This is a genomic window from Halosimplex aquaticum (genome assembly GCF_028747785.1).
GTDB classification, from domain to species: Archaea; Halobacteriota; Halobacteria; order Halobacteriales; family Haloarculaceae; genus Halosimplex; species Halosimplex aquaticum.
This window is the reverse complement of sequence record NZ_CP118158.1, coordinates 2,849,439-2,961,480: the sequence shown is the minus strand read 5'-3', so window position 1 is coordinate 2,961,480 and position 112,042 is coordinate 2,849,439. Positions and strand designations below refer to the sequence as shown.

Sequence of the window (112,042 nt, the reverse complement as noted above, 5' to 3'; positions counted from 1 at the left end):
CGGGGGTCGCCTGCGGCGACCCCCCGAGCGAAAAAGATGGTGTAAGACTTATCACGGCGCGTTCACAATGGCGGGTATGACTTACGATACCGTCGTGTTCGACAACGACGGTGTCCTCGTCGGCCGGACGCATTTCGACGTTCTCCGCGAGGCTACCGAAGAGACGTTTGCGCAGTTCGGCGTGACCGACCCCGATCCCGATCACGTCGAGGACATGACCATCGGCGCGACCCCCGAGCAGGTCCAGGCCGTCAGCGACGTGTACGGCTTCGAACCGGACCAGTTCTGGCGCGCTCGCGACAGCACCGTCTCGGGCGCCCAGCAGGAAGAGGCGCGCGCGGGCCGGAAGACGCCCTACGACGACGTCCACACGCTGGAAGACCTAGACGTGGCGACGGGGATCGTCAGCTCGAACCAGCAGGAGACGGTCGACTTCCTGCTGGAGCACTTCGAGATCGACGGACTGTTCGAGACGGCCTACGGCCGCGAGGCGACCATCGAGAGCCTGACGCTCCGCAAGCCCCATCCGCACTACATCGAGCGGGCACTGTCTGATCTGGACGCGGAGTCGGCGCTGTACGTCGGCGACAACGAGTCGGACATCGAGGCCGCCGAGAACGCCGGCATCGACTCGGCGTTCATCCGCCGGCCCCACCGCCACGACTGGGACCTCAACGTGTGGCCCACCTGGGATCTGGACTCGTTGGACGACCTCCACGACATCTGCGCGGTCTGAACGTCCGCGCGAACGGAGTGAGTGCGGTTCACCGAACCCGAGCGAAGCGAGGGTTCGGCCTTTTTCACCCATGTTTTTGCCGAGGGGGTTCCCCGCAGGCGCGCGCAGCGCGCCGAGGAAACCCCCTCGGGAAAAAGATGGTTCGTCAGGTACAAGCGGGACTGTTCCTAACCGTCGGGCGATGGAGTACCTGGAGAGTCGTCGGGGACGGGTCGAAGAGCGGCTGGAGGAGGTCCTCGACGGCGTCGAGCCCGACGAACTCGGCGAGGAGGTACGCCACGTCGTGCTGTCGGGCGGCAAGCGGGTGCGACCGACGGTGACGGTGCTGGTCTGCGAGGCGCTGGGCGGCGACGTCGACACGGCGGTCGAGTTCGCGGTTGGGATCGAACTCGTCCACAGCGCGTCGCTGGTCGTCGACGACATCATCGACCGCTCGGAGCTCCGCCGCGGGACGCCGAGCGCCTGGGCCGAGTACGGTCACGGCCCGGCGATCATCGCCAGCGACGGCCTGCTCGGCGAGGCCTTCGCCCTCTTCTCGGCCAACGAGCGCGCGATGCAGGCCGTCTCGGAGTCGATGGTCGAACTCGGCGAGGGCGAGGCGACGGAACTGGTCGCTCAGCCCGCCAGCGAGGACGAGTACATGGAGCTCGCGCGGCGGAAGACCGGCGCGCTGTTCCGCGCCGCGGCGGAACTGGGCGCCATCGCGGCGGAGGCCGACGCCTACACCGTCGAGAACTTCGGCAAGTACGCCGAGCGGGTCGGCGTCGCCTTCCAGATGCGCGACGACGTGCTCGACACGACGGCCGACGCCGACGAGCTGGGCAAGCCCACCGGCCACGACGCCGCGATGGAGCGCCCGTCGCTCGTCCAGGTCGCCGACCTGACGCCCGAGGAGGCCAACGAGCGCGCCCGCGAGCAGTCCCAGGTCGCGCTGGACGCGCTCGCGGCCGTCGACGCCGACGACTCGAAGGCGATGGACTACCTGCGCGACCTCGCGGAGTTCGTCGTCGTCCGCGAGCGGTGACCGGAGGTCGGATTCTCCCGGTCGTTGGGCCCGTTATTCCTCGTTCTCTGTCTCCGCCGTCTCGACGACGGCCTCGGCGCCGCAGTCGGGGCAGTAGTCGTGGTTCGTCGTGAACCGCGCGTCGCACTCCTCGCACCGGTAGTCGTAGCGCTCCTCGGCCGACTCCACGGCCGTCTGCTTGAACTGCTCGACCTCCCGACCGAGCCTGTTGAAGATGCCCATCTTTTCTGAGCGGAGGGGACAGAACGGCATAAGCGTTCGCTGGGGGCGCCGCCGAGAGCGCTATCGCGGCGGTGGCTCCAGCGTCTCGTCATCGAACGGCGTCTTCGGCGGCCGGCACGTCCTCGCCAGGGCTCTCGGCCGCCGCTCCGTCGTCGGCGAGCCGGGTGACGAGCACGCCCCGGAGCGAGTGCGGGCTGTGCTCGCGGACGACCAGAAGCATGTTGCCGGCGAAGAGCGCGAATCCGACGGTCGCGAGGGCGCCCGCGCCGGCGGTGACCGCGGCCGAGAGTCCGAGCGCATCGGCGAGGGCGAGGCCGACGGCACCGGCGAGGACGCAGGCGAAGTCGGCGGCGGCGACGCGGTCGTCGTAGAGGTCGTCGATCATCGGGACCTGCTCGTACCCCAGCAGGTCGCTGTAGCGGTGGACCCAGACGATGAACGGGACGACGTGGTAGAGGGTTCCGAGGACGACGAACCCGACGACGCCGAAGACGAGCAGGTGCGGCGGGCCGCCGCCGAACCGCGCCGTCGGAGCGAGGGGATCGACGAACCACACGCGGGCCGCGAGGACCGCCCACGCGGCCATCGCGGCGGCGACGACCGCGTAGCGCGAGAGCATCGGCGTCCACGCGACCTGCGTCTCGACCAGTCGGCGGGCGAGAACGGCGCTGAACCCCAGGAGCGCGACGGCGACGAGGAGGCCGCCGACGCGGGCGACGGGGGCCGAGCCCAGGAGTCGGCCGGCGGCGAGCGCGACGACGCCGACGGGGTAGCCGACTTCCTCGACGCGGCCGAGGTGCCGGTCGACGCCGTGTAGCTCGGTCTGGGTGAACATCGTGGCGAGCTGGTAGAGCGCGCCCAGGACCGTCGTGAGCACGGCGCCGAAGACGGCGAGCGTCACGTGGGCGGCGGCCAGTCGCGGCGGGGCGACGGGCGACCCCGCGAGGAAGGGGACGGCGTAGTTCATCGCGAGCGCGAACCCCATCGCCGGCACGGCGACGAAAAACCCCAGCGCGAGCGCGAAGTGGCGCTCGGTCACGTCCCAGGGCCGCGCGCGCAGGAGCGTGCGACCGAGGTTGTAGGCGAACGTCCAGAACCCGAGCAGTGCGAGGCCGCCGAAGGCGTGGACCCACGGGAGCGTTCCGGTCGCGAACGTCGCGGCCATTCCGCCGACGCCGGCGGTCACGAGCCACAACTGCGCGGTCGCCAGGCGTCGGGAGTGCAGCGGGGCGTTCGACCACACCGGGACGAACTGGGTCATCGCGCCCATGATCGTCACGCAGACCCACCCGGCGACCAGGAGGTGGACGTGCGCGAGCACGGACAGCCCCGACAGGGCGCCGACCGCGTCGAGCACGCCCGTCGCCCCGCCAGTGACGAGCAGGCCCAGCCCGACCAGAAAGTGCCGGAGCGGGACCGTCATCGGCGGCTGCTGGTCGGTGTCGACCTCCCCCGGAATCGCGCTCATGACCGATCGTACGTCCCCCGCGTTCCTCGACCTGTGGACGAACACGTTCGGTTCACCGGTCAGCGTCCGACGGGGGACGAGACGGTCGACCTGACATATAAGCCAGTTGCAACCCACGGATCGGTATGGGAGACCGCCGTCCCAATTACGCGCTCGTCCCGTTCCAGCAACACCTCGGGCAGAACGAGGAGAGCCTCGCCGTCCCGTGGGCGGAGTTCGTCGGCGACGAGACCGACGAGAGAGAGTTCACCGTCCCGACGGACGACGCCACCGACGCCTACCTCGAACTGCAGGCCTACGACGTCGAGGAGTACGGCCACGAGATACTGGTCAACGGCGCCTCGCTGTCGGGCTTCGACATCCCGCCCAGCGAGGGCTGGCAGCACTGGATGGACACCCTCTCGGGGATCGACCTCACCGAAGGCGCCAACACGATCAAGATCGAGCGCGACGCCACGACCACGGACGCGTTCGTCGTCGGCGTGGTCATCGTCCACTGGAAGGAACCCGCGAACTGACCACCGGCGGACCGCGATCGTCCGCCGAACCGCTCCTCACATCCGGCAGGCACGTATAAACCCCAGTGACAACCAGCCGCACACGTTGGTAACAGGTAGCACACTCGAACCGGGTAGCGGACGCGATATGCCGGTTATCCGGGAATACACGGCAGCTACGGCAGACGCCCCCGTCGGCCTCGAACACCCACTTTTATATAGAAGCACATTCATACTTCCGTACGAATATGAGTCAACAGCGAATGCAGGGTCAGCCCATGATCATTCTGGGCGAGGACTCCCAGCGGATGAAGGACAAGGACGCGCAGAGCCACAACATCTCGGCGGCCCGAGCGGTCGCGGAGTCGGTCCGCTCGACGCTCGGCCCGAAGGGGATGGACAAGATGCTCGTCGACTCGCTCGGCGACGTAACCGTCACGAACGACGGCGTGACCATCCTCACCGAGATGGACATCGACAACCCGACGGCCGAGATGATCGTCGAGGTCGCCGAGGCCCAGGAGGACGAGGCCGGCGACGGGACGACCACGGCCGTCGCTATCGCGGGCGAACTCCTGAAGAACGCCGAGGACCTCCTCGAGCAGGACATCCACCCCACGTCGATCATCCGCGGGTTCAACCTCGCGAGCAAGCGGGCCAAAGAGGAGATCGGCGAGATCGCCACGTCCGTCGACCCCAGCGACGAGGAGATCCTCGAGAAGGTCGCCGAGACGTCCATGACCGGCAAGGGCGCCGAGCTCAACAAGGACGTCCTCGTCGGCCTCGTCGTCGACGCGATCCAGGCGGTCACCGTGGAGGCCGACGACGGCAGCCACGTCCCCGACCTGCAGTTCCTCAACATCCAGACCCAGACCGGCCGCTCGGTCTCCGACTCCGAGCTGCTGACCGGCGGCACCATCGACAAGGACGCCGTCCACAGCGACATGCCCTCGACCGTCGAGGACGCCGAGGTCCTCCTGCTGGACACCCCCATCGAGGTCGAGGAGACCGAGACGGACGCCCAGCTCAACCTCGATAGCCCCGACCAGCTCCAGGACTTCATCGAGCAGGAGGAACAGCGCCTCCAGGAGATGGTCCAGACCATCGCCGACGCCGGCGCCAACGTCGTCTTCTGCCAGAAGGGAATCGACGACATGGCCCAGCACTACCTCGCCAAGGAGGGCATCCTCGCCGTCCGCCGCGTCAAGAAGTCCGACATCGAGTTCGTCTCCGAGGTCCTCGAGACCAACATCGTCTCCGACATCGACTCCGTCTCCTCCGACGACGTCGCCAGCGGCTCCGTCCGCCGCGACGAGGACGACGACATGTTCTACGTCGAGGGCAGCGGCCACGGCGCGACCCTCATCCTGCGCGGCTCGACCGACCACGTCGTCGACGAGCTCGAGCGCGGCATCAACGACGCGCTCGACGTCGTCGCCTCGACCGTCGCCGACGGCCGCGTCCTCGCGGGCGGCGGCGCCACCGAGGTCGAACTCGCCGGCCGCGTCCGCGACTACGCCGACTCCGTCGAGGGCCGCGAGCAGCTCGCCGTCGAGGCCTTCGCCGACTCCCTGGAGCTCGTCCCGCGCGTGCTCGCCGAGAACGCCGGCCTCGACTCCATCGACACCCTCGTCGACCTGCGCGCCGCCCACGAGGACGGCGACGAACACGCCGGCCTGAACGTCTACTCCGGCGACGTGGTCGACACCTTCGAGGCCGGCGTCGTCGAGCCGGCCCACGCCAAGGAGCAGGCCGTCTCCTCGGCCTCCGAGGCCGCGAACCTCGTCATGAAGATCGACGACATCATCGCTGCCGGCGACCTCTCGACCTCGGGCGGCGAGGAAGAGGGCGCCGGCGGTCCCGGCGGCGCCGGCGGCATGGGCGGCATGGGCGGCGGCATGGGCGGCATGATGTAGAAGCCACTTTTTGCTGAGGGGGTTTCCTCGCGGCCCTGCGGACCGCTACGGTGAACCCCCTCAGCAAAAACTTGGGGAAAAGCGCGAGCGCCGCTGGCGCTCGCGTGAACCGCGCGCCTTCGGCGCGCGGATGCTTACCCGTCGACCGCTGTACCGCCTCCGCGAACCGCCGACGGCTCCCGACACCTCCTCCGTCCGTCGACGGTTCCCGAATTCCGTTCGGACCTGCCCGATACTTTTTGCGCGCTCGCCGCGTTCGCTCTCGTATGTCTCCCGCCAGTTACACCTGTCAGTGCGGGGCGACGCTGCGGTACAAACAGGACCTCGTCAAGGAGCAGGGCGACGTCTACCCGACGTGGAAGTGCCGGGAGTGTCTATCGGAAGTCCCGAGCGTCCGCGCCGAACAGATCAAACACCAGCACCCGTCGTAGTCGCGCGGCGACTGCCGTAAGCCGCGGCCAACGGCCGTCGGCCTCGGTGGTATCTCCCCGTTACTTAACAGCGTGTGAGAACTGGTCGAGCGGTATGTCCCGGTCGCGAACGCTGGCGCTGTTCGCCGTCGTCACCGTGGTCTACGGGACCGCGTTCCCGGCGGTCAAGACCGGGCTCGACTTCGTCCCGCCGCTGCTGTTCGTCGCGATCCGAAACTACCTCGCCGCGGCGCTCCTGCTGGGGTACGTCGGTCTCACCGCGGCGTACCGGACCCCACGGACCCGGGGCGACTGGACAGCCGTGCTGACCGGGGGCGCGTTCCTGATGGGCGGGGTGGGGTTCGGGTTCGTCGGCCAGCAGTTCATCCCGAGCGGCGTGGCCGCCATCATCTTCAGCCTCTCGCCGATCGTCACCGGCGTGCTCGCCTGGGCGCTCCTCCCGGCCGAACGGCTCGTCGGTCGCGACTACCTCGGGATACTGCTCGGGTTCCTCGGCGTCGCGATCATCGTCCGGCCCGACCCGTCGGCGCTCCTCGATCCGGCCCTCGTCGGGAAGCTGCTGGTGTTCGTCGGCGTCAGCGTCGTCGCCCTCGGCTCCGTGCTCGTCAGGCGGAGCCGACCCGAGATGCCGATCCCCGCGCTGACCGGCTGGGCGATGGTCGTCGGGGCGACGATCCAGCTCGCGTTCGCCCTCGCGCTCGGCGAGTCGCCGGCGGCCGTCCGCGTGACGCCGCTGGCGATCGCCGTGGTGGGCTACCTGGGCGTGTTCCCCGGCGCGATCGGGTTCGTGCTGTTCCTCACGCTCATGGAGGAAGTGGGCGCGGTGAAGGCCAACCTCGTGACGTACCTCACGCCCGTCGTCGCACTCGTCGTCGGTTGGCTGTTCCTCGCCGAGCGGATCCAGCCGGCGACGCTGCTTGGCTTTCTCGTCATCGTCGCCGGGTTCGCGGTGCTCGAAAGCCGGGAGCTGGCCGCCGAACTCGCCAGGTATCGCGGGTTCGTCAGGTGAGTCGGGGCACCGAGAAACGGTGTCCGGTCCCGCGTTACCGGCCCATCCCGAACCGGCGGTGGCGCAGTTCGGGCGTGATCTGGATGCGGTCGATCTCCTGGCCGGTGCGGTACCAGACGAAGGCGGCGCGGGTGAACAGCTCGCGGCACTCGATGCGGACCTCGCGCGGGATGCCCTCGCTGCGCTCCGTGATGTCGCGGATGGCGGCCTCCGTGAACAGTTCGGGCCGCTGGTCCTCGTAGGGCTCGCCGCGGAAATACGCGAACGAGCGGGCGATGTACTCGGCGACGTCCTCGGGGCCGAACGGCTCGATCCCCTCGTAGTAGCGCAGCCGGGAGTCGAGCGTCCCGCGCAGGTCGGCGACGCGCTCTTTGCCCTCGGGCGTGCCCATCAGGAACAGGCGGACGCCCATGTCGCCCGCGACCTGCAGCGTCGAGAGGATCTCGGCGGGCAGCACCTCGATCTCGTCGACCAGAAGCAGGATGGTCTTGCCGTCGGCGCGGACCTCCTCGACGAGTTCCCGGGCCGCTTCTTTCGCGTCCTCGGTCGCCCACGGCACGCCGTCGCGGGTCTGCCAGTAGTCCCGGTCCTCGATCTCGTAGCCCGCCGCCTCGGCGGTCGTCTGGATCGTCGCGTAGAGCTTCCGGGGCGTGGTCTCCCGCGGGTTGTCGAGGATGGCGACGACGAAGTCGTCGTGTTCGCTCAGATCGCGGCGGACGATCTCGCGGAAGGCCGTCTTGCCGGTGCCGTAGTGACTGACCAGCCCGATGTGCTGTTCCTGGAGCAGCCAGCCGGTCACCTGGTTGAGCATCTCCGTGTCGTGGCGGACGTAGAGCGGCTCGGGCATCTGGTCGGTGCCCGCCTCCTCGGTGAACGGCAGGTCCGCGACCGTCTCCGGGTCGCCCCCCAGCGCCCGCCCGAACGCGAGCAGGCGGTCCTCGACCTCCGAGAGCTGATCCAGCAGGATCCCCTGACTGCGGTCTTCCTCGTCGTCCAGCGAGCGAATCTTCTCGACCAGGTCGCCGACGGATTCGGTCTCCCCCGCGCGCCCGTCCGCCGTCGGCCGGTCCGTGTCGTCTGTCATGCTGTTCGTCCGATCGGTACAGCGTTGACCGCCCGGACGGATAGCTTTTCTGACGGCCGGCCCCGAGAACGGTCACTCAGAGACGACGAACGTCCCGACCTGCTCGTCGCTCTCGGCGAACCCGTAGCGGATCGCCTTCGCGCGCACGACGGTCTCGCCCGCGGGCAACTCGACCGGGCCGGTGTAGAGCCGCCACTGCGGTTCGCTCCCGTCGTCCCTGACCAGGTCCTCCGAGAACGCGTAGCCGATCGAGGCCCCCTGCGTGGCGCAGTAGAACGACACCGTGGCCGGCCCCTCCAGGTTCAGCCCGTCGGTCCTGGCCGTTCGCTCGTCGTGATCGGGGCTGTTGACGACGAACCGCGGCGCGGCGGTCTCGGGCTGCTCGTCTCCCTGGTACTGCTCCCAGACCATCCGTTCCTCGGCGACGTCGCCGGTGTCGTCGACGCGCTCGCGCCACTCGTCGAGCGCGTCGCGGAACCGCTGGAGCGTGTCCGCGTACTCCGGGTCGTCGGCCAGATTGACGACCTCGTAAGGGTCCGCGCGGAGGTCGTAGAGTTCCTCCGCGGGTCGGCGGGCGTCGAACCACTGCTCGGCGCCCTCCAGGTCGCCCTCCCGGGCGCGTTCCAGGATCTGGCGCATCACCGGGTGGCGATTCCGGAAGGGGATCCACTGCCGGTAGGGCGTCCCCGGACGGTAGTGGCGGACGTACTTGAACCGGTGGTCGCGGACGGCCCGGACCATGTCGTAGGCCTCGTCGTACCGGTCGCGCGTGGCGAAGACGTACTCGCGCTCGTCGGCGTCGGGGCCGAGGAAGCGCCGGCCGCCCACGTACTGCGGCACGTCGAGCCCGCAGGCATCCATCGTTGTCGGGCCGAGGTCCATCATGCTCACGAGGCGCTCGTCGACGCCGCCGCCGTCGACTTCGCCGGGCCAGCGGACGATCAGGGGGACGTGGATCCCCCCGTCGTAGGGCCAGCGTTTGCTCCGGGGGAGCCCCTCGCCGTGGTCGCTCCAGAGGACGACGACGGTGTCCTCGGTCAGGCCGTCCGCGTCGAGCCGTTCGAGGAGCTCTCCGACCCACTGGTCGGAGCGAGCGACGTTGTCGTACTGCCGGGCGATGGCCATGCGGGTCTCGTCGGTGTCGGGGAGGTACGGCGGGACCTCGACGGCGTCGGGGTCGGTGTCCGGGTCGGCGACGGCCCCGCCGAACTGGTCGTCGGTGCCCGGTTCTGTGGGGTCCCACTGGCCGCTCTCGTGGGTGACACCGTTCGTGAACATCGCGAAGAAGGGCTGGTCGGAATCGCGGGCGTCGTCCCACCAGCCGGCGCCGTCGCCGTGGTGGTCCCACACGGTGAAGGGGGTCCCGAACTGGTAGTCGGCCTTCGAGTCGAGCGTGCAGTAGTAGCCGGCCTGCCGGAAGTACTCGGGGACGGCGGTGACGTAGTGGGGCGGCACGGCCTCGTAGGGCGTCGGGAGTTCGGGGGCGTCGTCGTTGGTGTGGGTCGTCCGCATGTGGTGGGCGCCGATGGCGTTCTGGTGACAGCCGGTCATCACCGCCGCGCGACTCGGCGCGCAGACCGGGGCCGTCGAGAACGCGTTCGGGTAGCGCCGGCCGTCCGCCGCGAGGCCGTCGATGTTGGGCGTCCGCGCGAGGTCGTCGCCGTAACACCCCAGGCGCGGCGTCGTGTCTTCCATCGCGATCCAGACGACGTTCGGCCGGTCGGCGCCGGGCATACCGGATCGCCGCCTGCCGCGGCCCTAAAGGTACTTGCGGGATGTTCAGCGGTTCTCGTGGTCCCGCCCGCTCCCGGCTGGGGTCCGCCTACGTCGCCGACAAGTATATGGCGACCAATCCGAATTGTCCGACGATGCGACGGTCCCCGTTCGCACTGGTCGCCGTCCTCGTCGTCGGCGCGGCAGTCGCACTAGTTCTCACCGGATCGGTGCCCCTCGGCGGCGGTCCCGCCGTCGACGGTACCCCCACGGAGTCGCCCGCCGACGCCGAGTTATCGGCCCCCGACACGCCGGCCGCGACTACCGCGACGGGCACACCGACGGCCACGCCCACGGCGACACCGGACCCCGACAGCGACGGGGACGGCCTCGACGACGCCGCCGAGCGCGACGAGTACGGCACCGATCCGACCGTCGCCGACACCGACGAGGACGGCCTCTCGGACGGTCGCGAACTCGAACTCGGGACAGATCCGGCCGCCGCAGACACCGACGGCGACGGCCTGCCCGACGGTCGGGAGCGCGAACTCGGGACCGACCCGGCCGCCACGGACACCGACGGCGACGGTCTCTCCGACGGTCGCGAGGCGGAGGGCGGAACCGACCCGACCACGGCCGACACTGACGGCGACGGCCTCGACGACGGCCGCGAGTCAGACCTGGGGACGAACGCCACCGCGGCCGACACCGACGGCGACGGGAGCCCGGACGGAACCGAGGTCGACAGCGAGACCGATCCGACGGTCGCCGACACCGACGGCGACGGCCTCTCGGACGGTCGCGAACTCGAACTCGGCACGAACGCAACCCTCGCGGACAGCGACATCGACGGGCTGGCCGACGCCGACGAACTCGAACGCGGGACGAACGCCACCGCGGCCGACACCGACGGCGACGACCTGCCCGACGGCCGCGAGTTCGAGTACGGCGCGGACCCGCTGACCGCCGACACCGACGGCGACGGTCTAGCGGACGGAGCGGAGGTCGACGCGGGCACGAACCTGACCCAGGTCGACACCGACCGCGACACGCTCTCGGACGGCGCCGAGGTCGCTGGCGTCACGGACGCGGGCGCACCCCTCCCCGACGCCGACCCGACGCGCGCGGACCTCTACGTGCAGGTCTCGGTGAGCGAGAACGCCGAGGCGTTCGAGGAGGACGAACTCGCCGCCCTCGAGGACGCCTGGGCGTCGATGCCCGTCGGCAACCCCGACGGCTCGACGGGCATCGCGGTCCACGTCGAACAGGACGCGCTGAACGAGTCGATCACCGTCTCGGACGACCGCGACTACTACGACCTCAAGCAGCGATACGACGGCGACGCGATGGGCAACCGGAGCGGCGTGTACCACCGCCTGGTGCTGGCCGACGTGGACGCCGAGTTCGCCGGTCGGGGCGCCACGCCGGGGACCTTCTCGCTCGTCGCGACGCAGTACCACACCGAGTTCAACGGGACGAGCTACCGCACGTTCGTCGCCGTCCACGAACTCCTGCACAACGTCGCCGGCCGCCTGGACGAGCGCAACCAGTGTCCCGAGGAGTTCGACGGCGAGGCCGCCGCCTACCACACCTGCGACGGCTGGCTCAGCTACGACACCCCCGGCGACTCCCAGTTCCTCCCCGAGGGCCTCGCGGCCGAACTCGAACGCGACGGCCTCCTGAAAGCCCGCGAGACCTGGTGACCCGACGGTCGCGCGGTCGCCCGATCTCGGCCCCGTCGAGCGGTCCGCGAGTCCGGCGGGCGTCACAGCTATCGGTCGAGCGACCGTACGGTCGGGCATGGCTGACTCACCCGGTAACCCGGCGGCGCGGGAGCTGGGATTCTGCCCCTGTTGCGGGTATCGGACGCTCCCGCCAGGTCGGCCCGGCTCCTACGACCACTGCCCGGTCTGCGACTGGCTCGACGACCCGGTGCAGTTCGGCGACGCCGACCACGTCAGCGAGGCCAACAGCGTCGCGCTCAGCGACGCCCGCGCCAACTTCCGCGAACACGGCGCCTGCGTCGAGGGCGCGGCGCCCAACACGCGCGACCCCGACGAGCCCCGCGACCCCAACTGGCCCTACGAGTGAGCCGCGCGGGAGCCGATCCGTTGACACCTTATCGTCCAGCGAATCGCGACGGCGTCGGCGCGCTCACCCCATCGATCCGCGCCCGCGAACCCACGACCCGAAGGCTTATTCGCCGACGCGGCGGACACACCTGCCACGATGGACGTTTCGCGCGGTAGTGCCCTGGTCCTGCTCGGCGTCGGCCTCGTCGTCGCGACGATGGCCGTCGGCGCCGCGACAGCCCCCGACCGTTCAGTCGGCGGCGTCGACGCATCGACACCGACGCCGACGCCCGCGGACGGCACCGCGACGCCGGACGGCTCGGACGGCGAGACGCCGACGGAGGCGCCCCTCCCCGAGTCGCCGCGGACGCTCGTCGGCGTCCAGGGCGGCTGGGTGACGCACGGGAGCGTCCTCGGCTACGACGGCGGGAGCGTCGAGTGGCGCAACACCCAGGCGGACGGCTACTTCGAGGTGACGCGACTCGACAACGGGACCGTCCTCGCGGCCTTCGCCAACGAGAGCTCCGAGGAGTGCGGCGACATCCCGGCGCCGTGCGCCCGGACGGGCTACCGGATCATCGAGCCCGGGAGCGGCGAGATCCGCTCGGAGTACAGCTTCCCGGTCCGCGAGATCACGAACCGCGAGGTCCACGCCGCCGACCCGACGGGCAACGGCGGCATCGTCTTCACGGACATGGACGAGGAGCGCATCGCTATCGTGGAGAACGGCACCGTCGTCTGGGAGTGGCACGCGAGCTCGTTCTACGAGGCGCCGGAGGACCCGACCAGCCGGGACTGGCTGCACATCAACGACGTCGACACCATCGGCGACGGCCGCTTCCTCGTCTCGGTGCGCAACGCGAACCAGATCCTCGTCGTCGAGCGCGGCGAGGGCGTCGTCGAGGTCGTCAACGAGGACACCGGGACGAGCGACGCCAACTGCCTCACAGATACCCGCCTGTACGACGCCGACGGCGACGGCGACGTGCGCTGTGGCGACCCGTCGGTGATCAAGGAACAGCACAACCCGCAGTGGCTCGGCAACGGAGCGGTGCTGGTGGCCGACAGCGAGAACGACCGCGTCGTCGAGCTCCACCGGACCGAGAACGGGAGCTGGGAACCGGCGTGGATCGTCGACGGCCTCCATTGGCCCAGAGACGCTGACCGCCTTCCCAACGGCAACACGCTAATTACCGATTCACTGGGCAAGCGCGTCATCGAAGTGAACCCTGAGGGCAAAGTCGTCTGGAGTGTCGCGACAGACGATGACGTCACCAGCGGACCCGGCATCCCCTACGAGGCCGACCGCCTGCCCTACGGCGAGTTCGCGGGGAGCTACGACGACGGCAACGAGACGCCCTCCGACGGGAACGGCACCGTGGGGCCGACGAAGACGCCGCTCCCGCGGATGAACGGGTCCGGCTCCCTCGGCGGCCCCACCGGCGGCGGGATCCCCCTCCTTTCGCTCGCGGTGGCCGGCATCCAGGGGAGCGTCGCGCAGGTGCCCTTCTGGTTCCGCGAGACCCACCTCGCCGTGTCGGTCCTCGGTCTCGTCCTCGTGCTCGTCGGCGGCGTCGACCACCTGCGCGCAACGCGTGACCGTCCCCTGATCGGGGGCGAGTGACGCCGTCGCGGCGGGCCCCCGACCGTCTACCGCTCCGGCCGCCTACTCCGAGAGCGTCCGCCAGCAGACCCACAGCCCCGCGAGCACCGCCGCCGGACCGACCGCGAGCAAGAGCGCCCGCGTCGCCGCCGGCACGACCGCGGTACAGCCGTGGGGCCAGGCGCCCTGTTCCACGCAGGCCTCCCCGGGCACCGCCGTGAGCGTGACGACCAGCCCGCCGAGGAGGAGCACCGCACCGGTCCGCAGCCGTCTCGCGGCGCGTTCTCGCCGCGCTACCTCCGCCCAGCGCTCGCGGACGGCCGCTCGCTCCCAGTCGGTGCCTCGTTCCATCCCGATCCGGAAGTGTGGTGTGGGATGCCAAAACAGTATCTTCCGAACCGTTGCCGGGTACTCAGGCGCGGCGGGCTCGGCGATTCACTCGGGGACCGTCCCGGTCGCGCGATAATACTCGTGGCGGGGTTCGCGCCCCCACAGCACCGGATCCGCGAGCGGTTCGTACTCGACGGACCGGAGGCCACAGGATTCGAGGGTGTCGCGCATCGCCCCGGGCGGTCGCCCGTCGTACATCGGCAGGTCCCCGTGGACCTCCTCGTACTCGTCCCACGGCTCGTCGTGGTCCCAGAAGCCCTCTATCAGGAGAATCCGTCCACCGGGTTCGACGACTCGCCGCCACTCACGGATCGCCCCCTCGGGGTCCGGAAGCGTCCAGACGAGGTGGCGCGCGGCGATGAGGTCGACGGCGCCGTCGCGAACGGGGAGCCGCTCCGCGTCGCCGCGAGCGAACGCGACCGAGGCGTCCGCCCGCTCGGCCTTCGCCCGCGCCCGTTCGAGCATCGCCGGCGCGAAGTCGACGCCCGTGACGTCGTGGCCCAGCGCCGCCAACAACAGCGAGACGACGCCCGTCCCGCAGCCGACGTCGAGCGCGCGACGCGGTCGCTCGCCCGTCCACCCGCGGAGGACAGACAGCCAGCGCTCGCGCTGGGCCGCGGTGTGGACGCCGTGGTGACGCTCGTCGTCGAACGTCGGCGCTCGGCCGTTCCAGTGCCGTCGAACGAGTTCCTTGACCTCGCCGTCGTCGCGGTCGGGTCGCGTCATGCCAGGTGGTCGCTCACTCGTCCCGCGGTATCCCCCGATCCGACAAAAGCCTACGGGGAAGGCGACCTGAGCGAGCGGGCCCAGGGGTTTCGGACGGCGTCCCGAACCGCGAGCGGCGACCGCCCGTGCGGATCGGCTCCCCAAATGTTTTGGAAGGAGGGTTATCGGGACCGGTGTCGAAGCAGATGTCAGGATGTCCGTACTCGAACGCGGTTCCCGGGAGGACGGTGCTCGCACGATCACCAGCGAAATGGTCTCCTGTCCGGACTGCGGGCACCCGACCGGTGTGCCGCTACCCCGGGAGAGCGCAGTCGTCGACGACGCGGCCGACGCCGACGGGGAGTCGCCGACCTGCTGCCCGGCCTGCGACACGTACTTCGACGTCCAGTACGCGTTCGAGCGCGGATCGTAGCGACCAGTTCTTTCCCCCATTGCCGGACGCATCGCCCGAGCGGTGGCGCTATTCGCCGGCCGTGATCGTCGTCTCGGAGAAGTCGACGAACGCCGTCTCGTAGCCTTCGTGTCGGGATATCTGCGGCGGTGCGCCGACCGAGAGCGTCAGTTCGTCGCCGGACCGGACGTCGGCGACGGCGCCGTAGTGGCAGCCGAGGTCGGGGTCGAACGCCTGGACGAGGCCGCCCTCGAAGACGGTCTCGCCGCCGCGATCGACCGTCGCGGACACCGAGGTCTCGGGGATCGGATAGCGGTTGTACGGCGTCCGCATCGAGACGGCGAGGTAGGACCCCGTCCCGGTCGCGGAGTCGCCCCCTGCCGAGTCGGTCGCCGTTCCGGTTTCGGCGGCCGTTCCGGTTGCGGTGGCTGTTCCGGCGTCGCTGTCTGTGCCGGTGGCGCTGTCCGCTCCCTCGTCGTCGGACTCGACGAACCCGGCGGGCGGCGATTCGAGGCGCGTGGCGACGAAGATGGCGTCGCCGCTTTTCGCCTCGCCGAGGACCGTCCCCGGCAGGTCCTCGGTCGCCGGCGCCTGGCCGACGGGGATCATGTCCATCTCCATCGGGTCGAGGGCGCCGCGCTCGCCCTGTCTGTCCTGTAGTCGCTCGAATCGGACCGCTTCGAGCGTCGACTGGGCGAAGTCCATCGTGAACGAGGCGGTCCCGAGTTCGCCGAAGCGGTCGCGGAACGCGCCGGTCCGGCGGACCGAGAACGGACTGACGGCGATCTCGACCTCGTAGGTGCCGTCGCCGTCGAGTTCGATGTTGTCGCCGGCGTGGACGCCCATGTTCTGCGAGAGCATCAGCCAGAGCGGCTTCCCGCTGACGAGCGTCTCGCCGTCTTTCGTGATCGTCGTGGTAATGGAACCGTTCGGGACGACGGTCCCCGTTTCGGCGTCCCACACCATCGTCATGAGGTGGACCGTGTCGCTGCCCTGGATCTCGACTTTCGTGGGCTGGTCGCCCTCGGCGCGCCAGAAGCGATGGGGATAGCTGTAGGTGAGCGCCACCTTGTAGTCGCCCGCGTCGGCCGTCCCGACCATCTCCATCCCCTCGACGTGCGTGGGGACGTAGACGGCGTCCGGCCGGTCCTCGACCAGCGGGGGCGCGCGGGCCGAGCGCGTCTGGAACATGGACCGACACCCCGCCGCACCCACGGACGCGGCCGCCACGCCCGCCGCGAGAAACCGTCGTCTGTACATGTTCGGCCCTAGCGGACGTACCTAAAAGCGGCTTCTGGTAGGCCTCTCGAAAGAGCGGGGGACGGCGCGGGGGCGAGCGGTGACCACGGGAAGTTGCGCGATCACTCGGACGGCCGTGGGGAGGGGAGCGCCCGGTTCTCGCGCGGCGGGAGCAGGTAGTTCCCGCGGCGGCGGACGGACATGTACTGGAGGATGCCGTTGTTCGAGCGCTGGCGGACGGCGGTGTCCTCGGCCAGGTCGCTCCCGTTCATCGCCTCGCGCGTCCGGACGAAGTCCGCGATGGACGACTGCAGCGAGAGGAAGTGGACGCCGGCCTGCCCGCCGTCGGTCGAGTCGAAGTCCCGCCGCAGGATGATCGGCGAGCCGTCCTCGCGGACGGTCGCGGTCTTCTGGGAGTGGCCGACGACGCCCTTCTCCCGCGCGTCGCTGTCCAGGTCCTCGGCGCAGGCCTCGACGCCGGTGTCGGTGCCGAGGTTGTCGCCGACGCCCTCGATGCGGTCCTCGTCGGCGTGGGCCGGGCAGAACATCGTCGCCTCGCGCTGCTCGCGGCTGTCCTGCTCGTACCACTGGCCGAGGTTGAGGTGGATCTGCGAGACGTGCTGGGTGGTCCCGCCGGCGAACGGTCCCGACCCGATTGTCACGCGGTCCTCGCTGGCCTGGTTGCCCTCGAAGCCGGACTTGAACCCCATGTAGAGCGGGCTGTCGTCCGGGACGGGTTCGGAGTCGGGGATCCCGTTGACGTCCTGGTTGTCGGCGGGGAGGCCCGCGCCGATGAATCCCGTCCGGCGGTTCGGGCCGTCCTCGGCGAGCGACGCCCGCTCGAAGACCCCCTCGACCGTGGCGTCCATCTCGCGGCCGTTGAGCGTCGACTGCTCGCCGAGGAGCGCCTCCTCGGCGGCGAGGACGACCGATCCGTAGTCGCTGGCGAGGTGGACGACGGCGTCGGGTTCGTCGGGCGCGGGGTCCTCGAAGGGCGCGAGCGGTTCCGGCGCGGGCAGGTCGACGCCGTCGGGCAGCGCGGCGTCGAACCGCTCGAAGTACGCCGGCGCGTAGCCGACGGTGAACAGCAGGCCGACCTCGCCCTCGTGGCGCCGCGGGTACGACCGCTCCAGGGACCGCAGCGCGGTCTCGACCGTCTCGCGGTCGGCGTCGGAGGGCGCTCCGTCGCCCGTGTAGTCGAGGTAGAGGAGGAGGTGGTGGCGCGGCTGGAGGTGGTTGCCGTGGTCGTCGGTCGAGAGGGCGGCGTTCCAGGCGTGCTGGCGCCGGGGCAGGGCCGAGAGGTCGTCGGGGCCCTGCGGGAGGTCGGGGTTCTCCCGGCCGAGGCAGGCCGACAGCGCGGACGCGCCGCCGATGGCGACGGCCGCCTTGACGAACTCCCGGCGGGAGACGCCGCGGGAGCGACTGGGTGGCATCGACGGCTCTAGCCACCGCGGCGACAAGGGGGTTCTGGTCGGTACGTCGAAAGCCGACCGGGACGCTGTGCCACCGGACGACGCAGGGATGACCGCTCCGGATCGGCGTCGACTCACTCCGCCAGCAGGCGGTCGAGCAGGCGCGTGAAGCGGTCGACGAGCCGGTCCGGCAGCGACGGCTCGACCGTGCGCAGCAGTCGCGCCGTCTCCTCGGGCCGTTCGAGCACGAGCGTCACGCGGCCGCGCTCGTCGCGGCGCTTGGCGACGAGGTCGAGGTCGGTCAGCCGGTCGAGGTGCCACTCCAGCGTGCTCCGGGCCACGTCGATCTCCCCGGCGACCTCCGCCGGAGCGCTCGGGCCTCGACGGAGGAGCGTCACGACGACGTCCGCGGCCGTCTCCCGACGTAGCGCGGCGAGCGCGCGCCGCTCGAAGTCGTCGCAGTCGGGCGGGTAGTAGTGCGTCCGGCCGTAGAGGTCGGCCGCGACGACGTCGTCCAGCCGGCGCAGGTGGTACTGGACCTGCCCCGGCGCGAGGTCGAGTTGCCGGACGAGTTCGCTGAAGTACACGCCCGGATTCTCGGCGACGTGGGCGGCGATCCGGGCGCGCGTGTCGGTTCCGGTCATCGCGGATCACCCGGCGCGACCGGACCGGTCGTCCGCGCGTAGTAGATGGCGCCGAGCAGGAAGGTGGCGAGCATGGCGTCGAGCGCGTGCTCGGCGAAGTGGTGGACTCCGGGGTCGAGCGGGCCGAACATCGCGAGCCCGGAGACGACGGTCCGGGCGACCAGCGCCCCGAGCGCGAGCACGACCAGCAGGTACGAGCGCGAGCCGCGCTGGCCGAGCGCCACGACGCCGAGCGCGAGCAGGAGGCCCGAGCCGACGCCCGCGAGCAGGTGGACGCCGAGGAGCATCGGGTCCGGGGAAGGCGGCGCGTGGGCGACCGGGCGGAGCGGTGTCACACCACTGCTAGTCGCCGTCCGTACCTAAGTCGGTCGCTTCTCGGTCGATTCACCCTCCGAACGGATACATCGATTCACCCCGCGAGCGGCCGGGAGACGATCCACAGCGAGAGCACCGTGTACCCGACCATGACGACGACGAACGGGGCGTGTCCCCGCCGGGCGGCCGAACCGGTGCCGTAGCGCTCGGTCGCCACCCGATGAGCGGCGACGACCGCGACGAGGTGGCCGGCGACGACGAGCGCGACCTGCGACCCCCAGAACAGTTCGACCGACAGCCCGGCCAACAGCCGGACGGGGTCGCCCTCGGTCCCGAGCGCGAGGTCGCGGACGACGGCGACGGTCCCGCCGAGGTTCGCGGTCACGAACGGGTAGTTGTGGGCCACCTCGTAGGCCGCCGCGATGGGGACGACGGTCCCGCCGAAGCCGACCGCGGCGTCGAGCCACCCCGAGCGCGGCGACGTACCGGACGCGGGACCGGTACCGAGTCGCTCCGCCAGCGCCGCCGCGAGCGTGAAACTCAGGAGGAAGGCGACGAGTCCCAGCGCGTAGAGGGCGACGCTCGCGACGCCGACGCCGAGGGCGTCGCGGGCCGGCGCGAGGAGGCCGCGGTAGGCTCGCGTCGCGGTGAACCCGTCGAAGCTGACCGTGTACACCGCCGCGACGACGAAGGCGACGAGCGACGCGGACGCGAGGGGCGCGCTGACCTCCTCCCAGGGCGCCCGGAGGGTGACGGCGAAGTCGCCGTCGTCGGTCCGCCGGACCGAGAGCGGCGCGACACGGCCGAGGAGGGCGAACAGGACCGCGAGCGCGTCGGCGCGGGCGAACCACTCCCGGCCGAACGCCGCCGCGCCCGCGAGCATCAGCGCGGCGTAGCCCGCGGCGACGACGACGGTCGTCCCGGGCGAGCGCGTCGCGACGGTCAGGTTCTCCAGCACGCCGACGCCGATGACGAAGCCCGCGACCGCCGGCCAGGCCCCCAGTCGGTCGGGGTAGTCGCCCAGAACGGCGATCTCTCGCCCTTCGAGCGCGACGAGGGCGTCGTAGAGCGTCTCCCACGGCGAGAGCACGCGCCACGGCGACCCGGCGACGACGGCGACCAGGCCGACGCCCTTGAGGAGGAGCGGCCAGAGGACGAGCGTCGCGAGGTTCTCCGCGGCGACCTGCCGACCGACCAGGCCGTGGCCGAGCGCGGCGAGAAACAGCGCCAGGAAACCGACGCGAGCCACGAGGGCGACGGGGCGGACGAGCGGCGACGGGAGCGTGACCGCGGACGGGGGACTCGAATCGCGTGACGGGGAGGACTCGTCGCTGGCCGGCGCCGACCCGTCGGAGGGTGCCCGGTCGGCGACCCCGAGCCAGAGCGCCGTCAGCGCGACCGTCGCGCCGGCGCCGGCGAAGACCAGCGGCAGGGGGACCGGGGCCGTGAACTCGCGGGCGGTGAGTTCGTGGGCGTTCGCGACGCCCGCGGCGGCGGCGAACGCGAGCGTCGCGACTGCGGCGACGACCGCAGGCCGCGCCGCTCGGCGAGCGCCAACTTGCCCCCGGCGTCGAGACATATCGGGAGGTTCGGCCGAGCGCGGCCAAAGGGGCTCTGGTACGGCGCTCGAATCCCGCGGCCGCGTCGGAAGGGCTTTGGCCGGCCGACGGCGACTCGGAGACGATGCGAACCCGCACGGTCGCCGCGCTGGCCCTCCTCCTCGTCGCCTTCGCCGGCGTCGGCGCCGCCGCGTTCTGGACCCTTCCCGGCGGGGGCGGTGCCGCGCTGACGGAACTGTGGGTCAGCGACACCGCGCGGGCCAACGACTTCAACCACCACGGCGTCGGCGCCGCCGACAGCGTCGTCGTCGCGCCGGTCACCGGGCTCCAGGGCCAGGAGGACCTCACCCGCCGCTCATGCTCGCTCAACAGGCTCGACGCCGACGACGGGAGCGTCCGGTGGTGGGCGGGCGTCCCGCCGGAGCGCTGTTTCAGCCACGCGCTGACGAAGCCCGCGGTCGCCGACCTGAACGGCGACGGGCAGCCGGAGGTCGTCGCGGGGACGACCGAGAACGCGACCGTCGCGTTCGCGGCGAACGACGGCCGGGAGCTGTTCCGGATCCCGACGCGCGCCTACGGCTACGCGCGACCGACCGTCGCCGACGTGCTGGGCGACGGGAGCCCGGAGATCGTCGCCAGCGACGTCTCCGGCGACGTGGTCGTCGCGACCGCGGACGGGACCGTCCGCTGGCGCGGCAACGTCTCCAGTCTCGTCTACGCGTCGCCGGTCGTGACCGACCTCGACGGCGACGGGACTCCGGAGGTCGTCGTCGCCGGCAGGGAGGAGACCGTGGCCTACGACGCCGAGGGGACCGTGCTGTGGCGCCGCGGCGTCGGCGCGAACGACGTCGCGGCCGCGACCGTCGGCGGCGAGGTCAGGGTCGTCGTCGCCGGGAACGACGGCGTCGTCGCGCTCGACGGCCCGACCGGCGCCCGCGAGTGGAACCGCTCGGCCGCGGGGTCGCCGACGATAGGCGCGCTCGCTGACGGCGACGGCGACGGCACGCCGGAAGCGTACGTCGGCGAAGCCGGGAGCCTCCTGCGGGCGCTGGACGCCACCGACGGGACCGAGGAGTGGCGGGCGCGGCTCTCGACCGCCGACGGGTCGGTCACGCCGCCGGCCGTCCTCGCGGACCTGGACGGCGACGGCGAGCGGTCGCTCGTCGCGGTGACAAACGGCGGGCGGGTGGCGGTTCTCGACCCGGCGACCGGCGGCGAGCGGGCGACCTACGAGCGCGACGTGCCGATCTGGACCGGCGTCACGCCCGCGAACCTCACCGCTGCACCGGGCGAGGAACTGCTCGTCCGCTACGGCGACGGGCGCGTCGTCGCGCTCGAATACGGGTCCTGACCGAGAGACGGTCAGCGCGGGCCCCCTGGGGCCGCTCCGACGGGCGTTACGCCAGCGAGATGTCGAGGTAGAGCATGACGACGACGCCGACGATGGTGCCGAGCGTCGCGATCCGCTCGTTGCCGTGGAGGTGGGTCTCGGGCACGATCTCGTCGCTGATGACGAACAGCATCGCGCCGGCGGCGAAGCCCATCGCGTAGGGGAGGATCGGGGCCGCGAGCGAGACGGCGAGCGCGCCCAGCAGGACGAGCGGGATCTCGACCAGCCCCGAGCGGATCCCCGTGACCATCGCGTAGAAGCGGCGGTCGAGGCCGGCGTTGACGGCGGCGACCGACACCGCGAGCCCCTCGGGGATGTTCTGGATCCCGATGGCGAGCATGAGCGCGACGGCGTCTCCGATGGAGGAGGTCTCCGCGGCGCCGGGCGCCACCGGCGCCGCGGCCGATCCGAAGCCGACGCCGACGGCCAGCCCCTCGGGCATGTTGTGGAGCGTGATCGCGAGGATGAACAGGACGACCGACGCCAGGCGGTCGTCTTCGACGGACAGGTCTTCGCCGGGCTTGGCCGCGTCCTCCCGTTTCTGTCCGGTCAGCAGGTAGTGGGCGTGGGGGACGAGCACGTCAGCGCGGTCGAGCGCGAGCGCGCCGAGCAGGACGCCCCCGAGCACGGGGAGCGGATTCCCGCCCGGTGTCGCCTCGATACCGGGGAGGATGAGGCTGGTGAAACTCGCGGCGAGCATGACCCCCGCGGCGAACCCGAGCGCGCCGTCGAGCCCCCGCTGAGAGGGGTCGCGCCAGACGAATATCAGCGACGCGCCCAACAGGTTGAGCCCGGCGATGACCAGCCCGCCGACCAGCGCCTGGACCAAAAGCGACTGCGCGCCCAGCGCCTCGACCAACGTCTCGACGACTCCCTGCATGCTGTGTCGCGGCGACGGCGGGCGTGCATATAAAGGTCGCCGCCGGTTCGCCGGCGAACCGTCCGCGGTCGGCCGTTCGGAGCGGCGTCCGATTCCATCCCCGGGGCAAGCGTTCAACCGCGTTCGGCCCCAACGAGGCGACATGTGGAGGAACTCCGACAGCGAGCGAACGGCCCCGGCCCGGCCGCTCTCGACCGATGCGGAAGCGGCGCTGCGTCGCCGCCTCGCCGGCACGGTCCTCACGCCGAGCGACGACGGCTACGACAGCGCGAGGCAGGTCTGGAACGGGCTCGTCAACCGCTATCCCAGCGCGATCGTGCGCTGTCGGGGCGTCACGGACGTCGTGGCCGCGGTCGACCTCGCGCGGGAGGACGACCTGCCCGTTGGCGTCCGCGGCGGCGGCCACCACGTCGCCGGGAACGGCGTGGTCGACGACGGCGTCGTGATCGACCTCTCGCCGATGGACGACGTCAGGGTCGACCCCGAAGCGCGGCGCGCACGGGTCGGTCCCGGCGCGCGGCTCGGCGACCTCCTGCGCGAGACGCAGGCGTTCGGTCTCGCCGCGCCGACCGGGACCTCCGCGGACGTCGGCGTCGCGGGGTCGACCCTCGGCGGCGGCGTCGGGTGGCTCCGGCGGAAACACGGCCTCGGCATCGACGCGCTGCGGTCCGCCGACGTCGTCACCGCCGGCGGCGAGTGCCTGACCGCCAGCGAGTCGCGCAACGAGGACCTCTTCTGGGCGCTCCGCGGCGGCGGCTGGACCGTCGGCGTCGTCACCTCCTTCGAGTTCGAACTCTACCCCGTCGGCCCGGACGTCGCCACGGTCACGGTCTTCTACGACGACGTGGCCGACGCGCTCCGCGCCTACCGCGAGTGGGCCGGCGGCGCGCCGGACGAGGCGACGTCGATGGCGTTCTGCACGGCCGCCCCGGACGACGCCGTACCGGAGAGCGCGCGCGGCGAACCCGCGGTGGGCATCGCGGCGTGTTACGCCGGCCCGGTCGAGGAGGGCGAGCGCGCGCTCCGCCCGCTCCGAGACATCGGCGACCCGCTGGCCGACTACAGCGAGGTGACGACGTTCCGCGACCTGCACGACCTGGGGAACGCCTACCCGCACGGCCGCCGCTACTACTGGAAGTCCCACCTGCTAAACGACCTCACCGACGAGTGCGTCGAGGCGATCCGATCACACGCGGCCGAGGCCCCGTCGTCGCGCTCCAGCGTGACCGTGTGGCACCTCGGCGGGGCGATGGGGCGCGTGCCGACCTCGGCGACCGCCTTCGCGGGACGCGACGCCGCCTACATGGTGAGCGTCGAAGCGAGCTGGGACGACCCGACGGCGAACGCGGCGAACCTGTCGTGGGCGCGCGACGCCTGGAGCGACCTGGGGCGGTTCTCCACGGGCGGGATGTACGTGAACTTCGCCGGCCTGGGCGAGGAGGGCGAGGACATCGTCCGCGCCGGTACCGGGCCCAACTACGAGCGCCTCCGCGAGGTGAAAGCGCGGTACGACCCGGAGAACCGCTTCCGCGTCGGCCAGTCCGTCGGCGGCGACGGCGAGAGCGAGTAGATCGAACTCGACCGATCTGGAGGCGGCGACGCGGGCGGACCGCTCCGGCCGTACATATACCTGCGCGGCGCTCCAACGACGGGCCATGAACGGCCAGGAACTCGTCGAGGCGGTGCGAGAGGCGCGGGCGACGGAACTCGACCGGCTCGGGTCGGACAAGTACCTGATCGCCGCGACGGACGCCGATCTGGAACGCGCCCCCGTCCTCCGCGTCGTCGCCGAGTCGGCGGCCAGCGGCCGCGAGACGTTCGAGCGGTGGGCGACGGAAGCGGTCGGCGACGCCGCGTCGGCCTTCGACACTGCCGCCGAGCGCGAGACCGACCACTTCGACCGCGTCGTCGGCTCGCTGGCCGCGCTGCCGAACGACGACGCCGACGCGGCCGACGCGCTCGACGCCGCGGACGACCCGCTCCACGACGCGCTGGCCGAGACCGAGGGAACCGTCGAGCGGCTGGCCGCCGCGTTCGTCGGCCGCCCGCTCGTCGCCGAGCGGACGCGCCTCCAGGCGGTCAGCTTCTTCGTCAACGAGGCCGACGAGGAGCGAGCGGACCTCGCCAGAGACCTGCGGTCGGACGCACGGGAGCGGCTCCAGGAAGGGATCGACCTGCTCGATTCGGTCTGCGAGGGGGACGACGACTGGGAGCGCGCCGAGCGCGGCGCCGTCCGAGTGATCGACGCGGCCTACGACGAGTACGTCCGCGCGCTCGAAGCGATGGGCGTCGACCCGAAGCCGGTGTGCTAGCCCGGTATGACGGGCGCGGAAGCCTCCGGCTCCGGGGGCACGTGACGTACACAAGACATATACCGGGATCCCGCGACGCTCGGGTAGAGATGCAATGCCACCGACAGTAGCCGTGGCGCACTACCCCGAGGGAGCGGGGCACGCGACGCGGATGTTGGCCGTCGCCGAGGCGATCGAGTCCGCCGGCGGCTCGGTGCGGATGGCGGGCGGAGGCGCCGGCCGGGAGTTCGTCGCGCTCAACGGCTACGACGAGTTCGAACCGACGACCGTCGACTACATCGACACCTATCAGGACGGGTCGCTGTGGCGGGCCGCGACCCGGAGCCTGCCGGCGAGCCTCGGCCGGATCGCCGACTACCAGGCGTGGCTCTCCGCGACCGAACCCGACGCGCTGGTCACGGACGACATGTTCGCTGCGATGGCGGCCACCCGCTGCGACGTGCCCCTCTACGTGCTGAAACACGACATGCCGGGGCTGTACGACGACGCCGTCGAGCGCGCCGGCGCCCGGTTCCACACGCTGTTCCAGCTCTCGGCCGCCCGGGAGTTCTTCTACCCCGTCGTCTGGCCGGGGTCGGAGGCCGACCCCGAGCGGGCGACGCGGATCCCGCCGGTCGCGCTCGACGGCGACCCGCCGGTGCGGGACGAGGCCGACGTGGTGGTCGTCCCGAGTCACTACTCGTCGCTGTCGCGCATCGCCGACCACCTCCGCCGACAGGGGTACGACGTGCTGGACGTGGCCGACGAGGACTGGGACCCGGTCGCGTCGCTGTTGCCGTACATCCGGGGGGCCGACGTCGTCGTGTGTTCGGGGTACTCGACGATCATGGACGCGGCCGTCGCGGGGACGCCCTGCGTCGTCCACCCGGCGACCGACGAGCAGGAGGCCGTCGCCGACTGGCTGGAGCGGTTCGACGTCACCGGATTCGCGGTCGCGCCGGACCAGATAGACGTGCTGGACGCCGTCGCCGACCCGCCGCCGGAACCGCGGTTCGACAACGGCGCGGAGGTCATCGCACAGCGGGTCCTCACCGACCTGCGGGACCCCGACCCCTACGCCACGCCGAGCGCCGACGAATCGTGGACGACCGCCGCGGGGACCGTCCCGCCGGCGTCCCGCCTGCGGTCGCTCGCGACTGTCTCGACGCTCGCCGCGGCGTTCGCGATCACGACGACGAGCCTCCTCTCGCCGTCGCGGTGGCGCCGGAAACTGAGCGGGATCGCGTCGCGGTCCGCCAGCGCCGGTCGCGCCGCCGCGGACCGCGCTAGCTGCCTGGGTCGCACCGCCGCCGCCGCCGCCGCCACTGGAGCGATTTCGACTGCCGCTGACGGCTGTCGCCGCGTGCTCGACCGGTGTCGCCGCGTCACCGCTGACGCGAGAGTTCCCCGGCTGTCCCGGTGACCGGCCGGTCCTGATGACAGAGCCGCACTCTCACTCTTTGGCGTCCCGGATCGCCGACCAAACGCGCTCCTCGGTCAGCGGCATGTCGACGTGGGCGATCCCCAGGGGTTCGAGCGCGTCGCAGACCGCGTTGACGACGGCGGGCGGCGCGGCGATGGTCCCGGCTTCGCCGATGCCCTTCACGCCGAGGTCGTTCGTCGGGCTCGGCGTGACGGTGGCCTCGGTCTGGATATCGGGCACGTGGAACGACCGCGGGACGGCGTAGTCGAGCATCGAGTCGGTCTGGAGGGTCCCGTCGTCGGCGTAGACGGCCGCCTCGTAGCGCGCCTGGCCGATGCCCTGGGCGACGCCGCCTTCGACCTGTCCCTCGACGATGGTCGGGTTGACCCGCTCGCCGCAGTCGTCAAGCGCGACGTAGCGCTCGATGTCGACGGCGCCCGTCTCCGGGTCGACGGCGACGGCGACGACGTGGGTCCCGAAGGTGTAGGCCGTGTCCTCCTGTTCGAAGAACGTCGTCGCTTCGAGGCCCGGGTCCATTCCCTCGGGGACGCCCCAGCCGTAGGCCGCCTCGGCGACGTCCGCGAAGGAACAGGTGTCGTCGGTGTGCTCGGGCGCGGCGAACTCGCCGGCTTCGTACTCGATCGCATCCTCGGGGGCGTCGAGCAGGTTCGCGGCGAATTTTCGGGCCTTCTCCCGGACGGCGCGGGCGCTCTCGGCGACGGCGTTGCCGCCGGTGATGGTGGAGCGACTGCCGAACGTCCCGGTCCCGGTCGGCGTCGCGTCCGAGTCGCCCTCGTTCACGTCGATGTCGTCGTAGTCGATCCCGAGTTCGTCGGCGACGATCTGGGCGTAGGTGGTGCCGTGGCCCTGGCCGTGGGAGTGGGTGCCGGCGTAGACCGTGACCGTGCCGTCGGGGTGGGCGCGCACGACGCCGCTCTCGTGACCGCCGCCGGTCGACTCGACGTAGCAGGCCAGCCCGACCCCGAGGTAGCGGCCCTCGTCGTCGCGATTCGGGCGGTCCCGAAGGTCGTCCCAGCCCGCCGCGTCGAGCGCCTCGTCGAGACCGAGTTCGTAGTCGCCGCTGTCGTAGGTAGCCCCCACCGCCGTCTCGTGCGGGAAGTCGGTGATCTGGTTCGTCCGGCGCAGTTCGGCGGGGTCGAAGTCCAGTTCCCGCGCGGCGGCGCCGACGAGGCGCTCGGCGACGTAGTTGGCCTCCGGACGGCCCGCGCCGCGGTAGGAGTGGATCGGCGTCGTGTTCGTGAAGACGGCGCGGGTCTCGCAGTGGATCGCGGGGACGTCGTACTGGCTGGAGAGCAGGGAGCCGTACCAGCCGGGCATCGAGAGGCTGCCGCCGAGGCCGTAGCCGCCGACGTCGGCGTCGGTCTCGACGCGCAGCCCCCGGATGGTCCCGTCGTCGTCGACGGCGAGTTCGGCCCGCGTCCGGTGGTCGCGGCCGTGGGCGCCCGCGAAGTAGTTCTCGCTGCGGGTCGCGGTCCACTTCACGGGTCTGTCGAGGTCCATCGCGGCGAAGGCGGCCGCGGCCTCGCCGGGGTGGTGGTGGCCCTTGTGACCGAAGCCGCCGCCGACAGAGGGCGCGACGACGCGGATGTCGCTCTCGGGCAGTCCGAGCGTGGTCGAGAGCTTCCCGCGGTGGCCGTGTGGCGACTGGCTCGTCATCTCGACGGTCAGGCGCTCGTCGCCGGCGTCCCAGCGGGCGACGGCCGCCCGCGGCTCCAGCGCGTTCGGGATGAGCCGGTTGTTCGTCAGGTCGACCTCGACGACGCGGTCGGCCGCGGCGACTGCCTCGTCGGTCGCGTCGGCGTTCCCGAGTTCGGAGACCGCCGCGACGTTGTCGGGCGCGTCCTCGTAGACGGTCGGCGCGTCGGGTTCCTGTGCCTCTCGCTGGTCGACAACCGCCGGGAGCGGGTCGGAGACTACTTCGACCGCGTCGGCGGCGTCGCGGGCGCGGTAGCGGTCCTCGGCGACGACGGCCGCGATAGGCTGCCCCTGGTAGCGGACCCGGTCGCGGGCGAGCACCGGGTGGCCGGGCGGGTCGCAGTCGAGCCCGTGGGTGGAGATGGGGAGCACCCCCGGAACGTCCGAGGCGGCGATATCGTCCCACGTGTAGACCGCCAGCACGCCGTCTATCGACGCCGCGGCGGTCGCGTCGACGGACTCGATCTCGGCGTGGGCCTCCTCGCTCCTGACGAAGGTGAGATACGCCAGGTCCGCCGCGTCGACGTCGTCGGTGAAGGTGGCGTCGCCGGTGAGCAGGGCGGCGTCCTCGCGGCGGGCGACGCCCTCGCCGACGAGGTGACTGGATTCGTCCGGTCCGCCGTCCGGCGGGTCGGTCGGCGCGTCGTCGGTCATGGTTTCACATCTGCCGACAGCGGCTAAACTGTTGTCCCGACGCGGATGAAGGGGCGCGGGGCCGAACGCGGTGAACCACCCCCGCACGTTTAGCCCCCGCGGGGCGAAGTCCGTTCGTGACTGGACACGAGGAGCAGAGCAGATGAGCGCCCGGTCGCGGGCCGCGACGAACCGGGCCGTCGACTGGGTGGCGGGCAGCGAGCGCCGACGGGGAGCGGTGGCCGTCGCCGTCCCCGCCCTGTTCTGGCTGGTGGTCGAGCTGGAGGCGAACCTGGGCCTGGCCCCGCTCGTCGCCGCCGCGGCGCTGAGCGCGTTCCTCTACACGCGGGACACGACGCGGGCGACGCTCGCGGCCGGCGCCTACGGGACCGGTCTGCTCGGGATCGGCGTCGCGCTGGTGCAGATCTACTGGAGCGTCGCCCGCGGGAGCACGGCGTCACTGACCGAGACCGTCGCGGGGCTGTGGGGGTGGTTCCTCGTCGGCGCCGTCCTGATCGCGGTCGGCGTCTGGATCCACGGAGCGGATCGGTGAGGGATCAGGCGGGCAGCGAGAGCGAACTGACCGACTGGCCGCGTTCGGCGTCCCAGAACTCCAGGCGTTCGACGACCCACTCGACGGGGTCGAACGGAGCGTCCCGGAGGTCCGCGGCGCGTTTGACGGATCCGCCGCGCGCGACGGTGATGTGGGGGACGTACTCTTCGCCCTCGATCTCCTCGACCGGGTCGAACACCTCGCAGAGCCGGCGGTGGAGGGCTTCGAGGCCGGGGCTCTCGACGGTGAGGTAGACGACGGGGCCCTCGCCTCTGGGGACGTCGGTGAACACGTCGACGCCGCCGACGCGGACCTCGAAGGGGGGTTCGCCGGCGAGGGTCTCGCGGGCGCGGGCCTCGATCTCGTGGTACGTGGCGGCGTCGCCGGTCCCGAGACGCTTGCAGACGAGCGTGTGCTCGCCGCGCGGGCGGACGTCGGCGGTGCCGAGGCGCGTCCCCAGGTCGCCGGCGAGGGCCGCGACCGTGCTGGGGACGGGGACGTTCAGGCTGTACACGGGTGTGAGGAGGGGATCGCCGGCGAAAAGACCGTCGAACGACAGTCCGCGTCGATCCGACGGATCAGATGCGGTCGAGCAGCCAGAGGACGATGAGGACGACGATAACCAGCCCGAAGACTGGTTTCAGCGGACCGAGGACCATCGAGATCGCGGCGTCGAGGATCTCGATCGCGATCCAGACGATCACGAGCACGAGGACGACCTTCAGCAGCGTCTCGACCTCGATGTCTGCCCGGGAGCCCATGACCGAGCGCTCGACGGCCGCTCGCAAATGCCTTGCGGGCGTCGGCTTGTGGCCGCGTGGCGAACCCGGTCCACGTCACAAAGCCTTTCGGGGTACAGACCAACCCGAGTGACGATGAGAGACGCGTCGCGGCAAGTCGCCGCCTGGGTCGCGGCCGCACTGTTGTGTCTGTCGGCCATCGGTCCCGCCATCGGGGCCGCGAGCGGCCCGGGATCGGGGGACGAGCGGGCGTTCGCGGTCGACGGTGGCGTCGCCGCCCAGCAGCAGGTCCCGGCGTTCCAGTCTGCGGTCGACCCGGACGTGGTGCTGCTCCGGGCCGACGTCGGCGAGGACGGCACCGCCCAGTGGACCGTCGCGTTCCGGGTCAGGCTGACCGACGAGAACGAGACCGCCGCCTTCGAGTCGGTCCAGGCCGACGTCGAGGAGAACGCCACCGCCTTCACCAGCCAGTTCGCGACCGGGATGGAGCGGACCGTCGCGAGCGCCGAGAACCGGACCGGCCGCGAGATGGCCCTGGAGAACGTCACCGTCACCGCGACGACGGAGCAGCTCCCACAGGAGTACGGCGTACTTACCTACCGCTTCCGGTGGACGAACTTCGCGGCGGCCGACGGCGACCGCCTGCGGATCGGCGACTCGCTGTCGGGCTTTTTCCTCGACGGTGAATCGTCGCTCACGCTGGCCTGGCCGGAGGAGTACGAGCGCCAGTCGGTGACCCCCCAGCCCGACGAGAGCGGCGAGACAACGGTCACCTGGCGCGGACCCGCTGACTTCGGGCCGGACGAACCGCGCGTCGTCGCCGCGCCCGCGGGCGGGCTCTCCACCACGCTGCTCGCGGTCGCCGCGTTCCTGCTTGTCGCGCTGGCGGCCGGCGGGTGGCTCTACCGCTCGCGGAGTGGCGGTGAAGACGCCGACGAGCGCAGGTCCGGCGGGGCAGCGGCCGGCGGCGCGGCGACCGGCTCGGCGGCAGCGGACGGTGCGACCGACGCCGCGGACACGGACACCGCCCCCGACGAACCGCCGGAGGAACTGCTGAGCAACGAGGAACGGGTGCTTCGCCTGCTGGAGGAGAACGGCGGCCGTGTCAAACAGCAGCGGATCGCCGGCGAGCTCGACTGGACCGACGCCAAGACCAGCCAGGTCGTCGGCAACCTCCGCGAGGACGACGCCGTCGAGACGTTCCGCATCGGCCGCGAGAACGTCGTCACTCTCCCCGAGGAGAGCGACTTGTAGCTTTCGGCCGTTCATTCCGCCGCTCGACGGCTAGACCTCGATTATCGCGAGACAGCGGCCCTGTGTTTGCCGTCGAAAACGGCCTTAATCCGGGTTGAATCGGGTTGGGGATCGGGGATATATATGGAGACAGGAGACTATGATGGGAGTGAGATGGTCGAAGCATCACCCGTCGCCGCGGCGCTACTACTCGTCCTCGGAGCGGTCGGCGCCGTTCCGGTCGCTGCGCTGGCGGGCTCGGAAGCGGGAGCCCAACAGGCGGCGACCGATGGGAACGAGACGGTTGCGCCCGGCGAGCAGTTCGCGGGCGTCGTCGGCGTCCAGCAGGCCGAGGTGTCGAGCGAAGTCGACGCCCGGGCGTTCGGCCAGCGGATCGCCGCCGCGGGGTCGAACCGGTCGGCCGCCGGCGTCGTCGCCGCGGAGGTCGGCGACCTGGACGAGCGGCTCGCCGAACTCGAATCGCAACTGTCGGAACTGGAGCGGGCCCACGAGAACGGGACGGTGAGCGAGGGGCAGTACCGCGCCCGTCTGGCGAAGCTCCACGCCGAGCAGCGGGCGATCGAGCGCCGGCTGAACCAGACCGAGCAGGTCGCCCGCGGGCTGCCCGCCGAGGCGCTGGAGGCGAAGGGCGTCAACGCGACCGCGATCGACCGGCTCCGGACGAAGGCAAGCGAGATGACCGGGCCGGAGGTCGCCGCGGTCGCGCGATCTATCGCGGGCAAGAACGCCGGCGGGGGGATGGGCGGCCCGGCCGCCGCCGGTCCACCGGCGTTCGCCGGGAACCGAACCGGCGCGAACGCGTCGGACGCCCCGGGAAACGGTAACGCCGGTCCGCCGGCCGACGCCGGCCCCGGAACCGAAACCGGACCGCCCAGCGCGGCCGGCCCGAACGACGGAGCACAGAACGAATCCGGTCCGCCGACCGATGTCGGCCCGAACGACGCCGGCTCCGGCGGCGAGGCCGGTCCGTCCGCGGACCCCGGTCCCGGCAACGAGACCGGCGGCGGTAGCGGCGAGGCCGGCTCCGGCGGCGCCGGCGCCGGCGCCGAGAACGCTACCAGCGGCGGTGACGCTGCTGGGAACGCTACCAGCGGCGCTGGTGCCGGCAACGCTGATGGCGGCAGCGACGGTGCGGCCGGGTCGAACGGCGCTGATACCGGCGACACCGACCGGAGCGGCGACGGGAGCGTCGACGACGGGGCGGCCCGGTCGGCCGTCCCCCTGTTCGAGTGGATCTGATCGGCCGCCGGGTGCCGCCGACGGAGAGGACCGGCAATTTCTGCCCGGCCGTGTGAACGGCTAACAGACGATAACGGGCCGCTCGGCGGCGGTTCGCAACCTTTTAGTAGCGAGTTCTCGGTAGTAGCAGGTACATGGCTACGACCCGCGCTCCCGGCACGCAGGCCGCGTCGAGTGGCGGGTCCGCCGACCGACTTTTCGCGCGTCGGAGCGCGGCGCCGACCGGCGTCGACGCCCGACGACCGCGGCGACGACGACCGGGCCGTTAGGCCCGAAATTACTACTCCCATCGTCGCCACGTCTCGTTTCCGACTCCCGCCACCGTCGGGTTCCGGGCGGACATCTCACCCGACAGTCACCACACAACACATGACATCCGACCCATCCGGCACCGTCGCGCTCGCCTTCTCCGGCGGGCTCGACACGACAGTCTGCGTCCCGCTCATCAAGGAAGAGTACGGCTACGACGACGTCATCGGCGTCACCGTCGACGTCGGCCAGCCCGCCAAGGAGTTCGACGAAGCCGAGGAGACCGCCGAGGAACTCGGTCTCGAACACTACGTCGTCGACGCCAAGGAGGAGTTCGCCGAACTCTGCCTCCAGTCCGTCAAGGCCAACGGCACCTACCAGGGCTACCCGCTGGGCACCGCACTCGCGCGCCCGGTCATCGCCAACGCCATCCTCGAAGTCGCCGAGGAACAGGGCTGTAGCGCCCTCGCCCACGGCTGCACGGGGAAGGGCAACGACCAGCTCCGCTTCGAGGCCGTCTGGCGCGCCTCGGATCTTGACGTGCTCGCGCCGGTCCGCGAACTCGGCCTCACCCGCGAGTGGGAGAGCGAGTACGCCGCGGAGAAGGGCCTGCCCGTCGAGGGCGGCGACGGCGGCCGCTGGAGCATCGACACGAACCTCTGGAGCCGCTCGGTCGAGGGCTCGGAACTCGAAGACCCCGCCTACGTCCCCGGCGAGGAGATCTACGACTGGACCACCGCGCCCGGCAGCGCCGAGACGGAGACGCTGGAACTCACCTTCGAGCAGGGCGTCCCGGTCGCGCTCGACGGCGAAGAGATCGGCGCCGTCGAACTCATCGAGCAGCTCAACGAGACCGCCGGCAAGCACGGCGTCGGCCGCTCGGACATCATGGAGGACCGCATGCTCGGGCTGAAGGTCCGCGAGAACTACGAGCACCCGGCCGCGACGGTGCTGCTGAACGCCCACGAGGCCCTGGAGAGCCTGGTCCTGACGCAGGAAGAGCGCGCGTTCAAACAGCAGGTCGACCAGCGCTGGGCCCAGAAGGGCTACGAGGGCCTCGTCGACGCGCCGCTGACGAAGGCGCTCGAAGGGTTCATCGAGCAGACCCAGACGAAGGTCACCGGGACCGTGACCGTCAAGCTCGACGGCGGGCAGGCCCGCCCGGTCGGCCGCGACAGCGAGTACGCGGTCTACAGCGAGTCGGCGGCCTCGTTCAACGAGGAAGCGGTCACCGACGACATCGAACAGGACGACGCCACGGGCGTCGCGAAGTACCACGGCTTCCAGTCGCGCCTGGCCAACCGCGTCGCCGAGAACGTGGCGGCGAAGCAGGCCGAGGCGGCGACGGACGGCGGCGGGGACGCCGCAGACACGGACGAATAAGATGACCGACAGCGAGGACACCCCTGAGGCGGGCGAGGCCGACGGAGAGACCGGCGGGACCGCGATCCGCCGGGACCGCTTCTCCGGCGGACCGGCGCGCGGGTTCATGTCCTCGCTGGCCGCCGACGAGCGGATCTTCGCGGCGGACCTGCAGGTCGACCGCGCCCACGTCGTGATGCTGGCCGAGCAGGACATAATCGACGACGAGGACGCGAGCGCGATCCTGGCGGCGCTGGACGACGTCGAGGCGGCGGGCCACGGCGAGTTGCCCGACGCCGAAGACGTGCACGAGGCCATCGAGACCGCCGTGATCCAGCGCGTCGGCCCCGAGGGCGGCCGGATGCACACCGCCCGCTCACGCAACGACGAGGTGGCGACGTGTATCCGGTATCGCCTGCGTTCGGACCTGTTCGAGGCGCTCGAAACTGTGGTCGGCGCGCGTGAGCAGTTGCTCGACGCCGCCGCCGACCACACCGAGACGGTGATGCCCGGGTTCACCCACCTGCAGTACGCCCAGCCGGTGACCGTGGCCCACTGGATCCTCTCCTACGAGGGGCCGCTGGCGCGCGACACCGAGCGGTTGCTCGCCGCGCTGGACACGACGAACCAGTCGCCGCTCGGCGCGGCGGCGTTCGCGGGGACGCCCTTCGACGTGGACCGCGAGCGCACCGCGGAACTGCTGGGCTTCGATAGCACGGTCGCGAACTCGATGGACGCCACGTCCTCGCGCGACTTCCTCGTCGAGACGACCAGCGCCCTGACGACGCTGGCGACGACGCTGTCCGGCATGGCCGAGGACCTCGTCGTCTACAGCGGCCGGGACTACCTGGAGATCAGCGACGACTACGCGTCGACGTCGTCGATCATGCCACAGAAGAAGAACCCCGACACGCTGGAGATCGTCCGCGCCACGGCCGGCGAGGCCCAGGGCGCGCTCCAGCGGCTGCTGACGACGCTGAAGGGGCTGCCCCGGTCGTACAACATCGACCTGCAGGAGGCGACGCCGCCGGCCTGGACCGCGGTGGACGCGGTGCCGCCCGCGCTGGAGGTGGCGACGGGGGCGCTGACCACGGCGGAGTGGCACGAGGACGTACTCGCCGACGAGGCCGCGGCCGGGTTCTCGACGGCGACCGGCGTCGCCGACCGCCTGGCGATGGCCGGCGTCCCCTTCCGGACGGCCCACGAGGTCGTGGCCGCGGTGGCCGAGGACCTCGAACCCGGACGGGACGCCCCGGAAATCGCCGAACTGGAAGCGGCGGCCGAGGAGATCCTGGGCGAACCGCTGACGGCGTACGTCGACGAGGAGACGCTGGCGGCGACGCTCGACCCGGTCGAGAGCGTGGCGATGCGCGACTCGGCGGGCGGCCCCGCGCCCGACGCGGTGGCCGACCAGATCGAGGGCGCCCGCGGGCGCCTGTCCGCCGACGAATCGGCGGTGGCCGACCGGCGGGACGCCGTGGCCGGCGCGCTCGACGGACTCGAATCGGAGGTGGCCGACTATGTCTGACCGCGAGGACGCCCGGATCCGTCCGCACATCGACCCGCACCACCGACCGCAGCCGCTCCCACGACCCCCGCGAGGGGAAATAACACAAAACTGATACAGTGAACGGACTGTCCACGAATTCCGGCTCGCAACGCGGTTAGCGGGGCGTATGCGTATTACTCTTTGTCTGATAGGTTCGAAGGCTTTAAGTAGGTAGCAGTCCGAGTTGCGGGTACGATGGCAGAATGCGTCGAGTGCGGGGCGGAGGTAACCCTGCACGACGGCATCGAGATAGGAGAGATCGTCGACTGTGGCACCTGCGGTGCGGAGCTCGAAGTCGTCGACACCGAACCTCCAGTCCTCGAGACGGCACCGGAGCTCGAAGAGGACTGGGGTGAGTGAGAGTGAACGTCGGCATCCTCTACTCCCGGATCCGCCGGGACGAGAAGCTCCTGCTGAACGAGCTGCGTGAGCGCGACCACGAGGTCGTCAAGGTCGACGTGCGCAAGCAGCGCTTCGGGCTCTCGGACGCGCCCGAGGACATGCAGGACGTCGACGTGCTCGTCGACCGCTGTCTGGCGACGAGCCGCTCGCTGTACGCCACCCAGTTCGCCGAGGCCTACGACATCCCGGTCGTCAACGCCGCCGAGACGGCGGAGGTCTGCGCGAACAAGGTGAAAAACAGTCTCGCGCTGGAGGGGGCCGGCGTTCCGACGCCGACGACGGACGTGGCGTTCACGAAAGACGCCGCCCTCGAGAGCATCGAGGAGTTCGGCTACCCGTGCGTCCTCAAGCCCGTGATCGGGTCGTGGGGGCGCCTGATGGCCAAGATCGACTCCCGGTCGGCCGCCGAGGCGATCCTGGAACACAAGGAGACGCTGGGCCACTACGAGCACAAGGTCTTCTACATCCAGGAGTTCGTCGACAAGCCGGGCCGCGACATCCGCATCGTCGCGGTCGACGGCGAGCCGGTCGCCGGCATGGTCCGCTCGTCGGACCACTGGCTGACCAACGCCGCCAAGGGCGCCGAGACCGCCGAGATCGAGATCACCGACGAGATGCGCGAGCTGGTCGAGACCGCGAGCGACGCGGTCGGCGGCGGCCTGCTCGGCATCGACCTCATGGAGACCGGCGTGGACGACGACGGGAACCCGTCGGGCTACACCGTCCACGAGGTCAACCACACCGTCGAGTTCAAGGCGCTCAACGAGGTCACCGACGTCGACGTGCCCGCCGAAGTCGTCGACTGGCTGGAGGAGCGCGCGGGTGCCGACGAGGAAACCGCAGAGGCAGCCACATGAGTGAATACACCGCATCGGTCGTCGGCGGCTCGGGCTTCACGGGCGGCGAGCTACTGCGCCTGCTCGCCGGCCACCCCGAGTTCGAGGTCGCACAGGCGACCAGCCGCTCGAAGGAGAACAAGACGGTGGGCCACGCCCACCCGAACCTCCGCGACCTGGACCTGCGTTTCTCCTCACCCGAGGACCTGGAGAGCGTCGACGTGCTGTTCGCGGCGACGCCCCACGGCGTCTCGATGGAGCAGATCGACCAGTTCCAGGAGGCCGCCGACACCGTCGTCGACCTCTCGGCGGACTTCCGGCTGGACACGGAAGCGCAGTACGACGAGTGGTACGACGGGCACACGCGCCCGGAACTGCTCGAGGACGCCGTGTACGCGCTGCCCGAACTGACCCGCGACGAACTGCCGGGCGCGGATCTGATCGCCTCCGGCGGCTGTAACGCGACGGCGACCATTCTGGGGCTCAAGCCGCTCGTCGAGGACGGCATCCTCACCGGCGACGAGCAGGTCGTCGTCGACGTGAAGGTGGGCTCCTCGGAGGGCGGTGCAGGGGGCGGGGAAGCCTCCTCGCACCCCGAACGCTCGGGCGTCGTCCGCCCGTACGCGCCGACGGGGCACCGCCACGAGGCCGAGATCGAGCAGTTCCTCGGGCTGGACGTCTCCTTCACCGTCCACGCGGTGGACATGATCCGCGGCGCGAGCGCGACCTGTCACGTCTTCCCGGGCGAGCCCGTCTCGAAGGGCGACCTCTGGGGGGCGTACCGCGGCGAGTACGAGGACGAGCCGTTCGTCGAACTCGTCGCGGGCGGCGGCGGGGTGTATCGCTACCCCGAGCCCAAGGCGGTCGCGGGGACGAATCGTGCGGAGGTCGGGTTCGAACTCGACCCCGGAAACAAGCGCCTCGTCGTCTTCTCGGCGATCGACAACATGATGAAGGGCTCGGCGGGGCAGGCGGTCCACGCCGCCAACGTCGCGCTCGGCGTCGAGGAGACGGCGGGCCTGGAGTTCCAGGGCCTCCACCCGGTCGGGGCCCCCTGAGCAGGTGATTTTTCGTGACTACAGTCGTCAAGATCGGCGGCGCTCGCGCGGTCGACCCCGCGGGCGCACTGGCGGACGTTGCATCGCTGCGTGAAGACGGAGAGGACGTCGCCGTGGTTCACGGCGGCTCCACGGCCGTCGACGAGACGCTCGAACGCCTGGGGATAGAGCCCGAGTACGTCGAAACCCCCTCCGGCGTCGTCGGCCGGTTCACCGACGAGGAGACCATGGAGGTGTTCGAGATGGTGTTCGGCCACCTCAACACGCAACTCGTCGCGGGGCTCCAGAGCCAGGGCGTCGACGCCGTCGGACTATCGGGCGTCGACGGCAAGCTCCTCTACGGCCCGCGAAAGTCCGCGGTGCGCGTCATGGAAGACGGCAAGCGCAAGATCCGTCGCGGGGACCACTCCGGGACGATCAAGCGGGTCAACGCCGACCTGCTGGAGACGCTCTTCGACGACGGCTACACGCCCGTCGCGTCGCCGCCGATGGCCGGCAAGGACGACGACGAAGTGGTGCCGGTCAACACGGACGCCGACCGCTCGGCGGCCCACATCGCCGGTGGGCTGGAGGCGACGCTCGTCCTGCTGACGGACGTCGAGGGGATCTACGCGGACCCCGACGACCCCTCCACCCTCATCGAGTCCGTCGAGACGCCCGCCGAGTGGGCGGACCTGGAGGACGCCGCCGAGGGCTTCATGGAGCGGAAGGTGATGGCCGTCGAGGAAGCGCTCGACGGCGGCGCCGACGAAGTGGTGGTCGCGGACGCGAACGCCGAGGATCCGATCCTCTCGGCCCTCTCGGGCGGCGGCACGCACGTCCACGCGTCGGCACTTTCAGATACTGCGGACACGGAGGAGACACAATGAGCGGATTCGTCTTTTCGGAGAAACCCATCCAGATCGAATCGGGCGACGGCACAGTCCTGTACGGCGACGACGGCACGGAGTACCTCGACATGGGTGCCTCCTACGCCTGCGTCCCGCTGGGCCACGGCCACGAGGCCGTCCACGACGCCGTCACCGAGCAGTTCGAGAAGCTGACCTACGTCCAGGCGTCGTACCCCAACGCCGCGCGGACGGCGCTGTACGAGCGCCTCGCCGACTCGGCGCCGGACCCCATCGGCAAGACGTGGCTCTGCAACTCGGGGACCGAGGCCAACGAGGCGGCGCTGAAGTTCGCCCGCTCGGCCACCGGGAACTCGAAGATCGTCGCGACGATGAAGGGGTTCCACGGCCGGACCATGGGCGCGCTCGCGACGACGTGGAAGAGCAAGTACAAGAAGCCCTACGAGCCGCTGATCGGCGACGTGGAGTTCGTCCCCTACGACGACGGCGACGAACTCGCCGACGCCGTCGACGACGAGACGGCGGCCGTCATCGTCGAACCCGTCCAGGGCGAGGGCGGCATCAACCCCGCCTCCGCGGAGTTCCTCCGGCGCGCCCGCGAGGTGACCGAGGAGGCGGGCGCGGCGCTCATCTTCGACGAGGTCCAGACCGGCATGGGCAGGACGGGCACGCTGTGGGCCTGTGAGCAGTCCGGCGTCACGCCGGACATTCTGACGACCGCGAAGGGTCTCGGCAACGGCTTCCCGGTCGGGGCGACGCTGTGTCGCGACTGGATCGCGGACAACTACGGCAGCCACGCCTCGACGTTCTCGGGCGGTCCCGTGATCTCCGCGGCGGCGGGGGCGACCGTCTCGACCATCGTCGAGGAGGACCTGCCGGGCCACGCCGGCGACGTGGGCGCGTACATGCAGGAGCGCCTAGACGAGGAGCTCGGCGACGAGGTGCGCGACGTGCGCGGCGAGGGGCTGATGGTCGGCGTCGAGGTCGGCCGCGGCGCGAACCGCGCGCTGAAGCAGCTCGCGCTGAACCACGGCGTCCTGGCACTGCCGGCCGGCCGCACCGTCGTCCGGTTCCTCCCGCCGCTGACCGTCAGCGAGGAGGAGGTCGACCGGGTCGTCGACGCCATGGCGGAGGTCGTGGGCGATGAGTGAGGGCGAGGGAGCCGATGCGGACGACGGCGAGGAACCGGCCCCCGACCTGCCCGCCGACGAGGAAGCCCGCGAACTCCTGATCGACGTGGTCGACACCCCGTCGGTGACCGGCGAGGAGGAAGCGGCCGCGCAGGTCCTCGTCGAGTTCTTCGAGTCCCACGACCGCGAGGTGTGGGTCGACGAGGTCGGCAACGTCCGTGCCCCCGCGGACGACGGCGTCCTCCTCACGTCGCACATCGACACCGTGCCGGGCGACATCCCGGTCCGAGTCGAGGAGGGCGAGGACGGCGAGGAACTGCTGTGGGGCCGCGGGAGCGTCGACGCGAAGGGGCCGCTGTGTTCGATGGCCGTCGCGGCCGTCCGGACGGGCGCCTCGTTCGTCGGCGTCGTCGGCGAGGAAGTCGACTCCCGGGGCGCTCGCCACCTCGTCGAGGACCGCGAAGCGGAACCGGACGCCGTGGTCAACGGCGAGCCGTCGGGCTGGGACGGCATCACGCTGGGATATCGCGGTTTGCTCGCGGGGACGTACGTCGCGACCTCGGAGTCGGGACACTCCTCGCGCCCGGAGAACAACGCCATCCAGGACGCCATCGGCTGGTGGTCCGACGTGGAGGAGGAGTTCGGCCACGACGAGTGGGTGCCCGTCTTCGAGCGAGTCACGTGCAAGCCCATCAGTTTCGAGGGCGGCATCACCGACGACGGGCTCTCCGTGGAGGCGACGGTCGACGTGCAGCTGCGCGTTCCGCCGGAGTACACCACCGAAGAGGTGCACGAGATGGCCGACGGTCACCTCACGAACGGCACCGTCCACTGGCACGACGCGGTCGAGCCGGTGATGCAGAACCCGCGGACTGCGGCCGGACGGGCCTTCCGCGCGGCTGTCCGGAAGACCGGCGGCGACCCCCGACTCCTGCGCAAGACCGGCACAAGTGATATGAACATCTACGCACAGGAGTGGGACTGTCCGATGGTGACCTACGGCCCCGGCGATTCGGACCTCGACCACGCACCGGACGAGCACGTCTCGCTGGCCGAGTACGACCGCGCCGTGGCCGTCCTCGAAGACGCGACGGAGCAACTACTATGACCAACTTCCTCGACGTCGACGACCTCACGACCGACGAACTGGCGACCGTCCTCGACCGCGCGGCCACCATCAAGGCCGACTACGAGGCGAGCGGTGCGAGCGACCTCCTCGGCGGCCAGACGCTCGGGATGATCTTCGAGAAGCCCTCGACCCGGACGCGCGTCTCCTTCGAGACGGGGATGACCCAACTCGGCGGCCACGCCGTCTTTCTCGGCCCGGACGACATCGGGTTACACGGCCGAGAGCCGGTGAAAGACATCGCGCGAGCGCTGGGCCGCTACGTCGACTTCGTGATGGCGCGGGTGTTCGACCACGACGACGTGGTCGAACTCGGCGAGTACGCGGAGGTGCCGGTCATCAACGCGCTGACCGACGACGCCCACCCGTGCCAGACGCTCGCCGACCTGCTGACGATCACGGAGCACTTCGACGACGACGTCTCCGTGGCGTGGGTCGGCGACGGGAACAACGTCTGTCAGTCGTTCGTCCTCGGGTCGGCGATGTGCGGGCTCGACCTGACCGTCGCGACGCCCGAGGGCTACGGCGTCGACGACGACGTACTGGACCGCGCCGACGGCCTCGGCCCGGCGCCCGACGTGACGACAGACCCCGAGGCGGCCGTCGCGGACGCCGACGTGGTGTACACGGACGTCTGGGTCAGCATGGGCCAGGAGGACGAGCGCGAGCAGAAGCTCGCGGCGTTCGACGGGTTCCAGATCACCCCCGAGTTGCTCGGCGACCGCGCGCTGATGCACTGCCTGCCCGCCCACCGTGGCGAGGAGGTCACCGACACGGTCATCGAGAGCGACAACGCCATCGTCTGGGACCAGGCCGAAAATCGCCTGCACGCCCAGAAGGGGCTGCTGGCGTGGCTGGCCGAGCAGGAATAGTCCCGCGCCGAGCGGAGCGAGGCGCGCTTTTTCGCCCACGTTTTTCGAAGAGTGGTCGCGAACGAAGTGAGCGACCCGATGAGAAAAAGGTGGCTGCCGGACCAGGCCGAAAATCGCCTGCACGCCCAGAAGGGGCTGCTGGCGTGGCTGGCCGAGCAGGAATAGTCCCGCGCCGAGCGGAGCGAGGCGCGCTTTTTCGCCCACGTTTTTCGAAGAGTGGTCGCGAACGAAGTGAGCGACCCGATGAGAAAAAGGTGGCTGCCGGACCAGGCCGAAAATCGCCTGCACGCCCAGAAGGGGCTGCTGGCGTGGCTGGCCGAGCAGGACTGAGATCCGCGAGCGACCGCAGGGAGCGAGCGGCTTTTTCACCCACGTTTTTGCCGGTGGGGTGCCCGCAGGGCGCGAAGCGCCCGAGGACACCCCACCTGGAAAAAGATGGTTCCGAAACTATTGACGAGTTTTTACTCGTTTCTCCCGACGTGCGTTCAGGAATGCGGAGTCGACCCCTGAGAATTATTGACGCACATTCACCCTCATGATTTATAATGACTTAGTCACATGGGTGTGGTACGGATGCGAATCACAGAGACGCGGCAGTTGTTCAGACAGTCGTTCGACTATCCGATGGACGCGACGGCGGTCGCCGACGAGTTCGGCGACGTGGAGATCGAGGCCCCGACGGGCGACACGACGACGGTCGAGACGGTGCTCGCGCGGTCGAACGTGACGGACTATCAGTCGGCGGACGATGTCTTCACCGCGATGATGAGCAACGTCGACGAGTCCTTCATCGGCCGCAAGTACTACGACGACCGCGGCGACAACCAGCCCCACCCCAAGCGGAGCTGGTAGCCGGACCGCGGTCGGTCCCGCGGCCGTGTACCGACCGCGCGGTCGCGACGAACACTGATTATCGCGGCGGGCCGATCCGAGTCCGATGACAGACCCGCCTGTCGTCGCCGCCGGCGAACTGGACGCCGACGAGTTGCTCGCCCGGATCGTCGACGAGGGGCGGGTCCGCGTCCGCACCGAGTTCCTCGACGCCGAACACGATGTCGTCCTCCGCTGGGACGGTGACGTCTTCTACTGCGACACGCCGACCCGCCTGCACAGACACGACTCCGAGTCGGAGATGCGCACCTGTCTGGAGAAGCAGGGGTACGCACGGTAGTCTGCGATCCGGTCGCGTCAGTGGTCACCGCACCGCACCCGTTTATGCGTCGGGGGACTGTAGTCGTCGGTACGATGGTCGAGGCGGACCCTTCGCCCCAGCGATTTCGCGAACTGATGCTCGACGAGGAACCCGGATTCGCGGATGTGCTCGCCTGCGTCTTCGACATCCAGGAACACGAGGTCCGGACGTTCCTGACGCTTCAGGACCACCCGGGCAGCACCGTCGAGGAGCTGGCCGACGAGCTGGACCGCGACCGCAGCAACGTCAATCGCTCGCTGTCGACCCTGCGTGACAAGGGTCTGGCCGAGCGCGAGCGGCGGCTGCTGGACGGCGGTGGCCACGTCTACCAGTACTCCGCGACGCCTCTGCCCGAGGCCCGCGAGTTGATGCACGATACGCTAGAGGAGTGGACCGCCTACGTCCACGACCGCATCGACGAGTTCGGCGAGGAAGATCTGTAACTGTTCGAGTTTCGCGCGGAACTGCGGTCGACTGTTGTAGACCTTCGACCGACTTGCCAAGTGTCAGATCGGCCGCTGGCGACAGCAGGCGATGAAAGCCCTCGGCCCACTCGCTAGCAGTCGACTCGACAGCTACTGACAGCAAGCGATGAAAGCCCTCGGCCCGCTCCGGTCGAGGGTAGCGAGGGACCGAAGGTCCCTCGGACAGTCGGGCGGCTGTGCCGCCCGACGAGCTCGCTGCGCTCCTCGCTTCGCTGCGGTGCTTACGTCGCCCGTCTTCCCGGAGCGCGCCTCGCCCTTTCAGTCCGCCAGGGAACCCCGCAACAGCACGGCACAGCACCGCGCCTCAGGCCTCCCCAACCGACTGCGGTGCTCGCTTCGCTGCGCTCCTCATCCCTCGCACGGCTCCGTCTCGCGCCCCTCGCAGTGCTCGGGGACGCTCGACAGCGCGCGCCAGAAGAACGGTCGGTAGGCCGAAACCGGCTCGCCAACCGAAACGGTGTTACTCGCCCAGGTGGTCGAGGACGGCTTCGGTGTCGTTGGGGACGGGTTCGGGCTCTCCGCCGGCCTCGTAGGCGGCGTCGGGGTCCTTGAGCAGGTGGCCGGTGGTCAGACAGACCACGTCCTCGTCGGCCTCGATTTCGCCGGTCTCGCGGAGTTTCCGCAGGCCGGCGATAGAGGCAGCGGAGGCGGGCTCGACGCCGACGCCTTCCTCGGCGAGCGAGCGCTGCGCGTCGGTGATCTCCTCGTCGGAGACGGCGACGGCGGTGCCGCCGGTCTCGCGGATGCCCGGCAGGGCCTTGGGGGCGTTGACGGGGTTGCCGATGCGGATGGCGGTCGCGCGGGTCTCGACGTTCTCCCAGCGGCGGACCTCGTCGTTGCCCTCCTCGATGGCCTCGACCATCGGCGCGGAGTTCTCGGCCTGGACGCCGGTGAGCTTGGGTACCTCGTCGTCGTCGATAGCGCCGACTTTCCGGAGTTCGCGGAAACACTTGTACAGCGCGGCGGTGTTGCCGGCGTTGCCGACGGGCAGAACGATCCGGTCGGGGTAGCGGCCCTCGTCGGCGTGGAAGCGCTCCATGATCTCCAGGCCGATGGTCTTCTGGCCTTCGAGGCGGAAGGGGTTCAGGGAGTTGAGCAGGTACGCCTCGCCGCGGGCGGCCAGGTCCTGCACGATGTCGAGACAGGAGTCGAAGTTGCCGTCGACTTCGAGGATGCGGGCGCCGTGGAGGCTCGCCTGGGCGACCTTGCCGGCGGCGACCTTGCCCGCCGGGAGCAGGACGAGCGTCTCCATGCCGGCGCGGGCGCCGTACGCGGCCAGCGCGGCGGAGGTGTTGCCGGTCGACGCGCAGGCGAGGCGGTCGACGCCCACCTCGCGGGCGACGCGGACGCCGACGGTCATCCCGCGGTCCTTGAACGACCCGGTCGGGTTCATCCCCTCGTGTTTGACGCGCAGGGTGTTTACCCCGGTCTCTTCTTCGAGGCGGGGAACGTAGTGCAGCGGCGTGCCGCCCTCGGGGAGGGAGACACCTTCCTCGAAGGGCAGCGCGGCCGAGTAGCGCCAGACGCCGTAGGGGCCGCTCTCGGGCGTGCTCGCGCCGCCGAAGTCCTCCCAGGTGGGCAGGTCGGCGTAGCGGACTTCCAGCAGGCCGTCGCAGTGGTCGCAGGTGTAGCGGATCTCCGCGAAGGGGGCGAACTGCTCGCCGCACTCGATGCAGGTGAGCCAGACGCCGTCGGTCGCCACGTCGGGCTCGGACTCCTCTAAGTCCAGGTGCGCGCTCATTGGTGGCTCTCGACGCCCGGCGACCAAAAGAGGGGCGGTTGTCGCGTCACCCGCCGCGTCGCTCAGGCCACGTTCAGCACCAGCGCGTCGCCGTCGCGGTGGAAGTGCGTCCGGTAGGGCTCCGAGCGTTCCCGCATGGTCTCCCGACACCACACCCCGACGTCTCGCTCGGCCGCGTAGACCGCTCTGTCCCTGATCTCGATCGGTTCGAGACGGAGGGAGCGGACGCCCGACTCGTCGGTCTCGGCGACGAACAGGAACCCCCGGTCGTTGCGCAGTTCCTGATCCACCCGGTAGTCGTCGACGAAGTCGCCGCAGTCGTGGAGCACTGGCGTTCCGTCGACGACTTCGACGCCCTGGAACACGTGGGCGCTGTGGCCGTGGACGAGGTCGACCCGCTCGGCGAGCCACCGGTGGAACTCGCGGAGGGCGTCGCTCGGCGCGGTCTCCATGTTCGGTCCGCCGTGGACCGATGCGACGACCAGATCCGGGTTTCGGGCCCGCGCGTCGGCGACCATCCCCTCGACGGCCGTCCGGGTCACCTCCTCGGTGGGGTCGAAATCGAGGTGGCAGACGCCCGGGCTGTCCGGCCCGGCCGCGTACTCCGGCGTGTTGTCCGTCGCAGCGACGACCGCGACGTCGATGTCGCCGGCGGTGAACAGCGCGGGTTCGCGGGCCTCCGCGATGGTTCTCGCCGCGCCGGCGTGGGCGACGTCGACGGCGTCGAGGTGGTCGAGCGTGTCGAGCAGTGCGGGCTCCTCGTAGTCCAGCAGGTGGTTGTTCGCGAGGCATGCGAAGTCGACGCCGGCGGTCGCGAGTGCCTCTGTCGCCCAGTCCGGCGTCGCCCGGAAGTGGAACGGCCGGCGGGTGCGCGTCCACTGTCGCCCTCTCGTGGAGACCGCGCATTCGAGGTTGACGAGCAGTCCGTCGAGATCTCGGAGCCGGTCGTGCAGGTTCCCCCAGATCGCGGCCGCGTCGTGACCCGGCTGGCGGTAGCGCTCGTCGACCAGCCGCCCGAGCATCACGTCCCCCGTCAGACCGATTCGGGGCATACGTGTATGTTTGATATCGAGTGGCAAGTTTGCTTGGTTGGCTGGAGTCTTTGGGTCTGTGAGTATCGTGGGTGTGAGCAATAGATCGACCGCGAACAGCGTGAAAGCCCCGGCCTGCTTCGGTCGCGCGGCTTGCTGCGCGCTTCGCTCACTGCGTTCGCTGCAGTGCTTCCGGCGCCGTGCTTCCCGAAGCAGGCCGCCCCTTTCATTCCCACCCATGTCGGCTGGTCAGCCAGTCTGTGCGGGTGGGAATGAAAGGGGCGACACGCTGGACGAAGGCCGGCGAAGTAAGCACCGCAACGAAGTGAGGAGCGCAGCGAGCCGCCCGAGCCCAGCGTGTCGGGGCTTTCACGCTGTTTTCCATGCAGGTGTCTGAATCGCCAGCACTCACGACAATCAGAACCCGGGCCGCTTTTTAATCGCGCCCGCACAATTCAGAACGAGGGCACGTAGCTCAGTCCGGATAGAGCGTCGGACTTCTAATCCGACGGTCGTGGGTTCGAATCCCACCGTGCCCGTCCACCTTTTTCCCGGCCGGGTTTCCTCGGTCGCCTGCGTCGACCTGCGGGAACCCGACCGGCAAAAACGTGGGCGAAAAAGGCCGGACGCTCACTTCGTTCGCGTCCGGTGAAACGGCTCGCTTCGCTCGCCGTATGTGAGTACAGGAGACTAATTCCGCGCTCGCAGCCCGTTCAGTGGACCCGTAGCGCTTGTGCGCCTCGTCGATATCCACGATTTCGATCACGTGGACCTCCGCTTGCTTCGAGAAGTCCATTCTAGCGACGGAGTATCCGCCTTTCGAGTGTTCGATCTCCGTCAGAGACATGCGCGAGTACAACTTCTGTCGGGACAGATGGAGTGAACTCCAGACTGATGCTATACGAGATGGGCCGGTCTGCGCCCATGATGAACTGATCGGAGTCCGCATCGTCGGCTTCCCGGATCGTGACTGCTACCTCATCGTCGTCGACTTCGACCTCGTCGAGGGATATCGTGCGATCCGATGCACCGCCGATGAAGACTCCGGAGATCAGAATCTTCTGATCTTCTGACAGAAAGAACGCCATAGATTCGCCTGTCGAGGGCGGGAAGATCTCGAAGCTATTTATTTCAAATTCGAAGTCGACGAGGGACCTGAGTTGCACATAGCCGAAAGTGCGATTTCTGGACACATATTAGATCGGTCGCGAAATCGTGAGCGCCGAGCACAACAGATCTCGAAACGGGACATTTCCCGTCAACACGCGGTTGACGTGCCGACAAAACTCGGAGAGTCGGCTCAGACGTGCTCCCGCGGCATCAGGTCCTCGTACGCCTGCTCGTCCAGCCACTCAGCCAACCGGACCAACTGGTCACAGGCGGCCTCGAACAACTCGGCGCCTTTCTCCCGCGTCGCGTCGGTCTGGTCGCCGATGACGCCGCACTCGGTGTTGTCGATGGCGTCGTAGAAGGTGCGCGCACCGAACTTGCGGGCGCCCTCGTAGTCCTCGAAGTTCCGGATGCCGTCGTCGCGGGCGCGTTCGAACTGGTCCTCGCGGACGAGTTCGTCGGCGATGTGGAGCATCATCGCGGTCTCCTTCGGGCCGCCGTGGGGGCCGTTGTGTTCGAAGAGGTCGTCCACGAGGTCGGGGATTGACTCGTCCCACATCCACTCGATGGCGTAGGCGTCGCCGTCGTCGCGCAGGCGACGGCCCACTTCGCGGAGGTGCTGGACGTTGCCGCCGTGGGCGTTGACGAAGATAACGCGGTCGACGCCGTGGTAGGTGAGATTCCGCGTCAGCGACTCGACGTAGTCGCGGAACACGCCGGGCTCGACCCACATCGTGCCGTGGAACTGCCGGTGGTGGGGGCTGACGCCGACGTTGATCGTGGGCGTACAGAGGAAGCCCGTCCGCTCGGCGGCCTCGCGGGCGAGCGCCTCGGCGATGCGGTGGTCGGTGGACTCGGGGAGGTGCGGGCCGTGCTGTTCGGTCGACCCCAGCGGCACGAGCGCCAGCGACTCCTCGGCGAAGTACTCGCCCAGTTCCGGCCAGGTCCGGTCTGCGAGGTACATGTCCCACTTCGAGGACTCACCGACCGTTACTGTTCCCCAACCCACGGTAGCACACCGCACGCGACCCCGCCACTCATCTCCCGGGCGAGCGATCCAGGCCCTATGGAAGACGACGCCATCGGTGCGATGCTGCGCGATTACCGGGACGGCGGTGACGGCTACGAGATCGTCGAGCGCGACGACGGCTGGATCGGGATCAGCGCCGGCGGCGAGTACTACTTCAGCGGCCCCGAGGAGTGGCCCGAGATCGAGCGACGCGCGATCGACCACGTCGAGGGCCGCGTCCTCGACGTCGGCTGTGGCGCCGGCCGTCACGCGCTGGCTCTCCAGGGTCGGGGCCACGACGTGACCGCCATCGACGTCTCGCCGGGCGCCGTGGAAGTGGCCGAAGACCGCGGCGTCGAGGACGCCCGCGTGGTCGATGTGGCCGACGTGGCCGAGGCGTTCGACCCCGGTTCCTTCGATACAATCCTCATGCTGGGCAACAACTTCGGCCTCGTCGGCACCGCGGAGACGGCCCCCGAACGGTTACGCGATCTGGCCGAAGTAGCGACCGAGGACGCGACGCTGATCGCCCAGAGCCGTGATCCCGTCGTCACCGACGACGAGCACCACCGCGCCTACCACGAGAAGAACCGCGAGCGCGGTCGACTCCCCGGCGCGCTCCGGATGCGCGTCCGGTACGAGGTGCACGCGTCCGACTGGTTCGACTACCTCATGGCCGCCCCCGATACGATGGAGGAGCTGGTCGCCGACACCCCCTGGGACCTCTCCGAGACGATCGAACCGGACGAGCAGGTCACCGACCCCGGCGGCGACTACGTCGGCATCGTGCGCACGAACGGCTAAGAGGAGCGACGCGAAAGCGGGCCTCCCGACGATCACCGATCGCACTCACTCGTCTCTCCGGAACCAACACTTTACTCTCCGCGGACCGTTGTCCGCACAAGTTACCGACCCTCGCCCATGGCTACACACGACATCACGCTCACGGTGAACGGGCAGGAGGAGACGCTGACCGTCGAGTCGCGGACGCTGCTGGTCCACGCGCTGCGGGACGAACTGGGCTACACGGGCCCGAACGTCGGCTGCGAGAGCGGCAAGTGCGGCGCCTGCACGGTCGAACTCGGCGGCGACGCGGTCAAGTCCTGTACCGTCCTCGCCGTCCAGGCCGACGGCGGCGAGGTGACGACCGCGGCCGGATACGCGACCGACGGCCTCGACGCCGTCCAGCGGGCGTTCCACGACGAACACGGCCTGCAATGCGGCTACTGCACGCCCGGCATGCTCGCGACGACTCACCAACTCCTCGACGAGAACCCCGACCCTTCGCGCGCGGAGATCCGGAAAGCGCTCAAGGGCAACGTGTGCCGCTGCACCGGCTACGGCAACGTCGTCGACGCGGTGGAGACGGCGGCCGACCGACTGGCCGAGATGGAGTCTTCGGGCGACGAGACCGGACGGCGCGCCGACCCGCCGGAAGTGGAGGCCGAGGACTGAGATGTTCCCCGCCGACTTCGACTACGAGCGGGCGACCTCCGTCGACGAGGCGATGGACCTACTCGACGACCATGCCGACGCGGAGGTCGAGATCCTCGCGGGCGGCCACAGCCTCGTCCCGGCGATGAAGACCGAGGGGCGCAGCCCCGACGTGGTGGTGGACCTGGACGTGCCCGCGCTCGACGCGATCAACGCGCTCGACGACCGGACCGTCGTCGGCGCGCTGACGACCTACGCCGACATCGCCGACTCCCGGGCGCTCCGGGCGAACGCGCCGCTGCTGGCCGAGACCGCCGCCGAAGTAGGCGACCTGCAGATCCGAAACCGGGGGACTATCGGCGGGAACCTCGCCGAGGCCCACCCCGGTGCGGACCCGCCCGCGGCGGTGCTGGCGAGCGACGCGACGATACTGCTGCGCCACCGCGACGGCAAGCGCGAGGTACCCGCGACCGAGTTCTTCCGCGGCGACGGCGAGACCGCGGTCGAGTACGGCGAACTCGTCACCGGCGTCCGCGTCCCGCACACGGGCGACGCCGGCGTCGCGTACGCGAAGAAGACCCACCCCGCGACGGGCTACGCGATGGTCGGCGCGGCGGCCGTGGTCGAGGTCGCGGAAGAAGCCGTTTCGCGTGCGCGCGTCGCCGCGACCGGCGCGGTCGACCGGGCGGTCCGCCTGCCGTCGGTGGAAGACGCCCTCGTCGGCGAGCGTCTCGACTCCGAGGCTATCGACGCGGCGGCGAGCGAGGCACACGCCGACATCGACTCCGAGCGGCTGCGCTCTGACCCATACGCGTCCGGCGAATTCCGCGGCGAACTGCTGGAGACCTACGTCGCTCGCGCACTCGAATCGGCAGCCGAGCGAGTCGCCGGCAACCCTCCGACGGCATGACCGACGATAGCGGTACGACAGCGGACGACTCAGACGATCGAACCGCCGACTGGACCGCGCCGGCCCGAGAGGTTCGCGCGACGGCCCGCGGGCATCTCGACTCGGACGAACCCGCCGTGCTGGCGACCGTCGTCGCCGTCGACGGCCGAGCGTACCGTCGACCGGGCGCGAAGATGGTCGTCGCGCCCGGATCGGGGGGCGTCGGGTCGGTGACCGCCGGCTGTCTGACCGACTCGCTAGCCCGGCTGGCGGGGGACGTGCTCGCCGACGACGCGGCCCGCCTGGAGCGGTTCGACCTCCGCGAGGACGACGCCTGGGGCCTCGGCGTCGGCTGCGACGGCCTCGTCGACGTGCTGCTCGAACCGCTCGGCGAGTCCCACCGACCGGTGTTCGCGAGCGCCGATGAACTGGACGGCGGCCGGATCGCCGCCGTCGTGGTCGAGAGCGACGACGAGCGCCTCGACGTCGGGGAGCGGTGGACGGACGACGGAGGTGATGCGGCCGACGACCTACCCCCGGACGTGGCTGCCGCCGTTCCCGAGGACGTGGACCGAACGACGACGGTTCGAGTGGAAACTGGGGGCGGATCGGTCCGGCTGTTCGTCGAGCGCGTGACGCCACCGCCCCGGCTGGTCGTCGTCGGGAGCAACGCCGACGTCCGCCCGGTCGTCGACCTGGCGCGGTCGGCGGGGTTCCGCGTGACCGTCGTCGGCTTCCGCGGCGGACGCGCGACGGCCGAGCGGTTCCCGCGGGCCGACCGCGTCGTCTCCACCTCGCCCCGAGACCTGCGCGACGCAGTGGATTTCGAGTCGAGCGATTCCGCGGTCCTGATGACCCACAACTTCGTCGACGACCGACTGGCGCTCGGAGAGGTGCTGGCGACGCCCGTCGGGTACGTCGGCGTCATGGGACCGCCCGACCGGTTCGAGCGGCTCCGCGACGCGCTGGCGTCGGACGGCATCGAAATCGGCGAGGGCGATCGCGAACGGATCTACGCGCCTGTGGGTCTGGATCTGGGCGGTGGGAGCCCCTACCAGGTCGCTCAGAGCGTCGTCGCCGAGGTCCTCGCGGTTCGAAACGGCCGCGACGGCGGCCACCTGCGTTCGAGTTCGGAGCCGATCCACTCCCGGGACGAGTGACCTGACGCAGGGAGTGGCGACGGCTATCCGTCCGTCTTCGGTGGTTCGACCGTCCGTTCGAGCCGCTTCTCGCGGTAGCGGAGGACGACCGTCGCCGGTTCGTCGTCGCTGTCGTTCCAAACGTTCTGGAACGGGACCCGGCGAGTGACCGTCCGCGTCTCGCCCGCGGGCACCTCGACAGTCAACTCGGGCTGGTCGGACATCGCGGCGTGCCCCACTTCCGCGAGGAAAGTCCCGTCTCCGACGCCGACGTTCGCGACCGTCAGCGTCACCGCGATCTCGTCGCCCGGGACGTTCTCGACCTCGAATCCCCGGAGGTCGAACTCCGGCAGTCGCGCGATTTCAGCGAGGAGGGGGTCGGGGAGCGCCCATCGGACCTCCGGCCCGTCCGCGGGCGACCAGACGATCGCTCCCTCCGCCGGTGCCGGCGAAGCCGGGACGGTGAACCCGAGACGCTGGCGAATGTCGTCGGCGTTCGAATCGGCGACGACGAAGGTCCGACCCGTCCCGTCGGTCGTGTCGGTCTGACAGGCGACGCGGAGGTCCGTGGGGTCCGCGGGGTCGGGCGCACCGTCGCCGGCAACTACCAGGTCGGCGACGACGAACTGCCCGCCGTCGGCCCAGTCCGGGTCCCAGTGGGTCGGTCCGTACTCGACGACGGCTCTCCGGACCGCGAGGTTTTCGACGGTCAGATCCCAGCCGTCGGCCGTGACGTAGGACTCGCCCGGTGCGAGCGTGACAGGGGCCGGTGTCGAAGTCCCCGTTCGCGTCGTCGTGTTCGCCCTCGTTGCCGGGTCAGGCTCCGCTGTCGGAGTTTCAGCGGGCTGAGAGGGGTCGGGCGTCGGCTCGGCAGTGGCCGCGTCGCCACTGGTTTCTGGACAGCCAGCGACCGACGCCGACAGTGCGGTTCCGAACGCGGCCAGGAGGGCTCGGCGGGACCGGTCCATACCGGGTCAGGCGGTGGATCCGGGATAAGTCTTCTACGTGAACGGGCGAGGTAGTCGTTCTCGATTCCGGGACGACGGCGCGCCACCGCCGTTCCTGTCCCGATCACGGACAGTTTGAAAGGGCTTATCGGCGCAAGCACGTAGTTCGGGTATGGACGACTCAGCGGTCGAGACGAAAGTCGAGTGGCGCGAGTGGGGCCCGGAGGCGTTCGGCCGCGCCGAGGGGGCGGGCAAGCCGGTCCTGCTCTCGCTGTGGGCGCCCTGGAGCGAGGACTGCCGCGAGATGGACCGCACCACCTACTCCGAGCCGCGCATCGCCGCGAACGTCAACGACGGGTTCGTCCCCGTTCGGGTGAACGTCGACCGCCATCCGCGCGTCCGCGACCGCTACAACATGGGCGGGTTCCCCTCGACGGTGTTCACGACGCCCGACGGCACCGTCATCACCGGCGCCACGTTCCTCGGCGTCGACGGCTTCCGCGAGATCCTCGACGCCGTTCGCCGGACCTGGGACGGCAAGGGCGAGGAGGCGGGCTCGATCCCTCGGCAACTCGGCGACGCCCGGCCGCCGGGCGGCGAACTCTCCGCCCGCGTCGAGGAGCACATGGTCGAGCAGTTGCTCGCGGCGTACGACGACGAGTTCGGCGGGTGGGGCACGGACGTGAAGTTCCCGCTCCCCCGCACTATCGAGTTCGCGCTGGTGCGGGCGCGCGACCAGGCGACCCGGACGCTCGAAGCGGTCCAGAACCGGCTGTTCGACACCTACGACGGCGGCTTCTACCGCTTCTCGCACAACCGCAACTGGGGGTCGCCCCAGCGCGAGAAACTCGTCGACGAGAACGCGGCGCTCGTGCGGGCGTTCGCCCACGGCTACCGCTACACCGGCGAGGACGCCTACCGCGAGACCGCCGAGCGGACCGTCGAGTACCTGACGACGGACCTGTGGACTGGCGACGCCTTCGCGGCGAGTCAGGGCGGCGACGATTCGTACTACCGGCTGGAAGCGACCGAGCGCGCCGAGGCCGACCCGCCGGCGGTCGACCAGACCGTCTTCGCCGGCCACAACGGCGTCGCCGTCGACGGACTGCTGACCTACGCGGCGTACACCGACGACGAGCGCGCCCGCCGCTACGCCGAGCGGGCCCGCGACCACGTCCTGGCCGAACTCGTCGGCGAGGACGGCGCGGTCGTCCACTTCGGCGACCCCGAGACCGGCGAAGTCGGGGAGGCCGGGCTCCTCTCCTCGCAGGCGCGGACGCTGGCGGGGCTGACGACGAGCGCGTCCGTGCTCGGCGAGCCCGGGCCGATGCGCGCGGTCGCCGACTACGCCATCGACGCGCTGCGGGGCGAGGACGGCGCGTTCCGCGACGGGCCGACCGAGGGCGCCGGCCTGCTGGACCGACCGCTCTACCCCCTCGACACGAACGTCGACGCGGCCGACGCGCTGATCGACTGCTGGCTGCTCACCGACGAGGACCGCTACCGCGAGGCCGCCCGCGACGCGCTGGCGGCGTTCGCCGGCGCGACCGACCGGATGGGCGTCGAAGTCGCCGCCTACGCCTCGGCCGTGGCGCGACTGCGGGACCCGCGCGTCGTCGCCGTCGGGGCCGACCCCGGCAGCGACCTCCATCGCGCCGCGCTCCGCCTGGCCGACCACGAGTCCGTCGTCTCGCCCGCCGACGGCCGCGCCGAGGACGGCGAAGCGGTCGTCCTCGCCGACGGCGAGCGCGAGGGGCAGGCGACCGACCCCGAGGGCCTCGAATCGCTGCTGACCGGGTGAGCCGAGCGAGCGGTCGTCGGACGTAAATTCACCCGTTGTTTTTTGTTGTGGCAGTTCGAGATACTGACAATGGCGAGTCTCAGAGACCTCGGCCTCTCGGAGTACGAGGCGCGGGCCTACCGCGCGCTCCTGGAGGCGGGACCGACCACGGCGAAGGACCTCTCACGGGCGAGCGACGTGCCGATGGGGCGCATCTACGACGTGTTGAACAGCCTGGAGACCCAGCAGCTGGCGCGCAGCCAGACGGCGAGTCGCCCGAAGAAGTACGTCGCCGTCGAGACGGACACGGCGCTCGACCGACTGCTGGAGAACAAGAAGCGCGAGCTCGAAGAGCAGGCCGAGCAGTACGAGGACATCGTCGACGACCTGGTGGACGAACTCGACGAGGGCGAACCGGTCGAGGAGCCGTTCTGGACGGCCAGCGTCGGCCAGCGCGAGGCGTTCGATCTGCTGGTCGAGCGGCTGACCGCGGCCGACGAGCGCATCGTCGTCGTCGCCTCCGAGCCGGTCCAGCAGTTCGACCTCGACGAGGTGTCCGCCCGCATCACCGCCGCGCTGGAGGACGCGCTGGAGCGCGGCGTCTCCGTCTCGGTCCTGCTGACGCCCGAACTGGTCGACGCGCTGCCCGACGCCGTCGGCGCGCGCTACCGGGAGACGCTCCAGCCCCACGACCGCTTCGAGACGCGGACGAGCCCGAACGTCTCCGGCACCTTCGAGATCATCGACGACACCGAGGTCTGCATCGAGGTCCCCCACCCGCTCATCGAGGACGAGACGTTCGCGGTCATCGACCTCAAGGACCCCGAGTTCGCCGCCGACGTGGGGGCCGAGTTCGCCCCCCGCTGGGACGAGGCCGAAGCGCTTCGCCTCTGAGTCGCCCCGGACCGGGGTCGGATTTCTGTCGGACTCGTAACCAATCCTTAAGTCGCTTGCCGCCGCCACACCGGGGTACGGATGAGGTTACTCCACACCGCGGACCTCCACCTCGGGCGGGGCGGCCAGCGGTCGGTCGCCGCGCTCGACGCCCTCCTGGACGCCGCCGAGCGCGAAGGCGTCGACGCGCTGACCGTCGGCGGCGACTGCTTCGACTCGGCCGCGGCCGCCGACGAACTCCGCCCGGAACTCCGCGAACGGTTCACCGACAACCCCTTCGACGTGCTCGTCGTCCCCGGGAACCACGACGTCGCCGCCTTCCGCGAGAACGTCGAGTTCGGCCCCGACTTCCGCGTCCTCTCTGCGGACCCCTTCGAGGTCGCGGAGGTCGACGGCGGCGAGGTCGTCGGCGTCCCCTACCGCGAGCGACTGGGCGACGACACGTTCTTCGAACTGCGCGAGCGCGCCCACGAGGACGCCGTCCTCTGCCTCCACTGCACGCTGGACGCCGGGTTCGGCGCGGGCGCGACCGGCAGCGAAGAGGCCCCCAGCTACTGCCCCGTCCAGACGGAGACGCTGGGCGAACTCGGCTACGAGTTCGTCCTCGCCGGCCACGTCCACGCCGAGCTCTACCAGCGGAAACTCCCTAACGGCGGCCTGTTCATCTACCCCGGCTCGCCCGTCAGTCACTCGTGGGCGGAGACCGGCCGGCGCCACGCCGTCGTCGTCGACACGGACGACGCGAACGTCCAGCCGGTCGCGCTCGACACCTACTACCGCGACCGCTTCGAGGCGACCGTCACGCCCGGCGAGGGCTACGAGGTCATCGACCGCGTCGAGGGGTGGGTCGACGGCCAGGACACCGACCGCAGCGACCTGGAAGTCCGGGTCGACGGGTTCACCGAACTCGACGAGAGCACCTTCGACGAGCGGCTGCACGCCGCCGCGGGGCCGGCGACCGTCGTCAACGAGACCCGCGGCGTCGCGGCCGTCCTCGACCACCCCATCTACGCCGACTTCGTCGACCACCTCGACGACCTCGACCTCGACCGGTGGGAGCGCGTCGACGACCGCGAGGACGTCGAGCGGCGGCTCGTCGAGACGCTCGCCGAGTTGCTCGCCGCCGGGGAGGTGACACACGCGTGAAGCTCAGCGAGGTCCACGTCGACCGCTACGGTCCCCTCCGCGAGACGCTCCAGTTCGACGACGCCCACGTCGTCTACGGCCCCAACGAGTCCGGGAAGACGCTGCTGACGGAGTGTCTCCTGCGCACGCTGACCGGCGACCGCCGCGTCGCCGGGCCCCGGATCGACGAGCGACCCGAGGGCTACGTCGTCCTCGACGGCGACGAGGGCGAGCACAAGCTCTCGAACGGCGAGACGCTGCTCGACAGGTACGCCGAGCGGTACAACTTCGAGCTGACGCCCGCGGAGTTCCGCAACGTCTTCGTCGTCCGCGACGGCGACCTGGGCGTCCTCGACGAGGGGGCGTTCTACCGGCAGGTCACCGACCGCATCGTCGGCATCTGGACCGGCGATATCGAGACCGTCCGCGAGCGCGTCCTCGAACGCGGGCGACTCACGCCCGAGCGGCTGAACCTCTCGAACCAGCACGACGACGCGCGCGAGCAACACGAGCGGGCCACCGAGTTACTGGCCGACGTCCAGTCGTATCTGGAGCGAGCCGAGTCGGACGGGCTCGACGCCATCGAGCACGAGTGCTACCGGGCGGCCCGCGAGCGCGAGCGCGCCGAGGCCGACGTGGCCGCGCTCGAAGCCGCCCAGGCCCGCGAGGAGTACGAGGAGCTCGTCAAGACGAAGGGCGCACTTGAGCGCAGTCTCGAAGAGCGCGCCGCCCTGCCGGGCGACGCCGACCTCTCCGAGCTTGAGTCGCGGCTGGACGAACTTGCGACCGGGAGCGAAGACGAGTTCGAGCGCCGGAAGACCTGGTGTCGCCGGGCGACGCTGGCGGCGCTGGCCGCGGGCGTCGTCGCCGGGGCCGTCCCCCTGGCGCTCGGGATCCGCGAGCCGCCGCTCGTCGCCGCCGGGCCGGCCGCCTTCGGCGTCGTCACGCTGGTCGCGCTCGCGCTCTACCGGTCGGCGAGCAACGCCGTCGCGCGGCTCCACGCCGACCGCGAGGCCGTGGTCGAACGCGCCGCGGAGGTCGGCATCGAGGCCTACGACCCGACGGAGGTGCGCGCCTCCATCGCGGACCTGCGCGACGAGCGCGAGAGCCACACCGAGGTCGTCCAGACGAACACGGGCGTCCTCCGGAAGTGGCTCGACATCGACGCCGAGGACCCCCGCGAGGTCGTCGACGCCGCGGAGGACGCCCTCGAAGCCCGCCGGGCCGAGATCGACTTCGACGCCGACCGCGAGTTCACCGAGGAGGAGCTCGAAGACGCCCGCGAGCGCGCCGAGGAGGCCCGCGAACGCGCCGAGCAGCTCGACGCGGCCCTGCGCGAGCACCGCCGGCAGCTCGACCGCTTCGCCGAGCGCGCCGGGGAGATCCGCTTCGAGGCGGTCTGCGGCGAGCCGCTCGACCTCGCGGTCGCCAACCTCGGCGCGCTCGAGGACCTCGCCGACCGGCTGGAGGCGTTCGTCGACGCCGTCGAGACCGACGCGGACGTCTCGCGGGCCGCGGCCGCCGTGCTGGAGCGGATGGCCGAGTCGGAGAACGAGAAGATGGCGTCGCTGTTCGCCGACGGCGAGGCGACCGAGGTGTTCCGGCGGGTCACCGACGACCGCTACGTCGACGTGGGCCTGACCGACGAGTCGCGGCTCGCGGTCGAACTCGCCAACGGCGAGCGGCTCTCCCCCGCGGAGCTGAGCCGCGGGACGCGCGACCAGCTGTACCTCTCGGTCCGCGTCGCGCTCGGCCGCCGCCTCATGGAGGGGCGGGACGGGTTCTTCCTGATGGACGACGCCTTCCTGTCGGCCGACCCCCAGCGGCTGGAGCGCCAGGCCGAGGTGCTCGGCGACCTCGTCGACTCCGGCTGGCAGGTCGTCTACCTCACCTGCAAGCCCGAGGCCCGCGAGGCGCTCACCGAGGCGACCGACGCGGGCGTGACCGAGCTGACGTCGCTGTGACCGGGCCCGGAACGCGGCGGCCGCGGGCGGCGGTCGGGAGTCTCTGGCGGCCGCCAGCGACTGACCGGTTCCGGCCCACCATCTTTGGGCGTGACGGCCCTACGGCGATCCGATGGCTCCCGAGGGACAGAGCGCCGAGAGCGGTCGGATCGAGCCGGTCGCGGCAGCCGCGCAAGAATGGGTCCTGCTCGACGGGCGTCGGGTCGTCGTCGCCGGGCTCGTCGTCGCGGCGCTCTTTCTCGCGTTCACCGCCCTGAGCCTGTCGGGACTGAGCCCGTTCGACGACGCGCAACCGCTGTTCTACGTCTTCGGGTCGCTGGTGAGCGGCAACCTCACCATCATCACGGTCGTGGTCTCCATCAACCAGCTGTTGCTCTCGCGCGAACTGCACACGCCCCACCAGTTGCGTTCGCAGATCGACGGCGTCATCGACTACCGGAAGGAGGTCGAGGACTCCGCCGGCCAGGTGGCGCCGGTCGAGCCGCTCGGGTTCCTCCGCCTCGTCTACGAGAACACCCGCCGGGAGGCCCAGCGGCTCGGCGGGCTCTCGATCACCGAGGCCGACGACGACACGACCGAGGAGGTCGACGCGGTCGTCGAGGACGTGACCGATCACGCCGACCGCGTCGACTCGCTGCTCCGGGACGGGAACCCGTCGACCTTCCACGTCCTCTCGACGACGCTCACCACGAACCACGCGCGGGACATCAACAGGCTCCGCCGGATCAAGTGGCGACACGGCGACGACCTCCCCGACCACGTCGCCGACGGGATCGACGACCTCATCGACCAGCTCCAGAACATCGACGTCGCCCGCCAGTACTTCAAGTCGATCTACCTCCAGAACGAGCTGGCCACGCTGTCGCGGTACCTCTTCTACACCGGGCTCCCGTCGATCGCGACCGTCGTCGGGGCGCTGTTCCTCTTCACCGCCGGAAGCGGGAACGGGAGCGTGGTCCCGGCGTCGGCCCTGCCGCTTCTCGCCGCCGCGACTGTCACCGTTGGCCTGGCGCCGCTGGCCGTCCTCTGCTCCTTCATCCTCCGGACCGCGACGGTCACCCAGCGGACGGCCGCGACCCTGCCGTTCACCGCGCCCAGCCAGGAGAAGTGAGGCGGTCGGTCAGGGCCGAGGCGTCCGGCCGCTCACTCGTGGTTCGTCAGGCACTTCGAGAGCCCGACGAGTTCGACGGGCTCGGAGTTGTCCGGCGAGTAGACGACCTTCTGGCCCTTCTCCATGTAGGGGACCTTCTGTTCGAGGCTGGCCGGGATGTTGACCGCCGAGATGGCGTCCTCGTCGCCGAGATTGAGGACGACCGTCGTGTTGATCTGCTTGAAGACGGGGTCGGCGATGTCCTGCGGGTCCTGGGTGATGAGGAACAGGCCAAGCCGCTCCTTGCGGCCCTGTTTGGCCGCCTCGGTGAACTTGCCGATGATCTGCTCGCCCTGGACGCTGTCGACCTCCGAGAGGAAGTTGTGCGCCTCGTCGAGCCCCAGCACCAGCGGCGTGTGCTTGATGCGCTCGTACTGGGGGTCGTTCGAGAGCTTCTGGTCGACGATGAGGGCGGCGAGCGCGAGGACGACGGTGACGGTCGTCCGCGAGTTGTTGATGTGGTACGTCGGGACGACGGAGATGCCGCCCGCGCGGACGAACTCGTGGATGCGGTCGGTGATCGGCCGGGCGTCCTGGTCGAAGATGCCGTCGAAACCCAGCGCCCGGCGCTTGACCGCGTTGAACGTCGCCTCGTGGACGCGGCCGGTCTCGTCGAGTTCCTCCCGCAGCGCGGGGTCGTCGAGGAACGTCTTGAACTGCTGGTAGGTGCCGTCGGGACCGTAATCGCGGGAGAAGCGATCGAGCAGGAGGCGGAGGGCGTTGTACTGGTTGCCGTTCAGGCTCGAACCGGCGATGAGCCAGGGGTTGCCCTGCACCATCGAGAAGGGGATGGTGAACTCCACCTGCTCGGCGCGGTGGTCGCTGGTCGCGTAGGAGGCCCCCTCGACCTTCGGGACGAACGCGACGGTGTCGTCGACGCCGCCGTGGGCGATCCCCTCGCGTTCGAGTCGGCGGGCGAACTCGTCGTCCAGGTCGGGGTTGTCGTCGTGCATCTGCGCGTACTCGTCCTGGGGGTCGAACATCACGAGCCCCGGCGAGACGTCGCGGGCGCCGTCCTCGACGGGATAGGTCCGCTCGTCGGCGAGGTACTGCCGGAGGACGTTCTTGGCGCTGTGGGTCTTCCCCGACCCCGTCCCGCCCGCGACGAGCGTGTGCCGGAAGACGAGCGGGTCGCCGTCCTCGTAGTCGTCTTTCAGCCGGTAGTCGATCGTCGGCGGCTGCGCCGCGGTCCTGACCTTCTCGCCCCCCACGGAGAGGTGACCGAGGAAGACCCCGTCCTCCGGGATCTTGAGGCCGGTCTTGATCTCCGAGGTGTCCGTCGCCTCGCGGACGACGGTCTCGGGCTTGGGCACGCGGTCGGTCATCCGCCGCTTGAGTTCGCCGTCCTCGGAGTACAGCACCGCGACGGGGTCGAGCGTGGCGACGAACTTGAAGTCCTGTTCGTCGATGTCGCCCCGGCGCATCGCGCGGCGGGCGTGGATCTCCGTCGCGTCGTCGGCGCGGAACTCCTGGGCGTACTCCAGGGCCGTGATCCGACAGAACAGCCGCTCGTCGTCCTGGTAGGGGACGAGCAGGTACTTCCCGATGCGCACGTCCGACCGGTTCTCGACGGTGACGTACGCGCGGAGTTCGGTCTCCTCGCCGTCCTCGCTGATGCGCAGGCCCTCGGTCGCGGAGACGACGCCGACGCCGTGGTCCTCGCCCGCCGGCGCCACGTCCATCTCGGCGAAGTCGTCGTCTGTCTCCTCGTCCGCGTCGAACAGGTCCCCGTCGGCCGCGGTCCCGTCCGTGTCCACGTCGGCCGTCGAGGCCGTCGATGTCGCCGCCTCCGCGCCGTCGCTCGCATCGTCGCCGTCGTCACCGCCGTCGAAATCAGTGAAATCCCCGAGGTCAGACATACCCGCCACGTCGTACTGCGACGTGAAACGCTTTCCGCCCCATCTTTTTCCAGTCCGGGTTTCCTCGCGAGCCAGAGGCTCGCTGCGGGGAACCCGGACGGCAAAAACATGGGTGAAAACACCGTCAGAGGACAGCTCTGACGAGGTCTCGTTCGCTTCGCTCACGAGACAGGCCGGACGACTCGCTCACTCCGTTCGCTCGCGTCCGGTGAACCGGCGCCTTCGGCGCCGGATGCTTACCGCAAGGGATAACCTGACAGCGGTGGCGCGCGCGGCGGCTTTGCCGCCCGGTATGCGGAGGTCGGCGAAGCCGACCTCCCGGCTCGCGTGCAGTTCAGTCGTCTGAGCGACCGCTACCCGAAGCGGCCCCGGCCGCGAGGGTATGTCGCTCGGCGACCGCGAGCGCGCCGAGGGCTTTCAACTCACAGCAATCCCGGCGGTCGTTCTTCCAGCTAGTGGACCCGTCGAGGGCTTTCGACGCACAGCGTTCCCTGTGGTCGCTCCAGTCACACTACCGCCCACGGGCCTTCGATCGGAATCGACGACTCCGGACCGCGGTACTAAGGTCCGCCGCGCCCGAGAGACCGGTATGAACGGTGACGCCGTCCGCGTCCTCACGTACAACGTTCGCCGGGACGTGGCCAGCGACGGGGAGTTCGACTGGGCGGCCAGGCGCGACGCCGTCGCGAGCACGCTCCGCTTTCACCGCCCCGACGTGATCGGGCTCCAGGAGCCGCTGGCGCACCAGTACGCGGACGTCCGCGATGCGCTGCCGGCCTACGAGTGGGTCGGCCAGTCGCGCAACGCCGACGACGGCGACGGGGAGTTCTGCCCCGTCGGCTACCGCCGCGACCGCTTCGAGCGCGTCGACGCGGGGACGTTCTGGCTCTCGCCGACGCCCGAGGAACCCGGCAGCGTCGGCTGGGACGCCGCCTACCCTCGCATCGCCACCTGGGTTCGTCTCGAATACCGGCGGAGCGGCGAGCGCCTGCTGTACGCCAATACGCACCTCGACCACGAGAGCGCCCGCGCCCGGGCCGAAGGGGCCGAACTTCTCCGCGAGCGGGTGCAGGAACAGCGGGAGAACGACGAGGCGCTCGTCGTCGGCGGCGACCTGAACTGTCTGGCCGGGGACGAGCCCCACCGTGCGCTCGCGGGGCCTGACGAGGAGAGCCCCCTGGTCGACGCGCGGGAAGCGAGCCCGCACCCGCCCCACGGGCCCTCGACCACCCGCACCGACTTCGAGGGACTCCTGCCCGATCGGCAGATCGACCACGTCTTCGTCGCCGGTTGCGACGTCGCGGGCTACGGCGTCGCGGCCGACGTGATGGGTGACGGCTGGTTCCCCTCCGACCACCTCCCCGTCGTCGTCGACCTGGAGTTGTGAAGCCGGCGGCTGCAGCCACGATGGGCCGCTCGCAGCAGTTCGACGCGAAATTCCCCCGGCGTGCTTTTCCCGGTCGGTCCCGTAGTATCAGGGAATATGCTCCTGATACGCGGTCACGCGGGCGGGACGACGCTGACGGGGACGCTCTACGAGCGCGGCGAGCGGCCGCCGACCTTCGAGGGCGCGCCGGACGAGGGCGCGCCGTTCGTCTGGATCTGCGACGAGTTCTACGAGGTCGAATCGGGCGGGCAGGTCCAGCGGATCGACGGCCAGGAGCGGCGGGTGGCCTTCGAGGCGCCGACGACCCGCGGGTTCGACACGCGGGAGGCGGCGCTGGCGGCGGCCGAAGAGCACGTCCGCACGCAGTTCGCGCGGCTCGGCCTCTCCGGCGACGACGTCGACGTGGAGGTCGTCGAAGACCCCGACACCGACGGCGCGGGCGACGCCCGATAGCGACCGGCCGGATCCGACGACCGAGCGATCCGTCGCAGAACTCGTGCGACCGCCGCAGGTTCTTTCTCACCGCTATCGGGTAGGATAGGATTTCGAGACGGGAGCGGGTTTCGGCGCGGTCGCTCGGTCGACCGCGACTTCGCTCGAACGGACTGACGTATCAGTCGCTCTGCAACGACGCCGACGGCAACCGGGATCCGGTTCCGCAGCGCCCGGCTGAGCTGCGGCCGTACTGCCCGCTTCTGCCGGTTCTCGGGGGAATCGGAGCGACACGCTGACCCTACCGACAGATAGCTGTTAGCAATACACACAAGATTTCAGAGCTGGCGGTGGCCGGGATGTCCGTTTTCTGGGACGGAGCGTCCGCGGGATCCGCGCGTCGGGAGCGGTGCGAACTGACGGCGACCACCCACCGCGGTAAGGAGGCGTCGCCGAAACGAACCGCGGCGTGCCCGAGCGGTAAGGGAACGCGCAGACCGCGTAAGGCCTGCCCCGAAGATCGATAACCTGGATACTCGATGCTTTGGCCGGAGTATAACAACGTACGCTCTGGCCCAAGTGCCGACGCGATGTTAGACAAGAATTCGTCTCAGATCAAGCTCGGAGCCGTCGCGACAGCACTTCTGTTAGTGGTAGCCACAGGGTCGGCCGCCGGATTGCTGTCGGGCGGCGCTAGCGATCAAGCGGGCAACGTCCAGACAGTCACTGCGGAGGGTGTCGAAGCCGAGGAGATCAGAATGGAGAACGTCGAGGTGTCGAACCTGACGGTCGAGCTCGGCGACTTCGAAGACACCGAGTCGTTCCTGACGGACCGGTTCGAGGAAGTGCTCTCGGAGAACGCGGAGGGCGTGGAGATCGAGTCCGTCGACCTCGGTAACATCACGACGGCGACGGTCGTCGTCGAGAACAACACGGCGTACGTCGACGCCCAACTCGAATACGTCGCCCTGGAGGGCCTCCAAGTCGACCGGGTCTCGTTCAACGGGACCGCCTCCGAGACCGGCGCGATGAAGGGTCTCATGACCGCGGCCGACGTGAGTTACGACACGCTGACGGTTCAGGAACTCTCGGTGGAGACGCTGACCATCGAATCGGCCGAGGAGGAGATGCCGACCGACACTGACACGCCGACAGAGACCGACACCGAGACCCCGACCGCGACGGAGACCCCGACGGAAACGCCGACCCCGACCGAAACCCCGACGGAGACTCCAACCGAGACGGAGACCCCGACGGAGACGCCGACTCCGACGGAGACTCCCACTGCGACCCCCACCGAAACGCCGACCCCAACCGAAACGGAGACGCCGACCGAAACCCCGACGGAGACGCCGACTCCGACGGAGACCGTGACGCCCACTGATACGGAGACGCCGACAGCGACGCATATCTACAACGGAACCGACACGCCGACGGCGACCGAAGCCGGCGGGTGAGCGCGGTTCCGGAACTGTGGTCGAGAGACGCGGTCCGCGTTCTGTTTTTTCGAACGTCGCTCGACAGCGAGTCACTCGATAGCCAGCGCCCGTGGTTCGAACGTCTCGCGCGCCCGTTCGGTTGTTCCGACTGGTCGGAGCACTGCGCCTCTCGATCCCGGAAGGACGCGCCTGGACGTCGAAGACGCCGTTGCTGACACCTGACTGGAATAGAACGAGTATCGAAGGGCCCCGCGGCCCACGAGGTGACCGGCTACTGCTGAGTGGTGTCGGTGTCGGTCGCCGGGCCGTCCTCCAGGTCGGCGGCGGTCTGCTCCTCGGCCTCCTCGGCGGCCTCGCTCTGGACGGGGTGGGACCCGCCGCGATCGGAGTAGTTCGTCCGACCCTCGGTGTCGCTGGGCATCTGGCCGACGATCTGCTGGCGGAGTTCCTCCTCGGACTCGAAGGTCGTGTCCCCCATGTACTCCAGCACGGTCCCGACTTCGATGGGATCGGCGTTGGTCCGGGGGAGTTCGCGGTCGCCGTACTGCTCGACGAACTCGTCGGCCGTGATCGGATACGAGAGGTCTTCGAGGACGGGGTTGAGATCGGTGAAGTTGACGCCTTCGAACCGGTCCTGATCGTCGTCGTCGGACATACGCGTGGTACGGGCGCGAACGGTAAACACCCTTTGCGCCGGCGTAGCGGGACGTACGTACGCGATCACAGAATCGAAAGCGGCCGGTGAGGTGCTGGGACGAAGTTCGCTTCGCGCAGTCACTTCACAGACGAACTCGACGCGCGATTGAGCAGGTAGACCATCGCGCCGCCGAGCACCAGATCGAGCGCGAGGAGCACGGCGACGGCGGGAACGAGCGTGTTCCAGATGCCGCCGAAGCGGGTGACCTCGACGACGGTCATGACGTCCTGGTCGAGCATGAGGGCGCGGGCGGCGTCGACGCCGTAGGTGATCGGGTTGTAGGTCGCGACGACCTGGATCCAGTCGGGCATCGCGTCCAGCGGGAGGAAGGCGGTCGAGACGAACAGCAGGGGGAACTGCAGGAGGTTCGCGCCGATGATCGTCGACTCCTGGTCGCGCGTGACGATCGCCATGATGTTCGAGAGCGCGATGAACCACAGCGAGAAGAGGATGCCGACGCCGAGGATCCCGACGGCGCCGACGAACCCGGTGGCGACCTCCGCGCCGAGGACCGCGCCGAGTGCGAGGATGATGGCGATCTGAACGACGATCCGGAGGATCTCGGCTGCGGTCTTGCCGAGGAACATCGCCGAGCGGCTCATCGGCATCACGAGCGTCTTCTCGAACATCCCCTCCTCCATGTCGTTGACGAGGCCGATCCCCGACCCCGCGGCGGCGGCCAGCGACACCTGCATCGCGATGGCGGGCAGCAGGAACGTCTCGTAGGTGATGCCTCCCGCGCCGCCGCCGCTGAGCGCGCCTGTCGCGACCTTGCCGAACACCTGCGTGAACAGGACGAGGAAGATGATCGGCTGGACGAGCGACCCGACCACCACGAACGGGTTCCGGACCGCCTTGAGGTTCCAGCGGACGAAGTTCACCCAGAAGTCGCCGAGGAAGGAGTTGCCGGCCCGGCCGGACCGGACGTGCCCGCCGTCCGTGCGGGCCTCCGCTGAGGCGCCGTGCCGGGAATCGCCGTCGCTCATTCGGCGGTCACCTCCGGTTCCGTCACGTCCGCGGCGTCGGCCGAGCGCTCCGCGGAGTCGAGTTCCTCGCCGGTGATCGCGAGGAAGACGTCGTCGAGCGTCGGCGCGCGGATGTTGAACCCGGTGACGGTGATCCCGGCGTCGCGCAGGGCGACAAGGAGGTCGGTCCCGTGCTCGCGTGCCCGCTCAGCGGTGACGCTGATCCCGTCGTCTGTGACGGTCACGTCCGCGTCGTCGTCGAACAGTTCGTCCTCGCGGGCGATCTCGGCGGCCCGCTGGCGGGCGTCCTCCCCGGCCGGGACGTCGACGTCGAGGATCTCCCCGCCGACCCGTCGCTTCAGCTCGGCGGGCGAGCCCGTGGCGACGATCTCGCCGTCCATGATGACCGCGATGCGGTCGCAGAGCTGGTCGGCCTCTTCGAGGTACTGCGTAGTGAGAAACAGCGTCGTCCCGCGCTCGTTGATGCGCTCGAAGTACTCCCAGAGGCGGTTTCTCGCCTTGGGGTCCAGCCCCGTCGTCGGCTCGTCGAGGAAGACCAGCGGCGGGCTGTGGACCAGCGCCGTCGCGGCGTCCAGTCGCTTTTTCATCCCGCCGGAGAACTCGCCGGCGCGCTTGTCGCCCACGTCCGCCAGGTCGACCAGATCGAGCAGTTCGTCGATGCGCTCGGCGCGCTCGCTCTTGGGGACGCCGTAGGCCCGCGCGGCGAAGCGGATGTTCTCGCGGGCGGTGAGCTCCTCGTCGACGCTCGTCTCCTGGGCCATGTAGCCGATGGTCTCGCGGATCTTGCGGGGCTCGCGCCGCACGTCGAACCCGTTGACGGTGATCGACCCCGCCGTCGGGGCGAGCAGCGTCGCGAAGGTCTTGATCGTCGTCGTCTTGCCCGCGCCGTTCGCGCCGAGGAAGCCGAAGAACTCCCCCTCCGGGATCGTCAGGTCGATCCCCTTGACGGCCTCCGTCCCGTCGGCGTAGGTGAGTTCCACGCCCTCGGCCTCGATGGCGGCGCCGCGCCCGTCCGTCCGTAGCGTGTCGTCGGTCACAGGCGTGTTTGTGACCACGGACCCGTAGCCCGTGCCCTAATTTGTTCGGGGTTTTATGCCGGAGCTGCGCCGGAACTCCGCGACGAGGTGGTTCTGCGCGCGGCGCAACCGCTCGGAGAGCGACGCGGGCGCGACGCCGAGTTCGTCGGCCACGTCGGCCATCGTGGCGGTCCGCGGCGTGTCGAAGTAGCCCATCTCGTGGGCGGTGACCAGCGCCTCCTGCTGGGGCTCGGTCATCTCGCGCGGCCGCGAGCGGTCGCCGGTCCCGAACGGGCTCGCCACCCGCCCGTCCGATCCCTCGTCGGCCTCGACGAGGCGGTCCAACCGGAGGTCGTAGTCGTTGGCCCGGCAGAACGTCCGGAACTGGTCGAACTCCGCGCGGTCGGCGAACCAGCGCCGCTCCTCCCAGCCGCTCGGCGTGGCGAGCACCCGGTCGGGGATCGACCCGTTGTCCGCGAGCAGCTCCAGGTCCGACGGCGGGTCGCCCGTCGGGCGACAGCGGTAGCGCCGCGTCCCCCCGTCGGCGACGACCAGCGAGTGGTCGGTCACCGAGTCGGCGTCGGCGAACGCCGCCTCGACCGCGTCGGCGTCGGCGCCCGCGACCCGCACGATGAACGTCGGTGCCCCCGACGGGCGCCCCTGGACCGACTCGAACTCGACGGTGGCCTCTGGCACCCCCTCCGCCACGTCGACCAGCGGCAACTGCTCGGACGTCATCCGGAACTCCGCGATCAGTCCCATGGGGAGTCACAGGGCGGACGGGCAGTTAGCGCTGGCGGGCGACACTGTCGGTCGAGCCGGGTCGGTACGACCCCGCCGTCGCGTTCGCCGCCCAGTCCGGTTTCTCGACGTCGGTGCTCCCGACGTCGGACAGAGTGTACGACTTCGCGATCCGCCGGGTGTGGTACTTGGTCCAGACGAATTCGTACTCGTAGTGGCGGATGACGCCGTCCTCGTCGAGCAGGAGCGTCGCCGAGAACTCCTCGTACCACGAGCTCGCGTTCTCGCCTCCCGCCCACGAGTCGGCGAGCGCGTCGACGCCGGTGGCTTCGTACCGCATCACCGGAACGCCCTGGAACGTCTCGACGCCTTCGCGCTCGAAGGTGGCGTCGATCGCCGCGTGATCGAACTGGTTTCCGCTGTCGTTGTTGAACAATCCACGCCAGAGATAATACTCGCCAGACTCGTTGAATATCGACCGGCGGGTGAGATCCCGCACTTCCGTCCAGTTGTTTTCCCGCGACAGCACGTACGCCACGCTCCCGTTCGAATAGGTGCTCCCGTTCCCCGAGAAGTAGCCGCTGGTGTGTCCGAGGTACTGTGAGGCGACGGGCTCGGCGAGAATCCGGCCCGTGTCGTTCATGTGCGTGAAGTTCTCCTCCCTGAACGGGGGATTGCGATCCGTCCGGTTTTTCACGGTCGTGAGCGTGAAGCTCGTATTGCCCATCGCGGTCGCGTGTCTATCGAACACCGACTGGTCGATGGCCGACGCGTTCGGGAAATCGCCGGGAGACGCGTCGGGTGTCGGTTCGTTCTCGCCCGCGCCTGGAAGTCCACTACAGCCCGCGAGGACGAGGAGGGCGACGACGGCGATCGCTGAGAACGGAGACGCACGCATACGATAGTGTTACTCACCGTACAGTTAACGCTTCCGTCCCGCCCACCTATCAGAGAGGGTGATGCCACCCGAGCCCGGTGTTGTGACGCTCGGGAGAATCAGTCCCGAACCGATCACTTCACCCGGGAGTACAGGGCCAGCAGCGCGTCCATCGGGAGCGACGAGCGCTCGACGCTGTGGAACGTCTCGACCGAGGGCCCGAACTTCGCCTTGTAGGAGTTGATCCGCGGGTCGCCCGCGCCGACGAGGTCGTAGGCGTCGAGGCCGCGGTCCATCGCGTCGGTCATGACCGTCCAGTCGAGGGTGTCGTTGACCGGGAAGTCCACGTCCGGGGTCACGCCGCCCTGCCAGCGGTGGATCCACTCGTCGGTCTCGTAGGTGAGGATGCCGCCGACGAACTCGCCCTCGCGGCGGCAGACGTACGTGCGCATCGCCCCGTCGGGCAGCGCCTCGTAGCAGTCGCGGGCGAACCCGCGGGGGAGGCTGAACGGTTCGCCCTGGGCGTCGAAGCGGTCGCGGACGTGGTCGACGATCCGCTCGACGTCGTCGGCGTCGCCCTCCTCGAAGGCGGCGTCGGTGTCGAGGTTCCGGACGTTCGACCGGGCGTCGCTGCTGAACGAGGAGAGCAGGTCCTCGCGGTCGCCGGGCAGGTCGACGACGTAGGTGAACTCCGGTGTCACGTCCGCGTCCGCCCACTTGAACGGCCGCAAGTCGGCGAAGCTACACTCGGTCTTCACGCGGAGGATGTTCGGGCTGCATTCCTCGTCGAGCCACTCGATCGTCCCCTCGACGAAGCGGCGGATGCGCCGCTCGGCCTTGCGCTGGGAGAGCTTCTCGACGTTCAACAGCGCGGGGCCGAGGCGGTGGATCCACAGCGGCGGCGGGGGCGAGAACGCGGCCGTGATCGGGCCCTTCGACCGCTCGAAGACGGGGAAGATCCCGACCGGTTCCTGGCCCTTGTAGCCGACGAGGCGGTGACACGTCGTCCCGGAGTACTCCGCCTCGACGGCCAGCGCCTCGGCGCGGTGGAAGGGATTGGCGTCGGCCGACCGCTCGACGTGGCGGTTCCACTCCTCGTCGTCGCCGTCGTCGAGGACGTCGATCTCGACCGTCATGTGTCTGGGTAGGCGTATCGCTGGTAACCGCGGCGCGCGACGCGGTAGGCGTTCCAGAGGACGGGCGAACCGCCCCGCTCCCACCGGAGCGTCGGCACCACCCGCGCGCCGTACTTCTCCTTGTACTTGAACGTCCCGTCGCGGAAGGTCGACCCCGTCGAGCCGAAGTCGTAGGCGTCGTAGCCGTGCTCGCGCGCCCACTCGGCGACGTGGCTGTGCAGGAGTTCGGTCGGGTTGTACTCGTAGTTCGACTCGTCGCCGATGGCCGAGAAGAAGTAGTGGACGGCGGACTGCTCGTCGTCGAGCAGGTAGACGTACTGCCCGGCCGCTACCCCGTCGACCTCGGCCGAGAAGACGCGCGTCCGCTCGGGGAAGTCGGCAGCGAGCGCCGCGAAGAACGAGCGCGGATAGGGGTCGCCACCGGCCCGCTCCATGTCGCGGAGATACCGGTCGTACGTCTCGTCGAGCGTCTCCGCCAGCGGGCGCTCGGTCACCTCGTACTCGCGCTCGCGAGCGTCGCGGACGGCCTTGCGCCGCTCCTTGTCCATCCCGTCGAGCACCTCCTCGAAGGGGCGGTCCACGTCGAGCACGAACCGGCAGTCGAGCAGGGTCGGAGCGTACCCCCGTCCGGCGAGGAACTTGCCGTAGCGCATGAACGCCGGCTCCTTCGCCTTGACGACGTGACAGAGGGTGTACTCCGAGATCGCGTCGTCGAGCGCGTCGAACAGCATGTCGAGACACTCGGCCTCGTCGGTCAGGACGACCGGGCCGCCGAAGCCCGGCGCGGTCGAGCAGAGGCGCTCGACGGGGAGCGAGTCGAGCGCGTCCGCGCTCGCGTCGGCGGGCGCGCCGGCGACGGTCGAGACGGCCCCCAGTGCGCCGGTCGGGAGGCGGTCGACGAGGGTCGGCGAGTCGAAGCGCTCCAGCAGCGCCGACGGGTCGGGCAGGTCGACGGGCGCCCGGAAGTTCGGGAGGAGCGCGACCGGATTCGACCCCTTCCGGACGACGAAGTGCTCCGGTCGCCGGTCGAGGCCGCGTTCGACCGCCCGGAGCCAGCCGTGGCGGTGGAACACGGACCCCAGGTCCGACTGGCGAACCAGCGTGTCCCACTGGTTCTCGTCGACCGCGTCGATCGTCTCGTGGCTGGTGACGGTGAGTTCAGTCATCCTGTGTCCGGTCGATGTAGCCGAGGTCGGCGAGGGTCTCGGTCACCCGATCGTCGTCGGTTCTCACCCGCTCGCGCGCCTCGCGCGGCGGATACCGTCGTTCGTCGGTCGGTTCCACGAACGGGAGCGGCGACCCGTCCATCCTGTCGCTGCGCGGGATCCCGAGCGCCGCACACACCGTCGGCGCCACGTCGAAGAGGTGCGGATCCCCGGTTCCCGCCTCGGCGTCGACGGCGTCGCCCGCGGCGACCACCATCCCCGTGCGCTTGTGCGTCCAGGGCTCCGAGGGCTCGCCGAACCGGTCGCCGTAGAGCTGGGCGACGAGGTACTGGTCGAAGTCGGCGGGGACGGTGACCACGTCGACCGCCCGCTCGGCCTCGGGACCGTGGAAGTACGCCTCGCGCGGCGCGACGTCCTCGAAGACGGGGTCGCCGTCGGGCGTCCGCACCGACTGGAGTGCCTCGATCAGGTCCCGCCGGACCGACTCGTACTCGTCGGGGTCGACGACGCCCTCGGGGTCCCGGCCGGCCAGGTTGATCCGGACGCCGAGTTCGATCGGGTCGCGCACGTACGCCGCCGACGCCCGGAAGTCGACGCGCTCGGCCCCCGCCCGCTGGAGGTCGTCCGGGACGACCGCCGAGACGGCCTCGGTTAGTCCCAACGCGTCCACCACTCGCGCCGCGCGCTGGGTGGTGAGCCCGGCGCGAGCGGCGACTCCCATCGCCGACTCCAGCGCTTCGGCCGCCCCGGGAACGCCGGAGACGCCGCCCTCCTCGCCGCTGCTCCCCCCGCCGCGCAGCCGTCCCTCGCGGATCGACACCCACGTCGGCATCCCGTCGCCGTCGGTCGCCGTCTCGACGAATCCCCGCTCGCGGAGGAACTCGTTGACGCGGAACTCGCGGCCCTCGCAGGGGCCGATGCCGTGGTCGCTGGCGAGGATCACGGTGTCGGGGTCGCAGGCGTCGAGGATCGCCGCGATCTCGTCGTCGACCGCGCCGTAGACGGCGCCGAGGAGGTCCTCGTCTGCGGGGAACTCGTGGCAGACCGTGTCGGTCTGCTGGAACTGCACGAACCCGAACTCGGGGTCGAACCGGTCGGCGAGATAGCGGAAGGCCGCGCCGCGCGAGCGGACGAACCCGCGGTAGTCCGCGGCGGCGGACTCGCGCTCGACGTCCCCCTCGGAGTAGAGCCGGTAGTCGCCGACGCGGTCGCGCACGTCGTCCAGGAGCCCCGGCGGGTGGCACTCGGGGTCCTCCGGGGCGGTGTAGCCCGGGACGAGCGCGCCGTCGAACGACCGCGGCGGGTGGGTCACGGGCGCGTTGACGACGGCGCTAGTCAGCCCGTTGCGGTCGGCGAGTTCCCAGACGGGGCGCGCGCGGAGGTCGGTCGCGTTGACGACGTCCCAGTCGTAGCCGTCGAACCGCAGGAACCCGAAGACGCCGTGCTTGCCGGGGTTCGTCCCGGTGTACAGCGACGGCCAGGCGCTCGCGGTCCACGGCGGGATCGCGGATTCGAGCGGCGCGGCGACCCCCCGATCGCCGAGTCGCTCGATCGTCGAGACCGCCGACCGGTCCGGCAGTCGCTCTACGACCGGCCAGCAGGCCGCGTCGATCCCGACGACTAACGTGTGTATCCCCACTGGCAGAGACACCTCTCTGGAAGTAACGTGGACGGCCTCCCTGGATTGTTATTCACTGACTATTAATTCGAGCGACTATTTCCGATCGACCGCCGCGCTGTCCCGACATCCGCCCGTCGGCGGCCTCCACCGAAGCTGTAGACCGACGTGAACTTACCGGCAATAACATCCGCTTACGGCGAAGCGGACGCGGATCGATACGCCGGATTCCGGGCGACATCCGAGAGTCCAGACCCGCTCGCGTCGGACTTCACCGGACCTGTGGAGTCCGCTTGACGCCTCGGCCGTCGAGACGCCGCCGATCAGTCGGTTTCGCCTTCACTGGCGGGAGGTTCATCTTCGACCGGGTCGACGGTGTCGCGGTCGACGGTCACCCGGACCTCCTGGATGCGAGTGTCTTCGACCTGTTCGGCCCGCAGCGACACGTTCTCGTAGTCGAACGCCTCGCCCTGGTCGACGAGGCGGCCCGCGCGGTTGAAGATGAAGCCCGCGATGGTTTCGAACTCCTCGCCCTCGGGGAGGTCGATGTCCAGCACCTCGTTGACCTCGTCGATGGTGACCTCCCCGCGGACCAGCACCTCGGTGTCGTCGACGAACTCGATCGGGTGGTCCTCGTCGCCCACCAGTATCTCGCCGACGATCTCCTCGACGATGTCCTCTATCGTGATGAGCCCCTCGGTGGCGCCGAACTCGTCGACGACGATGACCATGTGCATCCGGTTCTGGCGCATCTCGAGGAGGAGTTCGTCGACGTTCTTGGACTCGGGCACGTGAAGCGTCGGGCTGACCACGTCCCCCACCTCGAGGGCGGCGTCGTCGTAGCCGGAATCCCGGTCCAGGTCCCGGATGTCGAAGACCCCGATCACGTTGTCCAGCGACCCCTCGTACACCGGGAGGCGGGCGTGCCCAGACTGCATACACTCCCCGATCGCCTCCTCGACGGTCGCGTCGTTGGAGATGGCTTCGACGTCGAGGCGCGGGGTCATCACCTCCTTGGCGGTGGTGTTTTTGAACCGCAGGGTGCGCTGGATCATCTGTCGCTCCTCCTCGTCGAGGATTCCCTCCCGCTCGCCCGTCCTGACCATGTTCCGGATCTCCTCGCGGGTGACGTACGACGATTCGATGGACGAGCTACCGCCGGTTACCTTGTTGACCATCTTCGTCAGATAGTAGAACAGGGTGATGAGCGGCCACAGCACCTTCCCGACGATCGTCAGCAGGGGAGCGACGGTCCGCGCCCACGAGTCGGTGTTCTCGACGGCGTAGGACTTGGGCGCGCTCTCGCCGAACAGCAGGACCATCGACGTGATACCGAACGACGAGACGAGCACCGCCGTTCCGGCGTCCAGGTAGAAGCCGATGATGGTCGTCGAGATAGAGGACATCGTGATGTTGACGAGGTTGGTCCCCACCAGGATCGTCACGAGCAAGCGGTGGGGGTCGTCCTTGAGGGACTTGACCGCCCGCGCGCCGCGCTTGCCCTCCTCGACCATCGCGTCGATCTGGTGGGCAGACAGGGAGAACATCGCGATCTCCGACGAGGAGAAAAAGCCCGATCCCATGATCAGAAACAGGATCATGAGGACACCGATCGCGGTGAGCGCCGTCTGTCCCAGTTCGATACCGACGACCGGCACAGCGGACTGTATGACACCAGTCACAGATGCGGCTGTGAGCACGGATAATCCCATCAACGTTGCTTATTAGAGCGGAAAATTAATCCTTGTGCAGCAGCGCGCGGATTTTCCGAACAACGGTTGCACGGATCGTCGGACGACTGTCGTGTCGTCTCGTCGGAAGCGGCTGCGGGCCGCGGTTCGAAGGTATGCGGCGGAGCCGTCCGAAACAGCGCTCGCCCGGGAGCCGGGCGAGCGCGACGACATCCACGGCCTCCGACGGGAGCGAGCGGACGGAGTCACCGCAGGCGACCCCCGGAGAAACGCGGCGGCGTTAGACTAGCTCCTCGACATCGACGCCCCAGCGCTTGTCGTCGTACTCGCGGTGGCGGTCGCTGCCGAGTTCGCGCTCGATGCGGCGGCGCAGTTGCTCGTTGGCCTGGCGGTCGATGTGGGCGAGTTCGTCGGCCTTGGCGACGGCGAGCGGCGGTCCCTGCTCGCCGGCCACGTCGTGGAGCACCTGCAGGCGGAGCGCCTCGCGGGTGTTCTCGTCCTCAGTGAACGCGTAGGGCGCCTCGACCCGGTAACAGAGGTCGTCGCGCGGGTCGTACAGCACGAAGAACGTGACCTCGTAGGCCTCGGGGTCGAGGGTCCGGTCGATGCCGAGGGCGTCGCCGTCGGCGGCCAGCACGCGGTCGGTGCCGACGCGCGAGCGGAACCAGTTGGTCGCCGTGAGGGCGTCGGTCTTCAGGTCGCCGCGGTCGTCGCGGCGGGCGAGGATCCGCTGGAAGAAGGCGTTGTCGTTGGCCCAGGGGGCATTGGTCTTCTCGCGGACGGCCTGGGTGATCGCCTTGGCGGTGCTGTTCTTGATGAAGCCGATCAGGGGCACGTCGCGCGCGACGAAGTCCTCGACGAGGCGGACGTAGTTCTCGACGACGTCGCGCGGGCGCTCGTCCTCGGTGAGCAGGTCGGCCAGGGCGGTGTCGCGCTCGGCCCACTTCAGCAGGCCCGTGGGGTAGAGCGGTCCGTCGAGGATCAGCAGGTCGTCGACGATGCCGGCCTGTTCGAGGGCGTGCTCGCTCTCGGCGAGGTAGAGGGCCAGCGCGTGGACGACGTTCTGCTCGTAGCGGTCCACGCGGGGGGCGTGCAGGGCGCGCTTGCGGACGTAACCCTCGTCGTGCATCGTCCAGTCTTCCTGGCCGATCCGGTAGGTGTCGTCGTTGGAGTGGGCCGTCATCACGATGGTCCGCGCGCGGTGCAGGTCCAGATCGGAGGGGACGCCCGCCATCGCGGCCTGCGAGACGTCGAGGACGAGGCCGTTCTTGAACGTCGTCGGGTTGATAGTGCCCGAGTCGAGGCCGTGCTGCGTGGGGAACGGCGGGTCCCGCAGGGCGACGGCGTCGACCGGGACCTTCTTGCGGCGCTGGTCGCCGAGGGGTTCGAGGACGGCCGAGCCATCGCGGTAGAGGGGGTCGAGGAACTCCGCCCAGACGGTCTCGGCGGCGTTCTGGTGGTCGTCCTCGTCGACGCCCTCGCTGACGCGGCCGGCGAGACGGGCGATGCCGTCGACGTGGACCGGATCGAGAGTCATTCCGTCGTGGGGTCCTCGGCGAGCATCTTCTCGATCGCGTCGGCGATCTCCTCGTAGGACTGCATCTGGAGGCCGTCGGTGGTGATGAGCACGCCGGCGCGCTCACCGGTCACCCGGAGGAGGTAGCCGTTGGTGAACGCGCGGACGGTGAAGCGGTACTCGCCGAGTTCGGACGTCTGGTAGGCGTTGCGCGTGTCGCGGAAGCCGCGCCACTCGTGGCCGACGAAGGTGTCCAGGTCAGCGTCGCGTTCCAGGTCCTCGCGGAGGTACAGCTGCTCGAAGTCCGACCGCGTGAAGTACGTCACCGACCGGAGGCTGTCGCCGGTCGCCGTCCGGGCCGTCGTCACGATCTGGTCGGCCAGTTCGTTCGACAGCAGTTGGGCGTCCATGCTCCTACGAGGTGCGGCCAGGGACAAAGAGATAGTGGTGCCAGGAGTCGCCGTCGGTCCGATCGGTCCGCCGCGTCGCTCGGGCCGCCGGACCACAGTCCGCGCGACCGAACCGGCTGGGGGACCGACACTCACTTTGACCGGCCGGTCGGACTCCGAGACATGAAAGCCGCGCTCGTCATCCTCGACGGCTGGGCGTTCAACCCCGACGAGGGAGTCCGCGACGCCGTCGCCGCCGCGGAGACGCCCAACTTCGACCGCTTCTGGAACGCCGGCGCCCACGGGACGCTGGTCACCTCCGGCCGCCGGGTCGGTCTCCCCGAGGGCCAGATGGGCAACTCCGAGGTCGGCCACCTCAACATCGGCGCCGGCCGCGTCGTCACCCAGGAGTCCGCCCGCGTCACCGACGCGATCCGGAAGTGGCGCGGCGAGTCGGTACCCGACGACGGCATCGACGACCCGCCCATCCACGAGAACGAGGCGATCCAGTCCGCCTTCGACTACGCCCGGGAGAACGACGGCCGCGTCCACTTCATGGGCCTCGTCTCGGACGGCGGCGTCCACTCCTACCAATCGCACCTCCACGCGCTGATCGAACTCGCCGCCGACGAGGGCGTCGAGGCGGTCACCCACGCCTTCACCGACGGCCGGGACACCTCCCCGACCGGCGGCGAGGACTACCTCGCCGACCTGCAGGCCCACGCCGACGAGCAGGGCACCGGCCACGTCGCCACCGTCTCCGGCCGGTACTACGCGATGGACCGCGACGAGAACTGGGACCGCACCGAACTGGCCTACGACGCCATCGTGAACCGCCACGCCGGCCACACCGCCGAATCAGCGGTCGACGCCGTGCTGGAGTCCTACGACCGCGGCGACACCGACGAGTTCGTCGAGCCGACCCTGATCGAGGGCGAGGCGCGGAGCGCCTCGGAGAGCGAACGGCGGAGCCGTGAGCAGGGCCGGCCCGCGCTGGAGGACGGCGATTCGGTCGTCTTCTTCAACTTCCGGTCGGACCGCGCCCGCCAGCTCACCCGGATGCTCGCGGACATCCGTCCGGCGGCGTGGGGCGGTCACACCGACCCGCCGGAGACGCGCGTGGTCACGATGACCCAGTACGACGAGACGTTCGACCTGCCGACCGCCTTCCCGCCAGTCCGCCCGGAGGACACCCTCGGCGAGGTCGTCTCGGAGACGGGCCACACGCAGCTCAGGCTCGCCGAGACCGAGAAGTACGCCCACGTCACCTACTTCCTCAACGGCGGCCGCGAGGTGGAGTTCGACGGCGAGATCCGCGAGATCGTCCCCAGCCCCGACGTGCCCACGTACGACCAGCAGCCGGAGATGAGCGCCGCCGAGGTGACCGACACCGCGATCGCGGAGATCGAGGAGCGAGACCCCGACCTCGTGGTGCTCAACTACGCGAACCCGGACATGGTCGGCCACACCGGCGACTTCGACGCGGCCGTCGCGGCCGTCGAGGCCGTCGACGAACAGCTGGGGCGGCTCGTCGAGGCCATCCGGAAGGCCGGCGGGCACGTCCTCGTCACCGCCGACCACGGCAACGCCGACGACATGGGCACCGAGGAGGAGCCCTACACCGCCCACACGACGAACCCGGTCCCGCTGATCTACCTGGCCGACGACGGCACGGACGGCGGTCGACTCGTGCGAGAGGGCGGCGCGCTCGAAGACGTTGCGCCGACGCTGCTGGAACTCGTGGGCGTCGAGAAACCGGCCGCGATGACCGGCGAGAGCCTGCTGGAGTAGCACCACGTGACGGGGCCACTGCGGGTCGACGACGCGACGCGGGCACTGCGGGGCCGACGGCCGCGCGACCGTCAGTGGGATCGTGGCGTCTCTACTCCGGTTTCCAGTCCAGTTTGATCGTGAACGCCTCGCGGTCGCCGCGCAGGAGCGACGACATCTCGCGGACGCCGATCTCCATGCCGACGTCGTCCGGGGGCGCGAGGTGGACCGTCCGGTTGTTCACGTTGACGTCGAACGACCCCTCGCCGCGCAGGCCCTCGGCGAACGATTCGAGTCGCTCCGCCGCCTCCTCGCGGGTCACGTCGAGTTCTTCGAGTTCTTTCGCCATGCCGGCTCTCACGGAGCGACGGGGAAAAGTAAACGGCGAGAACCGACGATAACGGCTGCCTAGGTGCTCGTCGTCGGTCCGGACGACGGTTCGTTGCCGCCCGCTACTGGACGACGCGCTCGGGCGCGGTCAGGAACTCCGCGGTGACGCCCTGGAACTCCTCGGCGAACTCGGGACCGAACGCGGAGGCGGGCGTCTGGAACCCCTGGCCCGCCTCGCCCGCGAGGACGCGCTCGGCCGCCGTGACCGCCGTCGCCGTCGTGAGGTCGTACGTGTCCGGCGTCCGCATCCGAGCGCGGGCGACGGTCCCGTCCGCGGCCCGCACCTCGCCCCAGATGTGCGTCTCGCTCTCGGCGCGCTCGCGGGCGGTCGGTCCCGAGACGACGCGCTCGACCGCTCCCTCCGCGACCCGTCTGACCGGGCCGGCGGCGAGCACGCGAGCGAGCGGGCGGGTCCGTTCCATCACGTCGGCGGCGCGGTCGGGCACGCCGGCGTACACCTCGATGTTCGGGATACCCGTCGAGTAGTAGGCCGTTGACACGTCGCCCCAGGGGACGGTCACGGCTGTCTTCTCGCCGGAGGGGAACTCGAAGGTGCGGCGCTTCCAGGCGAGCGGCACGGTCTCGATGTGGCCGTCCTGCCGGACGGCGCCGGGCCTGTCGAGCCCGCGGAGGACGGACTTCAGCGTCCCCGGGGAGAACGTGCCCATCCCGTCGATGGCGAGCGTGAGTTCGGTCGCCTCCGGGAGCCGACCGTGGAGCGCCGCGGCGAGGCAGTCGGTCGGCACGACGTCGAACCCGACGCCGGGGACGAGCGCGACCGACTCCCGGGTCGCCTCGGCGTCGCGCGCGGCGGTCGCTTCGAGGACGTCGACGTTGCCGGCGATGTCGAGGTAGTCGGTCCCGGTGCGGATGCACGCCTCGATCAGCGGCTCGGCCGTGTCCTCGAAGGGGCCGGCGCAGTTCAGCACCGCGTCGACGCCGGCGAGCATCGCGTCGACGACCGTCGGGTGTTCGAGGGTGAACACGCGGTGGTCGCAGCCGCGTTCGGTCGCCGCCGCCTCGACTCGCTCGGCGTTTCGGCCGGCGAGTATCGGGTCGAGCCCCTCCGCCGCGGCGCGGTCGCTGATCAGTGCACCGGCGTAGCCGTACGAACCGTAGACGAGCAGGTCGCCGCTCATGGCGCCCCGTTCGGGTGCGACGGGAAAAACACGCGCGTCCGTTCAGCCGCCGCGGCGAGCGGAGCGATTCACGCCCGACCGACGGCGGGACGCGAGCCCGCTCGGCCGCCGGTTCAGCCGAGGTTTCCGCGCGGTAACCCGCGCGTATCCCGACGCGGTCAGCGAGTTCGACGGTAGCGAGTGGATTACTAACCGCGAGTGGGCCGAACGCCCACGCGGTGACTCATTCATGGCAGTGAACTCAGCGCAGGAGCTGTTCGAGCACGAGCTAGAAGACATCTACTACGCCGAACACGAGCTGCTCGACGTCCTCGACCAGCTCGCGTCGCAGACCGAACACGAGGAGATCGCACAGGCCTTCCAGGAGCACCGCGAGGAGACCCAGGGCCACATCGAGCGCGTCGAGCAGGTGTTCGAGATGATCGGCGAGCCGCCCGAGGAGGAAGAGTGCGAGGGGATCCAGGGCCTCATCGAGGAACACCAGGAGCTCGTCGACATGGACCCCGACCAGAGCGTCCTCGACGTCGCCAACCTGACGGCGGCCCAGAAGACCGAGCACTACGAGATCGCCGCCTACGGCAACCTCGCCCTGCTGGCCGACCGGCTCGGCATGGACGAGGCCGGCGACCTCCTCCACGAGAACCTCGAAGAGGAAGAGGAGGCCCTGGAGAAGCTGAAAGACCTCGCCGACCAGTACGACTACGAGTCCATCGTCGCGGCCTGAGTCCGTCTCTGACACGCCGCGAAATCGACGCCTGCGGCCGGTGCGGTCGTTCACCGCCCGTCGCCGGTCGGGCGCTCGCCGCTCGCTGCCGCCCGTCGCTCGCCGCCCGCCGTCTCCGGGACCAGATCACCTCGTTCTCACACTATGCGATTCGTCCACGTGACCGTGCCCGCGGGGAAGCGGCGGGAGGTCGAGCGGGTCCTCGTAGATCACGACGTCGACTACTCGGTCACCGACGAGGTCGGGACCGCCGCCGCGCGGCCGGACGGCAGAGAGTACGAGGCGGTCATGACGTTCCCGCTCCCGGTCGAGGCCGTCGAACCGGTGCTCGCGTCGTTCCGCGAGATCGGCCTCGACGAGGAGTCCCACGTCGTCGTCCAGAACGTCCAGACGGTCGTCTCGGACCGCTTCGGGGAGCTCCAGCGGGAGTACGACGAGCATACGCCGGACGAGCGGATCGCCCACGAGGAGATCCGGATCGTCGCGAAGGACCTCATGCCGGACCGGTACACCTACGTCCTCCTCGTGGTGGTGAGCGCGATCGTCGCGACGGCCGGGATGTTGCTCGACAGCGCGTCGATCGTCGTCGGGTCGATGGTCATCGCCCCGCTGGTCGGGCCCGCGCTCGCCGCCAGCGTCGGGACCGTCCTCGCCGACGAGGCCCTGTTCCGGAAGGGGGCGACCTACCAGGTGGCCGGGTTCGCGCTGGCCGTCGTGAGCGCGACGCTGTTCGCCGTCGTCGTCCGCCACCTCTTCCTCGTCCCCCCCAACCTCAACGTCACGGCGATCGAGCAGATATCCGGTCGCCTCTCGCCCGACCTGCTCGCGCTCGTCGTCGCGCTGGGGTCGGGCGCGGCCGGCGCCAGGAGCCTCACCGGCGACATCTCGACGCCGCTCGTCGGCGTCATGGTGGCCGCCGCGCTGGTCCCGCCGGTCGGCGCCGTCGGTATCGGCATCGCCTGGGGGCACCCGACGATCGTCTTCCGCGCCGGGTTGCTCGTGCTCGTCAACGCCTTCTCGATCAACCTGACCGCGCTCGCGATGCTGTGGGTCTCGGGCTATCGGGGCCACGGGGGGCGCGAGCGGCGGCGGTCGATCGCCGACGTCCAGAACAGAACGGTCATCCTCGTGGTCAGCATCCTCGTCCTCGCGTCGATCCTGGGGGCGTTCACGTACTCCGCCTACCAGGCGGGCTCGTCGACGGAGACGATCCGGGCGACCGTCGAGGGAGTGGTCAACGACGAGCGCTACGCGAACCTCACCCTGACCGAGGTCACCGTCGAGTACGGCGACGAACCGTTCAGCCGGCACCCGGAGCGCGTCGTCACGACGGTGACGACGCCCGGCGGGCGGACCTACCCCGGGCTCGACGACGCGATCGAGCGACGCCTCCGGCAAGAGAGCGGCATCGAGGCCCAGACCGCGGTCAGGTTCATCCCCGTCGAGACTACCGGGGCGACGGTGACGCCGGCCGGCACTGCGACGGAGGCGCCGACCGAGACCGCATCGCCGACAGCCACGGCGTCCGCGCCGCCGCCGACAGCGGCGGCGACTGCACCGCCGTCGACCACGACACAGGCGCCGACCGCGACGGCGCAGCCACCGACAGCGACCCGAGCGGAGAACACGACGTCGGCGCTACGGCGATTCCAACCCGAGCCCGGATCACACCGCCGATAGCGCCCCACTGTGGTCAGTCGTCGATCGAGGTCGATACGGGCAGCGGCTGAAGAACCAGCCGCCGAGAGGCCGGCGGCGCCGCGGCGTCTGACGCCTGACCGACTGGTCTTTATGGGTGGGGAGTCCCTCGGATCGAGGCGAGACGACGATGATCCCGACCACGGAACACGGCGACGACGCTGGTGTCGGCGAGGCGGCCGGAGAGCGGTCGATCCCGATCGAGATCAGCGTCGCGAGCGACGGCGACGAGCGCCCGCCGGTCGACGACGAGACGCGGATCGACGTCGAGGTCGACGGCCAGATGTACCCCACCGCGCGGCTGGCCGACGGCCGCTACGTCGCGTGGTGGTTCGAGACCGACGCGCCGGCCCTCGACGACCCCGTGACGACCGAGTGGGTCGCCGCCCCGACGCGCTTTCTCGCCGCGGGCACGCTGCACGAACTCTGGCAGGACCCCGCGGCCTTCGACTCGCTCCCCGACGACGGGTTCTGAGCCGGGGCGGCGCCGACTCGCGACCGCCACTTTGCGGTGATTTTCCGCCTTCTCGCAGCGGCGCCGTAACCCACAATGGCCCGCCGGCCGTTGTGCGAATGGAGACCCATGCCCACCTACATCAGCGAGGTCGACGTCCACGAAGCGGAGGCCCAGAACCCCCAGGATCTCGTCTCTACCTGGGGGAGCATTCGCGAGGAGATCCGGGAACTCGGGGGCGAAGTCCTCGACTCCCACGCCGTGCTCGGCGAGTACGACTTCCTCGTGGTCTACGACGTCGACGACCGCGAGACGGCGTTCAAGGTGACCCAGGTCATCGAGCGACACGGCCTCGACACGCGGACGATGGGAGCGCTCCCCATCGAGCGGATCGGCGAGCTCGTCGACGACGTGTGACCGCACCGTCTCCCGCCAGTCGGTTCGACCCACGAGCGCGGCTGTCAGGACTGGCGCGACTCGTCGGGCCGGAACACGTCCGGTTCCGCGCCGTCGGCCGGTTCGGCCTGGTAGCGACCGCTCGATTTGATGATCGAGAGGGCGGTCATGATGTCGGTCCGGGTGATGAGCCCGGCGAACTCGTCGTCTTCCATGACGAGGAGGCGACCGACGGCGTGTTCGTCGAGTTCCTCCAGCGCCGTCATCACGTCGGTGTCGGGCGCGACGGTGTACAGCTCCGTCGTCATGATCTCCTCGACGCGGTAGGCGTCGCGCTCGACCTCGCGGACGGCCCGGGCGTCCTCCAGAGCGACGAGCCCGACGATCTCGCCGTCGCGCTCGACCGGGTAGCCGGTGTGGCGCTCGCGGAACATGGTCTCGATGAGGTCCGCGACGGACTGGTCGGCGTCGACGGTCGTGACGCGGTCGGCCGGCGTCATCACGTCCTCGACGACCACACCCTCGAAGGCGGCCCGCATCACCGTCTGCTGGGCCTCCGACGCCGCGCCGATGTAGATGAAGAAGGCGATCGCCACGAGAAAGAGGCCGCCCCCGCCGAACAGCCCGTAGAGCCCGAGAGCGATGGCGAACAGCTTGCCGACCTCGGCGGCGATCTCGGTCGCTCGCGCGTAGGGGCGGGTGCGGTTGAGCAGCGCCCGGAGGACGCGCCCGCCGTCCATCGGGAACCCGGGGAGCATGTTGAACGCCGCGAGCACGACGTTCATCAGCGCGAGGTAGCCGAGGACGAACCGCGTGGCGGCGACGGCGAGTGAGTCGCCCGCGGGCACCGCGAGGAAGGCCGCGTAGGAGATCACGCCGAGGGCCACGCTGACGACGGGGCCGGCGATGGCGATGGCGAACTCCTGGCGCCAGTCCTCGGGCATCTCCTCCATCTGGGCGATGCCGCCGAAGATCCACAGCGTGATCGACCCGATGGGGAAGCCGTAGCGCATCGCCACGAGCGAGTGGCCCAGTTCGTGCAGGACGACGCCGACGAACAGCCCCAGCGCCGCGAGCAGCCCCAGCCCCAGCGACAGCTCCGTCGAGGAGGTGAGCAGATCGACGGGGATCGACGAGCCGAATAGTCCGTTGACGACCCCCACGTACCGCCCGACCTGCGACCCGATCGCCCAAGCGAACAGCGGCAGCACCAGCAGGAAGGTGAGGTCGACGTTGATCGGGATGCCGAAGGCGCTCCCGAGTCGGAATCGTCGCATACGGGAATATTGGACGGGCAAACCCTTAAGCGCGTGTGTCGCCCGAATCGGCCCGCCCGCGATTCCGGCCGGGAGTGACTTCACGGACCCGTTCGTACGCCGTGCCATGGCAGAACGACCCGACACGGCCGACCCGCAGGTGCCACTGATCCGCCGCGCCGACGACGTCGAGTACGAGACAGTCGACGCCGCCGAGGGCCTCCAGAAGGGCGTCCTCGTGGGCGAGGAACACGGCGCGCCGAACCTCGCCATCCGGCGGTTCACGCTCGCGCCGGGCGCCGAGGTCCCGAAACACACCAACGAGATCGAACACGAGCAGTACGTGCTCGCCGGCGAGTACACCGTCGGCATCGACAGCGAGGCGTCGGAGACGCCTCGGAAAGACGGCGAAGCCGTCGACGGCGAGGAACACACCGTCCGCGGCGGCGACTCGCTGCACATCCCCGCCGGCGCGGTCCACTGGTACCGCAACGAGGCCGACATCGAGGGCGCCTTCCTCTGTGCCGTCCCCACCGGCGACGACGCGATCGATCTGGTCGAGGAGTAGCGACGTGGTTCTGGCGCGACGGGTCCGACTCGACGCCGCCGGAATCCCCATATCCGTCGCCGACCTACTACCACACATGAGCACGCAGGAATCGGAAGACGACCGCGGCGAACCGGTGGCCACCCGGATCGAACTCTCCTTCCCGGCGGACATCGGGACGCACGGCCGCAAGCGGATCCGCTCGGACTACTACATGACCTACCTCAAGAAGGTCCACGACAGCGCGGAGGTCGGCGACGAGTGGGACGAGTTCACGGACGTCGGCTGCTGCGGCAGTCAGATGGATATGCCGCTGGTCGTCGAGGCGGTCGAAGGCGGTTCCCGGATCGATGCGGACACCGAGATAGAGTACACCGAACGCGAGGCCTGCGGCGTCAACCAGGGCTGGTCGGTCCAGCACGACGAGCCCGAAGCGCTCGACTGACGAGAGTTCTCAGGCGTCCGGCACCGGCACGTCGGCGTCCGCGGCGTCGCGCCACGACCGGGTCGGTACCCAGTCGAGCAAGCGCTCGGCCTTCGCCGTCGAGTAGGCGCTGGCGTCGCCCTCGACCGTGCAGTCCTCGGGGACCGCGCCGTAGTACTCCTCCATCAGTTCGACGAGCGGGCGGCCCAGCGCGTTGTCGGGGCCGACGCAGTTGAACGCCTCGTGGCCGTCGAAGTCGGCGGCGAGCGCCGCGGCGACCATGTCCGCTACGTCCCGGGCGTCGACGTACGACCAGTAGTTACCGGCGCCAGCGCTCAGATCCTCGACGTAGGCCTCGTCTCGACACGGATACTCGCCGGGCGTCTGGATCCACGAGGGCCGTAGCGAAGCGACGGACACGCCGTCCCGTCGGGCGATCGTCTTTCCGATCTCCTCGGTGACGACCTTCGAGAGGCCGTAGTCGTCCTCCGGTCGAAGCGCGTGGGACTCGGTGATCGGCAGTTCGTCCGGGACGGGCGTCTCCGCGGCGAAGAAGAAGCCGTAGGCGCCGTCCGAGGAGGCCTGGACGACGTCCGCGCCGATCCGCCCGGCGGCGGTGAGGACGCTGTGGGCCGCGAGCGTGTTGTTCCGGTAGACGTCCACGCCGGGGCGGGTGTCCGCGACGGGGATGGCCGCCCAGTGGACGACCGCGTCGGGGTCGAGCGCGGTGAGCGCGTCGAAGACGCTCCCCGCGTCGGTCAGGTCGACGGCGCGGTAGTCGACGTCCGGGTGGCCCTCGGGGCCGGGGTGGTCCCTGTCGAGGCAGGTGACGGCGTGGTCGGTCGCGAGTCGGTCGACGACCCAGCGCCCCGACGCGCCGCGGCCGCCCGTGACGACGACGTCCATAGTCGAGCGCGAGCCGCCAGCAACCAAAGCGTGGCGGCTCGCCACCGCCGCCGCGCTCGCCGCCGGGACTGATGCGTGGTATCGACCCGCACGAGAGTCCGAATCGCTGATATACTTCTACCACGGAGGGAAGCGTGTGTCACAGCAGGTCGGCGAGGTCGGGACGCTGTTCCTCCACGAGTACGGCGACGACGTGCGAGTCGCCGTCGTCAAGGACGGGGAGCGGCGCCTCCACGCGGTGCTGGAACTCAAGGAGACCGACGCCGGGCCGCGGCCGGCGCGGCTCCGCGTGAAGCGCGGCTCCAGCGAGGAGCCCCGCCCGCCGGACCTGTTCCTCGAACTCGCCCGCTCGGCGACGCGGATCCGCATCTCCGAGCAGACCTCGCCGGCGACCCGCCAGCGCATCCTCGACTTACTCGACGCCTACCAGCTGGAGGCGAAGGCGGTCCGGACCTGCAGGTACTGCGCCAGCGAGGGCCACTACTCGCCGGTCACCTCCGAGACGGCCATCGCGGCCGACGACGAGTTCATCTGCGTCGACTGCGCGAAGGCCGAACTCGACCGCGAACTCGCCTACAAGGGCGAACTCACGAGCGGCGCGCGCGACCGGCTCTACGACCTCCTCTTGGAGGTCCAGGACCTCGAACGCGTCTCGAACCTCCTGAAAGGCGACCTCGATCCCGACCTGACGAAGTTCGACGAGATCTCGGCGACCGTCGACGAGGTCGACCCGGTCCGCGTCGACTCCCTGAACCTGCACCCGGGGATGCAGGAGCACCTCGAGTCGCGCTTCGACACGCTCCTGCCCGTCCAGAGCCTCGCCGTCGAACACGGCGCGACCGACGGCGAGGACCAGCTGGTCGTCAGCGCGACGGCGACGGGGAAGACGCTCGTGGGCGAGATGGCCGGCATCGACCGCGTGCTCAACGGGGAAGGGAAGATGCTCTTCCTCGTCCCGCTCGTGGCGCTGGCCAACCAGAAACACGAGTCCTTCGAGGAGCGCTACGGCGACATGGTCGACGTGTCCCTGCGCGTCGGCGCCAGCCGCATCAACGACGGCGGCGGCCGCTTCGACCCCGGCGCCGACGTCATCGTCGGTACCTACGAGGGAATCGACCACGCGCTCCGGACCGGCAAGGACCTGGGCAACATCGGGACGGTCGTCATCGACGAGGTCCACACCCTCGGCGAGGACGAGCGCGGCCACCGCCTCGACGGCCTGATCTCCCGTCTCAAGCACTACTGCGGGGAGCTGGCCGACAACAGGAGCACGCACGGCACCCAGTGGATCTACCTGTCGGCGACGGTCGGCAACCCGCAGGACCTCGCCAGGAAGCTCCGCGCCAAGCTCATCGAGTTCGAGGAGCGGCCGGTCCCCATCGAGCGCCACGTCACGTTCGCGGACGGCCGCGAGAAACGCCAGATCGAGAACAAGCTCGTCAAGCGCGCATTCGACACGAAGTCCTCGAAGGGGTATCGCGGCCAGACCATCATCTTCACCAACTCCCGGCGGCGCTGCCACGAGATTTCCCGGAAACTCCAGTACGACTCCGCGCCGTACCACGCGGGGCTCGACCACGGCCGCCGGAAGAAAGTCGAGCGGATGTTCGCCGACCAGGACCTGGCCGCGGTCGTCACGACGGCGGCGCTCGCGGCCGGGGTCGACTTCCCCGCCTCGCAGGTGATCTTCGACTCGCTGGCGATGGGCATCGAGTGGCTCACCGTCCAGGAGTTCCACCAGATGCTCGGTCGCGCCGGTCGCCCGGACTACCACGACAAGGGGACCGTCTACGTCCTCGTCGAGCCGGACGGCCACTACCACAACAGCCAGGAGATGAGCGAGGACGAGGTGGCGTTCAAGCTCCTCAAGGGCGAGATGGACCCCGTGATCACCCGCTACGACGAGGGCGCCGCCGTCGAGGAGACCCTCGCGAACGTCACGGTCGCCGGCAAGCACGCCAAGCGGCTCAACGACCGGATGATCGGCGAGGTCCCGACCAAGCACGCGCTCGGGAAACTGCTGGAGTACGAGTTCATCGACGGGCTGGAGCCGACCCCGCTGGGCCGGGCGGTCACCTCCCACTTCCTCTCGCCCGACGACGCGTTCCTCCTGCTCGACGGCATCCGGAAGGGCCACGACCCCTACGAGATCGTCGCGACGATGGAGTTGCGCGACGAGGAGCGGTAATCGGTCGCTCGCCGTCTCTATTCTCTCCGGCCGTACGCGACGCCGGAGTACCAGAGCGCGGCGAACCCGCCGAGATACCCGAGCGAACGGACCGGTCCCACCGACCAGTCCGGCAGTATCCGCTTGAGGGGGTTCGTTTCGCGGTCTGCCGTCTCGTGCAACCGAAGCTGATAGAACTCGCCGTCGTGTTCGAGGTAGGTCCTGGGCAGTTTCTCGGTCGTGGTCCCGGTCCCGTTCTCGATGGCGCTCACGGCCGCCGGCCACTCGTCGGCGTCGGACGCGAGTTCGCGCTGGACGGTCTCGAACGAGACGGGCTCCATCCCGAGGACGACGGTGTGGTTCTCGACCGTCGAGACCGGGCGGTAGTACCCCTCCGGGACGTCGACGAACTCGTACTCCGCCCCGAAGTGCCGCGAGACACCCGTCTCGGCGTCGAGGGCGATCGTGTTGCCGTCGGCCAAATAGCGGGCGACCGCACACTCGTGTGACCGCATCGGGTGCCAGCCGCATTCGGCGAGCTGGGAACTGTCCGGTTCGCCCGCGGTCTCCGCTTCGTAGGTGTAGACGCGTTCGGTCGTGTCTTCGGCGGGGACGGTCAGCGGCGTCCCGGCGACGAGGACCACGCCGAGTACTGCGAGTAGCGCCACGCGACAGGAGGGCATCGGTCGACAGTTCATCTACCGTGGTAAGTGCTTGGTGGTCCCCCCGGAGTTCGTCGCCAGCCCCTCGCGGCCGGAGCGAAAGCCGGAGAGCGCGCGGCGATGAGTTGCTTTTTTGCCGCCGCAACGAGTCGGGTCGGACGTGCCATTCGGGATCTCCGCGGCGACGGCGTTCGTCTTCCTCGTTATCGTCGTCGCGCTGATCCTCTTCGCCACGGAACCGGTGCCCGTCGACATCACGGCCATCGGCATCCTGATCGCCCTCCTCGTCGTCGAGCCCCTGTCGTCGGCCGCGGCGGATCTCGGCCTGCTCGCCGAGGGACTCGTCGTGCTCTCGGACCCCGCCGAGAGCGTCTCGATGACCGACGCCGGCCTCTCTGGGTTCGCCAGCTCGGCGACCCTGACCGTGCTGGCGATGTTCATCCTCTCCGACGGCGTCCAGCGGACCGGCGTCGTCCAGATCCTCGGGTCGAGGATCGCCGGGTTCACCCGCGAGAGCGAGGGTCGACAGCTCGGTGCGATCGTCGGCCTCGTCAGCCCCATCTCGGGCTTTATCAACAACACCGCCGCGGTCGCCATCCTCCTGCCGATGGTCACCGATCTGGCCCACGAGGGCAAGACCTCGCCGTCGAAACTCCTCATCCCCCTCTCGTACGCCTCGATGTTCGGCGGCATGCTGACGCTGATCGGCACGTCGACGAACATCCTCGCCTCGGAACTCTCGGGCCGGCTCATCGGCCGCACGTTCACGATGTTCGAGTTCACGAAGCTTGGCATCGTCGTCTCGATCGTCGGGACGATATACCTGCTGACGATCGGTCGCTGGCTCACGCCCGAGCGCATCCCGTTCGCCGAGGACCTCACCGCGGAGTTCGAGATGGGCGAGTACCTCACGGAAGTCGTCGTCCGCGAGGACTCCCCGCTGGTCGGCCAGACCGTCAGGGACGCGCTCCGCGAGACCGAGTTCGACATCGACATCGTCCAGCTGATCCGCGGCGACACCGCGTTCACCGAGCCGCTCGACCCGAAGACGATACGGGCGGGCGACGTGTTCGCGGTGCGGACCGACCGCGACACGCTCGTGGCGCTCTCCGACTCCGAGGGGCTGGACCTGCTCCCGGAGGTTGAGGTCGACGAGGACGAACTGGAAGCCGCGAACGAGCGCGACAACCTCGTCGAGGTCGTGATCGCGCCGGGGTCGAACCTCGTCGGCGAGACGCTCCGGACGACGAACTTCCGCCAGCGATACGACGCGACCGTCCTCGCGCTCCGGCGCGGCCAGGAGCTGTTCCGCCAGCGCATGGACGACGTCCAGCTGCGCGTCGGCGACACGCTGCTGATCCAGGGGCCGCCCGACAGCATCGAGCGGCTCAACGTCAACCGCGACTTCATCGTCGCCCAGGAGATCGACCGCCCGGACTACCGCAGATCGAAGATCCCCGTCGCCGTCGGGATCGTCGCCGGCGTCGTCGGCGTCGCGGCTATCGGACTCATTCCCATCGTCGTCGCCGCGCTCGCCGGCGCGCTCGCGATGGTCCTCACCGGCTGTCTCAAGCCCACCGAGATATACGACGCCGTCCAGTGGGACGTGATCTTCCTGCTGGCCGGCGTCATCCCGCTGGGCATCGCGCTGGAGAACACCGGCGGCGCCGACCTCGTCGCGGACCTCGTGGTCGGGTCGGCCGTCTTCCTCCCGCCGCTGGGCGTGCTCGCCATGCTCTATCTCGTCACGGCGCTCCTGACGAACATCATCAGCAACAACGCCAGCGTCGTACTCATGGTCCCCGTCGCCGTCGAGGCCGCCCAGCAGCTCGGCGTCAACACCTTCTCGTTCATCCTCGCCGTGACCTTCGCCGCCTCGACGGCCTTCATGACCCCTATCGGCTACCAGACGAACCTCTTCGTCTACGGCCCCGGCGGATACCGCTTCTCCGACTACCTCCGCGTCGGGACGCCCCTCCAGCTCGTCTTCGCCGTCGTCACGACGCTCGGGATCAGCTTCTTCTGGGGGCTGTGAGGGCAGCACGCGGCGGTCCGGTCGGCGCCAGCGCGCAACGAAACGCTTTCCACAGTCCCCCCGCAATTTGGTCTTGCGGGACCGTGGGGTAGCTTGGTATCCTTTCGGCCTTGGGTGCCGATAACCTCGGTTCAAATCCGAGCGGTCCCACTTCCGACGTACCGTTTTTCCAGGGTCTCCGGATAGTTCGGACCCTACCCTGTTACCGAGCACTGGGGCGAACGCGGGAGACCAGAATCGTGGTCCGCCCGAGATCTACGCGGTCTCCGTCGCGTCCGGCGTCCGGAACCCGAGAGTGCTCCGGTACGCGAGCCCCGGCGGCCGCGCCGTCAGCGTGACCGCGAGCGGCACCGAGTCAACCCGGGCTCACGCTCCGGAAGTCGTTGTTTCGTCGTAGTAGTATCTGTCGTCAGGGCCGGCGTTAGCCGGTGCACGCGTCGTGACGGACGCGTCGAGGGAGTCCGGCCCCTGCTCGCCGTCCTCGTCGCCTTTGTACATCGGCGTCTCGGCTTCGAGCTCGAAGTGGACGCCGGAGAGCGGGGCGTTGTCCGGCATGTTTTCCGCTTCCGAGCGGACCTGGAGCCCGACGTCGGCCCCCTGCTCGGAGTAGATATTGAACACCATGTGGTGGTCGAACTGCCACGGACCGGAGGAGCTGTAGCTCCACTCGTTCTGGTAGAAGTCCGGGTTGGATTTCGGCGTCAGTGCGGAGAGGACCTCCTGGGCAGTCAGCGCTAGCCCGACGATGGGATTGAGCTCGCCCAGCGCGTACGAGATCATGGCCTCCGCAGCCTCTGCCTCGTTAGAGTTGTCTTCGGGCGACGGCCTGGCGGAGACGTCGTTCTCGGCGACGTCGAACTCGTGTGACGACGAGTTCAGTGGATACGGGTCGCCGACGTTCAGTGACGGCGCGCCGTCCTCGATGACGATCGAGTGTTGCTGGAAGAAATCGGACCCTTCGTTCCAGTCCTTTCCGTCGCCGTCCGGGCAGGCGTAGCCGGGACACCGCATCTCACCGTAAGCACTCCCGTGTATCTCGAAGGAGTGCTCCCACTTACCCTGTGTCTCGTCCCAGGTCGGGCCCCAGTACCCGAGCGTGGCGGAGTGGTTCCGACGGTAGTCGTATTTCCACCCCATGTCGCTGTCCACGTCCACGAAACAGTCGTCTGTGAGGAGGAGATCCGGGTCGTTGAACGACGTCGCACCGGCTGATCCAGTCGCTGACGAGGCGGCAGCTAGCGTCGATAGCGACCCGATACCGAGGTACTTGAGCGTCTTTCTCCTATTCTCGTCGACAGTTGTATCGTTTGTATCCATGTGATGGACATGTTGTTAATACATACTTTAGTTCAAATAGGTTTATATCACAGATATGTAGTCTATATAATAGTCTCATTGGGTACGGGAACGGACGATAGGAGCCACCGACGGATCTCCGGGAAGGAACTTGCCGACGGGAACGAGCGCTCCCATCGTCTCGTCGCCCTCGCTTTGCGAGCGATAGTCACTGCCGCACAGAACACGCGGTCGACATAAACGGCCACAGCACTGGGGGTAGCAACTCAAGCCCGGTCGCGTCGTAGTACTACTCGGTCGAGGGGCACTCGGCCACGGGGCGGACAGCGAGGGCGACTGTCCCCGTCGGATATCTCTCCGTCCAGGGACCCCCGGACGCTTTTCCTAACTGGTTTGGCGGGATTCACTTGAGGCGAGCGGCCGAACGGCGGGTATGAGACCCGGACGCGACGACCGCCCGCTCGCGGAGATGGACGTGGCCGGGGAGTTCGTCGCGGCAGTCGTCGAGGGCGTCGAGAAGTTCTCCGCGGACGCCCGGGAACCGGCGCAGCGCGCGTTCCGCGACCGCGATCTCGCGACCGCTCGGCCGGGCGAGTGGTATCCGCTCTCGTCGTACGTCCACGCCGTCGAGGCCGTCCACGGGCTCGTCGGCGACCACGCGGTTCACGCTCTCGGCCAGCGCATCGCCCGCGCGGTCGCCTTTCCCGAGGGCGTCGAGAGCGTTCCGGACGCGCTCGACGCGCTGGACGACGTCTGTCGCGACCGACACCGCGGCGGTGACGTCGGCGGCTACGCCTTCAGGCAGATCGGGGACGAAGACGGCCGCATCGAGTGTCACACCCCCTACCCCTGTGCGTTCGACCGGGGCGTCGTCGAGGGCACTGCCGTCGCGCACGCCGACGGGTTCGTCTGCGTCTGCGAGGTGGGCGCCTGCCGGGCCGAGGGCGCCGACCGCTGCACCTACGACGTGAGCTGGTAGCCGTCGGGCGACCGCGACCGGAGCCCCGGCCTACAGGCCCCAGTTGTCCGCGACGACGTGGTCGTCCCCGGCGGTGATCTCGTTGTACCCGCCGTCGGCCGAGAACTCGTTGTCGCGGATCCGACCGCTCACCGGGGCGTCCTCCGGGCTGTCCCAGGTGAGCTGTCCGGATTTGAAGCGGTTGCCGACGACCCGGGCGCGGGTCCCGTTGATACGCAGGGCGGTGTGATCGACGTCGAACGTGCAGTCCTTGACGGTGAGGAACTCGACGGAGCCGTCCGGCGCGACGACCAGCCCGCGTCGGTTGTTCGACGACCCCTTCGAGCGCCAGTAGACGTTCTCGAGGGTCAGGCGCCCGCTGTTGAACGTGCCGGAGTAGTAGTCTCCGCCGCTGTTGACGATCGTCGAGTCGGCGATCGTCATGTTGCAGGCGTTCTCGACGGCGAGGACGTGACCCGCACCCTCGTCGTGGACGGTCATGTTCCGGAACGTGACCTCCGACCCGGTGTTGCTGCCGCGCAGCAGGTTGTTGACACCGCTCTCCCGGTGGACGTATATCCCGTCGAACAGCGCCGGCCCGTGTTCGGCGTAACAGGCCAGAGCGCTGGCGTAGGGTTTGCAGTCCACGTCGATCTCCACCCGGCAGTTCCGGGCGGTGTCGCCCTCGCCGAGGCGGATGTTGGCCAGGCCGTTGTTCCGCGCGACGCAGTTCTGGACGTGGACCTCGCCGCTGGCGTCCAGCCGATCCGCGCTGTCGTGGCGTTTCAGGTAGAACCCGTTGTTCGGGAACCCCTGGACGACGCAGTTTACGAGGTGGAGGACGCCCTCGTGACGGTCGGGGTACGTCCTGATTCCGATGAATTCGTCGGCCTGGCTGGCCTTCTCGGCGAACTCTCCTCCGTCGGGCAGGCGTACCTCGACGCGGCCGACGCCGTGCGGGTCCCGCACCGAGAGCGTGACCGTCTCGGTCGTCGGGTCCGCGGTTCCCGCCCAGGTGCGCTTCCCGACGACGTCGACGTTCCTGACGTCCATGTACTCGCCGGCGTGAGCAGCTAACGCGGGTGCGTTGACGCCCCCGATGTCGATGGTGAGGCTGTCGACGAAGATCTTCCCCGCGGGCTGACCGCCGTCCCGGTCGTCGATACAGATTCCCTCGTCGGCCGTGTCGGACGGGGCGCCGCGCAGACTGAGCGCCGCGTGTTCGAGCGAGTTCGCGACGTCGATCGTCGCCTCGGGTTTGCCGACGAAGGCGATCGACTCGAAGCTCGACGCCTGGAGCGCTTCGGTCAGTCGGTAGGTCCCGCTGGGGAACGCGAAGACCGTCTTCGGCCCGAGGTTCTCGGCCAGGACGTCCTCGATCGGTTCCTCGCCGGTCGGGTCCCCGCCGGCCTCGACGACGTCGACGACGTTCCAACCCTCGATCGACGGGTTCTCCAGCGAGACGCCGCCTCTCACGTCGAGGCTCCCCGGCTGCTGGACGCCCGGGTCGGACGCCGGCGCGCCCCGGATCGGCGACTGGAACTTCACCGGCCCCGGTTCGTTCTCGACGCCGCTCTCGGTCGCGCGCATGAACCACGTCTTCGCGGTCTCGTCGTAGAGCTGGACGTTCCCGTCCTCCGAGCCGCTGGTCTTCAGCGAGAAGTAGTCCCCGACGGGTTCCCTGGACGCGACGATGTCGTTGACGTTCTCGATCGTCCGCGCCTCCTGACCGGCGGATCCGGCGTCCCCCCTGCTCCCACGGACGAGCCCCGGCATCGAGAGGCCGAGGCCCGCGGCCCCCGCGAGCGACATAGCCCGTCGCCGCGTGACGCCCGTCGCGTCGGTTCCCCCTTCGTTTCGATCCCCCTGTTCGTGACCGCTGACGTCATCCTCTGATGACATCTATCAGATACATACCCATTGATAATATATGTTTTCTGGTACGGATGTCGTTCGGATTCGCGGTGGCGTCTCTCACGGCCGGTCCCCGGTCCGGTCGACTGGGCGCGTGGAGTCCCGGCGTGCAGTTCCAGTCGGCTGCAGTCGTGCGGTCGTGCAGCGCAGTCACTGGACGGTTCGGCGGGTCCGCGCGTTCACTTTCGCCCCGGTTTGCGAACCTTCTTATCCGAGCGGAGGCTACGCTGGCCCACTCAATGGCGCGCGCGGAGAACACCGAACTGATAGACGCCTTCGAGGATCTCTACCGGGATTACTACCGCAACGAGATCGGCGACCTCGCCCAGAAGTACCCGACCGAGCAGAAGTCTCTCTATCTCGACTGGCAGGACATCTACCGGTTCGACCCCGACCTCGCCGACGACGTGCAGAACCACCCCGAGGAGCTCCGGGAGTGCGCCGAGGAAGCGCTCCGGCTCTACGACCTGCCCGTCGACGTGAAGCTGGGGCAGGCGCACGTCCGCATTCACAACCTCCCCGAGTCGACCGACATCCGGGAACTCCGCGCCGACCACCGCGGCCAGCTCATCAGCGTCCAGGGCATCGTCCGCAAGGCCACCGACGTCAAGCCGAAGATCACCCAGGCCGCCTTCGAGTGCCAGCGCTGCGGGACGCTCACCCGCATCCCCCAGCAGACCGGCGACTTCCAGGAACCCCACGAGTGTCAGGGGTGCGAGCGCCAGGGCCCGTTCCGCATCAACTTCGACCAGTCGGAGTTCATCGACGCCCAGAAGATCCGCGTCCAGGAGTCCCCCGAGGGCCTGCGCGGCGGCGAGACGCCCCAGAGCATCGACGTCAACATCGAGGACGACATCACCGGCGAAGTGACCGCCGGCGACCACGTCCGCGTCTCGGGCGTCCTCAAGCTCGACCAGCAGGGCAGCGACCAGGACCAGTCGCCCATGTTCGACACCTACATGGACGGCTTCTCGGTCGAGATCGAGGACGAGCAGTTCGAGGAGATGGACATCACCGAGGAGGACAAACAGGAGATCATCGAACTCTCCAGCCGGGAGGACATCTACGACGAGATGGTCGGCGCCATCGCGCCCTCCATCTACGGCTACGACCGCGAGAAGCTCTCGATGATCCTCCAGCTGTTCTCCGGCGTCACGAAACACCTTCCTGACGAGTCCCGCATTCGTGGCGACCTGCATATGCTCCTGATAGGGGATCCCGGAACTGGCAAATCGCAGATGTTATCATATATCCAAAACATCGCGCCACGCTCGGTCTATACCTCGGGGAAGGGGAGTTCCAGCGCGGGGCTCACCGCGGCGGCGGTTCGCGACGACTTCGGTGACGGCCAGCAGTGGACCCTCGAAGCGGGAGCGCTCGTGCTCGCGGACCAGGGCATCGCCGCCGTCGACGAGCTGGACAAGATGGCCGCCGACGACCGCTCGGCGATGCACCAGGCGCTGGAACAGCAGGAGATCAGCGTCTCGAAGGCGGGAATCAACGCGACGCTCAAATCGCGGTGTTCGCTGCTCGGAGCGGCCAACCCCAAGTACGGCCGGTTCGACCAGTACGAGCCGATCAGCGAGCAGATCGACCTCGAACCCGCGCTCATCTCCCGGTTCGACCTGATCTTCACGGTCACCGACCAGCCCAACGAGGAGAAAGACCGGAACCTGGCCGACCACATCCTGCGGACGAACTACGCGGGCGAGCTGCACACCCACCGCGTCGAGTCGAACACGTCGAACTTCAGCGACGAGGAGGTCGAGAACGTCACCGACGACGTCGCGCCGACCATCGAGCCCGAGCTGCTGCGCAAGTACATCGCCTACGCGAAGCGCAACTGCTACCCGACGATGACCGAGGAGGCCCGCGAGGAGATCGAGGACTTCTACGTCGATCTGCGGACCCAGGGGGCCGACGAGGACGCGGCGGTGCCGGTGACCGCCCGGAAACTGGAAGCGACCGTGCGGCTGGCCGAGGCGTCGGCGCGCGTCCGGCTCTCCGACAAAGTGACCGCCGAGGACTCCCAGCGGGTCATCGACATCGTCCGCTCGTGCATGGAAGACGTCGGCGTCGACCCGGAGACGGGCGAACTCGACGCCGACATGATAGAGGCGGGGACGACCAAGAGCCAGCGCGACCGGATCAAGAACATCAAGCAGCTCATCGACGACCTCGAGAGCGAGTACGACGAGGGCGCGCCGGTCGAGGTGGTCATCGACCGCGCCGAGGAGGTCGGCATGGACGAGACGAAGGCCGAACACGAGATTGAGAAGCTCAAACAGAAGGGCGAAGTGTACGAACCGCAGACCGACTACCTCCGCACGACCTGACGACGATGGACCGGATCTCCGCCCTGCGTAACGTCGAGGACGCCCTCGGAGAGTTCGAGGACGGCGAGATCGACCTCGCCGAACTGGAGCGAGAGGTCCGCGGGACGCTCCGGACCTACGCGACGGAGTTCGACGGGGAACTCGCCGCGTATCGAGCCCGCAGTGCGGAGTCCGATGGGGACGGCGAGGCCGGCGACGCGGACCAGGACGGGACCCCCCAGCAGGTCGACGGCACGGTCGTCCTCGCGGGGTCGCCGCAGGGCGCCCGCGAGCGGGTGCGCGAACTGGTGGACCGGCCGGGGGAGTTCACGGTCGAGCGGTTCGACGAGCCGTAGCAGCCGAGCGAGGTACCGTCGGCCCGTCCCCGACCGGAACGGAAGGATTTTGGTCGTTCCGCGGCTACACTGAGTGAACTGACCGATTAGTGATGACCGACCTCACCTCCGAATTGGCCGACGCCCGGAACGTCCTCTTGTGCGCGCCGTCGATGACCGGCGGGGAAGGCGAGGCCTGTACCGACCTCCTGATCCCTTCCGACCCCGGCGGGGCGAACGTCCTGTGGGTGACCTTCCGGAGCGACGCGAGCGACTGCCTCGACCAGTGGTCGGCAGCGACCGACGAACAGCCCGGCCACGCGGCGGTCGTCGTCGTCGGCGAGTCCCCGGGCTCGAAGCCCGACGGCGTCACCGTCGAACACGTCTCCTCGCCCAGCGACCTGACCGGACTCGGCATCGCCATCAGCGAGTTGCTCTCGGAGTGGGAGGACGCACCGAGGGTCTGCGTCGACTCGCTGACGGCGATGCTCCAGTACGTCGAGGCCGAGACGGCCTACGAGTTCCTCCACGCGATCACCGGACAGCTCTACGCCGCGAACGCTCGGGCGCACTTCCACATCGACCCGAGCGCCCACGACCGCACGACCGTCGACAGCATCGCCTCGCTGTTCGACGCCGTCGTCAAGTTCGGCGACGGCGAGCCCAGGATCCGCAAGCGCCACCTCCTCCAGTAGACGGACTTTACGCGGCTGCGTTCCGTCCGAGAGTGTCCGATCGCCGTCCGCTGGCTGTCAACCGGGCTCGGCGGTCGTCGGCAGTTGCCGCCCCGCTCCACTCCGGGACTCGCTTCAGCCTACGGCGAAATCGAAAGTGAAGACGAAACCGGCGAACGCCGCTCCCGGCTTCCAAACGCCGTACAGTAGTTCCACCGTGTGAGCATCAGGATCCCACTCCGACGCAGATTCCGAACCGAACGATCGTCGCCGGGCCGGATTTAACCGGCGCGGCTGCCCACAATAAATAGTATGGAATATTATGATTTTCTATAGCGCCCAGATATATTTCATTTATCGCAGGGAGATTCACGATCCGCTTGCACGACCAGGAATTTCGATTTCGAGAGGCCCATCCGACGTTACTGGATAGCTCAAAGCACGGACAGAGTGTCCTAAATCAGCTATAGAGAGCTAATCCCAAGACATCTGATGAGATTCCAGGCATTTCTGATCTTCTAGTCCGGTACAACCAAAAGAATAGGCGATACGTAAACACATCCAGAAATAAGTATCGAATTTCAAAACGATCCCGGATAAGACTCACTGATCTGGAACGGGGTGATGGTGGCATTGGAGAATACTAATCAATTTCGGCTATATCCTTCATTTCATACTATTATTCGCCTTCGCTCCCTCCGCTGTCGTAGCTGGTACCGGATCGAGTGCGGCCGGGGAGCGCCGCCCCACACAGATTACAACCATAATCCTGTAATTGGAGTTTCGCAGCAGTGCATCGACCGGCTGGGGACGGGCTGCCCACGACGACTGATCGAACCGATCTGCCACGGACGCAGAGAACAGATTCTCCGTCCCCTCGCTCGACGGCCTGGCGATACAGATCGGGGGGCAGAACACTCGGCCACAGCGAAGATCGTTCTCGATAGGTGAACATTACGGGGGCGGAGCGTCGAAAGTTGCTTGAAAATAGTGATCAATTGGTGGCGGTCTACGCACCGGGGGGTTTCGTCGGTCGCCAGACGCGTTCTCGATACGTTAACGTTCACCAGAGAGGAGCTCGTTCTCGATCGACCTGGCGGAACTGATCACGAGCCCGGTGACGTCCTCTGCGAGGCGCTTCCCGGACATCTGTGAGATATCGCCTGAGACGCTGAGCGCGCCGACCGGTTCTCTGTTCTGGCCGAGGATCGGGGAGGCGACGCACTGGTGGCCGGCGACGTACTCTTCGCGGTCGAAGGCGATGCGTTGGTCGCGGACCGTCTGTAACTCCCGTTCGAGTTCCTCGCGGTCGGTGATCGTCTTGTCCGTGTACGCGGGCGTCCCCACCCGCTGGAGGATCCGGTCTCGCTCGCTCTCCGAGAGAAACGCCAGAATCGCCTTTCCACCGGCCGTCGCGTGAAAGGGCGCCGTGTCCCCCTCGGTGGTGGCCGACTTCGAGTCGGAGTAGTCGTCGACGCACACGACGTAGATCCCGTTCCGGCCTTCGTGCGCGATGAAGTTGGCGACGTGGCCGGTCGTCTCGGCGAGGTCCTCGACGACTTCGCGGAGCACCTCGACGGGAAAGCGTTCGCTCGCGCGGGACGCGAGGCTGCGGAATCGGTTGCTGAGGTAGTAATCGTCGCCGTCGCGGACGAGATAGCCGAGCCGTTCCAGCGTCTGGACGTGTTTGTAGACCGCGCTCTTCGACAGGTCGACTGCCCGGGCCAGCTCGCTCACGCCCGCGCCCCCCTCGCGCTCCAGGGCCTCGATGATCCGGAAACTCGTTTCGGTGGCTTTCACCGAGGGACCGTCGTTGTTCATGATACGTGGACGCAACGCCAGTGCTAATAGTTGTTCGTAAATAGTAAACTACATATCGTACCTTGCGTCCGCCTCACGGGTTCCAGCGCCACAGCCGCCGAGAGGGCGTCCTGTTGCGCGGCCGTTCGCGCCGGGCGTGGTCCACACCGTCGGATCCCCCGTGGGTCGGTTTTACGTGTATGGCATGTGACCACATCCCTAGGCCAATGAGCCGGATCGTAAACTACGAACTGTTCGAGGTCCCTCCGCGCTGGTTGTTCCTCCGGGTCGAGACCGACGACGGGACCGTCGGCTGGGGCGAGCCCATCGTCGAAGGGCGCGCCCGGACCGTCCGGACCGCGGTCGAGGAACTGATGGACAACTACCTGCTGGGGGCGGACCCGAGTCGCATCGAAGACCACTGGCAGACGATGTACCGCGGCGGCTTCTACCGCGGCGGCCCCGTCCTGATGAGCGCCATCGCCGGCATCGACCAGGCGCTGTGGGACATCAAGGGTAAACAGCTCGAGACGCCCGTCTACGAACTGCTCGGCGGCGCGTCGCGCGACCGGATCCGCGTCTACCAGTGGATCGGCGGTGACCGGCCGTCCGACGTCGCCGACGAGGCCAGGACGAAAGTCGACGCCGGCTTCTCGGCGCTCAAGATGAACGCGACGGGGAAGATCGAACGCGTCGACGACCCCGAGACGATCGACACCGCCGTCGACCGCCTCCGCAAGGTGCGGGAGGCCGTCGGCGACGGCGTCGACGTCGGGGTCGACTTCCACGGTCGGGTCAGCAAACCCATGGCGAAGAAACTCGCCAAGGCCCTGGAACCCTACGAGCCAATGTTCATCGAGGAGCCCGTCCTCCCCGAACACAACGACGCGCTCCCGGCCATCGCGTCGCACACGACCGTCCCGATAGCCACCGGCGAGCGGATGTACTCCCGCTGGGACTTCAAGGAGGTCTTCGAGCAGGGGGTCGTCGACGTCATCCAGCCCGACCTGTCCCACGCCGGCGGGATCACGGAGGTCAAGAAGATCGCGGCGATGGCCGAAGCCTACGACGTGGCGCTGGCCCCGCACTGCCCGCTCGGGCCCATCGCGCTGGCCTCCTGTATCCAGGTCACCACCTGCTCGCCCAACACCCTCATCCAGGAACAGAGCCTGAACATCCACTACAACGAGAGCAGCGACGTGCTGGACTACCTCGCCGAGCCGACCGTGTTCGAGTACGACGAGGGGTACGTCCGCGTTCCCGACGCGCCGGGGCTCGGCATCGACGTCAACGAGGAGTACGTGCGCGAGCAGGCCGAGAAGACCGTCGACTGGCACAATCCAGTCTGGCGTCACGAGGACGGCAGCGTCGCCGAGTGGTGAGAGCCGCGGAACGCGTCACTCGTCGCTCTCGATGCGGTCGACGACAGTCCGCGCGGTCGCGCGAACCCGTTCGTCCGGGTCGTCCTCGGTGACGGCCCGCAGTTCCGCGAGGACGCTCTCGTCCCCTGCCTCACCGAGCGCGAGCACGGCGCTCGCGCGGACGTCGGGGTTCGAATCGTTCAGTGCCGTCGCGAGTGAGGCCGTCACCGGCGCCACGGCGTCGGGACGGTGTTCGGCGACGTACGCGAGCAGCGTCGCGCTCGCGACGCGCGCGGCCCGGGCGTCGGCGTCGAGGTACTCCGCGACCGGGTCGACGTGAGCGTCCACCGCGTCGGCGACGCGCTCGCCGTGGGTGTCCGCGAGGACGCCGAGCGCCCAGGCGGCGCTCGTGGCGACCGCCGAGTCCCGGTCGTCGAGAAGCCCGGCGAGGTCGTCGGTCGTCTCGGCGACGGCCTCTGGGTCGGACTCCGCGACGCGTCCGAGCGTCTCCGCCAGCGCCGCCCGGGCGACGCCGACTGATTCGGACCGGAGCGCCTCGACGAGCACCGGACGGACCGATTCGACGACCTCCGGTCGCGCGGTGAGCGTCTCGTTCACGAGGGCGACGATCCGGTCTCGTTGCCGACCGAGTTCCGCCGCGTGCTGTCGCCGAAACTCGCGCGCAGCGGGCGAGGAGGCAACGCCGCCGGCGAGGTCACCGGACCGACCGGCCGCCGAGTCCGCCACCGCGTCCAGCGTGTCGAGCAGCGAGGGGACCAGCGGGAGGGCCGCGTCGGGGTCCGACTCGGCGACGGCGGCCGCGATGTCGAGGCCCGCGCTCAGCAGGTCCGGGCTGGCGGGATCGAACAGCTCCGGGAGAGAGTCGACGGCCGCGTCGGCGGTCTCGGGGTCGTGGAGCGCGAGGTCACGGAGCGCCGTTCCCGCGTGCTTTCGGACGACGTGGTCCTCGTCCGTCAGGGCCTGGGCGAGTTCGGGCGCCACGCCCGTGCCGGCCTCCGGCCGGGCCTCGAAGCACGTCCGGAGCGCGAGCGCGGCGCCCCGTCGCACGACGACGTCCGCGTCGGTGAGGCGGTCGGCGACGGCGGCCACCGCGACGACCCGAGACTCCCCCTCGACGGCGCAGAGCGTTTCGCCGACGGCGGCGGCTTCGCGGGGGAACGTCTCGAGCGAGCGGGCGAGCGCTCCCGGGTCGACGGCAGCACGGTCTCGAAGCTGCTCGGGTCGCTCGGTCATGTTGGAACATCGGAACGGGCACGCGTAAATCGTTTCGGGGCGATCGGTGGCGACCGACGGCCGTACCGACCGAAGCGCGCCCGACGGGTCCGCCATCGACCGCGGCTTCTCCCGCGGTGTGCGTACCGAGCCGACGCGTGGCGACGGATCGTTCATCATAAATCCTAGACAAAATTTATCAGTGACGCACGTTTGGGTCGACCCATGCCAACAGATGGCAAGCTCGGTAGTGAACCGTATTCGCGACGAGAGGCGCTCAAGGGCCTCTCGGCGATGTCAGGGCTCGCGATCCTGGCGGGGTGCTCACAGAACGGCGACGGCGGCTCCGACGGGGGAACCGACGGAGGTTCCGACGGCGGCTCCGGCGACGGCTCCGGCGGCGGTTCGGACGGTGGCTCCGGCGACGGTTCCGGAAGCGGATCGACGCCGCAGACCGTGGACACGCCGTTGCGCTGGGCGGCGGCCCGGAGCGGGGACCCCCTCACCGAGCACGAGACGAACCCGTTCAGCCCGAAGAACTACGACGAGACGATCCGCCTGATATACGCCCGGCTCGGCGGGCAGTCGCTCACGACCGGGCAGTGGATGAACCTCGACGAGGTCAACCTCTCGGAGGGGCACCCGTCCGAGATCGACGAGGAGAACAACGAACAGCGCATCACGATCAAAGACGGCGTCCACTGGCACCGGGGGACGGAGATCGTCGACCCGGTCACCGCGGAGGACTTCAAGGTCTCCGAGGAACTCGCTCGCCGAATGACCCCGCAGGCCAACCGGGCCGAGAACCCGCTGGTGGTCGGCTGGGAGGTCGAGGGCGACAACAACAAGACCCTCGTCCGGAAGCTGAACCCGGACGGCTGGAACGCGAACCTGGCGACGGGCCTCTGGCGCGTCCAGATCGACCAGTACAGGGACGGCTGGTACGCCGGGAAACTCCAGGAGATCAAAGACGCCACGACGGTGGACGCACGGAGCTCCATCAGGACCGAGATACAGGAGCGTTCGGAGACGCTCGCCGACGATCCGCTGCTGTCCGGTCCGTGGATGCTCAAGAACGTAAACCAGAACAAGGCCACGTTCGAGCGCAACCCCGAACACTGGTCGGCCGGGAAAGCGAACTTCAACAACTTCGAACTCGTCCGGCTCGGCGGCGGCGGCAACTCCGGCTATCAGGGACTCGCGAGCGACCGGATCGACATCGAACAGGGCGGGCTCCCGTCGGCGGTCTCGAACGCCCCGCAGAACGTCACGGAGGTCTCATCCGCGCCGGGCGCGAGCTTCGGCTGGACGTTCGTCATCAACTACGGGGGGGACAAGGTCGACCCGTGGTTCCACGCCGACCACGACAACGGCGTCGTCCCCGCCCGGGCCGGGAAGCTCCGCCAGGCGATCGCCCACGTCATCTCCGAGTCGGACATCATCCAGAACCAGCTCGGCTCCCGCGCGGCCAGCGCTATCAGCCCCTGGAAGAAACAGACGCTCATCGGCACCCCGGCGGCCGCCGACCGGTTCCCCGACGTGGTCAGCAAGCTGGAGACGACCTCCGGCCAGAACACCGACGTCGCCACGAAACGGATGGAGTCGGTCGGGCTCACGAAGGAGAACGGGAAGTGGGTGAAACCCAACGGCGAGCAACTCTCGCTGACCATCCAGTCGTACGCGAGCAACCGGGCGATGTTCGAGACGATCAAGGAGGACCTGAACTCCTTCGGCATCGCCGTCGAGCACTCCACGCCGGAGTCGTCGGTCGTGTTCAGCGAACTGAGCGAGGGCTCGTTCGGCGCGGCCCAGGTCTGGACCAGCGCCGACGGCCCCTACGAAGGGGAGGTCGAGGTTCGGTTCAGCCCGAGCGCGTGGTACGACAGCCGACGCGTCATCGACTACGAGATCCCGCCGGAGATCGGCGACTACGAGGGCGAGGCGTCGGAGACGTTCAACGCCGGCGAGGCGTGGAAACAGCTCGCGACCCAGTCCGTCGAGGAGAACGACAAGGTCCTCCCCAAGATCATCTGGACCTTCGCGTACCACATGCCGAACATCATCCTGTTCCCGTACCCGAACCAGACCATGGTCAACACGCGCCACTTCGAGTGGCCCCAGCCCATGCCGGAGAAGGCGAGCAACGGCGTCGCGACGGCGACGGACGAGCACCACCCGGTGTGGGGCGCGACCGAGAACTGGCGGCAACTCCGCCGGGGGATCCCGTCGATCACCGGCAAGCCGAACTGAGCGGACCGCGACAGCCGCCGCCCCGACCGCGGATCCGCGGTTTCACTGCCGTTCGCGTTTCCCGGCGCAGCCTCGATCAGCGCCCGACCGGGCGAAGAGCGCCATCTGTCTTCGAGCGGGACGAGATCCGTGCCCTACGCGGCGTATTCGTCGTGTTCTGACTGGATCCGATAGCGATAGACCGCGTAGATGACGACGAAGTTGATCGCCAGGAAGCCCGCCGAGAAGTACATCACGTACCGGGTCGCCGGGCTGATCTGGACGTCCGTGAACGCGATCGCCGCCGCGGAGAACAGCAGCAGCGCCGTCAGCATCACGTTGACCGGGACCGCCCTCCGGGCTAGCTCCTCGAGTTCCATACTCGACGTTCACGATAGATCGCCGTATAAGTTCCCCCGCTCACGCGGCGGTCGCGACGGGCGACCGCCCGCTCAGACGAGTTTCGAGAGGATCGCGACCGGGAGGAAGACGAACAGCGCCGAGACGACCGAGAAGAGGACGACGTACGAGACGAGCATCCCGGCGATCGTCGGGAACCCGACGAGCTGGGCCCCGACGGCGGAGACGAGGAGCAGGACGACGAACAGCGCGTAGTAGAGTTTGAACCGGTGGTCGTTGAACAGCCGCTGGACCGAGGTGCCCCGCTGGTAGTAGCTCTCGTACGACATTAGTTCACGTTCCTCACTGCCCGCTATTAAACTTTCCTCCGGCGCCGACGGCCCGCCGGTGGCGACAGCCGTCGCTCGTCTGTCCGGGCGATCGGAGCCAGCGGCGAGGAGAAGTGAACCGGCCGTTACCGGCAGTTCAGGACGGCGTCCATCGCCGCCTCGGGGTCGCCCGTCGGCCGGAACTCGCAGCCGACGTAGCCGTCGTAGCCGGCCTCGTCGAGCGCCGCGAAGACGTTCGCGTAGTTGAGTTCGCCCGTCCCCGGTTCGTGCCGGCCGGGCACGTCCGCGACGTGGACGTGTCCGATCCGGTCGACGTTCTCGGTGACGGTCTGGATGACGTTCCCCTCGGTGATCTGCTGGTGGTACACGTCGTAGAGGAGGCGGACGTTCGGCGAGTCCACGTCGTCGACGACGTCGAAGCCCTCCGCGGAGGTCGTCAGGAAGTAGCCGGGGTGGTCGACCTCGGTGTTGAGCGGCTCCAGCGCGAGCGTCACGCCGGCGTCCTCCGCGTCGGCCGCCACCTCCGAGAGCACGTCGACGACGTTCTCGTACTGCGTCCGGCGGTCGAGCCCGTCCTGGTCGGGGCCGGTCGTCGCGATCAGCGTCGGACAGCCGAGTTCGCTGGCGGTCGCGATCGACTCCCGGATCGTCTCGACCGCGTCCTCCGCCTGGCCGGGGTCGGTGAGCGTCCCCCCGGCGCCGAACGCGGCGATGGGCGCGTCCGCCTCCGCGGCGGCCGCCTCCACGGCGTCGAGGTCCTTGTCGCGCCATCCCCAGAACTCGACGGCGTCGGCGCCGGCGGCGACCGCGCGCGGGATCCGCTCGTGGAACGGCTCGTCGTCGAAGACCATCTCGACGCAGACCGAGATGTCGGGCATCTACGAGTCCCTCGATTCGGGGGTCAACTCCCCGGATTCGACCATCTCGACGAGCGGGTTGTCGTCGATCTCCAGGGAGAGGTCGACGCGGCCGCGCTTCCGGGAAGACTCCCACGTCGCGAAGATGAGCTCCGTCGCGTTCAGCGCGTTCTCCGCGCCGAGTTCCGGCGTCTCGCCCTCGCGGAGACAGCGGACGTTCTCGGCGATCGCGCGGTCGACGAAGTCCCAGCTGTGCAGGCCGTCCTCGGTCTCGACGGGCTCCCACTGCGCGTCGCCGTGGCGTCGGATCCGCAGCGGAGGCGTGTCCTCGCCGGCGGGCCCGACTTCGATGACGCCCTCCGAGCCGACGAGCCGGTTGTGACAGGCGATCGCGGCGGCCGGCCCGCCGGTACCGGTGCCGTCGGTGCCGGCCAGCCCGTGGACGCCGTTCTCGTACTGCCACATGACCATCGCCTGGTTCTCGTTGTGCGAGCCGAACAGGACGTTCTCCTCGCGGTAGTCGATCTGACCCATCACCCACTCGCCGGGCGTCTCGTCGTTGAAGTAGTTACAGAGGTCGAACGAGTGGCTGCCGTAGTCGAAGATGCCGACGCCCGCCGAGAACTCGACGCGTTCGAGGTCGCCGATCTCGCCGTCGTCGAGCAGTCGCTTGGCGGTCCGGACCGCGTCGCTGAACCGGCGCTGGTGGTTGAAGGTGAGCTGGACGTCGTGGCGGTCGGCCTCCTGGGCCATCATGCGGGCGCCGCCGTACGTCTCGGCCATCGGCTTCTCGCAGTGGATCGCCTCCACGGAGTCGGCGCGGACGCAATCGATGCAGATGGGCGCGTGGATCGACGGGGGCACGCAGACGGAGACGATGTCGGGCTCGACCTCCTCCAGCATCGACTCGTAGTCCTCGTAGACGCCCCCCTCGTCGATGTCGTACTCGGCCGCGAACGCCTCGGCGTTCTCGCGGACGATGTCGGCGCACGCGACCAGGTCCGCGTCGTCCAGTTTCTCGTAGCCGTTCGCGTGGTGGTACGCCATCGCGTAGCCGTCGCCGCCGGGGTCGTCGGGCTCCGCACCGGTACCTATCACTGCTACCTCGTAGGGCATGCTCACACCTTCAAAAGATCCGATAATAATGGTTTGCGTTGCGGATCATCTCTCTGCACCGGTCCGCGCCGGCGACGAGCGGCAATCCACAGCCGTCGAGCGACCGTCGAACGGTCGCCGAGCCGCTGTCGCACGGTCGTCGAACGGGCACGCCCGTTCCGCCCACCCGCGCGACCATGCGGTGGAATGACGTGGGTGAGGGTAACACTTACAGAGGGGCGCGGAGGATGTAGCCACACATGTCCACGGAGACTCTGGAGCAAGCGCGTAGCGACCGGGATCACATCCTCTCGGTCGAGGACGTGACCGTCGAGTTCGACATGGAGCGGGGCGTCTCCACCGTCCTCGACGGCGCGACGATCGACGTCCGCCGCGAGGAGATACTCGGCGTCGTCGGCGAGAGCGGGTCCGGCAAGTCGATGCTGGCCGACTCGCTGCTCGACGCCGTCGTCGAACCCGGGCAGGTCTCCGGCAGCGTCGAGTACTACCCGCCCGACGGCGGCGAGCCGATAGACGTGCTCGAACTGTCCGACGACGAGCTCAGCGAGTTCCGGTGGGAGAAGATGTCGATGGTGTTCCAGGGCGCGATGAGCTCCTGGAACCCGACGATGAAGCTCCGCGCCCACTTCGAGGAGACGGTCGAGGCCCACGACACGCCGATCGACGTCGGGATGAAGCGCGCCTACCGCCTGCTCGAAGACCTGTACCTCGACGCCGATCGCGTGCTCGACTCCTACCCACACGAACTGTCTGGCGGCATGAAACAGCGCGCGCTCATCGCGCTCTCGCTCGTCCTCGAACCGGAAGTGCTCGTGATGGACGAGCCGACGGCCTCGCTGGACCTGTTGATGCAGCGTTCGATCATCAACCTCCTCAACGACCTCCAGGAGGAGTACGGGCTGACGATGGTGTTCATCAGCCACAACCTCCCCCTGGTCGCGAACCTCTCGGACCGCATCGCGGTCCTGTACGCCTTCCAGCTGGCCGAGGTCGGGCCGACGCGAGAGATCATCGAGAACGCCTCGCACCCGTACACGCGGCTGTTGCTCGAATCGACGCCGAACCTCGACGCGCCGCTCGACGAGATGGACACGATCGCCGGGTCGAGCCCCGACCCGATCAACATCCCCGAAGGCTGTCGCTTCCACACGCGCTGCCCGCTCGCGACGAGCCGGTGCCGGAACGAGGAGCCCGAGATGCTGGACGTCGACGGGACCCACACGGTCGCCTGTTACCACTGGGAGGACGCCGCGCGCGAGATCCCAATCAGCTTCGACTACCGCGAGCGGGAGTACAGCGTCGACGAGGCGGCGGCCGACGAGCGTGCTCCCGTGGTCGAACTGGACGACGTGACTATCGAGTTCGAGGTGAACGAGGGCGTCCACAGTATACTCGGCGGGACGAGCACGCTCCGGGCCGTCGAGGGCGTCGACCTCGACGTGTACGAGAACGACGTCGTCGCGGTCGTCGGCGAGTCCGGCTGCGGGAAGACGACCCTCGGCAAGACGCTCATCGGGATCCACCGGCCGGCAGAGGGGTCGGTGTCGTACCGCGGACAGGACGTCTGGGAGGCCCGCGACGGGAGCGACGACGCGACGATCCCCTTCGAGGAGATCCGCCTGGCGCTCCAGATGATCCACCAGGACCCGGGCAGTTCGCTCAACCCCAACAAGCGCGTCAAGCGGACGCTGTCGAAGCCGCTCCACAAGATGCACCCGCAGATGTCCCGGGAGGAGCGCCACAGCCAGATCCTGACGATGCTCGAACACGTCGGGATGACGCCGCCGGAGGACTACGCCGACCGCTACCCCCACCAGCTCTCCGGCGGCGAGAAACAGCGCGTCGCGCTCATCCGCGCGCTGTTCATGAACCCGGACCTGATACTCGCCGACGAAGCCGTCTCCGCACTGGACGTCTCGCTGCGCGTCGAGATGATGGACCTGTTCCTCGAACTACAGGACGTCTTCGACACGTCGTTCGTGTTCATCAGCCACGACCTCTCGAACGCCCGGTACCTGGCCGAGAAGGCCGACGGCCGGATCGCCGTCATGTACCTCGGTGAAGTCGTCGAGATCGGGCCGGCCGAGCAGATCATCCAGGACCCCCAGCACCCGTACACGAAGGCGCTCATCTGGGCCACGCCGGACTTCGATCCCGGGGACGACGCGGAGGAGTTGCCCGTCCGCAGCATCGACATCCCGGACCCCGCCGACCCCCCGTCGGGCTGTCGGTTCCACACCAGATGTCCGGACGCCCGCGAGGTCTGTAGCCGGCAGCGCCCCGAGGGGTACGCCGGAGCGAACGACCGCAACGTCGTGTCCTGCTTCCGCGCCGATCCCGACCACGAGTACTGGAACAGCGAACCGATCCCAGACGACGAAGCCTCCGAGCCCTCCGGCGGGGACGCCGGCACAGAGAGCCGCTCGTAGCACGCACAGCGACGCTGACCGTTCACTCGTTCTCCGCGCTCGTTCGGCCGATTCGTTCTCCGCTCTCGTTCAGCCGATTCGCCGAACGTGCCACACCGGACCGAGCCGGCGCGACGACCGGCTACAGTGTAGGCCTGTACGGCGCGGAGCAGAGCGAAGGGAGCGTGAGCGAACGAGTGGGTCGAGTGGACTCCGTAGGCCGCTCCGGAGAGCGGAGCGACGTGAGAGAAGTGAGCCGAGATGGAGACGGCAGTTCCGGAGTTAAGGAGGAGGCCGAGTACCCGTTACCGGTTCATCGCGTCGGTGCCGTCGGTGTCGATCGAACTCGCGTACCTGGCCCGGACCTTCGGGTTGAACAGGCGGTCCATTCCCTGTGAGAACAGCGTGATTCCGAACCCGAGCAGGCTGATCGCGACGATCGGGATCAGCAGCCAGTGGGCCGCGTTCCACGTCAACAGCCCGCCGCGGTTGTAGGCCATGTTGATCATCACGCCCCAGTTCAGCGTGGTGAACGGGAGCACGCCGAGGAAGTACAGCCCGACGGAGGCGTGGATCACGCGGATGGAGTTCCCCATGAAGTTGATCATCACGTACGGCATGATGTTCGGCAGGACGTCGTCCCAGATGATCGGCGGCGAGGAGAACCCCATCAGGCGGGAGGCCTCGACGTACGACTCGTTGCGGAGCGACAGCACCTGCGAGTGGAGCTGCCGGGCGAGCCCCGCCCAGGCGTCGACGCTGAGGAGGAAGCCGACCAGGAGTGGGTCGCGCGGCTGCAGCGCGACGGCCAGGACGATGAGCAGCGGGAGCCCGGGGATCGCCATCTGGATGTCGGCGGCCGTGATGAGGACCTGCTCGGTCCGGCCGCCCTTGTAGCCGGCGACGGTGCCGACGGCGGTGCCGATGAGCGTGGTGACGACGCCGCCGGCGAACGCCATCTTCAGCATCGCCGGCGTCGCGTGGACGGTCATCTCCAGGAGGCTGTTCCCCAGGATGTCGGTCCCCAGCGGGAAGTAAAACTCCGGCCACGGGACGGTCACGCCCCCGATCACCGTCTGGCCGCCCGAGATCCAGGCGTTCTCCCCAGTCGGAACGATCCCGCCGGGGAACATGCCGACGAGCGGTTCCCCCTCGTTCTGGACGGGGGCCTCCGTGACGACGACGCCGACGGTCCCCATCAGGACGTAGAACGCGATGATCAACGCCCCGATCCGCGTCCGAGTGTCCTCCCACATGATCCGCGCCGGGGCGACGACCCACAGGTCGATCTGGGTCCGCCAGCGGTCGAGCCGCGAGATGTTGGTGGCGCCGTCGTACTCCTCTTCGAGCGATCGGATCGGACTCGCAGTGTTGTCAGACATGGTTGAACCCTCCGTCGTGTCGGTCGGCCGCGTCAGTACGCTTCACTGGCATCACCCTGTTTGAT

General features: G+C 69.4%; 104 protein-coding genes and 2 tRNA genes (1 of these 106 running past the window's edge). 60 read left to right on the top strand and 46 right to left on the bottom strand.

Translation table 11 applies throughout. The features are described 5' to 3' along the window. The first annotated feature begins 76 nt into the window (after positions 1-76). A complete protein-coding gene (locus PSC72_RS14885; RefSeq protein WP_274322205.1) occupies positions 77-736 on the top strand; it encodes an HAD family hydrolase in 660 nt (219 codons plus the stop codon). 181 nt (positions 737-917) lie between these two features. Continuing rightward, entirely contained in the window at positions 918-1,760 is an 843-nt protein-coding gene (locus PSC72_RS14880; protein ID WP_274322204.1) for a polyprenyl synthetase family protein, read from the top strand. A 33-nt stretch (positions 1,761-1,793) separates the two neighbouring features. Here the strand turns inward: PSC72_RS14880 and PSC72_RS14875 are convergent, their stop codons facing one another. Both PSC72_RS14875 and PSC72_RS14870 read right to left on the bottom strand, forming a co-directional pair. After that, positions 1,794-1,982 (bottom strand): hypothetical protein, encoded by a 189-nt coding sequence (locus tag PSC72_RS14875; protein ID WP_274322203.1) that lies wholly within the window; start codon positions 1,980-1,982, stop codon positions 1,794-1,796. Positions 1,983-2,070: 88 nt separating this feature from the next. Continuing rightward, the gene (locus tag PSC72_RS14870; protein ID WP_274322202.1) at positions 2,071-3,450 is read right to left on the bottom strand and encodes a heme-copper oxidase family protein; all 1,380 of its coding nucleotides are present in this window, start codon (positions 3,448-3,450) and stop codon (positions 2,071-2,073) included. Positions 3,451-3,575: 125 nt separating this feature from the next. Between PSC72_RS14870 and PSC72_RS14865 the strand changes: the two genes are divergently transcribed. From PSC72_RS14865 to PSC72_RS14850, 4 genes are all read left to right on the top strand, one after another. After that, complete coding sequence (locus PSC72_RS14865) at positions 3,576-3,968, top strand: DUF7383 domain-containing protein (protein ID WP_274322201.1); 393 nt, start codon at positions 3,576-3,578, stop codon at positions 3,966-3,968. A 227-nt stretch (positions 3,969-4,195) separates the two neighbouring features. Continuing rightward, the gene (thsB, locus tag PSC72_RS14860) at positions 4,196-5,863 is read left to right on the top strand and encodes a thermosome subunit beta (protein WP_382261802.1); all 1,668 of its coding nucleotides are present in this window, start codon (positions 4,196-4,198) and stop codon (positions 5,861-5,863) included. A 266-nt stretch (positions 5,864-6,129) separates the two neighbouring features. Continuing rightward, the gene (locus PSC72_RS14855) at positions 6,130-6,294 is read left to right on the top strand and encodes a hypothetical protein (protein ID WP_274322200.1); all 165 of its coding nucleotides are present in this window, start codon (positions 6,130-6,132) and stop codon (positions 6,292-6,294) included. Positions 6,295-6,388: 94 nt separating this feature from the next. Next, positions 6,389-7,303 (top strand): DMT family transporter, encoded by a 915-nt coding sequence (locus PSC72_RS14850; RefSeq protein WP_274322199.1) that lies wholly within the window; start codon positions 6,389-6,391, stop codon positions 7,301-7,303. Positions 7,304-7,337: 34 nt separating this feature from the next. Here PSC72_RS14850 and PSC72_RS14845 read toward each other — a convergent pair whose 3' ends face one another. After that, positions 7,338-8,387, bottom strand: coding sequence for an ATP-binding protein (locus tag PSC72_RS14845; RefSeq protein WP_274322198.1), 1,050 nt, complete (start codon positions 8,385-8,387; stop codon positions 7,338-7,340). Between the two features lie 72 nt (positions 8,388-8,459). Next, complete coding sequence (locus PSC72_RS14840; protein ID WP_274322197.1) at positions 8,460-10,121, bottom strand: sulfatase family protein; 1,662 nt, start codon at positions 10,119-10,121, stop codon at positions 8,460-8,462. A gap of 134 nt (positions 10,122-10,255) precedes the next feature. On the opposite strand from PSC72_RS14840, the gene PSC72_RS14835 reads away from it, so the two are divergent. From PSC72_RS14835 to PSC72_RS14825, 3 genes are all read left to right on the top strand, one after another. Further along, positions 10,256-11,803, top strand: a complete 1,548-nt coding sequence (locus tag PSC72_RS14835; RefSeq protein ID WP_274322196.1) for a hypothetical protein — start codon at positions 10,256-10,258, stop codon at positions 11,801-11,803. A gap of 97 nt (positions 11,804-11,900) precedes the next feature. Further along, a complete protein-coding gene (locus PSC72_RS14830; RefSeq protein ID WP_274322195.1) occupies positions 11,901-12,191 on the top strand; it encodes a CPCC family cysteine-rich protein in 291 nt (96 codons plus the stop codon). Positions 12,192-12,329: 138 nt separating this feature from the next. Beyond that, on the top strand, positions 12,330-13,796 hold the full coding sequence (locus PSC72_RS14825) for an arylsulfotransferase family protein (protein ID WP_274322194.1): 1,467 nt from the start codon (positions 12,330-12,332) through the stop codon (positions 13,794-13,796). A 42-nt stretch (positions 13,797-13,838) separates the two neighbouring features. On the opposite strand, the gene PSC72_RS14820 is transcribed toward PSC72_RS14825, so the two are convergent. Together PSC72_RS14820 and PSC72_RS14815 are read right to left on the bottom strand one after the other, a co-directional pair. Further along, entirely contained in the window at positions 13,839-14,126 is a 288-nt protein-coding gene (locus tag PSC72_RS14820; protein WP_274322193.1) for a hypothetical protein, read from the bottom strand. A gap of 84 nt (positions 14,127-14,210) precedes the next feature. Next, entirely contained in the window at positions 14,211-14,891 is a 681-nt protein-coding gene (locus PSC72_RS14815) for a class I SAM-dependent methyltransferase (protein WP_274322192.1), read from the bottom strand. 193 nt (positions 14,892-15,084) lie between these two features. Here PSC72_RS14815 and PSC72_RS14810 point away from each other — a divergent pair, with 193 nt between their 5' ends. Next, positions 15,085-15,303: a hypothetical protein gene (locus PSC72_RS14810; protein WP_274322191.1), complete on the top strand. Its 219-nt coding sequence runs from the start codon at positions 15,085-15,087 to the stop codon at positions 15,301-15,303. A 48-nt stretch (positions 15,304-15,351) separates the two neighbouring features. On the opposite strand, the gene PSC72_RS14805 is transcribed toward PSC72_RS14810, so the two are convergent. The 5 genes from PSC72_RS14805 to PSC72_RS14785 all read right to left on the bottom strand — a co-directional run bounded on the left by PSC72_RS14805 (position 15,352) and on the right by PSC72_RS14785 (position 20,471). After that, positions 15,352-16,542 carry an iron transporter gene (locus PSC72_RS14805; protein WP_274322190.1) on the bottom strand — a complete coding sequence of 397 codons (1,191 nt, stop codon included), beginning with the start codon at positions 16,540-16,542 and terminating at the stop codon, positions 15,352-15,354. A gap of 101 nt (positions 16,543-16,643) precedes the next feature. After that, positions 16,644-17,954 carry a DUF7405 family protein gene (locus PSC72_RS14800; RefSeq protein ID WP_274322189.1) on the bottom strand — a complete coding sequence of 437 codons (1,311 nt, stop codon included), beginning with the start codon at positions 17,952-17,954 and terminating at the stop codon, positions 16,644-16,646. A gap of 113 nt (positions 17,955-18,067) precedes the next feature. Then, positions 18,068-18,577: a winged helix-turn-helix transcriptional regulator gene (locus PSC72_RS14795; RefSeq protein ID WP_274322188.1), complete on the bottom strand. Its 510-nt coding sequence runs from the start codon at positions 18,575-18,577 to the stop codon at positions 18,068-18,070. Continuing rightward, entirely contained in the window at positions 18,574-18,912 is a 339-nt protein-coding gene (locus PSC72_RS14790) for a DUF7471 family protein (RefSeq protein WP_274322187.1), read from the bottom strand. Before PSC72_RS14790 ends, PSC72_RS14795 begins: the two co-directional genes overlap by 4 nt. 74 nt (positions 18,913-18,986) lie before the next feature. Continuing rightward, a complete protein-coding gene (locus tag PSC72_RS14785) occupies positions 18,987-20,471 on the bottom strand; it encodes a hypothetical protein (protein ID WP_274322186.1) in 1,485 nt (494 codons plus the stop codon). A 104-nt stretch (positions 20,472-20,575) separates the two neighbouring features. Here PSC72_RS14785 and PSC72_RS14780 point away from each other — a divergent pair, with 104 nt between their 5' ends. Further along, positions 20,576-21,802, top strand: a complete 1,227-nt coding sequence (locus PSC72_RS14780; protein ID WP_274322185.1) for an outer membrane protein assembly factor BamB family protein — start codon at positions 20,576-20,578, stop codon at positions 21,800-21,802. Between the two features lie 46 nt (positions 21,803-21,848). Here PSC72_RS14780 and PSC72_RS14775 read toward each other — a convergent pair whose 3' ends face one another. Beyond that, complete coding sequence (locus PSC72_RS14775; RefSeq protein ID WP_274322184.1) at positions 21,849-22,721, bottom strand: ZIP family metal transporter; 873 nt, start codon at positions 22,719-22,721, stop codon at positions 21,849-21,851. 142 nt (positions 22,722-22,863) lie between these two features. Between PSC72_RS14775 and PSC72_RS14770 the strand changes: the two genes are divergently transcribed. From PSC72_RS14770 to PSC72_RS14760, 3 genes are all read left to right on the top strand, one after another. Continuing rightward, complete coding sequence (locus tag PSC72_RS14770) at positions 22,864-24,291, top strand: FAD-binding oxidoreductase (RefSeq protein WP_274322183.1); 1,428 nt, start codon at positions 22,864-22,866, stop codon at positions 24,289-24,291. Positions 24,292-24,376: 85 nt separating this feature from the next. Further along, on the top strand, positions 24,377-25,033 hold the full coding sequence (locus PSC72_RS14765) for a rubrerythrin family protein (protein WP_274322182.1): 657 nt from the start codon (positions 24,377-24,379) through the stop codon (positions 25,031-25,033). Between the two features lie 94 nt (positions 25,034-25,127). Continuing rightward, positions 25,128-26,435 (top strand): glycosyltransferase, encoded by a 1,308-nt coding sequence (locus PSC72_RS14760; RefSeq protein ID WP_274322181.1) that lies wholly within the window; start codon positions 25,128-25,130, stop codon positions 26,433-26,435. Positions 26,436-26,465: 30 nt separating this feature from the next. Here PSC72_RS14760 and PSC72_RS14755 read toward each other — a convergent pair whose 3' ends face one another. Beyond that, a complete protein-coding gene (locus PSC72_RS14755; protein ID WP_274322180.1) occupies positions 26,466-28,805 on the bottom strand; it encodes a xanthine dehydrogenase family protein molybdopterin-binding subunit in 2,340 nt (779 codons plus the stop codon). Positions 28,806-28,947: 142 nt separating this feature from the next. On the opposite strand from PSC72_RS14755, the gene PSC72_RS14750 reads away from it, so the two are divergent. Beyond that, entirely contained in the window at positions 28,948-29,337 is a 390-nt protein-coding gene (locus tag PSC72_RS14750; RefSeq protein WP_274322179.1) for a hypothetical protein, read from the top strand. 4 nt (positions 29,338-29,341) lie between these two features. Here the strand turns inward: PSC72_RS14750 and PSC72_RS14745 are convergent, their stop codons facing one another. Next, complete coding sequence (locus PSC72_RS14745) at positions 29,342-29,851, bottom strand: 2'-5' RNA ligase family protein (protein ID WP_274322178.1); 510 nt, start codon at positions 29,849-29,851, stop codon at positions 29,342-29,344. Between the two features lie 64 nt (positions 29,852-29,915). Further along, entirely contained in the window at positions 29,916-30,098 is a 183-nt protein-coding gene (locus tag PSC72_RS14740) for a DUF7554 family protein (protein ID WP_274322177.1), read from the bottom strand. 114 nt (positions 30,099-30,212) lie between these two features. Between PSC72_RS14740 and PSC72_RS14735 the strand changes: the two genes are divergently transcribed. From PSC72_RS14735 to PSC72_RS14670, 14 genes are all read left to right on the top strand, one after another. After that, on the top strand, positions 30,213-31,331 hold the full coding sequence (locus tag PSC72_RS14735; protein WP_274322176.1) for a DUF7345 domain-containing protein: 1,119 nt from the start codon (positions 30,213-30,215) through the stop codon (positions 31,329-31,331). A 153-nt stretch (positions 31,332-31,484) separates the two neighbouring features. Continuing rightward, positions 31,485-32,570: a hypothetical protein gene (locus tag PSC72_RS14730; protein ID WP_274322175.1), complete on the top strand. Its 1,086-nt coding sequence runs from the start codon at positions 31,485-31,487 to the stop codon at positions 32,568-32,570. A 369-nt stretch (positions 32,571-32,939) separates the two neighbouring features. Continuing rightward, positions 32,940-34,202: an argininosuccinate synthase gene (locus PSC72_RS14725; protein WP_274322174.1), complete on the top strand. Its 1,263-nt coding sequence runs from the start codon at positions 32,940-32,942 to the stop codon at positions 34,200-34,202. Between the two features lies 1 nt (position 34,203). Next, positions 34,204-35,709 carry an argininosuccinate lyase gene (gene argH, locus PSC72_RS14720; protein ID WP_274322173.1) on the top strand — a complete coding sequence of 502 codons (1,506 nt, stop codon included), beginning with the start codon at positions 34,204-34,206 and terminating at the stop codon, positions 35,707-35,709. A 216-nt stretch (positions 35,710-35,925) separates the two neighbouring features. Then, entirely contained in the window at positions 35,926-36,090 is a 165-nt protein-coding gene (gene lysW, locus PSC72_RS14715) for a lysine biosynthesis protein LysW (RefSeq protein WP_006882170.1), read from the top strand. Positions 36,091-36,092: 2 nt separating this feature from the next. Beyond that, positions 36,093-36,989: a lysine biosynthesis protein LysX gene (gene lysX / locus PSC72_RS14710; protein ID WP_274326184.1), complete on the top strand. Its 897-nt coding sequence runs from the start codon at positions 36,093-36,095 to the stop codon at positions 36,987-36,989. Next, positions 36,986-38,026 carry an N-acetyl-gamma-glutamyl-phosphate reductase gene (gene argC / locus PSC72_RS14705; RefSeq protein ID WP_274322172.1) on the top strand — a complete coding sequence of 347 codons (1,041 nt, stop codon included), beginning with the start codon at positions 36,986-36,988 and terminating at the stop codon, positions 38,024-38,026. The genes lysX and argC overlap by 4 nt, the downstream gene beginning before the upstream one ends. 14 nt (positions 38,027-38,040) lie before the next feature. Beyond that, positions 38,041-38,895, top strand: coding sequence for an acetylglutamate/acetylaminoadipate kinase (locus PSC72_RS14700; protein WP_274322171.1), 855 nt, complete (start codon positions 38,041-38,043; stop codon positions 38,893-38,895). Beyond that, a complete protein-coding gene (locus tag PSC72_RS14695; protein ID WP_274322170.1) occupies positions 38,892-40,025 on the top strand; it encodes an aspartate aminotransferase family protein in 1,134 nt (377 codons plus the stop codon). Before PSC72_RS14700 ends, PSC72_RS14695 begins: the two co-directional genes overlap by 4 nt. Continuing rightward, positions 40,018-41,112, top strand: a complete 1,095-nt coding sequence (locus PSC72_RS14690) for a [LysW]-lysine hydrolase (RefSeq protein WP_274322169.1) — start codon at positions 40,018-40,020, stop codon at positions 41,110-41,112. Before PSC72_RS14695 ends, PSC72_RS14690 begins: the two co-directional genes overlap by 8 nt. Then, positions 41,109-42,002, top strand: coding sequence for an ornithine carbamoyltransferase (gene argF / locus PSC72_RS14685; protein WP_274322168.1), 894 nt, complete (start codon positions 41,109-41,111; stop codon positions 42,000-42,002). The genes PSC72_RS14690 and argF overlap by 4 nt, the downstream gene beginning before the upstream one ends. 573 nt (positions 42,003-42,575) lie before the next feature. Continuing rightward, positions 42,576-42,854 (top strand): DUF5789 family protein, encoded by a 279-nt coding sequence (locus PSC72_RS14680; RefSeq protein ID WP_274322167.1) that lies wholly within the window; start codon positions 42,576-42,578, stop codon positions 42,852-42,854. Positions 42,855-42,939: 85 nt separating this feature from the next. Then, positions 42,940-43,173, top strand: a complete 234-nt coding sequence (locus PSC72_RS14675; protein WP_274322166.1) for a hypothetical protein — start codon at positions 42,940-42,942, stop codon at positions 43,171-43,173. A 74-nt stretch (positions 43,174-43,247) separates the two neighbouring features. Beyond that, positions 43,248-43,637, top strand: a complete 390-nt coding sequence (locus PSC72_RS14670) for a helix-turn-helix domain-containing protein (protein ID WP_274322165.1) — start codon at positions 43,248-43,250, stop codon at positions 43,635-43,637. A 502-nt stretch (positions 43,638-44,139) separates the two neighbouring features. On the opposite strand, the gene thrC is transcribed toward PSC72_RS14670, so the two are convergent. After that, positions 44,140-45,420, bottom strand: coding sequence for a threonine synthase (gene thrC, locus PSC72_RS14665; protein WP_274322164.1), 1,281 nt, complete (start codon positions 45,418-45,420; stop codon positions 44,140-44,142). Between the two features lie 62 nt (positions 45,421-45,482). Then, positions 45,483-46,472, bottom strand: a complete 990-nt coding sequence (locus PSC72_RS14660; RefSeq protein ID WP_274322163.1) for a CapA family protein — start codon at positions 46,470-46,472, stop codon at positions 45,483-45,485. Between the two features lie 443 nt (positions 46,473-46,915). Here PSC72_RS14660 and PSC72_RS14655 point away from each other — a divergent pair. Continuing rightward, positions 46,916-46,990 (top strand) — tRNA-Arg (locus tag PSC72_RS14655). A gap of 306 nt (positions 46,991-47,296) precedes the next feature. After that, positions 47,297-47,524, top strand: coding sequence for a hypothetical protein (locus tag PSC72_RS14650; RefSeq protein ID WP_274322162.1), 228 nt, complete (start codon positions 47,297-47,299; stop codon positions 47,522-47,524). Positions 47,525-47,751: 227 nt separating this feature from the next. Here PSC72_RS14650 and PSC72_RS14645 read toward each other — a convergent pair whose 3' ends face one another. Next, positions 47,752-48,525, bottom strand: a complete 774-nt coding sequence (locus PSC72_RS14645; RefSeq protein WP_274322161.1) for a creatininase family protein — start codon at positions 48,523-48,525, stop codon at positions 47,752-47,754. Between the two features lie 102 nt (positions 48,526-48,627). On the opposite strand from PSC72_RS14645, the gene PSC72_RS14640 reads away from it, so the two are divergent. The 4 genes from PSC72_RS14640 (at position 48,628) to PSC72_RS14625 (ending at position 52,053) form a co-directional block, all read left to right on the top strand. Continuing rightward, entirely contained in the window at positions 48,628-49,374 is a 747-nt protein-coding gene (locus PSC72_RS14640) for a class I SAM-dependent methyltransferase (protein ID WP_274322160.1), read from the top strand. Between the two features lie 117 nt (positions 49,375-49,491). After that, positions 49,492-50,025: a (2Fe-2S)-binding protein gene (locus PSC72_RS14635; protein ID WP_274322159.1), complete on the top strand. Its 534-nt coding sequence runs from the start codon at positions 49,492-49,494 to the stop codon at positions 50,023-50,025. Between the two features lies 1 nt (position 50,026). After that, positions 50,027-50,914, top strand: coding sequence for an FAD binding domain-containing protein (locus tag PSC72_RS14630; protein WP_274322158.1), 888 nt, complete (start codon positions 50,027-50,029; stop codon positions 50,912-50,914). Beyond that, positions 50,911-52,053, top strand: coding sequence for an XdhC family protein (locus PSC72_RS14625; RefSeq protein WP_274322157.1), 1,143 nt, complete (start codon positions 50,911-50,913; stop codon positions 52,051-52,053). The genes PSC72_RS14630 and PSC72_RS14625 overlap by 4 nt, the downstream gene beginning before the upstream one ends. A 23-nt stretch (positions 52,054-52,076) precedes the next feature. Here PSC72_RS14625 and PSC72_RS14620 read toward each other — a convergent pair whose 3' ends face one another. After that, the gene (locus tag PSC72_RS14620) at positions 52,077-53,000 is read right to left on the bottom strand and encodes a hypothetical protein (protein WP_274322156.1); all 924 of its coding nucleotides are present in this window, start codon (positions 52,998-53,000) and stop codon (positions 52,077-52,079) included. A gap of 151 nt (positions 53,001-53,151) precedes the next feature. On the opposite strand from PSC72_RS14620, the gene PSC72_RS14615 reads away from it, so the two are divergent. The 5 genes from PSC72_RS14615 (at position 53,152) to PSC72_RS14595 (ending at position 59,853) form a co-directional block, all read left to right on the top strand. Further along, entirely contained in the window at positions 53,152-54,780 is a 1,629-nt protein-coding gene (locus PSC72_RS14615; RefSeq protein WP_274322155.1) for a DUF255 domain-containing protein, read from the top strand. 69 nt (positions 54,781-54,849) lie between these two features. Beyond that, positions 54,850-55,653 carry a TrmB family transcriptional regulator gene (locus tag PSC72_RS14610; protein ID WP_274322154.1) on the top strand — a complete coding sequence of 268 codons (804 nt, stop codon included), beginning with the start codon at positions 54,850-54,852 and terminating at the stop codon, positions 55,651-55,653. A gap of 81 nt (positions 55,654-55,734) precedes the next feature. Continuing rightward, a complete protein-coding gene (locus PSC72_RS14605) occupies positions 55,735-56,799 on the top strand; it encodes a metallophosphoesterase family protein (RefSeq protein WP_274322153.1) in 1,065 nt (354 codons plus the stop codon). Further along, positions 56,796-58,742 (top strand): ATP-binding protein, encoded by a 1,947-nt coding sequence (locus tag PSC72_RS14600; protein WP_274322152.1) that lies wholly within the window; start codon positions 56,796-56,798, stop codon positions 58,740-58,742. The genes PSC72_RS14605 and PSC72_RS14600 overlap by 4 nt, the downstream gene beginning before the upstream one ends. 112 nt (positions 58,743-58,854) lie before the next feature. Then, positions 58,855-59,853, top strand: coding sequence for a hypothetical protein (locus PSC72_RS14595; RefSeq protein ID WP_274322151.1), 999 nt, complete (start codon positions 58,855-58,857; stop codon positions 59,851-59,853). Between the two features lie 32 nt (positions 59,854-59,885). On the opposite strand, the gene PSC72_RS14590 is transcribed toward PSC72_RS14595, so the two are convergent. After that, positions 59,886-61,751: an ATP-binding protein gene (locus tag PSC72_RS14590; RefSeq protein WP_274322150.1), complete on the bottom strand. Its 1,866-nt coding sequence runs from the start codon at positions 61,749-61,751 to the stop codon at positions 59,886-59,888. Between the two features lie 589 nt (positions 61,752-62,340). On the opposite strand from PSC72_RS14590, the gene PSC72_RS14585 reads away from it, so the two are divergent. From PSC72_RS14585 to PSC72_RS14575, 3 genes are all read left to right on the top strand, one after another. Continuing rightward, entirely contained in the window at positions 62,341-63,138 is a 798-nt protein-coding gene (locus PSC72_RS14585) for an endonuclease/exonuclease/phosphatase family protein (RefSeq protein WP_274322149.1), read from the top strand. Between the two features lie 96 nt (positions 63,139-63,234). Continuing rightward, positions 63,235-63,591 (top strand): DUF7113 family protein, encoded by a 357-nt coding sequence (locus tag PSC72_RS14580; protein WP_274322148.1) that lies wholly within the window; start codon positions 63,235-63,237, stop codon positions 63,589-63,591. A 629-nt stretch (positions 63,592-64,220) separates the two neighbouring features. Then, positions 64,221-65,027 (top strand): hypothetical protein, encoded by an 807-nt coding sequence (locus tag PSC72_RS14575; protein WP_274322147.1) that lies wholly within the window; start codon positions 64,221-64,223, stop codon positions 65,025-65,027. A gap of 253 nt (positions 65,028-65,280) precedes the next feature. Here PSC72_RS14575 and PSC72_RS14570 read toward each other — a convergent pair whose 3' ends face one another. The 11 genes from PSC72_RS14570 to PSC72_RS14520 form a co-directional block, all read right to left on the bottom strand. After that, positions 65,281-65,664, bottom strand: a complete 384-nt coding sequence (locus PSC72_RS14570; protein ID WP_274322146.1) for a DUF5789 family protein — start codon at positions 65,662-65,664, stop codon at positions 65,281-65,283. A 119-nt stretch (positions 65,665-65,783) separates the two neighbouring features. Further along, entirely contained in the window at positions 65,784-66,692 is a 909-nt protein-coding gene (locus PSC72_RS14565; RefSeq protein WP_274322145.1) for an ABC transporter permease, read from the bottom strand. Further along, on the bottom strand, positions 66,689-67,729 hold the full coding sequence (locus PSC72_RS14560) for an ABC transporter ATP-binding protein (RefSeq protein ID WP_274322144.1): 1,041 nt from the start codon (positions 67,727-67,729) through the stop codon (positions 66,689-66,691). Before PSC72_RS14560 ends, PSC72_RS14565 begins: the two co-directional genes overlap by 4 nt. Before the next feature lie 36 nt (positions 67,730-67,765). After that, positions 67,766-68,470, bottom strand: a complete 705-nt coding sequence (locus tag PSC72_RS14555; protein WP_274322143.1) for a helix-turn-helix domain-containing protein — start codon at positions 68,468-68,470, stop codon at positions 67,766-67,768. Between the two features lie 25 nt (positions 68,471-68,495). Beyond that, on the bottom strand, positions 68,496-69,347 hold the full coding sequence (locus PSC72_RS14550; RefSeq protein ID WP_274322142.1) for a DUF7537 family lipoprotein: 852 nt from the start codon (positions 69,345-69,347) through the stop codon (positions 68,496-68,498). A 113-nt stretch (positions 69,348-69,460) separates the two neighbouring features. Further along, on the bottom strand, positions 69,461-70,462 hold the full coding sequence (locus tag PSC72_RS14545) for a lipid II:glycine glycyltransferase FemX (protein WP_274322141.1): 1,002 nt from the start codon (positions 70,460-70,462) through the stop codon (positions 69,461-69,463). Continuing rightward, positions 70,459-71,628 (bottom strand): GNAT family N-acetyltransferase, encoded by a 1,170-nt coding sequence (locus PSC72_RS14540; protein WP_274322140.1) that lies wholly within the window; start codon positions 71,626-71,628, stop codon positions 70,459-70,461. Before PSC72_RS14540 ends, PSC72_RS14545 begins: the two co-directional genes overlap by 4 nt. After that, the gene (locus PSC72_RS14535; RefSeq protein WP_328518162.1) at positions 71,621-73,267 is read right to left on the bottom strand and encodes an alkaline phosphatase family protein; all 1,647 of its coding nucleotides are present in this window, start codon (positions 73,265-73,267) and stop codon (positions 71,621-71,623) included. Before PSC72_RS14535 ends, PSC72_RS14540 begins: the two co-directional genes overlap by 8 nt. Before the next feature lie 302 nt (positions 73,268-73,569). Further along, positions 73,570-74,958 (bottom strand): hemolysin family protein, encoded by a 1,389-nt coding sequence (locus tag PSC72_RS14530; RefSeq protein ID WP_274322139.1) that lies wholly within the window; start codon positions 74,956-74,958, stop codon positions 73,570-73,572. Between the two features lie 259 nt (positions 74,959-75,217). Further along, positions 75,218-76,474 carry a DNA double-strand break repair nuclease NurA gene (locus PSC72_RS14525; RefSeq protein WP_274322138.1) on the bottom strand — a complete coding sequence of 419 codons (1,257 nt, stop codon included), beginning with the start codon at positions 76,472-76,474 and terminating at the stop codon, positions 75,218-75,220. Beyond that, on the bottom strand, positions 76,471-76,863 hold the full coding sequence (locus PSC72_RS14520; RefSeq protein ID WP_274322137.1) for a DUF7522 family protein: 393 nt from the start codon (positions 76,861-76,863) through the stop codon (positions 76,471-76,473). Before PSC72_RS14520 ends, PSC72_RS14525 begins: the two co-directional genes overlap by 4 nt. A 162-nt stretch (positions 76,864-77,025) precedes the next feature. On the opposite strand from PSC72_RS14520, the gene gpmI reads away from it, so the two are divergent. Continuing rightward, positions 77,026-78,633 carry a 2,3-bisphosphoglycerate-independent phosphoglycerate mutase gene (gpmI, locus tag PSC72_RS14515; protein ID WP_274322136.1) on the top strand — a complete coding sequence of 536 codons (1,608 nt, stop codon included), beginning with the start codon at positions 77,026-77,028 and terminating at the stop codon, positions 78,631-78,633. Between the two features lie 91 nt (positions 78,634-78,724). Here gpmI and PSC72_RS14510 read toward each other — a convergent pair whose 3' ends face one another. Continuing rightward, entirely contained in the window at positions 78,725-78,961 is a 237-nt protein-coding gene (locus PSC72_RS14510; protein ID WP_274322135.1) for an amphi-Trp domain-containing protein, read from the bottom strand. A gap of 103 nt (positions 78,962-79,064) precedes the next feature. Continuing rightward, a complete protein-coding gene (locus tag PSC72_RS14505) occupies positions 79,065-80,141 on the bottom strand; it encodes a saccharopine dehydrogenase family protein (protein WP_274322134.1) in 1,077 nt (358 codons plus the stop codon). Between the two features lie 229 nt (positions 80,142-80,370). On the opposite strand from PSC72_RS14505, the gene PSC72_RS14500 reads away from it, so the two are divergent. From PSC72_RS14500 to PSC72_RS14485, 4 genes are all read left to right on the top strand, one after another. Further along, the gene (locus PSC72_RS14500; protein WP_274322133.1) at positions 80,371-80,865 is read left to right on the top strand and encodes a YciE/YciF ferroxidase family protein; all 495 of its coding nucleotides are present in this window, start codon (positions 80,371-80,373) and stop codon (positions 80,863-80,865) included. 144 nt (positions 80,866-81,009) lie between these two features. Next, positions 81,010-82,545 (top strand): TIGR00341 family protein, encoded by a 1,536-nt coding sequence (locus PSC72_RS14495; protein ID WP_274322132.1) that lies wholly within the window; start codon positions 81,010-81,012, stop codon positions 82,543-82,545. Positions 82,546-82,693: 148 nt separating this feature from the next. Further along, positions 82,694-83,038: a hypothetical protein gene (locus PSC72_RS14490; RefSeq protein WP_274322131.1), complete on the top strand. Its 345-nt coding sequence runs from the start codon at positions 82,694-82,696 to the stop codon at positions 83,036-83,038. 108 nt (positions 83,039-83,146) lie between these two features. Further along, entirely contained in the window at positions 83,147-83,434 is a 288-nt protein-coding gene (locus PSC72_RS14485; protein ID WP_274322130.1) for a GYD domain-containing protein, read from the top strand. Positions 83,435-83,478: 44 nt separating this feature from the next. Here PSC72_RS14485 and PSC72_RS14480 read toward each other — a convergent pair whose 3' ends face one another. Then, positions 83,479-84,690, bottom strand: coding sequence for a site-2 protease family protein (locus PSC72_RS14480; protein ID WP_274322129.1), 1,212 nt, complete (start codon positions 84,688-84,690; stop codon positions 83,479-83,481). A gap of 106 nt (positions 84,691-84,796) precedes the next feature. Between PSC72_RS14480 and PSC72_RS14475 the strand changes: the two genes are divergently transcribed. Further along, positions 84,797-85,237 carry a cupin domain-containing protein gene (locus PSC72_RS14475; RefSeq protein WP_274322128.1) on the top strand — a complete coding sequence of 147 codons (441 nt, stop codon included), beginning with the start codon at positions 84,797-84,799 and terminating at the stop codon, positions 85,235-85,237. Between the two features lie 76 nt (positions 85,238-85,313). Continuing rightward, positions 85,314-85,661: a hypothetical protein gene (locus PSC72_RS14470; protein WP_274322127.1), complete on the top strand. Its 348-nt coding sequence runs from the start codon at positions 85,314-85,316 to the stop codon at positions 85,659-85,661. 9 nt (positions 85,662-85,670) lie between these two features. On the opposite strand, the gene PSC72_RS14465 is transcribed toward PSC72_RS14470, so the two are convergent. Continuing rightward, entirely contained in the window at positions 85,671-86,546 is an 876-nt protein-coding gene (locus PSC72_RS14465; protein ID WP_274322126.1) for an NAD-dependent epimerase/dehydratase family protein, read from the bottom strand. A gap of 136 nt (positions 86,547-86,682) precedes the next feature. Here PSC72_RS14465 and PSC72_RS14460 point away from each other — a divergent pair, with 136 nt between their 5' ends. Beyond that, positions 86,683-88,734: a DEAD/DEAH box helicase gene (locus PSC72_RS14460; protein WP_274322125.1), complete on the top strand. Its 2,052-nt coding sequence runs from the start codon at positions 86,683-86,685 to the stop codon at positions 88,732-88,734. Positions 88,735-88,751: 17 nt separating this feature from the next. On the opposite strand, the gene PSC72_RS14455 is transcribed toward PSC72_RS14460, so the two are convergent. Then, positions 88,752-89,396, bottom strand: a complete 645-nt coding sequence (locus tag PSC72_RS14455; RefSeq protein WP_274322124.1) for a hypothetical protein — start codon at positions 89,394-89,396, stop codon at positions 88,752-88,754. Between the two features lie 139 nt (positions 89,397-89,535). Between PSC72_RS14455 and PSC72_RS14450 the strand changes: the two genes are divergently transcribed. Together PSC72_RS14450 and PSC72_RS14445 are read left to right on the top strand one after the other, a co-directional pair. Next, a complete protein-coding gene (locus PSC72_RS14450; protein WP_274322123.1) occupies positions 89,536-91,410 on the top strand; it encodes an SLC13 family permease in 1,875 nt (624 codons plus the stop codon). A 77-nt stretch (positions 91,411-91,487) separates the two neighbouring features. Beyond that, positions 91,488-91,560 (top strand) — tRNA-Pro (locus PSC72_RS14445). A 216-nt stretch (positions 91,561-91,776) separates the two neighbouring features. Here PSC72_RS14445 and PSC72_RS14440 read toward each other — a convergent pair. After that, entirely contained in the window at positions 91,777-92,727 is a 951-nt protein-coding gene (locus PSC72_RS14440) for a hypothetical protein (protein WP_274322122.1), read from the bottom strand. A gap of 412 nt (positions 92,728-93,139) precedes the next feature. Between PSC72_RS14440 and PSC72_RS14435 the strand changes: the two genes are divergently transcribed. Then, a complete protein-coding gene (locus PSC72_RS14435) occupies positions 93,140-93,685 on the top strand; it encodes a hypothetical protein (protein ID WP_274322121.1) in 546 nt (181 codons plus the stop codon). A gap of 30 nt (positions 93,686-93,715) precedes the next feature. Here the strand turns inward: PSC72_RS14435 and PSC72_RS14430 are convergent, their stop codons facing one another. Next, on the bottom strand, positions 93,716-95,566 hold the full coding sequence (locus PSC72_RS14430) for a hypothetical protein (protein ID WP_274322120.1): 1,851 nt from the start codon (positions 95,564-95,566) through the stop codon (positions 93,716-93,718). Between the two features lie 251 nt (positions 95,567-95,817). Between PSC72_RS14430 and PSC72_RS14425 the strand changes: the two genes are divergently transcribed. The 3 genes from PSC72_RS14425 (at position 95,818) to PSC72_RS14415 (ending at position 98,923) form a co-directional block, all read left to right on the top strand. Further along, complete coding sequence (locus PSC72_RS14425) at positions 95,818-97,914, top strand: minichromosome maintenance protein MCM (protein ID WP_274322119.1); 2,097 nt, start codon at positions 95,818-95,820, stop codon at positions 97,912-97,914. 5 nt (positions 97,915-97,919) lie between these two features. Then, on the top strand, positions 97,920-98,249 hold the full coding sequence (locus PSC72_RS14420) for a DUF7854 family protein (protein WP_274322118.1): 330 nt from the start codon (positions 97,920-97,922) through the stop codon (positions 98,247-98,249). Between the two features lie 92 nt (positions 98,250-98,341). Further along, positions 98,342-98,923 carry a DUF7504 family protein gene (locus tag PSC72_RS14415; protein ID WP_274322117.1) on the top strand — a complete coding sequence of 194 codons (582 nt, stop codon included), beginning with the start codon at positions 98,342-98,344 and terminating at the stop codon, positions 98,921-98,923. A 1,035-nt stretch (positions 98,924-99,958) separates the two neighbouring features. Here PSC72_RS14415 and PSC72_RS14410 read toward each other — a convergent pair. Beyond that, complete coding sequence (locus tag PSC72_RS14410) at positions 99,959-100,723, bottom strand: IclR family transcriptional regulator (RefSeq protein ID WP_274322116.1); 765 nt, start codon at positions 100,721-100,723, stop codon at positions 99,959-99,961. A gap of 206 nt (positions 100,724-100,929) precedes the next feature. On the opposite strand from PSC72_RS14410, the gene dgoD reads away from it, so the two are divergent. Further along, complete coding sequence (dgoD, locus tag PSC72_RS14405) at positions 100,930-102,084, top strand: galactonate dehydratase (RefSeq protein ID WP_274322115.1); 1,155 nt, start codon at positions 100,930-100,932, stop codon at positions 102,082-102,084. 15 nt (positions 102,085-102,099) lie between these two features. Here dgoD and PSC72_RS14400 read toward each other — a convergent pair whose 3' ends face one another. Continuing rightward, positions 102,100-103,317, bottom strand: coding sequence for a HEAT repeat domain-containing protein (locus PSC72_RS14400; protein WP_274322114.1), 1,218 nt, complete (start codon positions 103,315-103,317; stop codon positions 102,100-102,102). 204 nt (positions 103,318-103,521) lie between these two features. Between PSC72_RS14400 and PSC72_RS14395 the strand changes: the two genes are divergently transcribed. Further along, positions 103,522-105,546: an ABC transporter substrate-binding protein gene (locus tag PSC72_RS14395; protein ID WP_274322113.1), complete on the top strand. Its 2,025-nt coding sequence runs from the start codon at positions 103,522-103,524 to the stop codon at positions 105,544-105,546. Positions 105,547-105,680: 134 nt separating this feature from the next. Here the strand turns inward: PSC72_RS14395 and PSC72_RS14390 are convergent, their stop codons facing one another. The 4 genes from PSC72_RS14390 to PSC72_RS14375 all read right to left on the bottom strand — a co-directional run bounded on the left by PSC72_RS14390 (position 105,681) and on the right by PSC72_RS14375 (position 108,187). Next, a complete protein-coding gene (locus PSC72_RS14390; protein WP_274322112.1) occupies positions 105,681-105,905 on the bottom strand; it encodes a hypothetical protein in 225 nt (74 codons plus the stop codon). Between the two features lie 72 nt (positions 105,906-105,977). Beyond that, positions 105,978-106,214: a hypothetical protein gene (locus PSC72_RS14385; protein ID WP_274322111.1), complete on the bottom strand. Its 237-nt coding sequence runs from the start codon at positions 106,212-106,214 to the stop codon at positions 105,978-105,980. Positions 106,215-106,339: 125 nt separating this feature from the next. Continuing rightward, positions 106,340-107,092: a hydroxypyruvate isomerase family protein gene (locus tag PSC72_RS14380; RefSeq protein ID WP_274322110.1), complete on the bottom strand. Its 753-nt coding sequence runs from the start codon at positions 107,090-107,092 to the stop codon at positions 106,340-106,342. Further along, on the bottom strand, positions 107,093-108,187 hold the full coding sequence (locus PSC72_RS14375; RefSeq protein WP_274322109.1) for a Gfo/Idh/MocA family protein: 1,095 nt from the start codon (positions 108,185-108,187) through the stop codon (positions 107,093-107,095). Positions 108,188-108,426: 239 nt separating this feature from the next. Between PSC72_RS14375 and PSC72_RS14370 the strand changes: the two genes are divergently transcribed. Next, a complete protein-coding gene (locus PSC72_RS14370) occupies positions 108,427-110,616 on the top strand; it encodes an ABC transporter ATP-binding protein (protein WP_274322108.1) in 2,190 nt (729 codons plus the stop codon). A 284-nt stretch (positions 110,617-110,900) separates the two neighbouring features. Here the strand turns inward: PSC72_RS14370 and PSC72_RS14365 are convergent, their stop codons facing one another. Further along, the gene (locus PSC72_RS14365; protein ID WP_274322107.1) at positions 110,901-111,977 is read right to left on the bottom strand and encodes an ABC transporter permease; all 1,077 of its coding nucleotides are present in this window, start codon (positions 111,975-111,977) and stop codon (positions 110,901-110,903) included. A gap of 32 nt (positions 111,978-112,009) precedes the next feature. Beyond that, positions 112,010-112,042 carry the 3' end of an ABC transporter permease gene (locus tag PSC72_RS14360; RefSeq protein ID WP_274322106.1) on the bottom strand. It continues 1,005 nt past the right edge of the window, so only the last 33 of its 1,038 coding nucleotides appear in the window; its start codon lies off the right edge, out of view — the gene reads right to left on this strand; its stop codon occupies positions 112,010-112,012.

What these genes read in the sequence shown, in the direction of transcription:
- PSC72_RS14885 (WP_274322205.1), top strand. Translation starts at nt 77, where the DNA reads ATGACTTACGATACCGTCGTGTTCGACAACGACGGTGTCCTCGTCGGC.
- PSC72_RS14880 (WP_274322204.1), top strand. Translation starts at nt 918, where the DNA reads ATGGAGTACCTGGAGAGTCGTCGGGGACGGGTCGAAGAGCGGCTGGAG.
- PSC72_RS14875 (WP_274322203.1), bottom strand. Translation starts at nt 1,982, where the DNA reads ATGGGCATCTTCAACAGGCTCGGTCGGGAGGTCGAGCAGTTCAAGCAG.
- PSC72_RS14870 (WP_274322202.1), bottom strand. Translation starts at nt 3,450, where the DNA reads ATGAGCGCGATTCCGGGGGAGGTCGACACCGACCAGCAGCCGCCGATG.
- PSC72_RS14865 (WP_274322201.1), top strand. Translation starts at nt 3,576, where the DNA reads ATGGGAGACCGCCGTCCCAATTACGCGCTCGTCCCGTTCCAGCAACAC.
- thsB (WP_382261802.1), top strand. Translation starts at nt 4,196, where the DNA reads ATGAGTCAACAGCGAATGCAGGGTCAGCCCATGATCATTCTGGGCGAG.
- PSC72_RS14855 (WP_274322200.1), top strand. Translation starts at nt 6,130, where the DNA reads ATGTCTCCCGCCAGTTACACCTGTCAGTGCGGGGCGACGCTGCGGTAC.
- PSC72_RS14850 (WP_274322199.1), top strand. Translation starts at nt 6,389, where the DNA reads ATGTCCCGGTCGCGAACGCTGGCGCTGTTCGCCGTCGTCACCGTGGTC.
- PSC72_RS14845 (WP_274322198.1), bottom strand. Translation starts at nt 8,387, where the DNA reads ATGACAGACGACACGGACCGGCCGACGGCGGACGGGCGCGCGGGGGAG.
- PSC72_RS14840 (WP_274322197.1), bottom strand. Translation starts at nt 10,121, where the DNA reads ATGCCCGGCGCCGACCGGCCGAACGTCGTCTGGATCGCGATGGAAGAC.
- PSC72_RS14835 (WP_274322196.1), top strand. Translation starts at nt 10,256, where the DNA reads ATGCGACGGTCCCCGTTCGCACTGGTCGCCGTCCTCGTCGTCGGCGCG.
- PSC72_RS14830 (WP_274322195.1), top strand. Translation starts at nt 11,901, where the DNA reads ATGGCTGACTCACCCGGTAACCCGGCGGCGCGGGAGCTGGGATTCTGC.
- PSC72_RS14825 (WP_274322194.1), top strand. Translation starts at nt 12,330, where the DNA reads ATGGACGTTTCGCGCGGTAGTGCCCTGGTCCTGCTCGGCGTCGGCCTC.
- PSC72_RS14820 (WP_274322193.1), bottom strand. Translation starts at nt 14,126, where the DNA reads ATGGAACGAGGCACCGACTGGGAGCGAGCGGCCGTCCGCGAGCGCTGG.
- PSC72_RS14815 (WP_274322192.1), bottom strand. Translation starts at nt 14,891, where the DNA reads ATGACGCGACCCGACCGCGACGACGGCGAGGTCAAGGAACTCGTTCGA.
- PSC72_RS14810 (WP_274322191.1), top strand. Translation starts at nt 15,085, where the DNA reads ATGTCCGTACTCGAACGCGGTTCCCGGGAGGACGGTGCTCGCACGATC.
- PSC72_RS14805 (WP_274322190.1), bottom strand. Translation starts at nt 16,542, where the DNA reads ATGTACAGACGACGGTTTCTCGCGGCGGGCGTGGCGGCCGCGTCCGTG.
- PSC72_RS14800 (WP_274322189.1), bottom strand. Translation starts at nt 17,954, where the DNA reads ATGCCACCCAGTCGCTCCCGCGGCGTCTCCCGCCGGGAGTTCGTCAAG.
- PSC72_RS14795 (WP_274322188.1), bottom strand. Translation starts at nt 18,577, where the DNA reads ATGACCGGAACCGACACGCGCGCCCGGATCGCCGCCCACGTCGCCGAG.
- PSC72_RS14785 (WP_274322186.1), bottom strand. Translation starts at nt 20,471, where the DNA reads ATGTCTCGACGCCGGGGGCAAGTTGGCGCTCGCCGAGCGGCGCGGCCT.
- PSC72_RS14780 (WP_274322185.1), top strand. Translation starts at nt 20,576, where the DNA reads ATGCGAACCCGCACGGTCGCCGCGCTGGCCCTCCTCCTCGTCGCCTTC.
- PSC72_RS14775 (WP_274322184.1), bottom strand. Translation starts at nt 22,721, where the DNA reads ATGCAGGGAGTCGTCGAGACGTTGGTCGAGGCGCTGGGCGCGCAGTCG.
- PSC72_RS14770 (WP_274322183.1), top strand. Translation starts at nt 22,864, where the DNA reads ATGTGGAGGAACTCCGACAGCGAGCGAACGGCCCCGGCCCGGCCGCTC.
- PSC72_RS14765 (WP_274322182.1), top strand. Translation starts at nt 24,377, where the DNA reads ATGAACGGCCAGGAACTCGTCGAGGCGGTGCGAGAGGCGCGGGCGACG.
- PSC72_RS14760 (WP_274322181.1), top strand. Translation starts at nt 25,128, where the DNA reads ATGCCACCGACAGTAGCCGTGGCGCACTACCCCGAGGGAGCGGGGCAC.
- PSC72_RS14755 (WP_274322180.1), bottom strand. Translation starts at nt 28,805, where the DNA reads ATGACCGACGACGCGCCGACCGACCCGCCGGACGGCGGACCGGACGAA.
- PSC72_RS14750 (WP_274322179.1), top strand. Translation starts at nt 28,948, where the DNA reads ATGAGCGCCCGGTCGCGGGCCGCGACGAACCGGGCCGTCGACTGGGTG.
- PSC72_RS14740 (WP_274322177.1), bottom strand. Translation starts at nt 30,098, where the DNA reads ATGGGCTCCCGGGCAGACATCGAGGTCGAGACGCTGCTGAAGGTCGTC.
- PSC72_RS14735 (WP_274322176.1), top strand. Translation starts at nt 30,213, where the DNA reads ATGAGAGACGCGTCGCGGCAAGTCGCCGCCTGGGTCGCGGCCGCACTG.
- PSC72_RS14730 (WP_274322175.1), top strand. Translation starts at nt 31,485, where the DNA reads ATGGTCGAAGCATCACCCGTCGCCGCGGCGCTACTACTCGTCCTCGGA.
- PSC72_RS14725 (WP_274322174.1), top strand. Translation starts at nt 32,940, where the DNA reads ATGACATCCGACCCATCCGGCACCGTCGCGCTCGCCTTCTCCGGCGGG.
- argH (WP_274322173.1), top strand. Translation starts at nt 34,204, where the DNA reads ATGACCGACAGCGAGGACACCCCTGAGGCGGGCGAGGCCGACGGAGAG.
- lysW (WP_006882170.1), top strand. Translation starts at nt 35,926, where the DNA reads ATGGCAGAATGCGTCGAGTGCGGGGCGGAGGTAACCCTGCACGACGGC.
- argC (WP_274322172.1), top strand. Translation starts at nt 36,986, where the DNA reads ATGAGTGAATACACCGCATCGGTCGTCGGCGGCTCGGGCTTCACGGGC.
- PSC72_RS14695 (WP_274322170.1), top strand. Translation starts at nt 38,892, where the DNA reads ATGAGCGGATTCGTCTTTTCGGAGAAACCCATCCAGATCGAATCGGGC.
- PSC72_RS14690 (WP_274322169.1), top strand. Translation starts at nt 40,018, where the DNA reads ATGAGTGAGGGCGAGGGAGCCGATGCGGACGACGGCGAGGAACCGGCC.
- argF (WP_274322168.1), top strand. Translation starts at nt 41,109, where the DNA reads ATGACCAACTTCCTCGACGTCGACGACCTCACGACCGACGAACTGGCG.
- PSC72_RS14680 (WP_274322167.1), top strand. Translation starts at nt 42,576, where the DNA reads ATGCGAATCACAGAGACGCGGCAGTTGTTCAGACAGTCGTTCGACTAT.
- PSC72_RS14675 (WP_274322166.1), top strand. Translation starts at nt 42,940, where the DNA reads ATGACAGACCCGCCTGTCGTCGCCGCCGGCGAACTGGACGCCGACGAG.
- PSC72_RS14670 (WP_274322165.1), top strand. Translation starts at nt 43,248, where the DNA reads ATGGTCGAGGCGGACCCTTCGCCCCAGCGATTTCGCGAACTGATGCTC.
- thrC (WP_274322164.1), bottom strand. Translation starts at nt 45,420, where the DNA reads ATGAGCGCGCACCTGGACTTAGAGGAGTCCGAGCCCGACGTGGCGACC.
- PSC72_RS14660 (WP_274322163.1), bottom strand. Translation starts at nt 46,472, where the DNA reads ATGCCCCGAATCGGTCTGACGGGGGACGTGATGCTCGGGCGGCTGGTC.
- PSC72_RS14650 (WP_274322162.1), top strand. Translation starts at nt 47,297, where the DNA reads ATGCGCGAGTACAACTTCTGTCGGGACAGATGGAGTGAACTCCAGACT.
- PSC72_RS14645 (WP_274322161.1), bottom strand. Translation starts at nt 48,525, where the DNA reads ATGTACCTCGCAGACCGGACCTGGCCGGAACTGGGCGAGTACTTCGCC.
- PSC72_RS14640 (WP_274322160.1), top strand. Translation starts at nt 48,628, where the DNA reads ATGGAAGACGACGCCATCGGTGCGATGCTGCGCGATTACCGGGACGGC.
- PSC72_RS14635 (WP_274322159.1), top strand. Translation starts at nt 49,492, where the DNA reads ATGGCTACACACGACATCACGCTCACGGTGAACGGGCAGGAGGAGACG.
- PSC72_RS14630 (WP_274322158.1), top strand. Translation starts at nt 50,027, where the DNA reads ATGTTCCCCGCCGACTTCGACTACGAGCGGGCGACCTCCGTCGACGAG.
- PSC72_RS14625 (WP_274322157.1), top strand. Translation starts at nt 50,911, where the DNA reads ATGACCGACGATAGCGGTACGACAGCGGACGACTCAGACGATCGAACC.
- PSC72_RS14620 (WP_274322156.1), bottom strand. Translation starts at nt 53,000, where the DNA reads ATGGACCGGTCCCGCCGAGCCCTCCTGGCCGCGTTCGGAACCGCACTG.
- PSC72_RS14615 (WP_274322155.1), top strand. Translation starts at nt 53,152, where the DNA reads ATGGACGACTCAGCGGTCGAGACGAAAGTCGAGTGGCGCGAGTGGGGC.
- PSC72_RS14610 (WP_274322154.1), top strand. Translation starts at nt 54,850, where the DNA reads ATGGCGAGTCTCAGAGACCTCGGCCTCTCGGAGTACGAGGCGCGGGCC.
- PSC72_RS14605 (WP_274322153.1), top strand. Translation starts at nt 55,735, where the DNA reads ATGAGGTTACTCCACACCGCGGACCTCCACCTCGGGCGGGGCGGCCAG.
- PSC72_RS14595 (WP_274322151.1), top strand. Translation starts at nt 58,855, where the DNA reads ATGGCTCCCGAGGGACAGAGCGCCGAGAGCGGTCGGATCGAGCCGGTC.
- PSC72_RS14590 (WP_274322150.1), bottom strand. Translation starts at nt 61,751, where the DNA reads ATGTCTGACCTCGGGGATTTCACTGATTTCGACGGCGGTGACGACGGC.
- PSC72_RS14585 (WP_274322149.1), top strand. Translation starts at nt 62,341, where the DNA reads ATGAACGGTGACGCCGTCCGCGTCCTCACGTACAACGTTCGCCGGGAC.
- PSC72_RS14580 (WP_274322148.1), top strand. Translation starts at nt 63,235, where the DNA reads ATGCTCCTGATACGCGGTCACGCGGGCGGGACGACGCTGACGGGGACG.
- PSC72_RS14570 (WP_274322146.1), bottom strand. Translation starts at nt 65,664, where the DNA reads ATGTCCGACGACGACGATCAGGACCGGTTCGAAGGCGTCAACTTCACC.
- PSC72_RS14565 (WP_274322145.1), bottom strand. Translation starts at nt 66,692, where the DNA reads ATGAGCGACGGCGATTCCCGGCACGGCGCCTCAGCGGAGGCCCGCACG.
- PSC72_RS14555 (WP_274322143.1), bottom strand. Translation starts at nt 68,470, where the DNA reads ATGGGACTGATCGCGGAGTTCCGGATGACGTCCGAGCAGTTGCCGCTG.
- PSC72_RS14550 (WP_274322142.1), bottom strand. Translation starts at nt 69,347, where the DNA reads ATGCGTGCGTCTCCGTTCTCAGCGATCGCCGTCGTCGCCCTCCTCGTC.
- PSC72_RS14545 (WP_274322141.1), bottom strand. Translation starts at nt 70,462, where the DNA reads ATGACGGTCGAGATCGACGTCCTCGACGACGGCGACGACGAGGAGTGG.
- PSC72_RS14540 (WP_274322140.1), bottom strand. Translation starts at nt 71,628, where the DNA reads ATGACTGAACTCACCGTCACCAGCCACGAGACGATCGACGCGGTCGAC.
- PSC72_RS14530 (WP_274322139.1), bottom strand. Translation starts at nt 74,958, where the DNA reads ATGGGATTATCCGTGCTCACAGCCGCATCTGTGACTGGTGTCATACAG.
- PSC72_RS14525 (WP_274322138.1), bottom strand. Translation starts at nt 76,474, where the DNA reads ATGACTCTCGATCCGGTCCACGTCGACGGCATCGCCCGTCTCGCCGGC.
- PSC72_RS14520 (WP_274322137.1), bottom strand. Translation starts at nt 76,863, where the DNA reads ATGGACGCCCAACTGCTGTCGAACGAACTGGCCGACCAGATCGTGACG.
- gpmI (WP_274322136.1), top strand. Translation starts at nt 77,026, where the DNA reads ATGAAAGCCGCGCTCGTCATCCTCGACGGCTGGGCGTTCAACCCCGAC.
- PSC72_RS14510 (WP_274322135.1), bottom strand. Translation starts at nt 78,961, where the DNA reads ATGGCGAAAGAACTCGAAGAACTCGACGTGACCCGCGAGGAGGCGGCG.
- PSC72_RS14505 (WP_274322134.1), bottom strand. Translation starts at nt 80,141, where the DNA reads ATGAGCGGCGACCTGCTCGTCTACGGTTCGTACGGCTACGCCGGTGCA.
- PSC72_RS14500 (WP_274322133.1), top strand. Translation starts at nt 80,371, where the DNA reads ATGGCAGTGAACTCAGCGCAGGAGCTGTTCGAGCACGAGCTAGAAGAC.
- PSC72_RS14495 (WP_274322132.1), top strand. Translation starts at nt 81,010, where the DNA reads ATGCGATTCGTCCACGTGACCGTGCCCGCGGGGAAGCGGCGGGAGGTC.
- PSC72_RS14490 (WP_274322131.1), top strand. Translation starts at nt 82,694, where the DNA reads ATGATCCCGACCACGGAACACGGCGACGACGCTGGTGTCGGCGAGGCG.
- PSC72_RS14485 (WP_274322130.1), top strand. Translation starts at nt 83,147, where the DNA reads ATGCCCACCTACATCAGCGAGGTCGACGTCCACGAAGCGGAGGCCCAG.
- PSC72_RS14480 (WP_274322129.1), bottom strand. Translation starts at nt 84,690, where the DNA reads ATGCGACGATTCCGACTCGGGAGCGCCTTCGGCATCCCGATCAACGTC.
- PSC72_RS14475 (WP_274322128.1), top strand. Translation starts at nt 84,797, where the DNA reads ATGGCAGAACGACCCGACACGGCCGACCCGCAGGTGCCACTGATCCGC.
- PSC72_RS14470 (WP_274322127.1), top strand. Translation starts at nt 85,314, where the DNA reads ATGAGCACGCAGGAATCGGAAGACGACCGCGGCGAACCGGTGGCCACC.
- PSC72_RS14465 (WP_274322126.1), bottom strand. Translation starts at nt 86,546, where the DNA reads ATGGACGTCGTCGTCACGGGCGGCCGCGGCGCGTCGGGGCGCTGGGTC.
- PSC72_RS14455 (WP_274322124.1), bottom strand. Translation starts at nt 89,396, where the DNA reads ATGCCCTCCTGTCGCGTGGCGCTACTCGCAGTACTCGGCGTGGTCCTC.
- PSC72_RS14440 (WP_274322122.1), bottom strand. Translation starts at nt 92,727, where the DNA reads ATGGATACAAACGATACAACTGTCGACGAGAATAGGAGAAAGACGCTC.
- PSC72_RS14435 (WP_274322121.1), top strand. Translation starts at nt 93,140, where the DNA reads ATGAGACCCGGACGCGACGACCGCCCGCTCGCGGAGATGGACGTGGCC.
- PSC72_RS14430 (WP_274322120.1), bottom strand. Translation starts at nt 95,566, where the DNA reads ATGTCATCAGAGGATGACGTCAGCGGTCACGAACAGGGGGATCGAAAC.
- PSC72_RS14425 (WP_274322119.1), top strand. Translation starts at nt 95,818, where the DNA reads ATGGCGCGCGCGGAGAACACCGAACTGATAGACGCCTTCGAGGATCTC.
- PSC72_RS14420 (WP_274322118.1), top strand. Translation starts at nt 97,920, where the DNA reads ATGGACCGGATCTCCGCCCTGCGTAACGTCGAGGACGCCCTCGGAGAG.
- PSC72_RS14415 (WP_274322117.1), top strand. Translation starts at nt 98,342, where the DNA reads ATGACCGACCTCACCTCCGAATTGGCCGACGCCCGGAACGTCCTCTTG.
- PSC72_RS14410 (WP_274322116.1), bottom strand. Translation starts at nt 100,723, where the DNA reads ATGAACAACGACGGTCCCTCGGTGAAAGCCACCGAAACGAGTTTCCGG.
- dgoD (WP_274322115.1), top strand. Translation starts at nt 100,930, where the DNA reads ATGAGCCGGATCGTAAACTACGAACTGTTCGAGGTCCCTCCGCGCTGG.
- PSC72_RS14400 (WP_274322114.1), bottom strand. Translation starts at nt 103,317, where the DNA reads ATGACCGAGCGACCCGAGCAGCTTCGAGACCGTGCTGCCGTCGACCCG.
- PSC72_RS14395 (WP_274322113.1), top strand. Translation starts at nt 103,522, where the DNA reads ATGCCAACAGATGGCAAGCTCGGTAGTGAACCGTATTCGCGACGAGAG.
- PSC72_RS14390 (WP_274322112.1), bottom strand. Translation starts at nt 105,905, where the DNA reads ATGGAACTCGAGGAGCTAGCCCGGAGGGCGGTCCCGGTCAACGTGATG.
- PSC72_RS14385 (WP_274322111.1), bottom strand. Translation starts at nt 106,214, where the DNA reads ATGTCGTACGAGAGCTACTACCAGCGGGGCACCTCGGTCCAGCGGCTG.
- PSC72_RS14380 (WP_274322110.1), bottom strand. Translation starts at nt 107,092, where the DNA reads ATGCCCGACATCTCGGTCTGCGTCGAGATGGTCTTCGACGACGAGCCG.
- PSC72_RS14375 (WP_274322109.1), bottom strand. Translation starts at nt 108,187, where the DNA reads ATGCCCTACGAGGTAGCAGTGATAGGTACCGGTGCGGAGCCCGACGAC.
- PSC72_RS14370 (WP_274322108.1), top strand. Translation starts at nt 108,427, where the DNA reads ATGTCCACGGAGACTCTGGAGCAAGCGCGTAGCGACCGGGATCACATC.
- PSC72_RS14365 (WP_274322107.1), bottom strand. Translation starts at nt 111,977, where the DNA reads ATGTCTGACAACACTGCGAGTCCGATCCGATCGCTCGAAGAGGAGTAC.